The sequence below is a fragment of the Deinococcus aerius genome (assembly GCF_002897375.1).
GTDB classification, from domain to species: Bacteria; Deinococcota; Deinococci; order Deinococcales; family Deinococcaceae; genus Deinococcus; species Deinococcus aerius.
In genome coordinates this window covers 112876-228218 of sequence record NZ_BFAG01000007.1, presented here as the reverse complement: position 1 = coordinate 228218, position 115343 = coordinate 112876, and the positions used below count along the sequence as shown (strand labels likewise).

General features: G+C 70.0%; 90 protein-coding genes (2 of these 90 only partly in view). 37 read left to right on the top strand and 53 right to left on the bottom strand.

Going from position 1 to position 115343, the window contains the following annotated elements:
* The 3 genes from DAERI_RS11610 to DAERI_RS11600 all read left to right on the top strand — a co-directional run.
* On the top strand, window positions 1–295 hold the end of the coding sequence (locus DAERI_RS11610; RefSeq protein WP_235610353.1) for a GNAT family N-acetyltransferase. It extends 338 nt beyond the left edge of the window; the window shows 295 of its 633 coding nt (coding positions 339–633); its start codon lies off the left edge, out of view; it ends in the stop codon at window positions 293–295.
* Between the two features lie 229 nt (window positions 296–524).
* Complete coding sequence (nagA, locus tag DAERI_RS11605; protein WP_103129587.1) at window positions 525–1688, top strand: N-acetylglucosamine-6-phosphate deacetylase; 1164 nt, start codon at window positions 525–527, stop codon at window positions 1686–1688.
* The gene (locus DAERI_RS11600; protein ID WP_103129586.1) at window positions 1681–2706 is read left to right on the top strand and encodes an SIS domain-containing protein; all 1026 of its coding nucleotides are present in this window, start codon (window positions 1681–1683) and stop codon (window positions 2704–2706) included. The genes nagA (DAERI_RS11605) and DAERI_RS11600 overlap by 8 nt, the downstream gene beginning before the upstream one ends.
* Before the next feature lie 144 nt (window positions 2707–2850).
* On the opposite strand, the gene DAERI_RS11595 is transcribed toward DAERI_RS11600, so the two are convergent.
* The 8 genes from DAERI_RS11595 to DAERI_RS11560 form a co-directional block, all read right to left on the bottom strand.
* Entirely contained in the window at window positions 2851–3627 is a 777-nt protein-coding gene (locus DAERI_RS11595) for a class I SAM-dependent methyltransferase (RefSeq protein WP_201262745.1), read from the bottom strand.
* A gap of 316 nt (window positions 3628–3943) precedes the next feature.
* Complete coding sequence (locus DAERI_RS11590) at window positions 3944–5452, bottom strand: glycoside hydrolase family 3 N-terminal domain-containing protein (protein ID WP_103129584.1); 1509 nt, start codon at window positions 5450–5452, stop codon at window positions 3944–3946.
* Window positions 5449–6330, bottom strand: coding sequence for a carbohydrate ABC transporter permease (locus DAERI_RS11585; protein ID WP_103129583.1), 882 nt, complete (start codon window positions 6328–6330; stop codon window positions 5449–5451). Before DAERI_RS11585 ends, DAERI_RS11590 begins: the two co-directional genes overlap by 4 nt.
* Window positions 6327–7232, bottom strand: a complete 906-nt coding sequence (locus tag DAERI_RS11580) for a carbohydrate ABC transporter permease (RefSeq protein WP_103129582.1) — start codon at window positions 7230–7232, stop codon at window positions 6327–6329. Before DAERI_RS11580 ends, DAERI_RS11585 begins: the two co-directional genes overlap by 4 nt.
* 261 nt (window positions 7233–7493) lie before the next feature.
* Window positions 7494–8747, bottom strand: coding sequence for an ABC transporter substrate-binding protein (locus DAERI_RS11575; RefSeq protein WP_103129581.1), 1254 nt, complete (start codon window positions 8745–8747; stop codon window positions 7494–7496).
* 38 nt (window positions 8748–8785) lie between these two features.
* Window positions 8786–9640: a MurR/RpiR family transcriptional regulator gene (locus tag DAERI_RS11570; protein WP_103129580.1), complete on the bottom strand. Its 855-nt coding sequence runs from the start codon at window positions 9638–9640 to the stop codon at window positions 8786–8788.
* 385 nt (window positions 9641–10025) lie between these two features.
* Window positions 10026–11222, bottom strand: a complete 1197-nt coding sequence (locus DAERI_RS11565) for a sigma-70 family RNA polymerase sigma factor (protein WP_103129579.1) — start codon at window positions 11220–11222, stop codon at window positions 10026–10028.
* 101 nt (window positions 11223–11323) lie between these two features.
* Window positions 11324–11707 (bottom strand): hypothetical protein, encoded by a 384-nt coding sequence (locus DAERI_RS11560; RefSeq protein ID WP_103129578.1) that lies wholly within the window; start codon window positions 11705–11707, stop codon window positions 11324–11326.
* A gap of 422 nt (window positions 11708–12129) precedes the next feature.
* Here DAERI_RS11560 and DAERI_RS11555 point away from each other — a divergent pair, with 422 nt between their 5' ends.
* Window positions 12130–12978: a CBS domain-containing protein gene (locus DAERI_RS11555; RefSeq protein WP_165794181.1), complete on the top strand. Its 849-nt coding sequence runs from the start codon at window positions 12130–12132 to the stop codon at window positions 12976–12978.
* A gap of 552 nt (window positions 12979–13530) precedes the next feature.
* Here the strand turns inward: DAERI_RS11555 and DAERI_RS11550 are convergent.
* The 7 genes from DAERI_RS11550 to DAERI_RS11520 all read right to left on the bottom strand — a co-directional run bounded on the left by DAERI_RS11550 (window position 13531) and on the right by DAERI_RS11520 (window position 21744).
* Window positions 13531–14964 (bottom strand): FAD-binding oxidoreductase, encoded by a 1434-nt coding sequence (locus DAERI_RS11550; RefSeq protein ID WP_165794180.1) that lies wholly within the window; start codon window positions 14962–14964, stop codon window positions 13531–13533.
* A 307-nt stretch (window positions 14965–15271) separates the two neighbouring features.
* Window positions 15272–16744, bottom strand: coding sequence for an arabinose isomerase (locus DAERI_RS11545; RefSeq protein WP_103129575.1), 1473 nt, complete (start codon window positions 16742–16744; stop codon window positions 15272–15274).
* Between the two features lie 78 nt (window positions 16745–16822).
* The gene (gene rhaS / locus DAERI_RS11540) at window positions 16823–17827 is read right to left on the bottom strand and encodes a rhamnose ABC transporter substrate-binding protein (RefSeq protein ID WP_103129574.1); all 1005 of its coding nucleotides are present in this window, start codon (window positions 17825–17827) and stop codon (window positions 16823–16825) included.
* Between the two features lie 51 nt (window positions 17828–17878).
* Window positions 17879–18865, bottom strand: coding sequence for an ABC transporter permease (locus tag DAERI_RS11535; RefSeq protein ID WP_103129573.1), 987 nt, complete (start codon window positions 18863–18865; stop codon window positions 17879–17881).
* Window positions 18862–19881, bottom strand: a complete 1020-nt coding sequence (locus DAERI_RS11530; RefSeq protein ID WP_235610352.1) for an ABC transporter permease — start codon at window positions 19879–19881, stop codon at window positions 18862–18864. The genes DAERI_RS11535 and DAERI_RS11530 overlap by 4 nt, the downstream gene beginning before the upstream one ends.
* Window positions 19878–21401 (bottom strand): sugar ABC transporter ATP-binding protein, encoded by a 1524-nt coding sequence (locus DAERI_RS11525; RefSeq protein ID WP_235610351.1) that lies wholly within the window; start codon window positions 21399–21401, stop codon window positions 19878–19880. Before DAERI_RS11525 ends, DAERI_RS11530 begins: the two co-directional genes overlap by 4 nt.
* A complete protein-coding gene (locus DAERI_RS11520; protein ID WP_103129571.1) occupies window positions 21394–21744 on the bottom strand; it encodes an L-rhamnose mutarotase in 351 nt (116 codons plus the stop codon). The genes DAERI_RS11525 and DAERI_RS11520 overlap by 8 nt, the downstream gene beginning before the upstream one ends.
* Before the next feature lie 142 nt (window positions 21745–21886).
* Here DAERI_RS11520 and DAERI_RS11515 point away from each other — a divergent pair, with 142 nt between their 5' ends.
* The 7 genes from DAERI_RS11515 to DAERI_RS11485 are packed head-to-tail and all read left to right on the top strand — an operon-like array spanning window position 21887 to window position 30367.
* Window positions 21887–22672 (top strand): DeoR/GlpR family DNA-binding transcription regulator, encoded by a 786-nt coding sequence (locus DAERI_RS11515; RefSeq protein WP_103129570.1) that lies wholly within the window; start codon window positions 21887–21889, stop codon window positions 22670–22672.
* Window positions 22669–23859 carry an L-rhamnose isomerase gene (rhaI, locus tag DAERI_RS11510; protein WP_103129569.1) on the top strand — a complete coding sequence of 397 codons (1191 nt, stop codon included), beginning with the start codon at window positions 22669–22671 and terminating at the stop codon, window positions 23857–23859. Before DAERI_RS11515 ends, rhaI begins: the two co-directional genes overlap by 4 nt.
* A gap of 43 nt (window positions 23860–23902) precedes the next feature.
* Window positions 23903–25987: a bifunctional aldolase/short-chain dehydrogenase gene (locus DAERI_RS11505; protein WP_103129568.1), complete on the top strand. Its 2085-nt coding sequence runs from the start codon at window positions 23903–23905 to the stop codon at window positions 25985–25987.
* Window positions 25977–27455 carry a rhamnulokinase gene (locus DAERI_RS11500; RefSeq protein WP_103129567.1) on the top strand — a complete coding sequence of 493 codons (1479 nt, stop codon included), beginning with the start codon at window positions 25977–25979 and terminating at the stop codon, window positions 27453–27455. Before DAERI_RS11505 ends, DAERI_RS11500 begins: the two co-directional genes overlap by 11 nt.
* Before the next feature lie 31 nt (window positions 27456–27486).
* Window positions 27487–28230, top strand: coding sequence for a (Fe-S)-binding protein (locus DAERI_RS11495; protein ID WP_103129602.1), 744 nt, complete (start codon window positions 27487–27489; stop codon window positions 28228–28230).
* Window positions 28227–29726 carry a LutB/LldF family L-lactate oxidation iron-sulfur protein gene (locus DAERI_RS11490; RefSeq protein ID WP_201262744.1) on the top strand — a complete coding sequence of 500 codons (1500 nt, stop codon included), beginning with the start codon at window positions 28227–28229 and terminating at the stop codon, window positions 29724–29726. The genes DAERI_RS11495 and DAERI_RS11490 overlap by 4 nt, the downstream gene beginning before the upstream one ends.
* Window positions 29723–30367 carry a LutC/YkgG family protein gene (locus DAERI_RS11485; RefSeq protein ID WP_103129566.1) on the top strand — a complete coding sequence of 215 codons (645 nt, stop codon included), beginning with the start codon at window positions 29723–29725 and terminating at the stop codon, window positions 30365–30367. The genes DAERI_RS11490 and DAERI_RS11485 overlap by 4 nt, the downstream gene beginning before the upstream one ends.
* Here the strand turns inward: DAERI_RS11485 and DAERI_RS11480 are convergent.
* The 20 genes from DAERI_RS11480 to DAERI_RS23095 all read right to left on the bottom strand — a co-directional run bounded on the left by DAERI_RS11480 (window position 30330) and on the right by DAERI_RS23095 (window position 58685).
* Window positions 30330–32618 (bottom strand): 3'-5' exonuclease, encoded by a 2289-nt coding sequence (locus DAERI_RS11480; protein ID WP_103129565.1) that lies wholly within the window; start codon window positions 32616–32618, stop codon window positions 30330–30332. The two genes, DAERI_RS11485 and DAERI_RS11480, sit on opposite strands and share 38 nt — an antisense overlap.
* Window positions 32619–33044: 426 nt before the next feature.
* Window positions 33045–34334, bottom strand: a complete 1290-nt coding sequence (locus tag DAERI_RS11475) for a beta-N-acetylglucosaminidase domain-containing protein (RefSeq protein ID WP_165794179.1) — start codon at window positions 34332–34334, stop codon at window positions 33045–33047.
* A gap of 102 nt (window positions 34335–34436) precedes the next feature.
* Window positions 34437–34691 (bottom strand): hypothetical protein, encoded by a 255-nt coding sequence (locus DAERI_RS11470; RefSeq protein WP_103129563.1) that lies wholly within the window; start codon window positions 34689–34691, stop codon window positions 34437–34439.
* Between the two features lie 93 nt (window positions 34692–34784).
* Window positions 34785–35765: a Gfo/Idh/MocA family protein gene (locus tag DAERI_RS11465; RefSeq protein ID WP_165794178.1), complete on the bottom strand. Its 981-nt coding sequence runs from the start codon at window positions 35763–35765 to the stop codon at window positions 34785–34787.
* A complete protein-coding gene (locus tag DAERI_RS11460; RefSeq protein ID WP_103129561.1) occupies window positions 35762–36427 on the bottom strand; it encodes a ThuA domain-containing protein in 666 nt (221 codons plus the stop codon). The genes DAERI_RS11465 and DAERI_RS11460 overlap by 4 nt, the downstream gene beginning before the upstream one ends.
* Window positions 36424–37320 carry a carbohydrate kinase family protein gene (locus DAERI_RS11455; RefSeq protein WP_165794177.1) on the bottom strand — a complete coding sequence of 299 codons (897 nt, stop codon included), beginning with the start codon at window positions 37318–37320 and terminating at the stop codon, window positions 36424–36426. The genes DAERI_RS11460 and DAERI_RS11455 overlap by 4 nt, the downstream gene beginning before the upstream one ends.
* Window positions 37317–38627 (bottom strand): four-carbon acid sugar kinase family protein, encoded by a 1311-nt coding sequence (locus DAERI_RS11450; RefSeq protein WP_133162021.1) that lies wholly within the window; start codon window positions 38625–38627, stop codon window positions 37317–37319. Before DAERI_RS11450 ends, DAERI_RS11455 begins: the two co-directional genes overlap by 4 nt.
* Window positions 38624–39322, bottom strand: a complete 699-nt coding sequence (locus tag DAERI_RS11445) for a class II aldolase/adducin family protein (RefSeq protein WP_165794176.1) — start codon at window positions 39320–39322, stop codon at window positions 38624–38626. The genes DAERI_RS11450 and DAERI_RS11445 overlap by 4 nt, the downstream gene beginning before the upstream one ends.
* On the bottom strand, window positions 39319–40638 hold the full coding sequence (locus DAERI_RS11440; RefSeq protein ID WP_235610350.1) for an amylo-alpha-1,6-glucosidase: 1320 nt from the start codon (window positions 40636–40638) through the stop codon (window positions 39319–39321). The genes DAERI_RS11445 and DAERI_RS11440 overlap by 4 nt, the downstream gene beginning before the upstream one ends.
* Window positions 40635–42041: a beta-N-acetylglucosaminidase domain-containing protein gene (locus DAERI_RS11435; RefSeq protein WP_165794175.1), complete on the bottom strand. Its 1407-nt coding sequence runs from the start codon at window positions 42039–42041 to the stop codon at window positions 40635–40637. Before DAERI_RS11435 ends, DAERI_RS11440 begins: the two co-directional genes overlap by 4 nt.
* Entirely contained in the window at window positions 42031–43803 is a 1773-nt protein-coding gene (locus DAERI_RS11430; RefSeq protein ID WP_103129557.1) for an MBL fold metallo-hydrolase, read from the bottom strand. Before DAERI_RS11430 ends, DAERI_RS11435 begins: the two co-directional genes overlap by 11 nt.
* Window positions 43804–43899: 96 nt before the next feature.
* Window positions 43900–44970 (bottom strand): Gfo/Idh/MocA family protein, encoded by a 1071-nt coding sequence (locus DAERI_RS11425; protein WP_103129556.1) that lies wholly within the window; start codon window positions 44968–44970, stop codon window positions 43900–43902.
* Entirely contained in the window at window positions 44967–45788 is an 822-nt protein-coding gene (locus DAERI_RS11420) for a sugar phosphate isomerase/epimerase family protein (protein WP_103129555.1), read from the bottom strand. The genes DAERI_RS11425 and DAERI_RS11420 overlap by 4 nt, the downstream gene beginning before the upstream one ends.
* Window positions 45785–49189, bottom strand: a complete 3405-nt coding sequence (locus DAERI_RS11415; protein ID WP_103129554.1) for a glycoside hydrolase family 38 N-terminal domain-containing protein — start codon at window positions 49187–49189, stop codon at window positions 45785–45787. Before DAERI_RS11415 ends, DAERI_RS11420 begins: the two co-directional genes overlap by 4 nt.
* A gap of 18 nt (window positions 49190–49207) precedes the next feature.
* Window positions 49208–49855, bottom strand: coding sequence for a YesL family protein (locus DAERI_RS11410; protein ID WP_103129553.1), 648 nt, complete (start codon window positions 49853–49855; stop codon window positions 49208–49210).
* Window positions 49852–52383: a glycoside hydrolase family 2 protein gene (locus DAERI_RS11405; protein WP_103129552.1), complete on the bottom strand. Its 2532-nt coding sequence runs from the start codon at window positions 52381–52383 to the stop codon at window positions 49852–49854. The genes DAERI_RS11410 and DAERI_RS11405 overlap by 4 nt, the downstream gene beginning before the upstream one ends.
* A 2-nt stretch (window positions 52384–52385) precedes the next feature.
* On the bottom strand, window positions 52386–53306 hold the full coding sequence (locus DAERI_RS11400) for a class II fructose-bisphosphate aldolase (RefSeq protein ID WP_103129551.1): 921 nt from the start codon (window positions 53304–53306) through the stop codon (window positions 52386–52388).
* Window positions 53303–53953 (bottom strand): aspartate/glutamate racemase family protein, encoded by a 651-nt coding sequence (locus DAERI_RS11395; protein ID WP_103129550.1) that lies wholly within the window; start codon window positions 53951–53953, stop codon window positions 53303–53305. Before DAERI_RS11395 ends, DAERI_RS11400 begins: the two co-directional genes overlap by 4 nt.
* Window positions 53950–56820, bottom strand: a complete 2871-nt coding sequence (locus DAERI_RS11390; protein ID WP_103129549.1) for an alpha-mannosidase — start codon at window positions 56818–56820, stop codon at window positions 53950–53952. Before DAERI_RS11390 ends, DAERI_RS11395 begins: the two co-directional genes overlap by 4 nt.
* Window positions 56817–58685 (bottom strand): alpha-amylase family protein, encoded by a 1869-nt coding sequence (locus tag DAERI_RS23095; RefSeq protein ID WP_103129548.1) that lies wholly within the window; start codon window positions 58683–58685, stop codon window positions 56817–56819. The genes DAERI_RS11390 and DAERI_RS23095 overlap by 4 nt, the downstream gene beginning before the upstream one ends.
* Window positions 58686–58778: 93 nt before the next feature.
* On the opposite strand from DAERI_RS23095, the gene DAERI_RS11380 reads away from it, so the two are divergent.
* From DAERI_RS11380 to DAERI_RS11365, 4 genes are read left to right on the top strand one after another with little or no spacing between them, the layout of a single operon-like run.
* Entirely contained in the window at window positions 58779–61283 is a 2505-nt protein-coding gene (locus DAERI_RS11380; RefSeq protein ID WP_103129547.1) for an alpha-mannosidase, read from the top strand.
* Entirely contained in the window at window positions 61276–63129 is a 1854-nt protein-coding gene (locus DAERI_RS11375) for a glycoside hydrolase family 2 protein (protein ID WP_201262743.1), read from the top strand. The genes DAERI_RS11380 and DAERI_RS11375 overlap by 8 nt, the downstream gene beginning before the upstream one ends.
* Entirely contained in the window at window positions 63090–64505 is a 1416-nt protein-coding gene (locus tag DAERI_RS11370) for a family 4 glycosyl hydrolase (protein ID WP_103129546.1), read from the top strand. The genes DAERI_RS11375 and DAERI_RS11370 overlap by 40 nt, the downstream gene beginning before the upstream one ends.
* A gap of 50 nt (window positions 64506–64555) precedes the next feature.
* On the top strand, window positions 64556–65800 hold the full coding sequence (locus DAERI_RS11365) for an ROK family transcriptional regulator (RefSeq protein WP_165794174.1): 1245 nt from the start codon (window positions 64556–64558) through the stop codon (window positions 65798–65800).
* 77 nt (window positions 65801–65877) lie between these two features.
* Here the strand turns inward: DAERI_RS11365 and DAERI_RS11360 are convergent, their stop codons facing one another.
* The 4 genes from DAERI_RS11360 to DAERI_RS11345 all read right to left on the bottom strand — a co-directional run bounded on the left by DAERI_RS11360 (window position 65878) and on the right by DAERI_RS11345 (window position 69343).
* On the bottom strand, window positions 65878–66708 hold the full coding sequence (locus tag DAERI_RS11360; protein WP_165794173.1) for a class I SAM-dependent methyltransferase: 831 nt from the start codon (window positions 66706–66708) through the stop codon (window positions 65878–65880).
* A 26-nt stretch (window positions 66709–66734) separates the two neighbouring features.
* Window positions 66735–67193: an NUDIX domain-containing protein gene (locus DAERI_RS11355; RefSeq protein ID WP_103129543.1), complete on the bottom strand. Its 459-nt coding sequence runs from the start codon at window positions 67191–67193 to the stop codon at window positions 66735–66737.
* Window positions 67194–67520: 327 nt separating this feature from the next.
* On the bottom strand, window positions 67521–68432 hold the full coding sequence (locus tag DAERI_RS11350) for a carbohydrate ABC transporter permease (protein ID WP_103129542.1): 912 nt from the start codon (window positions 68430–68432) through the stop codon (window positions 67521–67523).
* Window positions 68429–69343: a carbohydrate ABC transporter permease gene (locus DAERI_RS11345; RefSeq protein ID WP_103129541.1), complete on the bottom strand. Its 915-nt coding sequence runs from the start codon at window positions 69341–69343 to the stop codon at window positions 68429–68431. The genes DAERI_RS11350 and DAERI_RS11345 overlap by 4 nt, the downstream gene beginning before the upstream one ends.
* 210 nt (window positions 69344–69553) lie before the next feature.
* Here DAERI_RS11345 and DAERI_RS11340 point away from each other — a divergent pair, with 210 nt between their 5' ends.
* Genes DAERI_RS11340 through DAERI_RS11330 form a run of 3 tightly spaced genes read left to right on the top strand, consistent with a single transcriptional unit; the run spans window position 69554 to window position 73577 of the window.
* Window positions 69554–70543, top strand: a complete 990-nt coding sequence (locus DAERI_RS11340; RefSeq protein ID WP_201262742.1) for an ROK family protein — start codon at window positions 69554–69556, stop codon at window positions 70541–70543.
* A complete protein-coding gene (locus DAERI_RS11335; protein ID WP_103129539.1) occupies window positions 70540–71139 on the top strand; it encodes a D-sedoheptulose-7-phosphate isomerase in 600 nt (199 codons plus the stop codon). Before DAERI_RS11340 ends, DAERI_RS11335 begins: the two co-directional genes overlap by 4 nt.
* Window positions 71136–73577 carry an alpha-mannosidase gene (locus DAERI_RS11330; RefSeq protein ID WP_103129538.1) on the top strand — a complete coding sequence of 814 codons (2442 nt, stop codon included), beginning with the start codon at window positions 71136–71138 and terminating at the stop codon, window positions 73575–73577. The genes DAERI_RS11335 and DAERI_RS11330 overlap by 4 nt, the downstream gene beginning before the upstream one ends.
* A gap of 579 nt (window positions 73578–74156) precedes the next feature.
* Here DAERI_RS11330 and DAERI_RS11325 read toward each other — a convergent pair.
* On the bottom strand, window positions 74157–75101 hold the full coding sequence (locus DAERI_RS11325) for a glycosyltransferase (protein ID WP_103129537.1): 945 nt from the start codon (window positions 75099–75101) through the stop codon (window positions 74157–74159).
* Between the two features lie 284 nt (window positions 75102–75385).
* Between DAERI_RS11325 and DAERI_RS11320 the strand changes: the two genes are divergently transcribed.
* From DAERI_RS11320 to DAERI_RS11310, 3 genes are all read left to right on the top strand, one after another.
* Window positions 75386–76651 (top strand): ABC transporter substrate-binding protein, encoded by a 1266-nt coding sequence (locus DAERI_RS11320; RefSeq protein ID WP_165794172.1) that lies wholly within the window; start codon window positions 75386–75388, stop codon window positions 76649–76651.
* A 106-nt stretch (window positions 76652–76757) separates the two neighbouring features.
* Window positions 76758–78260, top strand: a complete 1503-nt coding sequence (locus DAERI_RS11315) for a sulfatase (protein WP_103129535.1) — start codon at window positions 76758–76760, stop codon at window positions 78258–78260.
* A gap of 85 nt (window positions 78261–78345) precedes the next feature.
* Entirely contained in the window at window positions 78346–79830 is a 1485-nt protein-coding gene (locus DAERI_RS11310) for a sulfatase family protein (RefSeq protein ID WP_103129534.1), read from the top strand.
* 219 nt (window positions 79831–80049) lie between these two features.
* Here DAERI_RS11310 and nagA (DAERI_RS11305) read toward each other — a convergent pair whose 3' ends face one another.
* The gene (gene nagA, locus DAERI_RS11305) at window positions 80050–81240 is read right to left on the bottom strand and encodes an N-acetylglucosamine-6-phosphate deacetylase (RefSeq protein ID WP_103129533.1); all 1191 of its coding nucleotides are present in this window, start codon (window positions 81238–81240) and stop codon (window positions 80050–80052) included.
* A gap of 187 nt (window positions 81241–81427) precedes the next feature.
* On the opposite strand from nagA (DAERI_RS11305), the gene DAERI_RS11300 reads away from it, so the two are divergent.
* The gene (locus DAERI_RS11300; RefSeq protein WP_103129532.1) at window positions 81428–82546 is read left to right on the top strand and encodes a phosphotransferase; all 1119 of its coding nucleotides are present in this window, start codon (window positions 81428–81430) and stop codon (window positions 82544–82546) included.
* A gap of 111 nt (window positions 82547–82657) precedes the next feature.
* Here the strand turns inward: DAERI_RS11300 and DAERI_RS11295 are convergent, their stop codons facing one another.
* Window positions 82658–83395: a MerR family transcriptional regulator gene (locus DAERI_RS11295; protein ID WP_103129531.1), complete on the bottom strand. Its 738-nt coding sequence runs from the start codon at window positions 83393–83395 to the stop codon at window positions 82658–82660.
* A 113-nt stretch (window positions 83396–83508) separates the two neighbouring features.
* On the opposite strand from DAERI_RS11295, the gene DAERI_RS11290 reads away from it, so the two are divergent.
* Genes DAERI_RS11290 through DAERI_RS11280 form a run of 3 tightly spaced genes read left to right on the top strand, consistent with a single transcriptional unit; the run spans window position 83509 to window position 86040 of the window.
* On the top strand, window positions 83509–84492 hold the full coding sequence (locus DAERI_RS11290) for an ABC transporter ATP-binding protein (protein ID WP_103129530.1): 984 nt from the start codon (window positions 83509–83511) through the stop codon (window positions 84490–84492).
* On the top strand, window positions 84489–85256 hold the full coding sequence (locus DAERI_RS11285) for an ABC-2 family transporter protein (RefSeq protein ID WP_103129529.1): 768 nt from the start codon (window positions 84489–84491) through the stop codon (window positions 85254–85256). The genes DAERI_RS11290 and DAERI_RS11285 overlap by 4 nt, the downstream gene beginning before the upstream one ends.
* A gap of 1 nt (window position 85257) precedes the next feature.
* Complete coding sequence (locus tag DAERI_RS11280) at window positions 85258–86040, top strand: ABC transporter permease (protein ID WP_103129528.1); 783 nt, start codon at window positions 85258–85260, stop codon at window positions 86038–86040.
* 34 nt (window positions 86041–86074) lie between these two features.
* On the opposite strand, the gene DAERI_RS11275 is transcribed toward DAERI_RS11280, so the two are convergent.
* Complete coding sequence (locus DAERI_RS11275) at window positions 86075–87229, bottom strand: phosphotransferase (RefSeq protein WP_103129527.1); 1155 nt, start codon at window positions 87227–87229, stop codon at window positions 86075–86077.
* A 72-nt stretch (window positions 87230–87301) separates the two neighbouring features.
* The gene (locus tag DAERI_RS11270; RefSeq protein WP_103129526.1) at window positions 87302–88171 is read right to left on the bottom strand and encodes a helix-turn-helix transcriptional regulator; all 870 of its coding nucleotides are present in this window, start codon (window positions 88169–88171) and stop codon (window positions 87302–87304) included.
* Window positions 88172–88254: 83 nt separating this feature from the next.
* On the opposite strand from DAERI_RS11270, the gene DAERI_RS11265 reads away from it, so the two are divergent.
* On the top strand, window positions 88255–89007 hold the full coding sequence (locus tag DAERI_RS11265) for a phytanoyl-CoA dioxygenase family protein (RefSeq protein ID WP_103129525.1): 753 nt from the start codon (window positions 88255–88257) through the stop codon (window positions 89005–89007).
* Window positions 89008–89192: 185 nt separating this feature from the next.
* Here the strand turns inward: DAERI_RS11265 and DAERI_RS11260 are convergent, their stop codons facing one another.
* Together DAERI_RS11260 and DAERI_RS11255 are read right to left on the bottom strand one after the other, a co-directional pair.
* Window positions 89193–90860, bottom strand: a complete 1668-nt coding sequence (locus DAERI_RS11260) for an FAD-dependent oxidoreductase (protein ID WP_103129524.1) — start codon at window positions 90858–90860, stop codon at window positions 89193–89195.
* An 89-nt stretch (window positions 90861–90949) separates the two neighbouring features.
* Window positions 90950–91996 (bottom strand): GGDEF domain-containing protein, encoded by a 1047-nt coding sequence (locus tag DAERI_RS11255; RefSeq protein WP_103129523.1) that lies wholly within the window; start codon window positions 91994–91996, stop codon window positions 90950–90952.
* Between the two features lie 488 nt (window positions 91997–92484).
* Here DAERI_RS11255 and DAERI_RS11250 point away from each other — a divergent pair, with 488 nt between their 5' ends.
* The 9 genes from DAERI_RS11250 (at window position 92485) to DAERI_RS11215 (ending at window position 103644) form a co-directional block, all read left to right on the top strand.
* The gene (locus DAERI_RS11250) at window positions 92485–92916 is read left to right on the top strand and encodes an HU family DNA-binding protein (RefSeq protein ID WP_103129522.1); all 432 of its coding nucleotides are present in this window, start codon (window positions 92485–92487) and stop codon (window positions 92914–92916) included.
* Window positions 92917–93195: 279 nt separating this feature from the next.
* On the top strand, window positions 93196–94617 hold the full coding sequence (locus DAERI_RS22590) for a M16 family metallopeptidase (protein ID WP_201262741.1): 1422 nt from the start codon (window positions 93196–93198) through the stop codon (window positions 94615–94617).
* A gap of 13 nt (window positions 94618–94630) precedes the next feature.
* Entirely contained in the window at window positions 94631–95932 is a 1302-nt protein-coding gene (locus tag DAERI_RS22585) for a M16 family metallopeptidase (RefSeq protein ID WP_201262740.1), read from the top strand.
* A gap of 592 nt (window positions 95933–96524) precedes the next feature.
* Entirely contained in the window at window positions 96525–97970 is a 1446-nt protein-coding gene (locus DAERI_RS11240) for an aminobutyraldehyde dehydrogenase (RefSeq protein WP_103129521.1), read from the top strand.
* On the top strand, window positions 97967–99592 hold the full coding sequence (locus DAERI_RS11235) for a flavin monoamine oxidase family protein (protein WP_103129520.1): 1626 nt from the start codon (window positions 97967–97969) through the stop codon (window positions 99590–99592). Before DAERI_RS11240 ends, DAERI_RS11235 begins: the two co-directional genes overlap by 4 nt.
* A gap of 127 nt (window positions 99593–99719) precedes the next feature.
* Complete coding sequence (locus DAERI_RS11230; protein ID WP_201262739.1) at window positions 99720–100868, top strand: ABC transporter substrate-binding protein; 1149 nt, start codon at window positions 99720–99722, stop codon at window positions 100866–100868.
* A gap of 6 nt (window positions 100869–100874) precedes the next feature.
* Window positions 100875–101903 carry an ABC transporter ATP-binding protein gene (locus DAERI_RS11225; RefSeq protein ID WP_103129518.1) on the top strand — a complete coding sequence of 343 codons (1029 nt, stop codon included), beginning with the start codon at window positions 100875–100877 and terminating at the stop codon, window positions 101901–101903.
* A complete protein-coding gene (locus tag DAERI_RS11220) occupies window positions 101900–102838 on the top strand; it encodes an ABC transporter permease (protein WP_201262738.1) in 939 nt (312 codons plus the stop codon). Before DAERI_RS11225 ends, DAERI_RS11220 begins: the two co-directional genes overlap by 4 nt.
* Window positions 102835–103644: an ABC transporter permease gene (locus tag DAERI_RS11215; RefSeq protein ID WP_103129517.1), complete on the top strand. Its 810-nt coding sequence runs from the start codon at window positions 102835–102837 to the stop codon at window positions 103642–103644. The genes DAERI_RS11220 and DAERI_RS11215 overlap by 4 nt, the downstream gene beginning before the upstream one ends.
* Window positions 103645–103680: 36 nt before the next feature.
* Here the strand turns inward: DAERI_RS11215 and DAERI_RS11210 are convergent, their stop codons facing one another.
* From DAERI_RS11210 to DAERI_RS11180, 7 genes are all read right to left on the bottom strand, one after another.
* The gene (locus DAERI_RS11210; protein ID WP_103129516.1) at window positions 103681–104580 is read right to left on the bottom strand and encodes a glycoside hydrolase family 43 protein; all 900 of its coding nucleotides are present in this window, start codon (window positions 104578–104580) and stop codon (window positions 103681–103683) included.
* Window positions 104581–104713: 133 nt separating this feature from the next.
* A complete protein-coding gene (locus DAERI_RS11205) occupies window positions 104714–106162 on the bottom strand; it encodes an NAD-dependent succinate-semialdehyde dehydrogenase (protein ID WP_103129515.1) in 1449 nt (482 codons plus the stop codon).
* On the bottom strand, window positions 106159–107709 hold the full coding sequence (locus tag DAERI_RS11200; RefSeq protein ID WP_235610349.1) for an amidohydrolase: 1551 nt from the start codon (window positions 107707–107709) through the stop codon (window positions 106159–106161). The genes DAERI_RS11205 and DAERI_RS11200 overlap by 4 nt, the downstream gene beginning before the upstream one ends.
* Window positions 107706–108389: a GNAT family N-acetyltransferase gene (locus DAERI_RS11195; RefSeq protein WP_103129513.1), complete on the bottom strand. Its 684-nt coding sequence runs from the start codon at window positions 108387–108389 to the stop codon at window positions 107706–107708. The genes DAERI_RS11200 and DAERI_RS11195 overlap by 4 nt, the downstream gene beginning before the upstream one ends.
* Window positions 108386–109741: an aspartate aminotransferase family protein gene (locus DAERI_RS11190; protein ID WP_103129512.1), complete on the bottom strand. Its 1356-nt coding sequence runs from the start codon at window positions 109739–109741 to the stop codon at window positions 108386–108388. Before DAERI_RS11190 ends, DAERI_RS11195 begins: the two co-directional genes overlap by 4 nt.
* A gap of 190 nt (window positions 109742–109931) precedes the next feature.
* On the bottom strand, window positions 109932–111227 hold the full coding sequence (gene gabT, locus DAERI_RS11185) for a 4-aminobutyrate--2-oxoglutarate transaminase (protein WP_103129511.1): 1296 nt from the start codon (window positions 111225–111227) through the stop codon (window positions 109932–109934).
* 103 nt (window positions 111228–111330) lie between these two features.
* Entirely contained in the window at window positions 111331–112845 is a 1515-nt protein-coding gene (locus DAERI_RS11180; RefSeq protein WP_103129510.1) for a PucR family transcriptional regulator, read from the bottom strand.
* Window positions 112846–113008: 163 nt separating this feature from the next.
* Between DAERI_RS11180 and DAERI_RS11175 the strand changes: the two genes are divergently transcribed.
* Window positions 113009–114427 (top strand): APC family permease, encoded by a 1419-nt coding sequence (locus DAERI_RS11175; protein WP_103129509.1) that lies wholly within the window; start codon window positions 113009–113011, stop codon window positions 114425–114427.
* Window positions 114428–114507: 80 nt separating this feature from the next.
* Window positions 114508–115343 carry the 5' portion of a DNA polymerase IV gene (gene dinB / locus DAERI_RS11170; RefSeq protein ID WP_103129508.1) on the top strand. Its footprint extends 235 nt past the window's final position, so only the first 836 of its 1071 coding nucleotides appear in the window; its start codon is at window positions 114508–114510; the stop codon falls past the right edge of the window.

Genomic DNA, 115343 nt, shown 5'->3' with positions numbered 1-115343 from the left:
GGACGAGCGCATCCAGGCCCTGATCCACCGCCCGCCCCGGACGCCGGAGGACATCACCGCCCGCTTTCCCTCGCACCTGCATATCGACCTGCTTCCCCGGATGCAGGGGGGCGGCAACGGGCGCCGGTTGATGATGGCCCTGTGGGCCGCCCTGCGCGAACAGGGAAGCCCGGGAGTGCACCTGGGGGTGGGGGCGCGGAACACCCGGGCCGTCGGCTTCTACCACCACCTCGGCTTCCACACGCTTCGGGAGGACCCGTACTCGCTCACGCTGGGCCTGCCGCTCCAGTCCTGATGGGGAAGGCCCCAGTCACGCGACCCTCGCTGGGAGGCTGCTCTGCCGTCGAATGCAGGGACAGGTCGTCCGCTGGGACACCGGCTGTCCCACTTCGGCGCGATAGAGATTCAAGGGTTCCTACACAGCTTTATTCCACATGCGTCCCGGTGCGGCAGTGTACGTTTTCAGAGGTCCGGGGAGACGTTCCAACTGGATCGGCTATCCGCCGCCGCCTGCGAGGCCAGACATGACCAGCCCCCCCAACACTCCCCCCTCCACCCTGCGCGGCCAGCTCCTGCTCCCGGGGGGCGAGCTGCGGCCAGGAACCCTCTCGTTCGGAACACTGATCGAGGGAGTCACGCCGGACACGGCGCCTGAACAGGCCGGGGGAATGCACCTGATCCTGCCGGGCTTCATCGACACGCACGTTCACGGCGGCGGCGGCGGCGACACGATGGACGGCCCGGGGGGTATTCGCACCCTCGCCCGCCTGCACGCCCGGCACGGGACGACGACCCTGCTTCCCACCACGATCACCCACCCGTGGGAGCGGGTTCTGGCGGCCCTGCGAGGCGTGCGGGAGGTGATGGACGACGGCGGGGTGGAAGGCGGCGCGGACATCGTGGGCGCCCACCTGGAAGGTCCCTTCATCAGCCCGCAGAGGCTGGGCGCGCAGCCCCCGAACACGGTGCTTCCCACCCCCGACCTCGTGGCGGAGGTGCTGGAGACGGGCGTGGTCCGGGCCGTGACGCTCGCTCCCGAGCTGCCCGGGGCGACAGAGGCGGGCCTCGCCTTCGCCCGCGCGGGCGTGCGTGTCGGGGTGGGGCACACCCGTGCGGACGCGGAGACGGTGACGGCCTTTCTGAACGCCCTCTGCGCGGCAGGCGCCCGCACCTGCGCCACCCACCTCTACAACGCGATGGGAGGGATCGAGGGGCGGGCACCCGGACCCCCCGGCGCGCTGCTGGCCGACTCGCAAGCCTTTGTAGAAGTCATCCTGGACACCATTCACGTCCACCCGACGGGCTTCCTGCTGGCCCGCGCCGCCGCCCCGGGGCGGGTCTTGCTCATCACTGACGCCATGCGCGCCGCCGGGCTGGGGGACGGCGAGAGCGAACTGGGGGGGCAGCCCGTCACCGTGCGGGCGGGAAAAGCAACGCTGGCCGACGGGACCCTGGCCGGAAGCGTGCTGACGCTGGACGCAGCCCTGCGGAACGCCGTCCGCGCGGGCGTGCCCCTGCCCGAGGCGGCGGCCATGCTGAGTGCCGTGCCCGCCGCGTCCCTGGGGCTGAGCGACCGGGGCCGTCTGGAGCCGGGGCTGCGGGCCGACCTCACCGTTCTGGCCCCCGACCTGAACGTGGTTCAGGTGTACGTGGCCGGAAGGCCCATCCTGGAGAACACCCATGACTGACCCCCTGATGCTCAAGGAAGCCCGCGAGGCGCCGCGGGTCGTCCGCCGCCAGCTCGCCGAGAACGCCGAGGTGACGCGCAGGCTGGCCGATGCGCTGCGTGGGCGGCGTCCCCCCTACGCCGTCACCGTGGCCCGGGGCAGCAGCGACCATGCCTGCACGGTGCTGAAATACGGGCTGGAAACGCGGCTCTCGCTGCCCGTCGCCAGCCTGGGACCGAGCGTGCATACGCTGTACGGGGCGCGGCTGGACCTGCGGGGCGCGCTGGTGATCGCCGTGTCGCAGTCCGGGGCGAGTCCCGACGTGGTCGAGAATGTCCGCATGGCGCGCGAGGGCGGCGCGACCACCGTGGCCCTGGTGAACGTGGAGGACAGCGACCTCGCGCGCGAGGCGGAGTTCGTGCTCCCGCTGCGCTGCGGCGAGGAGCGGGCGGTGGCGGCGACGAAGAGTTACCTCGCCAGCCTGACGGCCCTGCTGCCGGTGGTCGCCGCGCTGAACGGGGACGCGGCGCTCACCCGGGGGCTGGAGGCCCTGCCGGAGGCTCTGGAGCGCACCCTGGAAGTGGAAGCCCAGGCCCGCGATCTGGCCGAGCGCTACCGCTTCGCGGACAACCTGCTCGTGCTGGCGCGCGGGCTGCACTTCGGGGTGGCGCAGGAGGCGGCGCTCAAGCTCAAGGAGACCTGCGGCATCCACGCCGAGGCGTACTCGGCGGCCGAGTTCAGCCACGGCCCTAAAAGACTCCTTGCCGAGGGGGTGCCGCTGCTGGGCTTCGCGCCCGCCGACGCCGCCGGGGAGGCGACCCGCCGCGCGTATGCCGACCTGCTCGCCAGCGGGGCGGACCTGCGGACCCTCGGCCCGGCTGCGGGCAGCACCCTCGCCACGCCGGAAACCGGCCAGGACCTGACCGACCCGGTGCCCAGCGCGCTGGCCTTTTACCTGTTTGCCGCGCACCTCGCCCTGCACCGCGGGCTGGACCCCGACGCGCCCCCGCTGCTGAGCAAGGTGACCCGGACGCGGTAAGTCCAGGACACGCGGCGGGCGTGGGTCACTTGACACGTTGCAGGTTGAACCTTGGCGGTGGGGAGTGCGTTCCGGGAGGCAGCCCCTACCGCTGATCCTCCACAGGCAAGCGAGCCGCGGCGCTTCGCTCCCGCCTGCCCCAGGTCATACTTTCACAGCCCGAGTGGCGAGTTGAGTCGGCAGATAACTCGACACCAAATCGCCATTCATCCCGTGGTCGTCCTCGTACAACCCGGCGATCAGGAACCCCGCCTCAAGCTGGCCCGCGATCTGCTCGGTGAGGCTGTGGCTGAAATGTAGCGGCCTGCCTTCGCGCTGGTACATCTCCAGCCGCTCGGGGGACAGGTGCGCCTCTTCCACGTAAGGCAGGGGGTAACGCACACGCAGCTCCCCCGTCTCGTCCAGATGGTCCAGGTCGAAGATGAACATGGCCGGATTGAGAAAGCCCACCAGCAGGCTGCCCCCGGGACGCAGCACCCGGTACGCCTCCCGCCACACGGGCCGCACGTCGGACACGAACACGTTGGACACCGGGTGCACGATCACGTCGAAGCTCCCATCTCCGAAGGCGGACAGGTCGGTCATGCTGCCCTGCATCAGACGGAGGGAGAGGCCCTCGCGGTCCGCGACCTCCCGGTCGAGGGCAAGCTGCCCCTCGGAGAGGTCGAACACGGTGACGTTGGCGCCAGCGGCAGCGAGGATGGGACCCTGCTGCCCACCTCCCGAGGCGAGGCAGAGGAGATCCAGCCCGCGCACGTCGGGCAGCCAGGCCCGGGGAAGCGGTTTGGTGTCCGTGAGCATGACCGTCCACTCGCCGCGCCGGGCGGCAGCCACAGTCTCGGGCGTGACCGGGCGGGCGTAAGGACTCTCCCCCAGGGCGGCAATGGCGTTCCAGGCGTGGCGGTTGTGCTGCTCCGTCATCAGTCTCTCCCATCACCAGAATGTGCCGAGGGGTGAACCCGACCGTCCCGGGGTCCGGGGTACTCCGTCGCCGAACTCTCAGCTTGGGCCTGTTCGCTGCCGTGGGTGTCAAGGCGCCGGGCCTCAGGCGTGGGGACCCAAGGGGCGCGCAGCAGCCCACCCGCGGCTCGAACCGCCGTGCCGGGAGGTGAGAATGACCGCTCGCCTGTGGAGAACAAGCGGGATGAAATGTCCTCCAGCACGCACTTGCCACCCCCAGGGTTCAACCCGAAAACTGTCAGACGATCCACGCCCGCCGCGTGCTGGCCTGCACGCTCTACACCACTTCGGGCGCCGCGAGGGGCAGAACTCCCGGCGCCTCCCCAGTAATGAGGGCCTGCGCCACCGCCGCGAGGTGGGCGGGCCGGAAGCCGTAGCTGACGAGCGCGGGGAGGGGCAGGGCGCGGGCATGTTCCGGGTTCCACAGGGCCAGGTGGATGCCGCCGCGTGCCGGGAGCAGCCCAGCCAGCTCCTTCTGTACGGGCGTGAGGTTCCAACGGGTAGGGGTCGCCAGGAGGGCCGGGGCACCCGGAAACTCGTCCAGGAGTGCCCGTGCCGCACGCGCGTCGGTCGGGCTGTAATTGGCGTGCCTCAGACGGGGGAAATACGCGCGCAGGGTTGCGGCAAGCTCGTCGCCACCCAGGCTGTCCCCATAAGGGCCACCGACCCCGGGTTGGTCGGGGGTGAGGAGCAGCACCTCGGCGTCGGGGGAGAGACGGGGGACCTGACCCACCCTTGTCACGCTCGCCCGCGCCCACGCCCGCACCTGCGCCCCGTCCCGTTCGCGCTCGGCGGCGGTATAGGGGCGGGGTGTGCCTGGAAAACGTCGAGCAGCAGAGGCCAGGCGAGTCAGCGCCTCCTGGAGCCGGTCTTCGGCCAACGTCCCGTCCCGCAGGGCACGCTCGACAGCGTTCAGATGTTCGGCGTGTGGAGTCAGCTCGCCGTGCCCGCACACCAGAACGGCGTCCGCCCCCGCCGTGAGGGTCAGCGGCGCCCCCACTCCCCCCGGGTAGCGGTCGGCGATGGCGCGCATGTCCATCGCGTCCGTCACGACCACGCCGTCATACCCCCACTCGCCCCGCAGCAATCCCGTCAGCACGGCTGGGGACAAGGTTGCCGGGCGTTCCCCATCCAGCGCCGGGTAGAGAATGTGGGCGGTCATCACGCTGCCCACTCCGGCCCGCACCGCCGCGCGGAAGGGGAGCCATTCACACGCCTCCAGCGCCTCCCGCGACTTGTTCACGGTGGGAAGGTCGAGGTGACTGTCCACCTGCGTGTCCCCGTGCCCCGGGAAGTGCTTGACGGCACTCATCACGCCCGCCGCCTCACTCCCGAGCGCCCATGCGACGCCAAGTTCCGCCACCAGGGCCGGGTCACTTCCGAAAGACCGCTCCCCGATGACCGGATTCCCGGGATTGACGTTCACGTCCAGGCTGGGCGCGAAGTTCCAGTTGATGCCGAGGTCGAGGAGGCCACGCGCCGCGACTGCCCCGGCTTCCCTGGCAGCCTCCGGGTCCCGCAGCGCACCCAGACCCATCGGTGTGGGGGGATGCGGCACGTCCAGCCGCCGCAGCACGGCGCCGCCCTCCTGGTCGGTGGCGACCAGAGCGTCGTGCCCCAGCGCGTCGCGGAGGTCGCGCACCAGCCGTGCTGTGCGTTCCGGCGTCGTGATGTTGCGGGCGAAGAGGCACACGCCACCGAAGGAGTGGCGGGCCAGAAAACGGCCTTCCTCCAGCGTGAGGTCGGGGCCGGGCAGGTCGACGATCAGGGCGCGGGCTGGGTTCACTTGACCGCCCCCTCCATCCCGCGCATGAAGAGGCGCTGCGCGAGGAGAAACACCAGCAGCACGGGCAGCATCATGATCAGCGACCCGGCGGCGATGTTGAAGGGGTCGTAGTTGAACTGGCCCTTGAGCTTGAGGACGGCCACGCTGAGGGGCACCTTGTCGGGCGCGGCCGAGAGCACCAGCATGGGCCAGAAGTAGGCGTTCCAACTGCCCACCAGCGTGAAGATGCCCAACGCAGCCAGGCTCGGCCTCGTCAGGGGCAGCATGATCCGGGTCAGGATGGTCAGTTCATTCGCGCCGTCGAGCCGCGCCGCCTCCAGGAGGGACTGCGGAATCGCCAGGAAGGCCTGGCGCATCAGGAAGATGCCGAAGGCCCCGGCGATGGTCGGGATCACGACGCCCAGGTGCGTGCCCAGCAGGTGCAGCTTTTGCAGGGTCAGCGTGTTGACGATGAAGGTGGTCTCGCCCGGCAGCACCAGCGTGGCGACGATCACTGCGAAGATCAGGTTGCGCCCGGGAAAGCGGAAGCGCGCCAGCGGGTAGGCCGCCAACGCCGAGACGACCAGCGTGCCCACGATGGTCATCGCCGTGATGGAGATGCTGTTCCAGACGTACTGCCCCAGCCCGAAGGTCTGGTAGACCTGCTGAAAATTGTTCAGCGTCAGGGCGCGCGGAAAGAGGCTCGCCGGAAAGTCGTAGATGGAACCGCCCGCCCGCTTATCGGTCAGGGCAATCGCCAGGGTCCACAGGAAGGGAAAGACGGCGAACAGCAGGATGAGCACCAGCAGCACGTAGCGCCCCAAGTGCCGCGCGGCCCGGGTGCGGGTGCGGCGCCGCGGCAGCGCGCGGGGCACCGCGGTCCGGCTCACCGCGCTCATCCGCCCTCCCCGCTGCTGTCCCGGAACAGCCGGAAGTTGACCACCGACAACGCCAGCGCGACCACCGCCACGACCAGCCCAGCGGCGCTGGCGAGGCCGTAGTCGAAGTTGAAGCCCTGGAAGGCCTTGAAGTACACGTACATGAGGGCGGTGTAGGTCGAGTTCAGCGGCCCACCGTTCGTGAGCACGAGCACCTCCTCCAACACCCGCAGCGCGGCGATGGTGGAGAGCAGCGAGCACAGCAGAATGGTGGGCCTCATGAGCGGAACGGTGATGCGCCAAAAGCGCTGCCAGGCCGAAGCCCCGTCCAGCACCGCCGCCTCCTCCAGCTCGGACGGGATGTTCTGGAGCCCCGCCAGGTACAGCACCATGTAGTAGCCGAAGCCCCGCCAGAAAGTCACCAGCATGACGGCCCAGAAGGCGGTGTTCTCGTTGTTGAGCCAGCCGAAGGCCCCGCCCGCAGGCAGCAGGTGGAGAAAGCCCAGCACCCAGTTCAGGGTGCCGTCCTTGTTGTAGACCCACTCCCACATCACGGCGGCCAGCGAGATGGAAGTCACCACCGGGACATAGTAGGCCGCCCGGAAAAAGGCCATCCCGGGCAGCGAATTGTTGACCAGCGATGCGACCGCCAGAGAGGCCAGTTGCAGCGCGGGCACCACCAGCAGGTACTTCACCGAGTTGAGCAGCGAGGTGCGAAACAAATCGTCGGCCCACAGAGTGCGGAAGTTCTCCAGCCCCACCCAGCGTGGCGGCTGCCCCTGCGCGAAACGGGCCCCGCCGTACTCGGTAAAGCCCAGGTACGAGCCGTAGGCCAGCGGGTAGAAGGTGAACACCACCAGCAGGATCAGCGCCGGGGCCAGGAAGGTGTACGACAGCAGCGTTTGACGCCAGTTGGCTCGCATGGGCAGGAATCCTCGTCGGTGGGGAGGGGGCGAGGGGGCCAGGTTCGGTGGGGTTGCAAGCAAACCCCTCAGTCACCTTCGGTGACAGCTCCCCTCAAGGGGAGCCAGGGAATCTTTTTGCCTCCCTTTTCAGGGGAGGTGCCCCGAAGGGGCGGAGGGGTTCAGCGAGCGAGAGCAACTCAGCTGACGCAACTCAACATCCTCTAAGCTTTAATTCCAGAAGGCCCGCCCAGGTTCAGGCGGGCCACGGCTCGGTCAAGCTTACTTGCTCATATTCGCGTTCCAGTACGCCACCGAGTCGTCGAGCGCCTGCTTCGCGGTCTTCTTGCCCAGCAGCGCCGACTCGATGTTGTCGCTGAAGTTCTTGTACAGGTCGTCACTGTTGCCCGGAGTCTTGAAGCCGGGGTTGATGAGTCTCCCCGAGGCCCCGATCAGGCTGGTGGCCTTGGCGATGGGGTCGGTGCTGGCCTTTTTGAAATAGGGGTCGTTCTGCGCCGCACTCGTCGTGGGGATGATAGGCACGATCTTGGCGAAGGCGACCTGATTGGCGTTGTTGGAGAAGAAGGCGGCGAACCGAGCGGCCTCGGCAGGATGCTTGCTGGCGACGGGAATCACCAGGCCCATCGAGGTGCCGGTCTGCACGCCCGCCTTGCCCAGCGGCGCGGCGGTGACCACGGTTTTGGCATACAGGGCCGGGTTGGTGTCCTTGATGCGGTTCAGGGCCTGCGGGCCGCCCACGATCATGGCGACCTTGTTCTGCGGGTACAGCTCGGTGGCGAGCTGGAAGGCTTCCTTGCGCAGCGCGTCCTCCGGCAGGTAGCCGCCCTTGAAGAGGTCGACATACCGCTGGAGCAGCGCCACGTGCGCGGGCGAGTTGAAGGCCGCCTTGCCCTGCGCGTTGTAGATCGGCAGGCCGTCCGAGAAGAAGTAGCCCAGGAAGGACGCGCCGCCCGGGTCCTTGAGCGCGGGCACCCAGGCGTAAGCCCCGGTCTTGTCCTTGATGGTCTTGACCATGTTCAGCATCTCGGACATGTTGCGCGGCGCCTTCACGCCCGCCTGCCGCAGCAGATCGGGGTTGTACAGCAGCACGCCCTCGTTCAGCGAGCCGTACCAGGGATAGGCGTAGACCTTGCCGTTCACGGTGAAGTTCTTCAGGCTCTGCGGGTAGTAGGTGGCCTTGAGGACGGCCGGGCTGGTCAGCGCGTCCACCGGACGCAGGAAGCCGTTCTGGGCGGCCTTGGCAGTCTCGTCGATGTTCAGGTTGACCACGTCGGGCGCGTTGCCCAGGTTCACCGAGGCCACGAAGTCCTGCACCATGCTGGCCTGCTTGTCGAACCACTTGACCTTGATGGTGGGGTTGGCCTTCTCGAAGGCGGCAATGGTGTCCTTGATGTACCCGTCGAACTTGGGGCTCAGGTACCACGTCCAGAAAGTGATCTCCGTGGTTTGCGCCTGGGCGCTGACAGCGGCAGAGAGGCCAAGGGCAAGGGTCAGGACGGTCAGGCTGCGCTTCATGGGGTCTCCTTTGCGCCGCGGCCTCGCGGCGGCGGGGGCTAATACTTCTTCTCGACGACGGACTCGGCGGTCACGCGCAGCATGGCGTGGGCCTCGGGGCGGCGGGCCAGGATGGCCGTGTAGAGCAGTTCGAGCATCAGCGTCTGGCTGGAGAGGGTGGCGAGCACCGCGTCGGTGAGCGGGTCCTCCTGCGCGGCGGTGAGGAGGACGGCTCCGGCATAGCGGGTGACGGGGCTGCTGGGCCGGTGGGTCAGGGCGACGGTGAGGTGCCCGTGCGCCTGCGCGAGCTTGAGGTGCTGAACGGTGTCGATGGTGCTCCCGCTGCTGGAGAGGCCGATCACGACCCCGCCCCGCGGCAGGGTGCTCACGCTGACGGCCGCCACGTGGGGGTCGGTGTAGGCGAGGGTCGTGATCCCCAGCCGCATCAGCCGGTGGGCGAAGTACTGGGCGACCAGGCCGCTGTTGCCCTGCCCGGTCAGGTCCACTCTTGGCGCGCGGGCGATGGCCTCCGCCACGCGCTCCAGCGTGGCCCGGTCCGCAAGCGCGGCGGTGTCCTCCAGGGTCCGGCAGGTCTGGCGCACCAGCCGGGTCGTCGGGTCAAGGGTTCCCTCCTCCTTGGGCACGGTCTCGCGGCTCGCCACGTCCGAGGCCAGCGCGATCTTGAAGGCGTGAAATCCGGCGAAGCCCAGCTTGCGGCACAGCCGGGTGACGGTGGCCTCGCTGACGCCCGCGCTGCTCGCCAGCTCCGTGATGGTCTGGTGGACGACCGTTTCCGCGTGACGGATGACGTGTTCGGCGACGCGCTGAAGCGTCGGGGAGAGGGGCGCGGCTTGCTGACGAAGACGGCCGAGAGCGCCGCCCGCGCTGACAGGCGGAAGTACGGCTTGGGTCACGGGGACTCCTAAGAAAAAAGGTTGATGGCTGGAGCGTACTCTTGAAAATTATTTTTGTCAAGTAGGGGAAGAATGGGTAATGATTTTCAAGCAATCTGTGCCGAGTTGGAGGGGGAGGGTTGATCTTCTCGCCTCTGCGTTTGAGCCCCTGCCCCTTGGGCTGTTCTGACCTCTCCCCTCGTGGGAGAGGACCTGGCGCAGCCAGGGGTGAGGGGGCGCCCAACACGCGACGGCGGGCTATCAGGCCAGTCCACAGAGGGTGTATTGAGTGGAGATCAAAGCCTGCCTCTGCTCCCCGTTCCCTCCAACTCCTACCGGACCCCACGGCTCCAAAACCAAAAAACCGCCCCCCGGTCGGAGGGCGGTTCTGCCGGAACGCTCCGGCTTATTCCAGGAAGTCGCGCAGGCCGCTGGTCAGGCCTTCCTGGTACTTGAGCTTCCGCAGCGCCTTGTTCTCGATCTGGCGCACACGCTCGCGGGTAACGCTGAGCATCTGCCCGACCTCTTCCAGGGTGTGCTCGCGGCCATCCACGAAGCCGTTGCGCAGCTTGAGGACCATCGCCTCACGCTCGTTCAGGGAGCTGAAGGCGCGCTCCAGGGCCTCGCTGAGCAGGGTCTGGGAGGCGTTCTGCACCGGGGAGGAGAAGCGCTCGTCGGGCAGGAAGTCGCCGTAGACGCTGTCGCCCTCCTCGCCGATGGGGGTCTCCAACGAGATCGGCTCGCGGCCAATCTTCTGGGTCTCCTCGACCTTGGTGGCGTCCCAGCCGGGACCCATCGCCTCGGCGATCTCCTGGGGCAGGGGCTCGCGGGACAGCTCCATCTCGATCTGGCGGGTCATGCGCGACAGCCGGTTGATGGTCTCGACCATGTGCACGGGCACGCGGATGGTGCGCGACTTGTCGGCGATGGCGCGGGTGAGGGACTGGCGGATCCACCACGTCGCGTAGGTGCTGAACTTGTAGCCGCGGCGGTACTCGAACTTCTCCACCGCGCGGATCAGGCCCTGGTTGCCTTCCTGGATCAGGTCAAGGAGCCCCAGGCCGCGGTTCGAGTACTTCTTGGCGAGGCTCACGACCAGGCGCAGGTTGGCCTCGGTCAGGGCCTGCTTGGCGTCCGCGCCGTCCTGCACCAGGCGCTGAAGGCGGCGGCGGGCCCGGTCGTCGAGGTCGGGCTCCTCCTCCAGCCGCTTGCGGGCCTCCTCGCCCTCCTCGTAGCGGCGGGCGAGGTCCATCTCCTCGGCGGGGGTCAGCAGCGGCACCCGGCCGATCTCGTGGAGGTACTGGCGCAGCGAGTCGCCCTGGTAGGCGGTCGCGGCGGCCTGCTCGGCGAACTCCTCCTCGTCGAAGGCGCGCGCCACTGCGGGCGCGGCCTCCTCCAGGTCGAGGTCCTGGTCGAGCGCGTCGTCGTCCTCGGCGGGCGCCATGAGGAGGTCCAGCTCGCTCAGCTCCCCGGCAGGCTCCAGGTCAAGGCGCTCGTCCTGAACCTCGGGCTCCAGGACCGCCGCCCCGCCGCTTTTCGGTGCGCGCGTGCGCTGGGGGGAAGCGCTCGCGGGCAGGTTGCTGGTATTCGATTTGGTCGGCATGGTGTTGGTCTCCGTTGGTTTCCGGGCCGCGGGGGCAGTCCGGGTCTGGTGAGGGATTTGAACACTCGGGGGGACGGGAAGCCAGGGGCTCCTGCCCCGCTTCAGTTCAGGACGTGTTCGAGTCGGCCCAGTTCGCCGATGACCTTCTTCTCGGCCTCGATCAGGGCGCGGGTGGCGTGCCCGTCGGAGGTGTCCGCCCGGCGGCGATCGTACGCGCCCCGGAAATCCTGAAGGGCCACCAGGAACGCTTGAAAGGAGTCGAGGAGCGGGGCTCCGCCTGATTCGGTCGGCGTGGGGCCGCTTCCCGTGAGGGCATGGGTGGCCTGGTACAGCTCGCGCTTGGCGCGTTCGTGGCGCTGGACGCCCCTTACGAGGTGCCCGGCGCGCAGAAACTGCTTGGCTTCACGCAACTCCCGCGCGGCTGCGACCACCGCCTGCGCGCCCCCGGAAAGGGCCGACACGCGGTGCAGTGTCGTGGTTGTCATCTGGGTTGTGATCCTTCTTGAGGAGGGCCAGCGCAGTCTCCCGGCTGACTTTACCCCAAAAGAGCCGTCAGAAGCGCGGCTCTGTCTGTTGTTCGGGTGCCCCGTGCCGCAGAGGACTCGGCCCAGCGGAGTCTTCGAGAGTGGCAACGCCGGGGATGGGGGTGATAAAAAGGCAGGCTGGCCTGCGAAAAAAAGCGCGGCGAGAAAGGCTTTTCGCACTCGCCTTGAGTGCCTCACGCGCAGATTTATATAGTAAGACATATCGAGGGGCATGTCAAGCGCGAAGGCGCTGTCCTGGAGGGCAAAAGTGCGCGGCGAGGTCCGTTCTGGAGGTCATGCCCCCCGCTCGCTTGGGGTGCGCTGGGCGGGGAGGTAATGGCCCCGTAATGCCCCCGGCGAAGCATGCGGGCAGGAGGACCACCATGCTCGTCAAAGACGCCATGCACCCCCGGGTCATCACGGCCAGCCCCTACGAGTCCCTGGCCGACATCGTCGTGAAGATGGAGACGCTGGGCGTGGGGCGCCTGCCGGTCGTTCACGAGGGGCGACTCACGGGGATCGTGACGCGCGGAGAGGTGGGGCGCTTCCTCCCCCCCCTGCACGCGGGCCTGACGCCCTGGCAGTTCGCGCACCGCGTGGGCAGCGTGCGGGTGGGCGAGGTCATGCGTCAACCCGTCCTCACCGCTCTAGCAGAGGACCCGCTGGAGCGCGCCATCCACGTGATGCTGGGGCGCCGGGTGGGCGGTCTGCCCGTGCTGGAGGAGGAGGGCGGCGACCTCGTCGGGATGCTCACGCTGACGGACGTGCTGCGCGCCGAGGCGCGGGCGCCCACCCTCCAGTGGGGCACCGTCGAGCGGCACATGACCCGCCAGACCGTCAGCACCCCGGCGGAGGCCCCGGCGAGCGAGGCCGCCGCCAAGCTCAAGATCAGCGGGCTGCGGGTGCTGCCCGTGCTGGATCAGGGGCGCCTGGTGGGCGTGCTGCACGAGCGCGACCTGAGCGAGGCGGCCCAGCGGGCGGGGGCGAGCCACGGGGATACGGTGCTGGGGGACCAGTTCTTCCTGGCGGGCAAGGCGGCGCGCGACCTGATGCGCCTGCCCCAGACCTACGTGCTCGAACACGCCCCCATGCGGAGCGCGATGACCCGGATGCTGGAGGCCGATGTCCACGGCTTGCCCGTGATCGACGGGGACGGCCACCTGCTGGGCGTGGTGACGATCAGCGACGTGCTGCGCACCCTCCTGGGCGAGCAGCGGGCCGATCAGGCCTGACAGATGGAGGAGGCATGGGAGCGGCACAGCGGCGCTCTCCCCCCTCCGTGCCGGGGATACGCTTCTTCAGGCGGGACGTGGGCAGGCTTTGATCCCCACGCCGTTCCGGCGCTGGAGGCTGCGCTGATGGGCTGATACCACTGCTTGGATGCCCCCTCACCCCTGGCTGCGCCAGGCCCTCTCCCACGGGGGGAGAGGGCCTGGCGCAGCCACAGAGGCAGGGGCTCAAGCGCGTTGTCCCTCGTTGAGATAAAAGCCCGGGGATGTGGGGGCGATGGTTCTCCCCCTGCCGCTCAGTGATGCACAGATTATTTCTTCCGCAACAGCAAAGTCGTGTCAGACGGTGAAAAAGCCCCTCCCCCTTGAGGGGGGAGGCCGGGTGGGGGTGAGCGGGCACGCCGTCCAGAGGCCAGTCAGGGTGTCCAAGCACGCCTCAGGAGAGGGACGCAAATGCCAGGCTGCCCTGGCTCAGCCAGCAAGGAAGGCGCCCAGCCACCACGCCGACCAGCCGGGAGCCCCCCAGGGCAGCTCCCGGCTCCGTTCGAACAGGATTCAGGCAGGTTGGAGGGCGGGGACGCCGGGCCTCACGTTGGCGTTGCGGGCGAAGACGTTTTCGGGGTCGTACTGGGCCTTCAGGGCGGCCAGGCGGGCGAGGACCCGCTCCCCGTAGACCTCCGCCGTGCGGTCCTCCTCGCCCAGGCCCAGGAAGTTGCCGTAGGTGCCGTCCGCGAAGGGCCTTACGGCGGCAAAGACGTGCTCGGTGGCCTGCCGGGTCAGATCGGCGACGGGGGCGGGCAGGTCGGCCGGGCAGGCGTGCGCGACCATCAGCAGGCCCGCCTTGTCGCGGTGGGCGAACGCGGTGCCGGAGGCGGGGATGCGGGCGAGTTCGCCCCCCAGGACGCGGAGCTGAACGTGCGTGCCGGGGTTGAAGGCGCCCATCGCCCCCTCCACGAGCGCGTCGAGGAAGGCCGCGTCCAGCCGCCGCACGAACTGGGCGCGGACGTAGTGGCGCAGGCCGCCCTGGCCCCCCTCGGCGTACATCTGGAGCAGGGCGGGGTACGGCATCGGGCCGATCAGGTCGAGGACGGGCGTGCCCAGGCGGCGCAGCGGGGCGACCACCCGCTCCCCTTCGGCGGGGTCACCGCTGTGACACACGGCCACCATCACGACGGGACGGCCCACGAGTTCGGCGGGGACGAAGGGCAGGGGGGGCGCGGCCATCAGGACGGCCTGGGTGGAGAGGTCGTCGGGGGCCGCCTGCGCGATTCGGGCGTACTCGCCCAGCACGTGCCGGGCGTCCGCGCCGTCGTACACGACCATGCCGCCGTAGACCGTGCCGCCCGGGTGCGCCTCGAACTCCAGGGCGGTGATCACGCCGAAGTTCGCCCCGCCGCCGCGCAGGCCCCAGAAGAGGTCGGGGTGTTCCGTGGCGCTCGCCCGTAGGAACTGCCCGTCCGCCGTCACGAGTTCCGCCGCGCGCAGGCAGTCGAGGGCCAGGCCGTGCTTGCGGACGAACCAGCCGATCCCGCCGCCCTGGGTCAGCCCCGCGACGCCCACGGTGGGTACGTCGCCCGCCGTGATGGCGAGGCCATGGGGATGCAGGTGGGCGGCGACCTCGCCCCAGGTCGCCCCCGCCTCGACGCGCACCCGGCGAGTTTCGGGCTCCACGGCAACGGCCCGCATCAGGGACAGGTCGATGACCACGCCGCGGTCCACCGTGCCGAACCCTGCCGGGCTGTGGCCGCCACCCCGCACGGCGAGGGGCAGGCGCTGGGTGCGGGCGAAGCGGACGGCGCGGGCCACGTCACCCGCATCGAGGGGCTGGACGATCAGGGCGGGAAAGGCGTCCGCGGCGGCGTTCCAGACCGCGCGGCGGGCGCCATACTCGCTGGCCTCGGACGTGATGGCGCGTCCGGCGAGGTTCAGGCGCAGTTCGAGCAGGGCGGCGGGGTTGACGGTGGGGCGGACGGGGGACAGTTCGGTCATGCGGGGGCCTCCTGGCCTGGGATTCGGGCAGGTGTTCCCGCCCGTCTGGCCCAGACCGTAATCGGGGCGGCGTGATTCGGGGCTGATCGGGTGCGGCCCCGGTGACCCCTGCCCTGCCCGCGCCATGAACGCGGGAGGCCCACCCACACGGCCTCCCACACCAATCAGGGGCTAGTCATGCCGTCCGCTCTGGGGGAGGCACCGACAGAGCAAACGCCGCCAACACGGAGAGTCGGCGGCGCGGGAAGGCCGGACGAACCACCGACAAGACGGCCAACCCCAGGAGGATGTAGGCCGTCTTCCCCCGTCAGCAGACCTGAACGGTTTGCAGGCCCAGAAGCGCGCCGAGCTTGTGGATGCGGTCGGCGACGTGGCCGACCCCGACGGCGCAGTGGTGGGCGGGACCCTGCGCGTTCCACGCGTCCACAAAGCGCCGCACCCCGGGTGGAAAGCGGTAGCGGCTGTTGGTGTTCCCGATCTCCAGAATCGGGCCGGGCACCGACTCCCCCTCGGCGACGAGCAGCTTCAAGGTGCCGCCCCGTTCCTCCACCACCGAGAGCAGGGTGACGGGGCCGTGCCGCACGGACATCTCCACGCTGAGGCCCCGCCCGACCTTGCCGTGGTACACCTCCAGCGGGCGCACCTTGGTTTTTCCCTGGGCGATGCGGGGATGACCCGGGCCGTCGTGCCCCATCAGCACCACGTCGTCGCGGAAGTCCAACGCGTAATACTCGGTGAAAGACCCGCCCACCCCGAGGGTGTCCATGATCTTCATGGCCTGGGCGTTCTTGACCTCGTACTCGCCCGCGACCGGAACGCCCCGCGCGGTGAGCAGCGAGCAGCCCAGGATCACCGAGCTGATCACGTCCTCGTGCTCGTGGCCGGGAACAGATCCGTAGAAGTAGGCGAGCGAGCCCAGGCCGTGCCGCTCCACCAGGCGGTCGAGGGCGACGGACGTGCGGGCGGCGCGTTCCAGTTCCGCCGGGTCGCAGTCGGGCTGGAGGTCGAACTCGGTCTCGAATTCACGGAGTTTGACCTGCACTTCGCCGTCGGTCACGCCCCGCCGGAGCTCTGCCAACTCGTCTATTTCGACGATCTGGAGGTGGGTGCCGAAGGTCGCGGCTTGCAGGGTCGTGTCGCTGTAGATGTCGAGCATCCCGTTGTAGTAGTGGCCCATCAGGCCCAGGCGGTTGTGCGCCATCACGTGCGCCACGCGGGCCGCGTCCAGCCAGGCGTTCACCTCCTCCCACACCTGGGGGTCGCCCTCGAGCACGCCGGTCACCTGATGGAAGGGAATGCCCGCCCGCGAAAAGACGTTGGCGATCTCGGGCACCGGGCAGGCCGAGCAGAAGGCCAGCCACTCGCCGGTCATGCGGGTGCGGTCCCCCAGCGCGTTGAAGCTCGCGTAATCGATGGCCGCCTCCGGCTGGAGGTTCAGGACGATCACCGGGACCCCTGCCCGCCGCACCACGGGCAGCACGGTCGAGGACAGCGCGTACGTCGTGACATACAGGAAGATCAGGTCCACGTCCGCCCGGCGAAAGGCGTGGCCCGCCGCGAGGGCCTTTTCAGGCGTGTCGATCAGGCCGAGGTTCACGACCTCCACGCCGGGGCGCCGGAGCCGCTCCTCCACCCGCGCCACGTACCCGCGCAGCCGCTCCTCCAGGCCGGGGAACTGGGGCCAGTACGTGTCCAGCCCGATGCCGAAGAGGCCGACTCTGAGGGGGGAAACGGGCGGCGTGCGGGCAGAGGTGGTCTGGATCGGGGTCGCGGTCGTCATGGGACTCCTCTGTGCGAAGGGCCGCCAGCGCCCGGGGTGGACGGCGGCGGCCAGCAGGAAGGTAAACGTATCCAGGATTCAGAAGTTGAACTTGTCGATGTTGCTCTTGTCGAAGGTGTAGGGCGGGCCGAGCACGATCTCGCCCTGCTTGCCGACGGTGTACTTGCCGAGCTTGCCCGCGGTGAAGGTCTCGCCCTGCTTGCCGGTGATCTGCCCCGAGGCGAGCGCGGCGGCGGCGTAGGTGGCGAGGTAGCCCAGGTCGGCCGGATTCCAGAGCTGGAAGGCGGTGACGGTGCCGTCCTTGACGAACTGGCGCATCTGGTTGGGGGTGCCCAGGCCGGTCAGGACGACCTTGCCCTTGCTCGGGCTGGTGGAGAGGTAGCGCGCCCCGGCGGAGATGCCGACCGTGGTGGGCGAAATGACGCCCCGCAGGTTGGGGTACGCCTGGATCAGGCCCTGCATCTCGGTGAAGGACTTCTGGTCGTCGTCGTTGCCGTAAGCGATCTTGACCAGCCGCATGTTCTTGTAGGCGGGCTTTTTCAGCTCCTCCTGCATCCACTTGATCCAGGTGTTCTGGTTCGTGGCGTTCGGCGTGGCCGAGAGGATGGCGATGTCGCCCTTGTAGCCGATCAGCTTGCCCAGGAGCTGCACCTGCGCCCGCCCGATGCCCTCGGAGTTCGCCTGGTTCACGAAGAGCGTGCGGCCCTCGGGGGCGGTGTCGGAGTCCATCGTGACGACCTTGACGCCCGATTGCATCGCCCGCTTCAGGTAGGGCAGCAGCGCGTTGGGGTCGTTCGCCGCGAGGATCAGGGCGTCCTGCCGCTGCGCGATGGCGGTGTTGATGTAGCTGACCTGCGTGGTGGCGCCCGCGTCGGAGGGGCCGACCACCTTGGCGTTCGCCCCGATCTCCTTGGCCGCCGCGAGGCCGCCGTTCGTCTCGATCACGTTGTAGGGGTTGTTGATGTTCTTGGGCAGCAGCGTGATCTTGAGGCCCTTTTTCAGGGTGGTCGTCTGGGCGAGGGCGACGGCCCCCAGGCCCAGCGTGACGGAGAGGGCGGACAGGATGAGTGCGCGGTGCTTCATAGGAACCTCCGGGGGAGTGGGGGCGGCAGGGGGAGGGCGGTGGGCGTCAGGTCATCCGGGTTCGCGCCGGAGCAGGGCACGGCGTTCGCGGGCGGCACGCACCCGGGCGAGCAGGTTGGGCACGAGGACGGACCCGATCAGCAGCAGGCCCGTCACGATGGTCAGAATTTCGTTGGACACGTCCACGATGGTCAGCGCGCCGTTGATGACGCCGATCAGGAACACCGCCGCCACCGCGCCCACCACGCTGCCGCGTCCGCCGAAGATGCTTACGCCGCCCAGCAGCACCGCCGCGATCACGCTGAGTTCCAGCCCGGCCCCGTTGTCCGCGCGGGCGCTGGAGAAGCGGAAGGTAAAGACGATGCCCGCCAGCGCGCTCATCAGGCCGGAGAGGACGAAGAGGATGAGCTTGACGCGCTCGACCCGCAATCCGGCAAAGCGCGCGGCGACCTCGTTCGCGCCGATGGCGTACAGGGAGCGCCCGAAGGCGGTGGCGTGGAGCACGACGGCGGTGATGAGGGCGAGGACCACGAAGAGGGCGATGGGGAGCGGAATCTGCGTGCCTGGAATATTCCCGAAGCCCAGGTTGGTGTACGTCTGCGGGAAGTCCGCGATGGCGCGGTCCCCGAGCATGGCGTACGCAAGGCCGCGGTACAGCGCCAGCGTGCCGATGGTCACCGCCAGCGAGGGCAGGCCCAGCCGGGTCACGAGCAGGCCGTTGAGCCCCCCCGCGAGCGCTCCGGCCCCCAGCACCAGGAGCAGCGCGAGCGGCATGGGCACGTGCGACGCCCACAGCAGCCCCAGCAGCGAGGAGCACATGCCCAGGATGCTCGCCACTGACAGGTCGATCTCGGCGACGATCACGAGCAGCGTCATCGTGAGGGCCATCAGCGCGACCTCGGCCAGGTTGGCGACGAGGAAGGACAGGTTGGAGGCGGTCAGGAAGTCGGGCGAGAGCAGGGCGCCGCCCAGCAGGGCCAGCACGACGAGCCCGAGGATGGTCGCCTCCCACCCCAGCGAGGCACGGAGTTGCTTCATCGGCGGCTCCCTTCCTGGAGGCGGCGGGCCGTGCGCCGGGCGAGCAGCGCGTCGACGGAGATGGCGAGGAGGAGCAGCGCGCCCTGAATGGCCTGCTGGTAGAAGGCGGGGGCACGCAGCGTCACGAGCGCCGAGCCGATCACGCCCAGCAGGAGCGCCCCGGTGCCCGCCCCGAGGAGTGTGCCCACGCCGCCGTTGATGCTGACGCCGCCCACGACCGCCGCCGCGATGACCTGGAGTTCCAGCCCCGTCCCCGCCGTCGCGTCCACCGTCCCGTAGCGCGCGAGGTACAGCACGCCCGCGAAGCCCGCGATGGCCCCGCTGAGGATGAAGCCCGTCATCGTCCGGCGGTTCACGTTCACGCCCGCAAGCGTGGCCGCTTCGGTATTGGAGCCGATGGCGTAATACTCACGCCCGCCCCGGTAACTGTTCAGGTAAATCCCGAAGCCGATCATCAAGGCGAGCACCAGCAGCACGAGGTTGGGCACGCCGAGAACGCTGCCGGTGGCGAAATTCAGGAAGGGGGCAGGTAGGTTCGCCGCGTTGATCTGCCTGCCGTGGACGATGGCGTAGTCGACCCCGCGGAACACGTACAGCGTCCCCAACGTGGCGACGAGCGCCGGAACCTTGCCGTAGGCGACGAGCCACCCGTTGACGCTCCCCAGGACCGCGCCGAGGAGCAGGCCGAAGAGCATCGCCAGCGGCACGGGTACGCCCGGGTACGCGACGAACAGCGAGCCCGTCAGGAAGGCGGTCAGGCCGACCACGCTGGAGACGCTCAGGTCCACATGGCGCATCAGCAGCACAATCGTCTGCCCCACCACCACGAGGGCGATGATCGCCACGTTGAGCAGCAGGTCCCGCAGGCTCTGGGCGCCCAGGAAGCGGGGGTTGATCGCCCCGGTGACCGCCAGCAGCAGCACGAGCAGCGCCACGAGCGTGAGTTCGCGCGCCCGCAGCAGGCGGGTCATGAGGCCGGGCGAGGCGGAGGTCGCGGGATGGGGCCGGGTGGTCACGCCGCTCCTCCAACCGGGACGGCCTGCCGCTGTCCGGTGGCGAGGCGCATCACGCCCTCCTCGTCCGCGCCCGCGTGCCCGACCTCGCCGACGAGTTCGCCCTCGCGCATGACCAGGATGCGGTCGGCCATGCCCAGCACCTCGGGCAGGTCGCTGGAGATCATCAGGACGGCGAGGCCGCTCGCGGCGAGTTCGGCGAGCGTTCGGTGGACTTCCGCCTTGGCCCCCACGTCGATCCCGCGCGTGGGCTCGTCCACGATCAGGGCGCGCGGGTTCGTGGCGAGCCACTTGGCGAGGACGACCTTCTGCTGGTTGCCGCCCGAGAGGGTGCTGACGGCGTCGGTGAGGCGGTGCGCCTTGAGCCGGAGTTTCGAGGTCCAGTCACTCGCGTTGCGTGCCTCGGCGGAGCGGTCCATCAGGAGGCCGCGCCGCAATCGGCCCAGGATGGCGAGGTTCGCGTTGCGCTCGATGCTGAGGTCCATCACCAGGCCCTGCTGGCGGCGGTCCTCGGGCACTAGACCAAGCCCGGCGGCCATTGCGGCGCGGGGATCGAGGGGTGGGATGACCTGCCCGCCGACCCGCACCTCGCCGCTCGTCCGGGGGTCAATCCCGAAGATGGCCCGCGCGACCTCCGAGCGACCTGCGCCCACCAGACCCGCCAGCGCCACGATTTCCCCGGCCCGCACGCTGAAGCTCACGTCATGGAATAGCCCGGGCTGGGTGAGGTGCCGCACGTCGAGCACCGTCTCGCCGGGGTGCGCCTCGCCGCGCGGGTACAGGTCGGTGAGGTGGCGCCCGACCATCTGGCGGACCACCCGGTCCGGGTCGTACTCGCGGATGGGGCCGGACGACACCCACGCCCCGTCGCGCAGGATGGTCACGCGCTGGCACTGGGCGAAGACCTCCTCCAATCGGTGCGTGATGAAGAGGATGGTGGCGCCGCGCGCCCGCAGTTGCCCCACCACCCGGAAGAGCCGCTCGGTCTCCTGGAGCGTGAGGGCGGCGGTCGGCTCGTCCATAACCAGGACGCGGGCGTTCAGGGACAGCGCCTTGGCGATCTCCACGAGTTGCTGGTCGGCGATGCTCAGGCCGCGCACGACGCGCGCCGGGTCAAGCGCCACGCCCAGGTCGCGCAGGATGCCCGCCACCCCCTCCCGCATCCGCCTCACGTCGATTCGCCCGCCCGGCCCGAGGGGCTGACGGCCCATCAGCACGTTCTCCGCCACGCTGAGGTCAGGGAACAGCGTGGGTTCCTGGTAGATGACCGCGACCCCCGCGTCCCGCGCCGCGGCAGGGTTGTGGAAGGTGCGGGGCTGACCGTCCACGAGGAGTTCGCCCCCGTCGGCCCGGTGAACGCCCGCCAGAATCTTGACCAGCGTGCTCTTGCCCGCCCCGTTCTCGCCCAGCAGGGCGTGCGCCTCGCCGGGGTACAGGTCGAGGCTCACGTCGGTGAGGGCGCGCACCGGACCGAAGCTCTTGCTGGCCTTCCTCAGGGAGAGGATGGGCTGGGGGTCAGTCAAGGTGAAACACCTCCTCCAGCCGCAGGAAGCCCTCATCGGGGTTCTTTCCGTCCAGGGCCTCGAAAAAGGGCGCCATCTCGGCCTGCCAGCGGGCGTTCACGTCCCGGGCCTGCATTCCGCTCAATGCGGCCTGAAGGTCCGGCGTCTCGAAGTAGCCGACGAGCAGCCCATCGTCCCGCAGGAACAGCGAGTAGTTGTGCCAGCCCGTCTCGCGCAGGGCCTGGAGCATGTCGGGCCACACCGCCTGGTGGCGTTCCCGGTACTCGGGGAGGCGCCCCGGCTTCACCTGGAGCAGGAAGCAGACACGTTGGAGCGGGGCCGTGGGCTGGGGGGTGGGCTGCACAGGGGTCTCCAGGACGTGGGGAGCCGTACCGGGGGCGGTACGCGGCGGGCTGCGGCTGTGGTTCTGAGGTTTATCTAACACTCTCCCGCTAAAAATTGCAAGCGCTTGTCAATTTTCGTTCGAATAGTGTTAAATTGGCAGCATGGTCACGGAAGCCCCCAGGGTGGGCGCGGAACGCCAGGAGCTGATCCTGCGCCGCGCCCTCGCCGAGCGCGTCGTCAGGATCAAGGACCTCGCGGCGGCGCTTGGCGTCCATGAGATGACGGTGCGCCGCGACCTCGACGCCCTTGCCGAGCAGGGGTTTCTGGAGCGCGTTCACGGCGGCGCCCGGATTCTGGAGAAGACGAGCGAGGAACTCAGCCACCACCTGCGCGCCGCGAAGAACACCGAGGCGAAGGAACTCATCGCCCGCGCCGCCCTGAGCCTGATTCAGGACGGGGACGTGGTCGCGCTCGACGCCAGCACCACGGTCCTGGCCCTCGCGCGCATCCTGCACGCCCGGCAGGTCACCGCCATCGTCACCAGCCTCGACGCGGCGAACGCGCTGGCGGCGAGCGGCGTCCCCTTCGCCATGGTCGGCGGGAACTTCCACGCGCCCGCCCGCTCCTTTGTCGGCGCCTTTTTCATGGAGATGATGTCGCGGCTGCACCCCGACAAGGTGTTCTTCTCGGCCAAGGCCTTCTCGCCCGAGACGGGCTTTACCGACCCGCACCTACCCGAGGTCGGCGCCAAGCAGAGCCTGATCCGGGCGGGGGGTACGCGCGTGGCCCTGCTCGACGCCAGCAAGTTTGGCCGCCGCGCGCTCGCCACCATCGCCACCCTCGATCAGGTGGACGTGCTCATCACCGACGCCCCCCCAGCCGAGGAAGTCCGCGCGGCCCTCGACGCCGCCGATGTCCACCTGACCGTTGCCAAGGAGCATGTGTGAACACCCACGACCTCTTCCAAGCCCTCGGTCAGCAGCGCATCGAGACGCCCTCGTGGGGGTACGGCAACTCCGGCACGCGGTTCAAGACCTTCGCCGCCCCCGGTGCGGCCCGCGATGTGCACGAGAAAATCGAGGACGCCGCCGAGGTCCACCGCCTGACCGGCATCGCGCCGAGCGTCGCCCTGCATATCCCCTGGGACGAGGTGGAGGATTACGCCGAACTGCGCCGCTTCGCCGAGTCGCGCGGGGTGAGCATCGGCGCGATCAACCCCAACGTCTTTCAGGACGATCCGTACAAGCTTGGGAGCATTGGGAACCCTGTTCCGAACGTGCGTGAGCGGGCCATCGCGCATCTCCTCGACTGCGTGGAGATCATGCGGCAGACGGGCTCCCGTGACCTCTCGCTGTGGTTTGCGGACGGCACCAACTACGCCGGGCAAGACGACCTGCGGGCGAGGAAGCGGCGCGTCCGGGAAGCCTTACAACGGGTTCACGACGCCCTGCCCGACGGAACCCGGATGCTCGTCGAGTACAAGCTATTCGAGCCTGCCTTCTACGCGACGGACCTGTTCGACTGGGGTGCGGCGTACGCGCACTGCTTGGCCATCGGGGACAAGGCGCAAGTCCTCGTGGACCTGGGGCACCACGCGCAGAGCGTGAACATCGAGCAGATCGTCGCGTTCCTGCTCGACGAGGGGCGGCTGGGCGGCTTTCACTTCAACGCGCGGCGCTACGCGGACGACGACCTGATCGTGGGCACGACCAACCCCTTCGAACTCTTCTGCATCTACGCGGAACTCGTGGCGGCGGAGCAAAGCAGCGACAACCTCACCCGGACCACCGCGCGGAACGTCGCGTACATGATCGATCAGAGCCACAACATCGAGCCCAAGGTGGAGGCGATGGTGCAGAGCGTCCTGAACTGCCAGGAAGCGTATGCAAAGGCCCTGTTGATCGACTGGGAACGACTCGCCGCCGCCCAACAGGCTGGGGACGTGCTGGAGGCCTACCGCACCCTGACCGACGCCTTCCGCACGGATGTTCGCCCTCTCCTCGCCGAGTGGCGCCGCTCGGAGGGCCTGCCGGAGGACCCCATCGTCGCCCACCGCACCAGCGGCTACCAGGCCAATGTCGCGGGCGAGCGGGGAACGGCTGCCGCAGGCGGAGGCTTCCCCGTCAAGAGCTGAGCCCGTCTCCGGCCCGCCCCCTCGCCCCCTTCCCGGAGGACCCATGACGACCACGCAGCCCAAGACCACGGTTCAGAACCGCTGGAACGACGCCGAGGCTCCGCAGAGTGACGGCCTCGCCGCCCTGACCTATCGCTCGCGCCTGCTCGGTTCTGACCGCACCCTCGTCAATATCTACGGCGGCAACACGAGCACGAAAAGCGTCGAGAAAGATCACCTCGGGCGCGACGTGACCGTGCTGTGGGTGAAGGGCTCGGGCTCGGACATCGCCTCCATCACCGAGAAGGGCTTCGCCGGGCTCAAGCTCGATGAGGTGCTGCCCCTCTTCGACCGCGTGGGCATGACGGACGAGGAGATGACGGCGTACCTGGAGCGCACCATCTTCGAACCGGGCCGTCCCCGCCAGAGCATCGAGACGTTGCTGCACGCCTTTGTTCCGGCCAAGCACGTGGACCACACCCACCCTGACGCGATCATCGCCATCGCCTGCACCCCGAATGGGCAGGAGATCATGCGCGAGATTTACGGGGACCGCGCGGCGTGGGTGAACTACATCCGCCCCGGCTTCACCCTCAGCCAGCAGATCGGCGCGGCGGTGCGGCAGAACCCGGGGCTGGAAGCGGTCGTGATGGGCAAGCACGGCCTGGTGACGTGGGGGGATACATCGAAGGACAGCTACGAGAACACCCTGCGGATCATCGGGGAAGCGCAGGCGTACCTGGACGCCCATCAGGAAGAGCAGCCGTTCGGGGGGACGCGGGTGCAGAGCGTGCCGGAGGACGAGGCGAATACCCTGCTGGCCGAAATCCTGCCCGTCCTGCGCGGGGCGATGAAGGGCGCGAGGCCCGTCATCCTGAACGTGGACCGCAGCCCGGAAGTGATGGAGTTCGTGGGCTCGAACGCGGCGGCGCAGCTCTCGCAGGTCGGCGCCGCGTGCCCGGATCACCTCGTGCATACCAAGCGGGTGCCGCTCTTCCTGAACTGGACGCCGGAGCAGGGCAAGGAGGCGCTCATCACGGCGGCTAAAGAAGGCGTCGAACGCTTCAAGGCCGAGTACGCGGCGTATTTCGAGGCGAACCGGGGCGAGGGGGACGTGATGTTCACCCCTAGCCCACGGGTTGTCCTCATTCCCGGGCTGGGCATGGTGAACAGCGGCCCCGACGCTCAGGGCGCGGACGTGTCCCGCCAGCTCTACCTGCGCGCCATCCAGGTCATGAAGAGCGCGAGCGCGCTGGGCGGCTTCGTCTCGCTGACCGCCGCCGAGTCCTACGCCGTCGAATACTGGCCGCTGGAACTGTACAAGCTCGCGCAGAAACCCGCTCCGAAGGTTCTGGAGGGGCATGTCGCTTTGGTAACCGGGGCCGCCAGCGGGATCGGCCGGGCCATCGCCAAACGGCTCGCGCAGGACGGCGCCCACATCGTCATCGCCGACCTGAACGCCCAGGGCGGGGGGCAGGTTGCTCAGGAGATCATCGGTGAGCGCGGGTATAAACGCGCCATCAGTGTCGGCATGAACGTCACGGATGAGGCGCAGGTGCAGAACGCCTACACCCAGGCCATCCTGAACTACGGCGGCGTGGATATCGTCGTGAACAACGCCGGGATCGCCTCCAGCGCCCCCATCGAGGACACGAGCCTGGAGATGTGGAACAAGAACCAGAACATCCTGTCGACCGGGTACTTTCTCGTGGCAAGAGAAGCGTTCAAGGTCCTGAAAGCGCAGAACACGGGCGGCAACCTCGTCTTCATCGGCTCCAAGAACTCCCTCGCCGCCGGGAAGAACGCCGCCGCGTACAGCGCCGCGAAGGCCGCCGAAGTTCACCTTGCCCGCTGCCTGGCCGAAGAGGGCGGGGCACACGGCATCCGGGTCAATTCCGTTCTGCCCGACGGGGTATTGGCGGGGTCGAGCATCTGGGACGGCAAATGGCGGGCCGAGCGCGCGGCGACGTACGGCATTGAACCGGATCAACTGGAGGAGTTCTACCGCCAGCGCAACACCCTCAAGCTGAACATCCTGCCCGAGGACATCGCCGAGGCGACCTTCTTCTTCGCCACGCCCGCCGCGAGCAAGACGACGGGCGGCATCCTGACCGTGGACGGCGGGGTGCCGGTCGCCTATGTCCGCTGAAGCCCTGCGACACGTCGCCATCGACCTGGGGGCCTCCGGCGGTCGGGTAGCGCTGGGGACCATTCAGGACGGGCGGCTGGCCGTGGAGGTGCTGCACCGCTTCCCGAACGGCGGGGTACTCGTGCGCGGCGGCCTGTACTGGGACGTGTTGGGGCTGTGGCGCGAAATCCTGCACGGCCTGCGCCTCGCTGCCGGGCACGGCCCCATTCATAGCGTCGGCGTGGATTCGTGGGCGGTGGACTATGCCCTGCTGGACGAGCACGACCTGTTGCTCGACGGCGTCCATCACTACCGGGACCGGCGGACGGACGGCGTGATGGAGGCCGTGACGGCCCGGGTGGGCCGCGAGGTGATCTACGGGGCGACAGGCATTCAATTCCTGCCCTTCAACACGGCATACCAGCTTGTCGCTCACGAACGGCAGGCGCCCGGCATCCTGCGCCGCGCCCGCCGCCTGCTGATGGTGCCGGACCTGCTGCACTTCTGGCTGTCGGGAAGGCAGGCCGGTGAGGTGACGAACGCGAGCACGACCCAGCTCTACGATCCCCGGCGGGGCGAGTGGGCCGCTCCCCTACTGGAGGCGCTGGGCATCCCCGCCGGGCTGCTTCCCACAGTTGTGCCGCCCGGCACCGTGCTGGGCGAGGTCACGCCGGAAGTCGCCCACGAGACAGGTCTGGCGGGAACGCGGGTGATCGCCCCGGCGACGCACGACACCGCCTCCGCCGTCGCCGCCGTTCCCGCCAGTGGAGAGGGTTGGGCCTACCTGTCGAGCGGCACCTGGTCCCTGGTAGGGGTCGAGACGCCCCGGCCCGTCCTCTCCCCCACCGCCCTGCGGTACAACCTGACGAACGAGGCCGGAGTGAACGGCACCACCCGTCTGCTGAAGAACGTCATGGGGCTGTGGACCATGCAGGAGTGCCGCCGCGCGTGGGGCAACCCCGATTTCGCCACCCTGTATGGGGACGCGGAACGGGTTCTGGAAGGTGGACCGCTGATCGATCCCGACGACCCGCGCTTCCTGCCCCCCGGGCTCGACATGCCCCAGCGTATTCAGGCCTATTGCGCGGAGACCGGCCAGGCCATCCCCCAGACGCCCGCCGAGATCACCCGCTGCGTGCTCGAAAGCCTCGCGCACCGCTGCGCCGAGGTGCTGGACGAGCTGGAGGAGGTCACGGGCGGGCGCGTCCTCACGCTGCATGTGGTCGGGGGGGGCGCGCAGATCGGCTTCCTGAATGGGCTCCTCGCGGACATCTCGGGGCGAACGGTCATCGCGGGGCCGGTCGAGGCCACCCTGCTGGGCAATCTGCTCGTGCAGGCGGAAGCGAGCGGCAGCATTCCCGGGGGTGGGCTGCGCGAGGTGGTCCGCGCGTCCGAGGTCCTGACCCATTTCGTCCCACAACCCGGGGGGCATGCCCTGCGGCGCGAGGCCTTCCGCCGCATCCGCGTGGGGCAGACCGTATCCTCGTGAGGAGCCCATTTCCCCCGAACGGAGCGTGTTCTTGACCATCGACCTGTTCATCACCTGCCTGAACGACGCGATGTTTCCCCGCACAGGGGAGGCGACGGTGAAATTGCTGGAACGTCTCGGCCATGAGGTCCGCTTCAATGAGGCGCAGACCTGCTGCGGCCAGATGCACTTCAACTCGGGGTATCAGGAGGACGCCCTGCGGCTGGTGCGGCATTTCGTCGAAACCTTCCGGGATGCGGAAGTGGTCGTCGCCCCCAGCGGTTCGTGCGTCGGGATGGTCCGCGACCTCTACCCGAGAGCGGCGGAATGGGCCGGGGACGAGGAACTGCTCGCGGAGGTGAACGCCCTCGCCCCCCGCGTCTTCGAACTCAGCGAATTCCTGGTGCGGCATCTCGGGGTGGAGGATGTGGGGGCGTACTACCCGCACCGGGTCACCTACCACCAGACCTGCCACGCGATGCGGATTCTGCGGGTGGGGGACGCGCCGCTCAGACTGCTGCGGAACGTCCGCGGCCTGAAACTCGCCGAACTCCCCGCCGTCGAGCAGTGCTGCGGCTTCGGGGGCACCTTCAGCGTGAAGAACCCGGAGACGAGCACCGCCATGCTGGCCGACAAGGTGCAGAGCGTCCTGAGCACGCGGGCGGAGGCCTGCACGGCGGGCGACAACTCCTGCCTGATGCACATCGGCGGGGGGCTGAGCCGACTACAGGCGGGCACCCGCACCGTCCACCTCGCCGAGATTCTGGCGAGCACCGAGGCGGAGGTGTTCGCGTGAGCGCCGGGGGCATCGTTCCCCGTCAGTCCTTTCAGGAGGCCGCCCGGGTCACCCTGGCAAACGCGCAGATGCGCCGCAACCTGGGGCACGCGACGACCACCATCCGGGAAAAGCGGCTCCGGGCCGTCTCCGAATTGCCGAACTGGGAGGAATTGCGGGACGAGGGCGCGGCCCTCAAGGACCATGTGCTGGCGAATCTGGGCGACTATCTGCTGGACCTGGAGGCGAGTGTCAAGCGCCGTGGCGGGCAGGTCCACTGGGCGCGGGACGCGGCGGAGGCGCGGGGGATCATCGCGGACATCGCCGCCTCGCACGGGGCTCGGGAGGTCATCAAGGTCAAGTCCATCACCACGGACGAGATCGAACTCAACGCGGGGCTCGCGGAGCGCGGCATCCACGCCATCGAGACCGACCTCGCGGAACTCATCGTGCAACTCGCCGAGGACCGCCCCAGCCACATCCTCGTCCCGGCGATCCACCGCAACCGGGCCGAAATCCGCGAGCTGTTCCGCCGCAAGCTCGGCGCGGAGGGGCTGACGGACGAGCCGAAACAGCTTGCCGAGGCCGCCCGTCTCTACCTGCGCGAAAAGTTCCTGACGACGAAGGTGGCCGTCTCGGGCGCCAACTTCGCGGTCGCTGAGAGCGGCACCGTCTGCATCGTGGAGTCCGAGGGCAACGGCCGGATGTGCCTGACGATGCCCGAGGTGCTCATCAGCGTCATGGGCCTGGAGAAGGTGTTGCCGACGTGGCAGGACATGGCCGTGTTCCTGCGCCTCCTGCCGCGCTCCTCCACCGCCGAGCGCATGAACCCCTACACCTCCTTCTGGTCGGGCGTCACGCCGGGCGACGGGCCGCGGGAATTCCACCTCGTCCTGCTCGACAACGGGCGGACGGACGTGCTGGCGGACGAGGTCGGACGGCAGACGCTGCGCTGCATCCGCTGCTCGGCGTGCCTGAACGTGTGCCCGGTGTACGAGCGGGCGGGCGGGCACGCCTACGGGAGCGTGTACCCCGGCCCCATCGGCGCGATCCTCACCCCGCAACTGCTGCACCTGGAGGACAAGAATGCGAACACCCTGCCCTGGGCGAGCAGTCTGTGCGGCGCGTGTTACGACGCCTGCCCGGTGAAGATCAATATTCCCGAGGTGCTGCTGTACCTGCGCGGCAAGATCACGGAAGAAAAACCCCTGAGTGCCGAGGCGATAGCGTTCAAGACCGCCGCCTGGGTGATGAGCGAGCCGCACCGCTTCGAGGGGGCGATCAAACTGGCACGCATGGGGCAGGGACCGCTGGTGAGGAACGGGGCCATCCACGCCCTGCCGGGGATGCTGGGGGGCTGGACCGAGTCCCGCGACCTGCCGCCCATCGCCGCGCAGTCCTTCCGCGAATGGTGGAGGAAACGCCCCGCCCCGGAGATGCGGGGAACCGACGGCGACGCGCAGACGAGCGAGGGCGAGCCCATCGCCCCCCAGCGTGAGGACGGGGTGCCCCTGTGAGCGCCGAGGCCAGGCTGGAGATCCTGACGCGCATCAACCGCGTGGGGGCAAGGGAAGCCGAGCCCCTCGTCCGCGCCCCCGTTCGCCCCTCCTCCCGCCCCCACGGGGAAGTCGTCGAGCAGTTTGCCGAACACGCCGCCGAGTACCGGGCGAATGTCGTGCGGGTGGGCGCGGGGGAGCTGCGGGAGGCCGTCCAAAATGTTCTGGCGGCTCGTGGAAGCGGGCATGTGGTCATTCCGCCCGACCTGCCCTCGGAATGGCTGCCCGCCGACCTATCCTTCACCCCCGACGAGCCCGGCGTCACGGACCTGACGGCGTTCGACGCGGTGGTGACGGGCATGGCAGTCGCTATCGCGGAGACTGGCACGGTCGTCCTCGACCACGGGCCGGGGCAGGGGCGGCGGGCGCTGACCCTCGTGCCCGATCATCACGTGTGCATCGTGCGGGAGGCGCAGGTGGTGGACAGCGTGCCGGAGGCGGTCGCGCGGCTGGAGGGCAGCGTCCGGGCGGGCCGTCCCCTGACCTGGATCAGCGGGCCGAGCGCGACCTCGGACATCGAACTCAGCCGGGTGGAGGGCGTTCACGGCCCCCGCGTCCTCGACCTCATCCTGGTGCGGGAGGACGAACCTCCCGTTCGCTGAACCCGGCGGGTGTCCAGATTGGCAGCATGGTCTCGAAGGGCTGGTCGAAGAGGCCCGGCTGGCCCCCGGCCTCGAAGAGTTGGCGGTAGTCCTCGGGCCGCAGCCCCTTGCGGAGCCGGGTGGCGTAGGCGCTCACCAGACACGCCGCGTAGTGGCCCACGTCGTAATCCCGGCCCCCCGGGTTGGTGTCGAGCGGCACCAGACCGACGCCCGCCCGGTGGTACAGGGTCACCCGTTCCCCGGCCCGCCAGGTCCGGCCTAGCCCATGTAGCGCCTCGTAGGCGGCCTCCCGCCGGGCGGAGCGGGTGGCTGCATAGGCCTCCGGGGTCTTGGTCAGGCGCACCCGGCTCGCCACGTCCGCGTTCGTAAAGGCGTGGTCAGCCAGGGCGCGCAGGGTGTCGAGGTACGCCACCCGCACCCCCGGCACGTCGCCGGACAGCAGACACCGTAGCGCACGGTGCAGGAAGGCCCGGCCGTACGCCTCCGTCCGGCTGGACTCGAAGGCGGCGCCGCGCAGTTCCAGCCGCCCGTCGTACCGCAGGAGGGCATAGTTCTTGACCTCGTGGCTGAGCATGGCCCTCGCTCGCCCGTCGAACTCCAGCGACACCCCGTCCGGCAACAGGGCGTCCACCTCGGCGATGAGCCCCCGCTCGTCCGCCTCCGTCCAGCCCTCGGGGGTGGAGAAGAACACGCCGTCGGTGTCCGCCTCGATCAGCGTCACGCCCCGCTCCTGCAGGGCACGGACCACCTGGCCCAGCACCTCGCGGCCCCGCCGGGTGATGCGGTCGGCGGCCTCCCGGTCGGCGAAGAGGGCGAGCCTTCCGGCCCCCAGGTAGCCGTAGCCCGAATTCACGACGAGCTTCATCGCGCTCTGCATGGCGTCGTGTTCGCCGGGGTCGCCCCTCCGCGCGGCGGCCTTGTGGTGCAGCCGCAGGGCGGTGAGGTGGTTCATCAGGTGCAGGAAGACCCCGAGGGGATCACACGCGGGGCCTATCCCCTCGGCGCGGATCAGGCTGGGATACATGCTGGCGATGTCGGCCTTGACCACCCGGGGCAGGACGCCCTCGGCGTAGAGGTGGACGGCGCCGCCCTGGTGGGGCGCGTCCGCGAAGGGCGGGTCAGCCGGGAGCGCGTGCCCGGCGTGCAGGTAGGCGCGGACCATCATGGGTTCGAGCATCCCGGTGGCGGTTCCCGCGTAGGGCAGGCGGTGGTAGGGCCTCGGGGCCATCTTCGCCAGCGCGAACGAGGGGGCGAGCACCCGCCGGGCAAGCGCGTCCACCTCCTGCACGTCCTGGAGGGCGTAGCGCCGCACAGTGGCGGGGTCGGTGCGGTACGTCTGCGCGATCTGGTCCCCCTCCAGGTACACCCGGCCCTCCGGGGCGATGCCGAAGAGTTGCGAGACGACCTTGAGCCCCGTGCTGGGCAGGTCCAGGCGGCGCACGGCGTCGATAGTGTCCAGCAGTTCGCGCCCCGCGCAGGCCCAGTGGGGGGAGGTGCGCCCGTCCTGGACCCGCCACACCCCGCTCGGTCCCCCCGGGCGCCCGAGGTTCACCTCCAACCCGTGCACCCCCGCCCGCCCAATCAGAAAGGGCAGGTCGAAGGCGTGGAGGTTGTGGTTCTCGATCACGTCCGGGTCGCGCTCCTGGATGGTCTCCAGCAGTTCCAGGATCAGGTCCGGTTCCCCCGCCGCCCGCCGGACTTCCAGCACCGCCTCGAAACCCCGGTTGTCGCGCACGGCGACCATGAAGATGCGCCCGGTCTCGGGGCTCAGGCTGGTCGTCTCCAAGTCGAACTGGAGGCGGTGCGGGTCGTCGAAGGTCATGCCCCCGAAATAGGTCCGGCCCGACGCTATGAGGTACTGCTCGGTGGGGCCGACCCCGTAGTACCCGCGCAGGTCGTGCAGGCTGGTGACCCGGCGGCCCAGGCGGCGGCAGGCGCCGGTCAGCACTGCCCGCCGCAGCGCCCGCCCGTCCCGCGCGCCCAGCAGGTAGCGCAGGCTGCCGGGCGAGCCGGGCAGTTCCTGCACGCTGAAGGGCGCCCCGTCATCGTCCCGTACCAGCCGCGCGCCGAGGTGTTCCACATCCAAGAGGTCACGCGCGTACAGCCAGGGGCGGAAGCGCGCCCGCTCCAGCACCACTCCCTCCCCCGTGCGCCGCCACACCAGCGCGCTCCCACCGAGGTCGGCATGGACAGAGACGATGCCGGGCGTCGGATCATGCCCGAAGACGATGGGGTTGGGTGGGGCGGTCACCTCGAACCTCAACCCGAGGTGGTCTGGGAATGCCGCGTCCAATTCCAACCAAGGTCACGAAGTTCCATTTCCCCAGGATACGCCGAGAACATACCCGGAGGAGATCTTTCGTCTTCTGCGAACTTTAAGTTGGTCCAGGGGAGGGAGACCCCCAGCATCCCATCAGGGAGGCTCCCGGAGCTACGAGAATCCACCGCAGGCCGTCACACGGTCCTGGTCCGTGGGTTGAAGTGGAAGAGGGCGAGGGTCCGGTGGGGTGGACGGCGCGCCGTGGCCCCTCCCCCCTGAGCATCCCCGCGGGCGTGGAGTGGCGCCTTCCGGGCCGTGTTCAACGGGAAGCACCTTTCGCACGCCTGCCCCGAAGGGGGCCATACCCGGCGGGACGACAGGGGTGCCTCTCCCAGCCCAGTTGGCCGTGTCTACAGTTCAGCGGATCAGGGTGAGCCGCTCCGCCAGGCCGCCCCGGAAGGGCACGCCGTTCACCTCGGTGGGGTCGAGGTGCCCGGCTTCCCTGAGCAGTCGGCTCAGTTCCTCGATCAGGTCGACCAGGAACGGGTGGAGGTCGAACAGCAGCTCGCGGTTCGTTCCCCGTTCCAGCGCCATCAGCAACCGTCGGTAGGTGGCGCGCGCCTCGAAAAGGGGGGCAGCGCTGCCCCCGGCGAGCAGGGCCTGGGCCGCCGCGTGCAGCGCCATTGCCCTGGGCCCCACCCGCTGCGGCAGGTACAGCGAGTCCGCGAGCAGGGCGAGGTCACTGGCGGTCACGGGCACCTCTGCGGCGGTATTGAACTGCTCCAGCCAGCCCGCGAGCGCCCGCTCCAGCGAGGCCTCCGGCGTCCAGTGGCTCTCCGCCACGCCGTATTCCGCCAGGCTGAAGAGGCCGGGGGAGTTCACCTCGAACTGGTTGTTCGGGTTGGTCAGGATGCCCGACAGTTCCGCCCGCAGGTCCAGGGGACGCCCGGCGTAGGGACCCAGGTGAACGCGGCGCGGCGCGTAGTCGTTGGCGTGCAGGTTGTCCCACAGCACCGGGCGGCGGCGCAGCACCCCCGCCACCTCGCGCACCGACGCGGCTGTGATGTCCACCGAAATGACCTCGGGGCCTGTCCAGAACACCAGGATGTCCGGGTGAAGCTGCTCGCCCAGGACCGCCAGGTAAGGCGACTCGCCGACGCTGGGTACGGCCCGCCGGGCACAGTATTCGGTGGGGCAGAACAGGAACAGGCCGCGCGCGCCCAGCCCCTCCAGGTGCCCCCGGGCCGTGTTCGCGGCCCTCGCCTGCATCAGCGCCTGGGCGGCCAGGTCGGCGGTGCGGGGAATGTCGTCGAACAGCAGCGCGAAATGCCTCACCCCGAGGCGGGCGACGGTGCCCAGCTTGGTCAGGAGCGCGGATTGGTCGGCGGGGTCCTCCCAGTCCAGGTCCAGGCCGGGGGCCAGCGCGTAGACGAACTGCACGCCAGCGTCATTTGCCGCCTGAACGAGCTGGGCCAGCGCCACTTCCTCCGCCTCGGGATAAGGGTCGCGCCACACCGCCCGGTGCCAGGCGTCATCCTTTGGGGCATACAGGTAGGTGTTCATGCCCCAGGCCGCCATCTGCCCGAACAGGCGGCGGCGTTGCCCGGCCTGCCAGGGCCGTCCGTAAAAGCCCTCGATTACTCCCAGGACCCGGGGGGCGTTCCCGGAACCGTGCCCCCCTTCCTGCCCGGTGTTCGCCTCGGTCACCACCCCTGTCTCACCCTGACGTGAGCCCCCCGGGAGTGGTCCCCTCGGGGAGAGCAGGGGGGGAGTGACGCTTTCCCGAACACCTGGATTCGGAGGAACACGCTACGGCTGCCGTTCCTCATCCCGGCCGGGCAGGGGGACTGGTCCTGTCGGGACTTCCGGCGTACTCGCCCCCAGGCCCGTCGTGCCGGGCCAGGTCCCGGTGGAGTTGATGGGCGGGACGGCCACAACGTCGCCCCCGACATTGCCGCTGTCCAGCGCGGGGGGGTTGACCAGGTTCTGGCTGTCGCGCTCGATCTCCTCGACCGACTTGCCGAGGGGCTCGATGTCCTCCAGGTGGCTGCGATTGTCCGTCATGCCGTAGGGTAAAGCTTCTGTTTATGCGTTAGGGCGGGGTTTCCCCGTGCTTTCTTAACGTCTCATCCTGGGTGGGCATTCCCCGCGGAATGGTCAAGTCCGTGGCTCCGGCTGGGGAACCTCCAACACCCGCCCGGTGCGGGCACTCCCGAACAGGGCGTCCAGCACCCGCGCCTGGGCCAGCGCGTCGGGCAGGCCCCAGCGCAGTTCGGCACCCTCCAGCGCGGCGGCGGCGAAGTGGGCGACCATCGCCTCGTAGGGGTCGGTGGGGTCGTACACTTCCGTCTGCTCCCCGATCTGCAAGGTCGTCGTCCGCTGGTGCGAGCCGTAGGGCACGTCGAGACTCAGCGTGGCCCCTGACCCCACCAGGCTGAGGTGCTGGCCCCCGCTGGCCTCCACGCTGCAATCGAAGTGGGCGGTGAAGCCCCCGCCGAAATCCAGCCAGCCCACCAGCGTGGCGTCGATGCCGCCCACGTCGTGCAGGCTGGCGCTCACCCGGCGCGGCTCGCGGCCCAGCAGCAGGCGCAGCGCGCTGACGCAATAGCAGCCCACGTCGTACAGCGCCCCCCCGCCCCGCGCGGGGTTCCAGCGGTAGTCGCCGGGGTTGGTCATGCGGAAGCGGTAGTAGGCGGTGGCGGTTCGCAATTCCCCCAGTTCGCCCCGCGCTATGGCCGCCAGCGCCCGGCCAAACTGCGGGTGGTGCCGGTACACGAAGGCCTCCATGATCACCCGGCCCGCCTGGCGCTGCACCTCCATGACCCGCAGCACCTCGTCCGCGTTGAGCATGAAGGGCTTCTCGCACAGCACGTGCTTTCCAGCCTGGAGGGCCTTTACGCTCCAGGGGAAATGGAGGTCGTTGGGCAGCGCGTTGTAGATGGCGTCGATCTCGGGGTCGTTCAGCAACGCCTCGTAGGTGTCGTGTGCCCGAACGAAGCCGTGCTTTCCCGCATACGCCGCCGCGCGCTCCGGGTCTCGGGCCGCGACGCCGACCAACCGTTGCCCCGCCGCCTTCATGGCGGGTGCGAGCACGTTGCCGATGCGGGAGGCACCCAGAAACCCCCAGCGAAGGCTCACGGCCGGACCCTGGCCGCCCACCGCAGGCCGCGGCGGTGCAGTTCGGCCACGGTAGGGTTCTCCCATTCCCGCGGGTCATGTCCAATGGACGAGTAGAACACCCTCCCCTGCCCGTAGCGCCGCACCCAGGCGACCGGCATGACGGTCCCTGCGGTCCAGGGCGCGTGCTGGCCGTCGAAGGTGGTCGTGGCGAGCACGGTGTTGGAGGGATCGACGTGCAGGTAATACTGCTCGCTCTCGATGTCGAAGCCGGACAGCCCGCGGGTGATCTCGTGCCCCGCAGGCCCCATGTCCACGCGGTACGGGCGGACACCCCCGGGATGCGCGACGAACTGCCCGCCCACCATGAACTGGTAGTCGGCGTCCTCGCGGAAGGCGTCGCCCATGCCGCCGTGAAAGCCGGCCAGGCCGGTCCCGGCTTCAATAGCAGCCCGCAGGTTCTTGCTCTGCTCCCCGCTGATCCGGCCCATCGTCCAGTTGGGCACGATCAGGGCGTAGGTCCGCAAGTCGTCCGCGCCCTCCAGCACGTCGAGGGTGTCGCTGGCCGTGACCTCCAGGCCAGCCTCGCGGAGCATGTCGCCGATGAGTTCGGCGAATTTGAGGGGCTGGTGGCCGGGCCAGCCGCCGGAAACGATGAGGGCGCGGTCGGGGGAATTCGTCATGCCTGGGTCTCCTGGAGCAGGGAACGGACTTCGGTGAGGGTGGGGGCGTGTGCCCCCGGGCGGGTGCAGGCGGCGGCGGCGCAGGCGAGCGCGAAGCCGAGATGCCGGGCGGGGGGAGCCTGCGGGTCGTGAAGGGTGGAGTACAGCAGCCCCGCGATGCTGGCGTCCCCGGCGCCGACGGTGTCGACCACGTCCACCCGGTAGCCGGGGTGATGGAGGTCCAAACCCGGGCCGATCAGGCGAGCGCCCTGTGCGCCCAGGGTGAGCAGCACCGTGGCGGCGGGGTTGAGCGCCCGCACCCACGCGAGGGCCTGATCCAGCGTGAGGTGGGGCAGCAGCCCGGCCAGGTCCTCCTCGCTGACCTTGATGAAGTCGGCCAGCGGGACGTATTGCGGAAACGCCTCTCGGTAGGCGTCCCCAAGCTGGGGGCGGTAGTTGGGGTCGTAGACGACTGTGATTCCGCGCTCCCGCGCCTTCCGGGCGAGCGCGAGGAAATGCGGGCGGGCCGGGTCGCGCATGAGGGTGATGCCCCCGAAGTAGGCGGCGGTCACCCCTTGCCAGGCGTCTTCAGGACAGCGGCTGAACTGGGAGTCAGCCGCGTTCTCCGCGTAAAAGGCGTACTGGGCCGGGTGAGTGCGGTGGATGACGGAGAGGGCCGTGTGCGCCTTTACCCGCTGGATGAGGCTCAGGTCGAGGCCGTGGGCCTCCGCCTCCGTCCACAGCCCCTCGGCAAAAGGATCGTCCCCCAGCGCCCCGACGAAGGCGGTGGGCTGACCCAGCGCCACCAGCACCCGCGCGGTGTTCCAGGCGCTGCCGCCCGCCCGGGCCTGCCAGTGGTCCCCACTGCGGACGAAGTCGATGACGGCACCTCCGAAGGTCAGTACCCGGGTCACGCCTGCTCCCCGTGCGCGCGTTGGAGGTGGTCTATGGCGAGCGCTAGAAAATCGGGCGGACCGAACGATCCACTCTTTAAGACAAGCAGCAAACCCTCGTCGGGCGCGTAGGTGCTGGGCAGACCGGGCGCGAGTTCCTGGACGACGACCGTGTGCGTGACCCCCAGCGCCCGGGTCAGGGCCGCCGAGGTGTCCCCGCCCAGCGCGACGAGTTTCTGGGTGCCCGCCTCGCACGCCGTGATCCGCGCGGCCTCGGCCAGAACGCCCGAGACGCGCTGGCTGACCTCGATGCCGTGCAGGCCGAGCGCGGCGCCCACCTCGCGGGCCGCCTCCACCTGCTCCGGCGAGTTGGGAGAACGGAGCAGGACCGTGTCGTGCGTGTGCAGCGTGCCGAGGGCGAGGTCGGCAAGTAATCGGCTGGCCCGCTCCGGGTCGCGCAGGGCGAGGTCCACATCCAGTTCATGCACCGTCCCGCCGCGCGCCGCGTAATGCTCCACCTGCGCGCGGCTCTGCGGCATGACCGATCCGGCGATCATCACGACCTGCCGGGGATGGGTCCAGCGGGCACCGGACAGCGGGTCGAAGGGCTCCACGGGCGGCCACACGGCGGGCAATTCCTCCGCCAGGCCACTGGAGCCGAGGAACACCCGTTCCCCCGACAACGCTTCCGCAAGCACCCGGAGGTCGCTCTGTGTCTCCGCGTCCGCCAGCACGTACCGCACGCCCTCCCGCTCCAGCTCCTCGCGGCGGGTCCGCACGGCCCGCACTCCCTCGCGCACGGTCTCGATGGGGAGGTTGATGACACGGTGCGGCGTTTGGGTGCCCAGGTCCCGCACCAGATTGACCTCTCGCCGCGGATGCACCGGGTCCTGCCCGAACTCGGTGTCGGGGAGGGGCACGCCCCGCACGAAGTGGTCGCCATGCAGAGTTGTGCGCCCATTCTTGGGAAAGGCGGCGACCGCAACCCCGAAGTTCTCGCCCAGCGTCCCCAGCATCGCGTCGAACTCCGCGCCGACGTTGCCCCGGAAGACCGAGCAGGTCTTTTTCCAGTAGGCGCCGCACCCGGTCGCCATCAGGGCACGGGTGGCCCGCTCCACCCGCTCCCGTGCGGCATCTGGCGGCAGGAAGCGAGAGTCCGTGTCGATGATTAGCGCGTCCGTCCGTTCCTGGGCCAATCGGGCACACAGGCCCTCCCAGTCGGCGCCCTGCGAGAGGATGCGGACGGCGTAGCCGTGCCCCGCGAGCAGCCCGCCGATGTCCCCGGCCCCGGTGATGTCGTCGGCGACAATGCCCAATCTCGGCATCATGGTCCCCACCCCCGAAGGCCGGGAAGCAGGCGGGGCCGCTGCTCCCCCGGGGCGATGGGGGCGCCATGCGTGGCGCGGGCGTTCGCCTCCGCCAGTTCCTCATCGCTCAGCACCCGCGCCTGCCCGCGCGAGGCGAGCCACACCCGGGCGTTCTGCTCCAATTCCTCCAGGATGTCGCGCGCCTCGGCGAGACTCCCGCCCCAGGTGATGACCCCGTGGTTTTGCAGGAGCACGGCGCTTACGTTCCGGCAGGCCCGGCCGACCGCGGCGGCGAGGTCGGCCCCACCCGGCGGGAGGTACGGCAGCAGCGGCACCCGTCCGACCCGGGTGACCGCGTAGCTGGAATGGACCGGCAGCACATTGCCCTCCTCCGTGGGCGCAGCCAGGCAGGACAGGGTGAGCGAGTCCGTGGCGTGCAGGTGCAGCACGGCGTTCACGTCGGGACGCGCCCGGTAGATGGCGGCGTGAAAGGCAGCCTCCTTGGAGGGCTTCGGGCCGCTCACCTGCTCCCCTTCGGAACCGCACAGGGTGAAGTCCTCGGAAAGCTGCCGGGCAAAGGCCGTATTCGTCGCGCTGACCCGGAAGCCCGTTCCGTCCCGGTGGCTGAGGTTGCCGCCAGTAGAAGTCGTCAGGCCCCGCGCGTACAGGTCGCGCGCCTCCCGGGCGAGCTGTTCGCTGAGTCCGCCCGCCGTCACCAGCCCTCCCCCGCATTGAAGACCGGGCAGAAGCCCTGCTGAACACATTCGTGCGCGTAGATGAACATCGCTGCCGACCAGCTCTGGCCGCGGAAGCCGCTGGGCCGCCCGCTGCGCCCGTGGTGCCACTCGTTGAAGTCCCATTCCAGGCCCGGCGTGCGGGAGAGACGGTTCATCTCGGCCAGGCGCCCCAGTTGCCGCGCCGCCTCGTCCAGGCGTCCGGCTTTGACCAGGGCCGCCACGTAGAACCCGCCGATCATGGGCCAGATGCCGCCGTTGTGGTACTGGTCGGGCAGGTTCAGGTTCCGCAGGCGGTAATACTCCCGCCAGTCCTTGTCCCCGGGCTGCACGGGCGGGTAGATCGCTTTCACCGGCCACGGCTCGTTCACCCCGGCGGACTCGATGTAGTCGAGAATCTTGTTCGCCTGCGCCTCACTCGCCAGCCCGAACAGGATGGCGACGAGGTTCCCGAAGGTGTCGAAGCGGTCCTCGTAGTCGCGGAAGGCCATGTAGGGCAGGTAGTAGGGGCGCTCCTGCAGCACGGTGGTCGTCAGGCGGATGGGGTAGAGCCACTCCTTGCGGTGGTTCTCCACCCAGGTCATATCCTTTTCGACCTCCGGGCCGAGCCACAGCAGCGTGTTGAGCTTGAAGCGGATGTCCTCGGCCCGCGCCCGGTAAGGGCTGCCATCCTCCCCCAGGGCCTCGCTCATCGCCGCCATGGAGCGCTGCGCGGCGAACCACAGGGCGTTGGGCCACAGGCTGTTGTAGCGGTTGGCGAAGAGGTCGGCCCAGTCCATCGCCTCGTGGACCTCCAGCAGGCCGCACTCGTTGCTGTCCTGGTATTCCAGCCAGGTGTAGGCGCGGCGCAGGTGGGGCCACATCTGGCGCAGGCGCCCGGTGTCCCCGTCCGTGCGGTGGACGTAGTCGTTGCCCAGGATGAACCACAGGCTGTTGTCGATGCAGCCCGCGTGGGCCGTATCTACCACGACCTTTGGCGCGTCCTCGCCCACGTGCAGTGCCCCGCCGTGAGCGATGAGTGCCGGGTCGGGAATGCCGGTGAAGCCGACGTTGTGGGGAATGTTGCCCAGCCGCGACTGGTAGGCGGCGAGGGTGCGGATGGACCGCCGGGCGATCTCGGGTCCCTCGGGGTCCGCGCAGAGCATCAGACCCAGAGAGCAGATCATGGAGTCGCGCGCCCAGACCTGCTTGTAGGCGGTGCTGGAGCCGAGCAGACCGATGGGACTGCCGTTGCCGATGACGGTGCGCTCGGCAATCGGGCGGCCAATATCGGCGAGGGAGGTGGAACGGGCGGTCACGCCGTCTCCCGAACCGGCTGACCCGGCTCACTCGCCCGCTCGCTCGCCCGCTCCGCGCTCCAGACGCAGCGGCGGGCGAAGGTGTCGAAGGTGTCCCCGGCGACCCAGTGGAAGTTCTCGCGCACCAGGGGAATCTCCTCCAGCACGTACTCGCGGGCGCGGGCGTCCCCCGGGTTGTCCAGGGCGCCCAGCGCGTACTTCGCCACCCGCGCCCAGCCCGCGAGCTTGGCGGTCCAGGGGGCGAGATTGCGGCGCAGGACGGGGTCTTGCAACCGGAAGAGCGTGTAGGCGTGCAGTTCCATGTCCCGCACGATCTGGCGCAGGGGCCGCTCGTCCGGCGGAACGTCGCTCATGGCGGGGCGGCCCGGAACGTCCGGCCCGGCCTCCTCGGGGGGACCGCCGCGTGCCGCCCAGAAGGCGTCGATGGCGGGCCACAGCGAGTGGTACAGGACGCTGCTGCGGCTCACCAGCGGGTGACGGCGGGCGAGGTCGGCGAGGAAGGCGACCGCCGCGGCCTCCTGGGAACTGGCGGTGCTGACCCGGACCGCGTCCCGGAAGGCGGCGACCGGGTTGTACCCGTACGGGTCGCGCAGGTACGCCGCCGTGGTCCGCAGGGCGATGCGGCTGGTGGCCGACAGGGCGCCCGCCGCCGCGAAGTAGCCCCCGGCCACCTCCGGCAGCTCCGGCGCGCGGCCCACCAGCGGCGCCACGTGCAGGTCGTGCTGCATGTCGAGGTCGTTCACCGGGAAGTTGTCCCAGATCACGACCTTGCGGCGCAGCACGTCCGACACCCGCCCGAGATCGGCGGCGGTGATCGTGGGGCTGCACTCCTTGCGCCCGGTCCAGAAGACCTGCGCGCGGGGCGTGAGGCTGGCCCCCAGCGCCCACAGGTACGTGGAGTTGCCGCTCCCGAAGTACTGGGTGGGACAGAAGTAGAATTCGCCGTCCGGGTCCAGGTCCTGCACGAGTTCGTTCACCAGCCAGGCCTGGGCGCGGGCCAGGTCGGGAAAGACGGTGACGTCCTCGCTGTGCGAGAAGTTCTTGGGCAGGTCGTCGAGCATCAGCGCGAACGAGCGGATGCCGCGCGCCTTGGCCTCCCGCAGCTTGGAACGCAGCGTCATCAGGTGGGCGGGGTTGGTGTAGCTGAACTTCAGGGCGCTGAGCCCGAAGATGAATTCCACGCCCACGTCCCGGGCGTGCCGGGCCAGCCGCCCGAACTGCGCCCACTCCACGTTCGTGTACGGCTCCCGCCAGCGGTTACGGTGGACGGGATCGTTTTTTGGCGCGTAGACGTAGGCGTTGAAGCCCACCCTGTGCATGAAGTCCACCATGTCGTGCCGCTCCTGCCAGGACCAGGGACGGCCGTAGAACGCTTCGAGGATGCCGCGCCGTTCAGGAGGCATAGCTGTCACCATAGAGGCTGTTGCCGTAGGGGGGATGGTCGATGGTGGCGTGGGCGAACTGGCAGGGCTCGCCGGGAGCCCCGCGCAGCTCGAAGTGGATGCGGGCGCCCTGCGGCCCACTAGGGCTGAAGGGCAGGGTGAGGCGGGAGGAGGGCGGAATCCGCAGGGGCAGGCAGGCGGCCTCCGTCGCGCGGCCGTACACGTGGAGTTCTCCCTCGAAGGGGGCGTCGGTGGGATTCTCGACCGTCAGGGTCACCGGACTCCCGCTCGGCACGCTGATCGGCTCGGCGTGCATCACCATGCGGGCGGAGGGGGGCTGGAGGGCGGCGTGGAGGGTTTGCAGCGCCCGGCCCCGCGCGAGCAGCTCGTCGAAATACTCCGGGCTGGGCTTGATGGGACCGTTATGACCTCCGAGGATCAGGTCCGGGCGCAGCCGCGCGTAGAGTTCGGCGCTGCGGACATAGTCGTCCTCGCAGAAGAGGTTGGGGTAGGTGTAGTTCAGGCCCAATCCGTCAGGGTCCGCATACTGGTCCCCGCCGAAGAGCACCCGTTCCCCGTGCGCCTCCACGAGCAGGGCGCTGGCGTAGCGGGCGTGGCCGGTGACTTCAAAGGGCGTGATGCGGAACTCCTCCCATTCGAAGGGCTGGCCGAGCGGCAGGCGGCGGTCGGCCTCCATCGGCTCGAACCACAGGCAGGGCAACCGGAACGCCTGGGGCTCGGCGAGGACGCCCGCCACGTTCTCCGGCGCCCACAATTCCGCCCCGTACACCTCGCGCAGCAGCGGGATGCCTGCCACGTGGTCGTCGTGGTAGTGGGTGGGGATCACGGCGTCGATGCCCTTCACCCCGTACCTCTCGAACAGCGCGGGAATGGTGTACAGCCAGGGGCGGCGCGACTCGCGGTCGGTGCCGCTCGCCTGCCCGAAGCAGAAGTCGTACCCGAAGTCGATCATCAGGGCGCGCCCACTTTCCGAGCGCAGGACGTACAGGTTCGCCAGGCTGGTGCGGTTCCAGAGCAGCCACGGGCGCAGCTCGGCGTACGGCTCGGCGCGCAGCTCGAAGAGCCGCAGGTTGTGGCGGCGCAGCAGCAGCAGCGGCCACAGCGCCTCGGCGGTCTGGCGCAGCGCCCCCGCGCCCATGATCTCCCCGTGCGAGGGCAGGATGTGCGTGGGCGACTGGTCGGCCAGGTCGAGCAGCGACAGGATGGTGCCCGCGATGCCCTCGCCGCCGTGGTAGGTCCACTGGGTGGAAGCGAGGCGGCTGATCTGGCCCGGCGCGTACAGCAGGTCGCCGGTAAAGGCCAGGGTCATGCGGCGGAACTTGAGCAGGAACGACGCCGCGCCGGGCGTCTGGCCGGGCGTGGGCCGCAGGGTGAAGCGCAGCCGCCCGAAGCGGTAGGTCCGGTACTCGCGCAGCGGCAGCGTCACCGCCGCGTCCGGCACGGTCCAGATATGGGGGCGCGCGTCGTAGTTGTTGCGGGCGTCCGCGAGCGAGAGGTAGCGCTGGGGGTCGTGCAGGCTGGCCCGCTCGCCCTCCGGGGCGTAGACGGGGATGCCCGCCCGGACGGCCCGCGCCGCGCCCGCCGCCACGTCCCGGTGATGGTGGGTGAGCAGCACCGCGCGCACCCGCCGGACCCGAGGCGGCAGGTCGTCGAGGACGCTGCCGTCCCCGATGTTCACCAGCACGGCGCTGTCCCCGTCGCACACCGCGTACACCTGGGCGGAGCCGGTATGGCGGAACACGCCGGGCAGCACCTCGATCATGTCCGGTCCTTCAGAGTGTGGGGAAGAGAGTGGCGGAAGGCGCGCGAGGGCTGGAGGAGGGGGGAACTGGTCACGGCAGGGCTCATTTCTGAGGGATCAGGCGGGCTGGGCTTCGACCGGCTCGGCGGGCGTGAAGGTGGTGCCCAGGGGCACCATCCCCCCCTGCCGGATCGACAGATGTGCGGCTTCCAGAATCTCGACGATGTGCGCGGCCTGCTCGCCGGTCACGCGGTGGGGGCGGTTCTCGCGCAGCGCGCGGGCAAGGTCGTCGAGCGGGGCAGCCCAGTTGAAGCTCTGTTCGGCGGGCGTGTAGTCCGGGAGCGGTTCGTACTCGGAGCCGAAGCGGGCGGTCTCGATGCTTGCACGGGGCGCCATCCAGCTCCCCAGGTACAGTTGCCCGTCGTCGCCCTGGAACTCGATGCCGCTCTGTTTGCCCTTGTCGGTCGTGTAAAAGGACGTGGTGAGGCGCAGCACCGGGCCGCTGGCGAGTTCCACGACCGCGACGTAGAAGTCGTTCTCGGTCGCCTGGAAGGGCACGCCACGCTTGGTGAGCCTCTCGGGTTTGACCGTCTTTCCGTAAGCCCACACTCGGGAGGCCGGGCCGAAGATGCTGGTGACAATGCCCAGCGGGTACACGCCCACGTCACGGAGCGGTCCCACCTGATAGAAGCTGTCCGGCACCGGGTGCCACGTCTCGATGCGGCCGTGGTTCGCCTCGGCGTAGATGACGCGGACCGGGCCGATGAGTCCCGCCCGCAGCTCCCGCAGGGCGCGCTGCTGCGCCTCGCCCAGGAATGTGGCGGGCGCGCAGCCCAGACGCGCGCCGCGCTCCCGGGCCAGGGCCACCAACTCCTGCGCCTGCTCGCTGCTGCCCGCCAGCGGTTTCTCGCTGTACACGTGCTTGCCCGCCTCCAGCGCCTGCCGCGTGACCGCGTAGTGCGCGGGGAACACGGTGAGATTGACGACCAGCTCCACCTCGGGGTCGGCGAGCAGGTCCTCCAGCGAGTCGAAGGCGCGGCAGCCGTGCTGACTGGCATAGTCGCGGGCACGCTCCCGGTCGAGGTCGAAGCAGCCGTACAGCTCCAGGCCGGGGTAGGCGCGCATGGCCTTCGCGTACGGGGTGGCGATCACGCCCGTGCCGACGATGGCGATCTTCACGGGTTTCATGGCCTCGCCCCCTGCCCGTGGGGTACCAGCCACGACCGGAGTTGGCGCAGGGATTCCAGCAGGTCATCGGTCGGGTCGAACTGTTCCGGCTCGTGCTCGACGCTGAGGTAGCCGCCATAGCCCATGTATGAAAGGGCCTCGACCACCTCGCGTACCGGCACCACACCCTGTCCGTAGCCGACGGTGTCATGCCTGCCCACCTCTCGCACGTCCTTGAGGTGAACATGGATGACCCGCTCGCCGAGTTCACGGACGGCCTCGTCGGCGGGGTAGCCCTGAGTGCCGAACCAGCCGGTATCGACGGTCACGCCGACCAGGCCGCCCTCGTCCGGTCCGGTGCGGTCCAGCAGCTCCTGCGGCGTCTTCTCGGGGTGGTTCTCGTAACCGAAGCGCACACCGAGGTCACGCAGCCGGGCGACGAACTCGGCCCGCTGCTCGCGGAACACGCGGCTGTTTCCGGCCAGCAGGGGGATGTCCAGCGCCCTGACCAGTCCCAGCGTCCGCTCGAACTCGGGCAGGTCGTCCCCAAAGCCGCCGCAGTACGCGACGAAACGCATGCCGCGCCGCCCGGCCGTGTCCAGCGCGATCTCAACGTGCTCCGGCGTCCACCAGTTCTGGTGCAGGTGGAAGTGCCACAGCTCGATGTCCCTGAACCCCAGGGCGTCCACCTCGCCCAGCAGCTCGTCGAAGCGGGCTTCGAAGGTCTCGACCGGGGCGAAGTGTTCGCGGCTGGTGCGGCAGGCCTGGCCCCAGTCGCCGGTGGCGCGGTAGTTCACCTGCCGGAAGGCGAAGTTGGCAGTGTTGAAGACGGGCTTCATCGCTGTTCCTCCAGGGGGAAAGGCGGCTCGAATTCGACGCGGATGGCAGCGAGGCCCCAGGCCGGGACGGGAAAATGCACCGCGTCGCCGGATACGGGGAGGGGCGTGAGGTCGGTCTCCAGCAGGTCGGTGAGGGCGGCGCGGGCGAGGCGGCGGGGCGGAAAGCGGACGGACGCCTGTTGCGCCGTTCCTCGCAGGTCCTGAACCCGCAAGATCACGCCGCGCCCGTCCTGTGCGGGTTTAAGGACGCTGAGGGTTACGTTGTCACTGACCTCGGCCAGAACTCCTCCCGCCGGATCGGTGTACGGCCCGCCCGGCGTGCGGAAATCCTGGAAGCTGATGCGGTGCGCGTATAGCCCCCGCCGCGCCTCCCGCCCGGTCCGGCCCGCCGCCTCGCGGGTGAGGTCGGGGCCACTCGTCAGGCTGTAGCGGAAGGTGAGGGGGCCGCCCTGCCGAGCCTGGTAGTTGGTGTGCCAGTAGTTGCTGAGCAGATAGCCGTAGACGCGACCCCCGCGAATCTCGCGCGTTTTCGGCCAGGTGCCCCGCACGATGTCGCCGGACGTGAACAGGGGAATGTCAGGGCTGGCGAGGAAGACGCGGGTGCGCTCCGATTCCAGCAGCACGCCCGTCTGGAGGGGCAGCCACTCGACGCAGGCGCCGGGCAGGCGGTCGGCGTCCCAGTCCGTCCAGCCGAGCTGCGAGTCGGACAGCACGCGGGCGTCCGGGAGGTCCAGGTCGAAGCGGACATAGGCGGCCTCGCGGGCAGAGGTCACGGCCTTGTCGTAGGTGTAGTGGAAGTCCACCCGGTTCTGGCGGGCGGGCAGATGGACGGTCAGGTCGAGCTGGCCCTGGGACACGTCCGACCGCAGATGCAGGGTGTCGCCCAGCGCGTCGGTGATGCGCTCAGCGTGGATCAGGTCGAAGCGCTCGTCCTCATCCAAATTGGCAGGGGGCAGGTCGGCCTGGTTGCTCAGGATGCGGCTGCCCTCCCCGCCGCGCACGTACACCAGCCCGCCCGCGCCGCCGGGGGCGAGCAGTTGCTGACCGGTGGCGTGCTCGACAAGGGCCGTGGCCTGGCCCAGCGTCAGGTCGAAGGTGAGCGTGTAGTGGTCGCTGCGGAGTTCGACCTGGTGTTCCCGGGTCACGTCCTGATGAACGGTGGGGGTGGGATTTGTCTCCCGCCGGAGGGGAAAGCGCCGATACGACAGGCCGGGCAGCGTGGCATGGAAGGCGATGACGCGCTGGGTGGGATGCGTTTCGAGAACTCGGAAGGGGATGGGCTCGCCGGTCAGGGAGTCGTGCGGCGCCTCCCCATTCGCCACCTCGACACTGCACTCGCCCTGGACGGTCCAGTTGTGGGGGTTATAGACGACGACCTCGCGCCCCTCGGTGTTCCACTGGAGGCTGTGGCGGCTGGCTCCGGCGTGCAGGGCCTGGCGGGCGGCGAGGTGTGCGCGCTGCGCAAAAGCCGCCTTCACCTCCCACTGGTCGCGGGCGAGGCGGGCTTCGGGGTCCGTGACGCTCAGGAAGGCACCCCAGGTGTGTTCGTCGTAGAGCAGCAGGTCGCGCCAGGCATCGGCGTACAGGGCCTCGTTCGGGCGCAACCTGGGATCATGGATCGCGGCGAGGGTGCCCAGCGTCTCGGCGGCAGGCAGCCGGGCCTGCGCGTCCCGGGCCTGAATGGTTTCGGCCAGGCTGGTGAGCACGCCGTCCTCCCAGTACGCGCCCCCGTCGCCGCGCAGGACGGGCAGGCGGTCCCCGCACCGTTCCGCCTCCCGGAAGAAATCGGCCGGGTCGGCGGCCACGAGGCGCGGGTAGGCGTACGCCGCGTTCCACTCGCCGATAAAGCGGTTCGGCTGCGGGTCGAGGTCGGTGTTGTCGGCCTCCTGACCGTACAGCAGCACGCAGTCCGGCGCGTAGTCGGGGCGATCGAACTCCTCCAGCCACAGGGTCAGGCCACGCTCGGCGGCACTGAGGCCAGGGGGGCTGCCACACACCTTCCGCAACTCGCAGTACATCTTGGCGAGCCAGGTCAGGACCCGTCCGCCCGCTGGTCCCTCCCACCAGAAGGGACTGGCGCGGTGCAGGTTGCCGTTCACCCGGAACGGCCCGCGGTCCTGGTTGTTGGCGTGGACGAGGTAACGGACCCCCGCCCCCGCCAGCAGGTCCGGGTAACTCGCGGTGACCGAGGCCACGTCAACGACCGCGCACAGCTCCGCCCGTTTGCCCAGTGGGGCCAGAAAGGCATTGCTGAAGCTGGCGTTGCGGATCAGGTCCTCCAGCCCGGCGAACTGGGTCAGCAGGTCCGCGTAGTTGCTCACCAGATTGATGCGCCCGGCCCGCACCCAATGGCGTAGCCGCTCCAATTGCCCCTCAGCTCGCGTCGCCAGGTAATCCTCCAGCACCCAACCGCAATCGAGGTGGTACGTAAAGTTGGGCTGCCCGGCCTCCAGAAAGGCGATGGCCGTGTCCAGGTTGCGGCTGTGGCGCTCGGCCACCTCCTCCTGCCGGTGCGTGTAGCCGATGTCGGTGTGGGAATGCGCGGAGACGTACACCGTCCACTTGCGCTTGCGGGTCAGGGTGCCGGTCCAGGTGGAGGGGCCATGCTCGGCGGAATACTGGATGGGCCGCTCCCCGTCAGGAATCCAGACGCTGAACGGAAGGTCCCCGAACGGGGCCGGTTCGGCGGGCCACTCGTGCCGCTCCCCGCCCAGGAGGACGGTCAGCCCGTGCGGCGCCGGGCCGTGCAGCACCCCGTCCACCCGGGCCCGAAGTTGACCCTCGTGACAGCGGTACAGCACGGTTGTTTTCAACGTCAGGTCCGGTGCGGGCCGCTCATCCAGCGCCCTCAAGGCCAGGTACTGGTAGATGATCCCCGCCCCGTTCGCCATGCGGTCGAGCCGCGCCACCCGCTCGGGGTTCTCGACCCTCACCACCTCTCCCCCATCGACCACGGTGAGGGTGAGGGTGTTGGCACCGGGCCGCAGGAGAGCAGCATCTAAAGCGACCCGCACCCGTCCGTCCGCGTAGATCGTCGTATGCAGCCCGGGCAGCAGCCGAATTTCGCCGCTCACGGACGGCTTGGGGTCGAGGAACACCCGCCCCCGCGCGCCGTTCAGGTCCAGCGACAGGTGCGGGACGCGCGGCGCGATGACGAGGTAGTCGATGATCAGCTCGTAGGCGGGCGCGTCCACGGACGGCAGCTCGAAATGGACGACCCGCGACTGCGCCTGGTAGTTCGCCTCGGGGTCCGCCTCGCTCGCCTGGTAGAGCGGCCAGACGTTGCCCTCCCCGCCCACCGTCCACGTCACGCCGGGGAAGGCGAGGGGCGCCTTGTAGTTGTCGGGCAACTCAGGGCTGGGGCTGTCTTCTTGGCCGATTCTCCAGATGGTGCGGGTCATGCGGGGTCTCCAGGAAGGTCAGGCGGACGGCTCGGCGGAGGGCTCGGGGAGGTCGTCCTGAGGAGGAACCTGCGGGCTAAACGGCCTGACCTGCACCGCCGCGAAGGCGAGGGCGGCGCTGACGAGGATCACGAACACGAAGGTCTGGAACAGCAGGCTCAGGATCAGCACGGCGAGCGGGATCAGCACGTACAGGTGCGCGCTGAGAGGGTGCTGGGCGAGGCCCAGGAACGCGGCCCGCCACGCCCGGATGTAGGAAAGCCGCTCCACGCTGAGGGCTTCGAGCAGGTAGGGTTGCAGCGCGACGAACAGCCAGGACAGGTAGGTGACCAGCAGGAAGACGACCGTGTCCCCGAACGGCCCCAGCACCCGCCGCCAGAAGGTGTAGTTGCTGTAAGCCAGGAAGGCAAAGACGACGACGGTGAGCGCCCACAGGATTCCGGGGAGCAGGTTCCGCAACAGCAGGGGCAGAAACTGGCGCAGGTCCGGCTCGCGGTCCTCGCGCAGGGTGGTAGCGATCAGCGCGTAACTCGCCAGGGTGGCGGGGCCGGTCAGCACCAGCGTCCACGCCAGCACAGCCCAGATCAGGTTCAACCACAGCAGGGGCAGGAGGTTGTGCCAGACGAGCAGGCCCCCCTCCCGGAACGAGCGCGGCAGGAACTTCACGGGGTCTCCCAAAGGAGGTCCAACGGAGTTGCGTTCAATGCCCGGACTGTCAGCGGGACAGCGAGAACTCCGACCTCTGGTCCCCGGAGCGTCACGCCGACCTCGTGCTCCTCGCCGGGCAGCAGGTTGAAGCCGCTGTCGCTGAAGTCCTCCAGAACGTCTGAGGGCGACTCCAGGCTCACCCAGGGCGCGACGTGGACTCCGGCGTTGCGGACGACGAGCCGACTACCCCTTTGCTCCAGAGTGAGACGTGTACGCGGCATCCCCACGAGGGCCGCAAAGGGCTGGGGCTGGTCGCGCGCCACCCAATGTTCGGCGCGGGCGAGGAGAACGCCGTCCTCACCAAGCAATTCCGCACGCAGCAGGGCCGGTTCCTCCGGGAGAGTCACGTTCAACGGCTGACCCGCGGCGGGCCAGATCATAGAACGGGTTTCGTGTTGAAGCGTCATGCCCGTCAGGCTATGCAGGGTCAGCGTGAGTTCGCCACTTCCGGTCGTGTCCGCGAGAACCTGCGGCGCGGCGGTCAGGTGCCCCTTCCCGACAGGACCGGGCAACCCGAGGTGGAGGGCGACCGGCGCGTTCGCCTCGCGGCAGCGGTAGTACGCCAACTTGGGCTTCAGATCGTAGTCGATCAGGCTGGTGTTGTGCGCGTTCGGCCAGGGCTCGCCGAGCTGCCAGATCAGCGCGAGGCTGCATTCATCCCGCCGCGAGCGGTTCCAGCCCAGCGCGTGGCGCAGCACGTCCCCCTGGGCAGCCTGGGTGAGGAGGACATAGGTGCCCAGGTCGTCCACCGGGCCGAATACCTCCGTGATCCGGTGGCGCATCAGCCACCACTCGCCGTGATGCACGACCTGGGGATTGGTGTCGTCCATCGGCCAGGGGGAGCCGTCAGTGAGGTAGCGGCGCAGCGTCGTTTCCCGCGAGGCCGCCTGACAGCCGAACTCGCTGTGGGCGAGCGCCCGGCTGAGGACATGCGGGCGGTAGCTGTCGTGGGCACCCCGGTAATGCCAGGGGCCGTGTACGTCGTGGAGGTCCTCGGGGCGCCCCGTCGCCGCGTCAACGCTCAGGTCGTACTCGGGGCCACTCGGCGAGGTCGGGAGGAAGGGGCGGGTACCGTCCAGAGCAGTGATGTGGTCCTGAATCCGGCGGATGGTGGGATGCGCCTCGTCCGCCGGGCGCCGCCGCTCGTCGGTGAGTTCGTTTCCAGCGCCGAGCAGCACGACGCTGGGGTGGTTTCGCAACCGGCGCACCAGCGCGGGAAGGTCGCGGTCGAGATTGGCGAGAAACTCCGGCGAGGTGGGCGGGACGTTGTCGGTGCCGCTCGACGTGAGCGGCATCTCCTGCCAGACGAGCAGGCCCAGCTCGTCGCAGGCGTCCAGCATGGTGTCCGAGGCGATGGGGGCCACGCCGTTGAAGCGCAGCAGGTTGGCGTGGGCGGCCAGGGCGTATTCGGCGAGGGCGCGTTCCCGCTCGGCCACCCCGTCACGCCCCGGGATCATGTCCACCGGGACCATGTTGAAGCCCCGCGCGTAGAGCGCCTTGCCGTTGATCTCCAGGGTGTAGGGCCGTGCGCCGCGTTCCAGTGAAGCGGCATTGTGGACGAGCCTGGCCGTCCGAATCCCCAGGCACCGCTCGATGCTGGCGCCGCCCGGCACGCTGGCCCGCACCCGGTAGAGCGGCTGCGCCCCGAGCCCGGCGGGCCACCACACCTCGGGGTCTTGCAACTCGAAGGTGGCGGAACGGGTGGTCGTCCGGGTTTCGTCCTGCCGACCATCCGGGTGAATCAGGCTGACGGTCACGGGAACAGTCGTATCCCCGCCCAGGTCCACGTCCACGCGGACGGTCGCCCGGCGCAGGTCCGCGTCCAAGTCTGCCCGAGCGAAGAGGTCGAGGACAGCCGTGCCCGCATCGGCCTCCAGGATCACGTCCTGCCACAGGCCGATGTGGATGAGCCGCGTGGCGAAGTCCCACCAGTAGCCGTAGCGGGGCTTGAGGGTGCGCGTCTCGCTGGTGCGGCCCAGTTGCCCGGCCTCGGGCGGCGGCTCGCGCAGCAAGACCGCCAGGAGGTGTTCGGCGCCGCGGTCCAGGCCACTTATATCGAAGCGGACCGGGGTGTGGGGACCGGCCAGCGTGCCCAGGAGCGCCCCGTTCAGGAACACGTCGCCGCCATAGTCCGATCCGCCGAAACACAGGTGCAATCGGGCGCTGGCGGGCAACTCGACCCGGAAGGTGCGGCGGTACACCCACTGCCGGGCGCTGACCCACTCGGCCTCCAGGCTGGCGAGCCCCTCGTTGGGGTCGCGGATCAGTCCGGCACGCAGCAGGTCGGCGTGGACGCTCCCGGGCACCCGGGCGGGAATCCACGCGGTGCGCGCAAAGGCCCCCACCTCCTGCCCTGTCTCGGCGTGCAGGCGGCGAAAGCGCCACGCCTCGCTGACGGAGGGGGCGAGCTGCCACTCCCCGCCGAGGTCCTGGCGGAAGGCGGCGCTGGCCCCGCGTGGTTGGTGGTCTGGCTCGTCGGTCGTCATCGTCACCGGGTGGGGAGGGGGAAGGTGTCGGCACGTCCGGCGGACCGCACGAAGTTCTGAATCTTGTCGCGGGCCTCGGCCCTCACGGCGTCCAGCCCCCGGGCGAGCAGGTCGGGGTCCTGGGCGTCGAGTTGGGCACTCGTCATGCGGCTCAGGCCGCCCATTGCGGCCAGCAGGGCGTTTTCAAGATCGGTGGCGACGTTCATCTTGCTGATACCGCCGCCGGGGAGCAAGGTGGCGCGGTGAACCGTTTCGGCGGGAAGGCCGCTGCCACCGTGCAGCACGAGCGGCGTCTCGGGAAGCAGGCGGCGGATGGCGGCCAGGCGCTCGAAGTCGATCTTCGGGTTCTTGACGGGATAGACGCCGTGCGCGGTGCCAATGGATACGGCGAGGACATCGCAGCCGGTACGTTCCACGAATTCCAGCGCCTCCTCCGGCACCGTGTAGAGCGCCTCGTCCCCCTCGGTCTCCATCTTGTCCGTCGTCGTGAGTTTCCCGAGTTCCGCCTCCACGCTGACACCGTGGGCGTGGGCGTACTCCACCACTTCCCTGGTCTGGCGCACGTTCTCATCGAAAGGCTGCGCGCTCGCGTCGATCATCACGCTGGAAAATCCGGCCTCGACCGCCGAGTGGATCACGCCGAACTCCCAGGTGTGATCGAGGTGCAGGCACAGCGGCACGTCTGACCGGAGTTCTCGCGCGGCCTCCTCGACCGCCTCCCGGAAGTCGCGCGGCGTCAGGCCGAACCAGCCCAGTTCCCGCTGGCTGATCTCGATGATGACGGGGCTGCGGAGTTCCACTGCGGCCTGAAGCACCGGCCGCACACAGGCCCGGTAGCGGGCGCTGAAGGCCGCGACGGCGTACCCCTCACGCTGCGCGGGCGGCAGAAGTTCGGTGAGGGTGAGGGCGCCGGGCAGCTTCACCGCAACACCTCCAGCGCGCGGGCGAGGCCGCTCTCCGGGCTGCTCAGCACCGGGGTGCGCGTCTCCCCGAGAGAGGGAAGCAGCCGCGCCATGCTGGCCTGGGCGAGCACCACCACGTCCGAACGGTCCAGCAGGCCGCGCAGGACCCCCGTGACCAGCGCGTCATGCTCCTCCGGCCTCCCAGCGACGAGGGCGTCGTAGGCTCCCTCCACGAGGACACGCTCAACCTGGACGGGTTTCCCGGCTTTCGTCGCCGCCCGCTCGATCAGGCTGGCGGTGGGCTCCAGGGTTGTCCTCACGGTGGCGATCACGCCGATCCTCTCCCCCAGCCGCACCGCCTGTTCGGCCATAGGCTCGTCGATCCGCAGGAAGGGCACCGGCAGGTCGCCCCGCAACGTCTCCACCACGTCCCCAACGGACGAGCAGCAGCACATCAGGGCGTCTGCGCCCGCGTCCACGGCGGACCGGGCGTAGGCGCGCAGGCGACCCTGGACCTCCTCGGTCGGATGGCCCGCGCGCATCACGTCGGGCAGCAGGCTGTCGTCAAGGATGTTGATGACGCGCACGTCCGGCGCCTTCTCGGCGGCGAGGGCCTTCATCGCCGCCACGGTGACAGGCGTGGTGTGCATCAGGGCGAGTGTTTTCATGAACGATGCTCCCCCGGAAGCCGCACGGCCAGGGCGAGCGTGACGATTTCCCAGGGTCGGGCAGAGAGGTGGACGGCACCGCCCGCGAGGTCGAGGGGAGCGAGCGTCTCCTCTCGCAGGTTGACCCGCTCGGCCCCGGTCACCTCGGCCCCCATCAACTCGGCATTCAGCCTCACCGTCACGTCCTGCGCCTCAGGCGTCTGGTTGACGAAGCGGACGATCAGGGCCTCGCCGTCCTCGGCGCGCTTCACGGCGGTGACGAGTACGCGGCCCTCCACGTTGAGCAGTTGTCCGGTGGGGGGCAGCGAGTCACCCAGGTCCCGGTGCCGGTTGCGGATGGGATGCACCTGGCTGACCCTTGGACTAGCGTGCAGTGGGGCGTTGAACTCGTGCGCCGCGCGCCAGGCGTCCGCCCCCGCCCAGGTGCCGCGGTGGGGCAGCAGGCTGTACTCGGCGACGACGGGGCCGAGCATCTGTGCCTCCGGCGTCGCGGTCGTGGGACCCGCCCCGCCCACCCGGGTGAGGAAGTCCTCGCGCGACAGCCAGCCCACGGCGCGCAGGACGGTGAGGGAGAGGACGCCGTCCTCATTGGCGCTGAATTCCGGCAGGCCCCGGTTGATGACGGTCAGGCCGCGCTCTCCGTCGCTAAGGCTGGCGAAGGTCATCTGGGGATGCTCGTGGACGGCGGGCTCGGGGCTGCCGCGCTGGTCGTCCGGCAGGCGGACTGGGCGGTCCACCACGCCGTACTGGGTCTCCGCACTGGAGACCGTGACAGGCGCGCCGAGCGGGAAGCGCGCACGCAGGCGGTGGTCCCGCGCGGTGTTCTCGAAGTGCGTGCGGATATCCACCCGCCCCACCCCGGCGTGCAGCGTCACGTCGCTGTGCAGCGTGAAGGGCACGTGCCGCGGGCTGCGGCTCTGGCGATCCCCCGTCAGGCTCTCGGGGAGCGACCAGTTCCAGGTCACGCGCAGGGTGGCGCGGGCCGGACCCACCTCCACCCAGGAGAGGCGGGGTTGCACCCGGTCGGTCGTAAAGATTTGGTCGCCCAGCGGCCAGGCGTAGTTGTAGGTGTCGCCGTTGTCCCCGCCGTCGTCGAAGCTGTTCAGGCCGCTGTAGCGCAGCCCGGTCGCCTTGTCGAGCAGGTCGAGGGTGCCGGTCTCGGAATCCACCGTCACGCGCAGGAGGCCGTTTTCCAGCGTGCCCGGCCCCACCGCGAGGTCCGTCACGGGGAGGTCCCCCTTCTCCAGGGCCACGTCGCCGAGCACCTGGTACGGGCGAATGCGGAAGTGCGAGATCGGCACCTCCCGGCGGCGCAGCGCGTAGGCGCGGTAGCCCAGCCCGGGCAGGTCCCGCGCGACGAAGCTCACCTCGGTGAACTCGTTTGCGTCGTACGGGCGGGTGTGCTGAATGTTCAGCCAGGGGAAGGCTTCGGCCTTGTCCACCTCGCTGTACACGGTGCGGACCTGGAAGGGAACGTCACGGCCCTCGGGGTCGAGGAGTTCCCAGTCCTCCGGGTTGATCTCCAGGTAGGCGTTCATCTGCACCCTCGCCTCGTCCGTGCGGGTCCAGTTCAGCGGGTTGAAGACGGTGAAGGCCGTGCCGCCTCCCGCAAACGCCGTGTCCACCCGGCTGGTGAGCGAGGCGTGCGCGTCCTCGGCGAGGAGGTCGGCCATCTGCCCCGCCTCGTCAAAGCGGGTGAGCATCTCGCGGTGGACCTGATCGGCCGAGCAGCCGCAGATGCTGTCGTGGGGGTGGTTCTCGATCAAGCGCTCCCAGGCGGCCCAGAGGTAGTCCTGTTCATAGCGCTCGCCCAGCAGCCAGTGCAGCGCCTGAAGGGGCTCGGCATAGCGTTCCAAAGCGGTCTGGACCCGGGCATTGCGCTGCTTGAGGTACAGCCGGGCGCTCAAGACCCCGGGCAGCAGGTGGGCTTTGCGCCCGAACGCACGGCCCTCGCCCTGCCAGACCACCTTCACGCGGTCCTGCTGGGCCTGAACATCGCGGATGAAGGCATCGAGCGAGCTGATGCGGTACTGCACGCCCTCGCCGCCCAGAGCCTTGTTGATCCCGTTCAGGAGGCCCGGCAGCCGCGCGTCGACCGGCAGGTGGTCGCCGCCCATCGGTTCGAGGATGGCGTCGGTGGCGGCGTAGCTCGCCAGGAAGCGGGCGGTGCGCCGGGCACGCCCGATAGTCTGGTCCTCGGTGCGGGCCGGGTCCTCCGGCCAGAGCTTGTAGTGGCCGCGGTAATACTCCAGCGGCAGGTAGACGCCCAGGACGCGGGTGCCGTCGGGCGCCTCCCACCAGAACTCGTTCTGCATCTCCGCGGGAAAGCGGGCGTCGCGGGCGCGGGCGTACAGGTAGCCGCCGTGCCCGACCTCCACCCCGGCGCCGACGGGCGGCCCGCCGAAGCCCCGCCAGACCACCGCGCTGCCGATGTCGAAGCCCGCGAGCAGTTGCGGCATCTGCGCGATGTGCCCGAACTGGTCGGGGAGGTAGCCGACCCGGCTCACGTCCACGCCGAGGGAACGGGCCGTGCGCTCACCCAGCCACAGGTTGCGGATGTGGGCCTCGCCGCTCACCAGGAACTCGTCGGGCAGGATGTGCCACGGCCCCACGAAGAGACGCCCGGAGCGAATCTGCCGGGTCAGTTCCTCCTGCCGGAAGGGCCGGACTTGCAGGTAGTCCTTCAGCACGATGGTCTGCCCGTCCAGGACGAAGCAGGCGAGCGCGGGGTCGGCGGCGAGCGCGTCCAGAATGGCGTCGACCGTGTGGACGAGGCGGAAGCGGAACCGTTCGCGCGTGCCCCACCACTCGCGGTCCCAGTGGGTGTGGTGGTACATGTGGACGGTGAGGGTGCGTGTGCCCGTCATGCCTTCCTCCTCAGGGCGGCGTGGCGCGCCCAGGTATCCCGCACCAGGGCGTAGTCCCCGGGCGTGAGCGGCTGGAGGTCGCGGTCCGTGTGGGTGACGAAGTACAGGCTGGGAATCCCCAGCTCCGGCTGCATTCGGGTGTAGGCCCGCCACGCCCCGATGGTGGGCATCGGCCAGTTGTCGGTGTCCACGAGGTGGTGGGGCAGCGCCGCACGGGCCACCCGGGCACGGTGGATCATCTGCTCGGTTATATCGGCCTCGATGTTCACGTCGTTGAGGCGGATCATGTCGGTGGCGTCCGCGAAGACCGGATTGGGCGTGTGAGTCATCACGAGCGCGTCGGGCTTGCAGCGTTTGGCCTCGTCCCGCAGAATCCACAGCAGGCGGTGCAGCAGGTGGATGCCCCAGGCCTCGCCGTGCCGCTTCAGCCCAGGTCCGCTGGGCGTGCGGGCGCTGAAATCCACCTTGAAGCCGTCCGCACCGTACTCCAGCAGCATCCGGCGCACCGCCCCGCGCAGGATGGCCTCGTACACCGGGCTGGTGGGATCGGCGGTGACGATTTCCCCCAGGTCGTCCAGAACGCAGGCCTCCGGGGGCAGCCCCTCGGCGTCCCAGGCCTTCCACCACAGCAGCACCCGCTGACCGCGTTCGTGGGCGCGGGCGATCCAGCCCTCCAGGTCCGGCCACTTGGCCCGGTCCACCTCGCAATTCCCATAGGTCGCGCTCCACTTGTCGTCCAGGACCAGGATGCCGGGGTGAAGGTCCTGGGCGGCGAGAACCTTTAAAAAGGCGTCGTAGTTCGCCTGGGTGCAGTGGTCGGGCGCCCGGCCCCCCCGCACCTGCATGAGGTGGCACTGCGCGCCCCAACCGCACTGGATGGGGGTAGACCACCACTCCGGGGGCTCGCCCTGGTCAAGTTGCGCGTACCCCAGCTCCGCATGGCGGGCGGCGTTCTGGGCGATGGCGTCGTAGGGATCGTCGGCGAAGGCGAGGCGCAGGGTCGGCGTGCGGAACTCGCCCCGCACCCGGGTCTGCCCCTCGTAGGCGAGGCGGAGGGTAAAGGCGCTCTCCTGCGCGTCGTAGTGAAAGGACGTGAAGTTGAGTTCCTCCACGGGCGCGACGATGGAGGCGCCCAGCCAGCGGGCGGGCGGCGCGGTCTCGAAGGCGTCACCCAGGAACTCGTGGTACTCGGGCGTGCCGCCCTGGTCGGCTCCCAGGCCCCCCATCGCCAGCCGCAGCTCGTCGGCGTCCTGGTGAAAGGCGTACACCAGCGGCGCCGGGGTGAAAAACCAGTGGGCCTTGCCGGGCAGGCTGGTGCCCATCACGTCGATGGCGGTGGAGTGCCCCGCCGGGAGGGTGCGGTGCTCGCGCTTGTACGGCTCGGGGTTGAACACCCGGGTGAAGTAGGCGCCGCTCGGGAAAAAGCCGCTGCCCCAGCGGCGATGTCCACTGTAGTACCCGCCGAACAGGTATACGTCGGTCAGGTCGCCCTCGCCGCTCACCTCCACGTGGCTGTCGATGCCGCGGGCGTCGCAGCGCAGCACGAGCGCCTTGCTTTGCCACACGCCACCCTCCATCGGGAAACGCAGGGTGACGGCCTCCTCCTCCTCGGTAACGACCGGCGGGTGCAGGAGGGCGGTGCGGTCGAGCCCGGCCGCGGTGTGCAGGCTGGGCGCCAGGAAGAGGTCGGTATACGCCCGGCCATGGGGGTCGCGCAGGCGGGCGAGGGGCCGCTGATCGTCCAGGGTGAGCTGATAGGTCGGGGTCTGGACCTGGAGGCGGTGCCCCTCACGCCGGACATGCACCTGGGCGGGGTCGGAAACCGGGACGGGGTCAGGCAGTGCTGGGTCAGAAATGGGGTTCATGGCGACCTCTTGCTTTGACTTCGACCACACCCTACCCTATTCCTTAAAGATTTTAAATAACAAGCAGTCACACAATCGTCACCCGGAGACCCAATGACTCACCCCCGCAGCAAGAGCCTCACCTTCCACCTCGTCGGCCATGCCCACATCGACCCGGTCTGGCTGTGGGACTGGCGCGAGGGGCACGAGACGGTCAAGGCCACCTTTCGCAGCGCGCTGGACCGCCTGCTGGAGAACCCCGACATGGTCTTCGCGCACTCCAGCGCCGCCCAGTACGCCTGGATGGAGGCGCATCCCCGGTTGCTGACGGAGGTGCGGGAGGCCGTGGAGCGCGGCCAGTGGGAGCCCGTCGGCGGCTGGTGGGTCGAGCCGGAGGTCAACCTCGCGCACGGGGAGGCGCTGGCGCGACAGGCGCTGTACGGCCAGCGGACCTTCGAGCGGCTGCTGGGGCGCCGGGCGCGGGTGGGCTTCCTGCCAGACTCGTTCGGGCATCCCGCCACCCTGCCGCAACTTCTCGCGCAGTCGGGCCTGGACGCCTTCGTCTTCATGCGGCCCGGCGCCTCCGAGATTGATCTCCCCTCCCCCCTCTTCCACTGGGAGGGCGCGGACGGCACCCGGATTCTCGCCGTGCAGGTGGAGTGCTACAACAGCAGCCCCACCCAGGTGCGGACCAGCCTGGAGCGCAACCTCGCGTGGCGTCCGCCGGAGTTGGAACACTGGCTGGGCCTCTTCGGCGTGGGCAACCACGGGGGCGGCCCCACCCGGCGCGCCATCGCCAACCTGCGCGAGCTGAATGCCAGCCCGGAGTGGCCCACCCTGCGGATGAACTCGCTGGGGGGCTTTCTGGACACGGTGCGGGGCGAACGCCTGCCCGTGTACGCGGGCGAGTTGCAGCACCACGCCCGGGGTTGCTACGCCGCCGTCAGCGAGATCAAGCGGCTCAACCGCCGGGCCGAGCACGCCCTGATGCGCGCCGAGAAGCTGGCGGTGCTGGCGGGCCGGGTGGGGTACGTCTATCCAGCGGAACAGCTCTCCCACGCCTGGGAGCTCCTGCTCTTCAACCAGTTCCACGACATCCTGGCAGGCAGCTCCATCGAGAGCGCCTACGAGGATGCCTTTCACCAGCTTGGCGAGGTGCTGAGTATCGCGGACCGTGTCACCTTCGCCGCCATGCAGGCCGTCGCAGACGAGGTCGACACCCGCCTGGGGGGCCGCGAGGTGGACGAGGTGATCCGCAGCGTGCGCTGGGACGGCCCCACCTGGGTGACCGACTACGGCGAGGGCGTGCCCATCCTGATCTTCAACCCGTCGGGGGGCGAGCGGGACGAGGCGGTCGAGGTCGAGCTCAACGACTGGCACACTCCGAACCTGCGCCTCATGGACGACGCCGGGCGGGACGTTCCGGTCCAGCGCCTGCGGGCGGAGAGTGTAAATGGCAATGGCCGCCCCCGCTTCGTCTTCCGCGCGCAGCTCCCGGCCCTGGGTTACCGCCTGTACCGCGTGCTGGACGAGCCGCGGGAGGAACCGGCCATAGGACCGCTCAGCGCCAGTCCCGCGCGGCTGGAAAACGACTACTGGAGGCTGGACTTCGACCCCGACACCGGGGGGCTGCGGTCGCTCATCGACAAGACCCGGAGTCTCGATCTTCTCGCAGGCACCGGAGCGCAGCTTCAGGTTGTGCGGGACGACTCCGACACCTGGGGGCATGGGGCGCGCACCTTTCGGCAACTGGTCGGGGTGTTCAGCGGGGCCACGTTGGAGGTCATCGAGTCTGGCTCGGTCCGGGCGACGGTGCGCGCCACCACCCGCTTTCGCCACTCCACGGCGGTGCAGGACTTCACCCTCTACGCAGACTCCCCCGAGATCGCCGGGCGCCTGACCCTCGACTGGCACGAGCCGCACCACGCGGCGCAGCTCGTCTTCCCCGCCGCGCTGAGCAGCGTGACCGCCACCTCCGAAGTGCCCTACGGCTTCGTGACCCGCCCCGCCGACGGCGAGGAGGAGCCGGTGCAGTCGTGGATGGACGTGAGCGGCGTGGCCCGCGACCGCCGGGGCGTCTCCCACCCGGCGGGGCTCAGCGTGCTCAACGACGGCAAGTATTCCGCCAGCGTGCTGGGCGGCGAGATGCGGCTCACGGTCGCGCGCAGCCCGGTGTACGCGCACCACGACCCGGCGGAACTGGGCACGGGCGCCACGTACGCCTACCTCGACCAGGGCACCCAGCGCAGCCGCTGGTCCCTGGTGCCCCACGCCGGGGACTGGCGGGCGGCCCGAGTCCCGGTCCTGGCCGAGCGGCTCAACCAGCCCGCGGTCTTCACGCGCGAGTACGTGCATCCCGGCTCCCTGCCCGCCAGCCATAGCGAACTCCATCTGGAAGGGCTGCCGACCGTCAGCGTCACGGCGGTCAAGCAGGCCGAGGATGGCGATGACGTGGTCGTGCGCCTGCACGAGTGGGGTGGGCGGGCGGCATCGGGCACCCTCACCTTCCGCGGTTTTTCCATCCCCGTGGGGCTCCGTCCTCAGCAGGTGCTGGGCCTGCGGCTGAGTTCGGGCAGACACGCTCAGGTCGTGAACTTCCTGGAGGAAGCCTGTGAATGAGCCCACGCTCGCCCCCAGGCTGGTGGAGGAAACCGCAGCCACGCACCCCCGCCCCCAGCTCCGCCGCCCCTGGCGCTCTCTGGACGGCTGGTGGGAGTTCGCGGTGGACGACGCGGAGGACCCGGGGGAGGTGTTGTTCGGCGGGCGCATCCGGGTGCCCTACGCGCCCCAGACCCCGGCGAGCGGCATTGAGAACGGCCTGTCCCCCTCCACTACCACCCTGTGGTACCGAACCGAAGTCCACCCCGCCCCAGACGAGCGGCCCGGACCCGACGAGCGGCTGCTCGTCCACTTCGGCGCGGTGGACTGGGCGGCGGAGGTGTACGTGAACGGCGCCTTCGCCGCCCGGCACGAGGGGGGCTACACGCCCTTCACGGTGGACGTGACGCGCGCCGCCCGGCGGGGACCCTTCGAGCTGCTGGTCCGCGCAGTGGACGATCACAGCGATATGGCGATGCCCCGGGGCAAGCAGGACTGGCGGGATGAGCCCCACGCGATCTGGTATCCACCCACCAGCGGCATCTGGCGCGGCGTGTGGCTGGAAAAGGTGCCGGTGCAGCACATCGCGGACCTGGGCTGGACGCCGAACCTGCCCCGCTTCGAACTCACGGCGCTCGTCACGCTGGCCCGAGCTCCCCGGCCCGGCACCCGCCTGCGAGTCGAGGTCCTCGACGGGGAGCGGGTCGTCGCGGACAGTGACGTGCTGGTGACCGGGCAGCGGGTGAATCTCCCCCTGCGCCTGCCCGACCCCGGGGTGGAGGACGCGCGCAACGAGCTGCTGTGGACGCCCGACCACCCCAAGTTGCTCGGCACGCGCCTGACCCTCTCGCTGGGGGGGGAGACTGTGGACCGCGCCGACGGGTACACGGCACTACGGTCAGTGGGCACGCGCGGGCGGCGGTTCCTGATCAACGGCATTCCGCACCCGCTGCGGATGGCGCTCTACCAGGGCTACTGGCCCGACACGGGCATGACCGGCGACGACGAGCGCTTCCGCGAGGACGCCGAACTCGCGCGGCGGCTGGGCTTTAACGGCCTGCGGCTGCACCAGAAGATCGAGGACCCCCGCTTCCTGTACTGGTGCGACCGGCTGGGGCTGGCCGCGTGGGTCGACCTTCCGGGCGCGTACGCCTTCACGCCCACCTCCATCGAACGCCTCACCCGGACCTGGCTGGAGGTGCTGCGGCTGTACGCCTCCCACCCGTGCGTGGTGGCGTGGGTGCCGCTCAACGAGTCGTGGGGCCTGCCGGACGTGCCCGGGCAGCCCGAGCAGCAGGAGGCGCAGCGGGCGCTGTACGCCCTGACCCGCACCCTCGACCCCACCCGCCCGGTCAGCGGCAGCGACGGCTGGCAGCAGGTCGTGACCGACCTCTTCACCCTGCACGACTATATCCAGGACCCGGAAGCGCTCCTGGCGCGCTACGGCAGCCGTCAGGCCATCGAGGAGAACCTGTGGCGCCAGTGGCCGGGCGGGCGAGAGGCGGCGCTGGGCGGCCTCACCCCCGGGGACCGCCCAGTGATCCTCTCCGAGTTCGGCGGCACCTCCTGGGTCCCGGCGGGCGAGGAGGGCTGGGGCTACGGCGTGGCGCGCGATCCCGTCACGCTGCTGGAGCGGGTCGAGGCGCTGCTGCGGGCCGCCGACACCTGCATCCTGAACCGGGGCATCCACGGGTACTGCTACACCCAGCTCACCGATACCTACCAGGAGAGAAACGGCCTGGCGACGATGGGCCGGGCGCTCAAGGGGGACGTGGTGCGGCTGTCGAGCGCCGTGCGCGGCGAACCGTACGACGAGACCAACCCGCTGTGGTACTCGAACCGCTGGCGGGGGAGGCGCGGGCCGTGACCCGCATCGTGATCACCGGGGCGGGCGGCATGACCTTTCCGCTCACGCTGGCGGCCGACATGCTCACCCTGCCCGCCCTGCGGGAGGCGACGCTGGTGCTCCACGACCCGAGCCTGGAGCGCGCCGCCCGCACAGCCCGCGCGGCGCAGGCGGTGGCGGACGCCCACGGGCTGCCGCTGCGCCTCGTCGTCACGGACGACCGCCGGGAGGCATTGCGCGGCGCCACACACATCCTGGTCACCTTCCAGGTCGGCGGGCTGGACGCCTACCGGGCGGACATCGAGGTGCCGCGCCAGTACGGGGTGGACTGCGTGGCGGGCGACACCCTGAACCCGGGCGGCATCATGCGCTTCGTCCGCAGCACGCCCGCCTTCGAGGCCCTGGCGGCGGATGTCCTCGACCTCTGCCCGGACGCGCTCGTCCTGAACTACACCAACCCCATGGCGATGAACACGCTGTACCTGCGCCGCCTGGGGCTGGGCGTGGTCGGTCTGTGCCACAGCATCCCGGGCACGGCGGGAGTGATCGCGGGGCTGCTGGGCCTGGACAGCCCCGCTGACCTCTCCTACCGGGCGGCGGGGATCAATCACCAGGCCTGGTTCCTGGACCTGCGGGTCGGCGGCGAGGACGTGAGCCCTCGGCTGCGGGAGGTGCTGCGGGAGCGCTTCCTGCCCGAATACGGCGGCACGACCGGCTGGACCGAGGGCAGCCTGACCTACGCGGGCGGCCAGGAGCGGGTGCGCGCGGAGCTGATGGAGACCTTCGGGTACTTCACGAGCGAGTCGAGCCACCACGCCTCCGAGTACGTGCAGTACTTCCGCCGCTCGCCCGAGAGCGTCAAGGTCTACCTGCCGCGCCGCTGGGACTACCTGCGGGGCTCGCTCGCCGTCGCCGGGCAGGAGGACGAGCTGACCCGTGCGGCGGTGCAGGGGCTCAGTGAGAAATTGACCTGTTCCGGCGAGTTCGGCATGCGGATCATCGCGGCGCACGTCGGCGGGGAGCCCGAGGCCGTGTACGTGAACGTGCCGAATGACGGCTGGATCGCCAACCTGCCACGCGAGGCGTGCGTGGAGGTACCCGCACGGGTGGACGCGGGGGGCGTGCATCCCGAGACTATCGGCCGACTCCCGGGCGTCTGTGCCGGGCTGAACCTGACCGGCATCGCGCTGCAACTCGCCGTGGTGGACGCGGTGTGCGAGCGAGACGCCGCCGCGCTGGCGGGGGCCTTCGCCCTCGACCCGCTGACGGGCAGCCTGCTCGACCTCCCGGCGATCCGCAGCCTGTCGGGGGCGCTGCTCCAGGCCCAGGCGCGCTGGCTGCCGGAGTGGCTGCGCGGGCGGCGCGGCGAGACAGGCGGCTTGGCCGGGCGGGGATGAACGTGCGAGGATGCGGGGACCCGGGCCGTTCCCGGGAATGGGGGGGCCGCATGAAGCAGGGCAGACCGAGAAGCATCCGGCAAGGCCGCAACCTGCCCGAGGTGCGGGCGGACAACCTGAATGTGGTGCTGGAAGCGCTTCAGAAGCTGCAACCCATCTCCCGCAGCGGCCTGGCGGAGGCCACCGGTCTGACGGCGGCCACCATCACCCACATGACCGACGAGCTGGAGGCCCTCGACCTGCTTGTCGAGACGCCCTCCAGCGAACGCCAGGTGGGGCGCCGCCCGACGCTGCTGAGCCTCAACCACGCCCGCGGCCAGGTCATCGGCGTGGAGCTGTCCCGCTCCATCGTTCACGTGATCCGCTCCGACTTCGGCGGGCGACCGCTGGCCCGGCTGGAACGCCCCTTCCGGGCGACCACCTCGGTGAAAAAGGGGCTCGCCCTGCTGCGGGAGGTCATCGCCGAGCTGGTCGATCCCGGGCTACCGCTGCTGGGCATCGGCGTGGGGATTCCGGGCCCGGTGGACAGCGAGCGGGGCGTCGTTCTCGGCCCCCCCAACTTCGGGGGCTGGCGCGACGTGCCCCTGGCGGCGGGGCTGGGCGAGCATTTCGGGGTCCCCTGCTGGCTGGACGACGACGCCAAGGCCGCCGCCTTCGGCGAGCGCTGGTACGGCGCGGGCCGCCACGAGGAGACGCTGCTGTACGTCTCCCTGCGGTCCGGCGTGGGGTCGGGCCTGATCGTGGGGGACCGGGTCTACCGCGGCGCCCACGAGCTGGCGGGCGAGATCGGGCACACCACCATCCACGTCGACGGCCCGCTGTGCGAGTGCGGCAACCGCGGCTGCCTGGAGACGCTGGTGAGCATTCCCGCGATCATGCAGGAGGTCCGGCGCCTGGGGCTGGACGCCGAGAACCCCGCCGACCTGCACCGGCTGGTCCTGGCGGGCGACCGCAAGGCGCAGAGCGTCCAGGAGCGGGTCTACACCTACCTGTCCGCCGCGCTCGTCAACGCCGTGAACCACTACGACCCCGCGCTGATCGTCCTGGGCGGGCAGCTCGTCCGCTCCTGGCCCGACCTGACGGAGACGCTGGCCGAGAAGGTCAAGGGCCGCTCGTTCGGCTACCTCTCCAAGGACATCCGCATCGTCGAGAGTGCCCTGGGCCGTGACGCGACCGCGCTGGGTGCCGTGGCGATCGCCATCAGCCACATCCTACGCGACCCGCAGGGCGCCCTGAAGCCCAAGCCCACGGTGCCGGAGAGCGCCGCGCTCAGTCCCGCCGCCGCGCATCCCTGATGGGGCTACCCCAGCAAGCGTGGCATCGGCAAGGCAGCTTCATCTCGCAGCAGGAATGCAGTTGTGCCGAGATGGCGTCAGTGCTCCGCTGAACGCGGCCTCAAGCGTCCAACCAGGACCGGCGGCACCTCCGAGAAGTTGCGCCAACTCAGGGCCCTTGCCGACCGCGCCTCACCCCCGAAGGCCGGTTCTTCCAGCCCGTCCAGCACCAGACCCGCCCCGAACGCGGTCCCCAGGAGCAGATGTAATGGGCGGTGAAAGAACAGGTGCGGCGACGGTTCGCCCGCCATGCCCGCGCTCGGTGCGGGCGGCACACGCAAGTACCCCGACACCCTCACGGACCGCACTTCCGTCAGCACCCCCGCCCGGTCCTCTTCCTCCAGCGTCAGCCTGCTCGCCTGGGGGATGTTGAACGCCGGGTGCGGTACCGCGAACACGAAGCGGCCCACAGGTGTCAGGAGGCGGGTGAGCGCACGAAACAAGGGCGCGATGTCGGCGATGTCCTGCAACGCCATCACGCACACCGCCGCGTCGAAGCTCCCTTCGCCCAGGGCGCGCATCTGGTCCTCGTCCGTCGCGTCCGCCAGCACATATTCGACGGGCCGCGCGTCCTGCGCCGTGCGGGCACGTGCCCGTTCCAGCAGCGCGTCGCTGAAGTCGGTGGCGACAACCCTCGCGCCAAGTGCCGCGAGGTGGCGGCTCACCACGCCGTTGCCGCACCCCACGTCGAGCACCCGCTCGCCCGCGCGCAGGTCGAGGAGGCGCGTGAGGGCCGGGAAGATCAGCTCCCGCTGAAAGGCATTGCCGTCGCCCATCGTGTCGTCCCAGAAGTGCGCCTTGCGCTCCCACATCTGCCTCGTCTGCGCGTTGAGGTCCGTCAGCGTCTCGTTCGGCGGGGGTTCATCCATGGTCCGTGTCCTTTCGGGCGCGAGCATCACATGACGCTTGCGCGTTCGGTCCCCAGGTAACGCAGCGAGGAGGCCCCCGCCGCGAGGTCGTGCCGGAACTCCCCCCGGAACACCATGGGGACGACGTTGAGGGTGGGGAGCTCGGCGGTGGGCACGAAACGCGCTTCCGCAAGCCGGTCGCGCTCGCCCGGGACGCGGTGGTCGGGCGTCCGGTACCCGCCGCGTTCCTCGCACAGCACGAAGGTTTTAAGGATACGCGCGTCCGGCTCGATGATCTCCTGCACGTACACGGGCCGCAGCGCGCGGACGAGCAACCCGGTTTCCTCAAACACCTCGCGTTCGGCCCCTTCTAAGACGCTTTCCGCACCTTCAAGCCCGCCGCCCGGGGGAACGTAGAAGTCATAGAGGCCGGGTTGAACGTGACGGACGAGCAGGAGGGCATCGTCCCGAACGACGATCCCGGCGGCGCTGACCCGATGTCGCATTGCCGCACAGTAAGACGGCGCCGCCGGTGCGCGAATCGGCATGGTGGCGGAGCAACGACAGGTTGGGGCGTTTTACCGCCTGCCCGGCTCAGCCCAAGGGCCGGGGCGCGGCTCACGGCGACCAATTTGCGGTCGCTGTCGCCGTTGGAGTGGCCGCCCGGCAACTCTTCGGGCAGGGTCGCCTGGCAAATGAACGAATGCCTGCCGCTGGCTGCGGGCTGAGCCTGGCCTTGCCACGAGGGACGCCCCCGCCAGGTCAGGGTCCCGGGGAACCGGAAAGGGGGGCAGACCACCCCCGTCCGCTCCCCCGGTTCCACACTCCTCTCTTCAGCCCTTGACGCCACCCTGAATCGAGGAGCCCTCCACGAAGTACTTCTGGAAGGTGAAGAAGATGATGATCACCGGCAGCATCACCAGCAGGGCGGCGGCCATCAGATACTGCCACTGGACGGCCGAGGCGGTGCGGAAGAACTGGAGGCCCACCTGGAGGGTGTAGAGCCGCTCGTCGTTCAGGTACAGCAGCGGGCCGACGTAGCTGTCCCAGGCGCCCTCGAAGGTGAAGATCGCCACCGTCGCCAGGGCGGGTTTGGAGAGCGGCACGATGATTCGGCTCCAGATCCAGAAGTCGCTGGCGCCGTCGACCCGGGCGGCCTCCGAGTACTCGTTGGGGATGCCCATGAAAAACTGCCGCAGCAGGAAGGTGAAAAACGCCCCCGCGAAGTAGCTCGGCACGACCAGCGGCAGGTAGGTGCCCACCCAGTGCAGCTTGGAAAACAGGATGTACTGGGGGATCAGCGTGACCATGCCGGGAATCATCATGGTGGAGAGCAGGATGGTGAACAGCAGGTCCCGGCCCGGAAAGCGCAGCTTGGCGAAGCCGTAGGCGGCCAGCGAGCAGGACACCACGGTGCCGAACACCACCGCGACCGCGTACAGGGCGGTGTTGAAAAAGTAGCGGGTGAAGGGCGCGAGCGACCAGGCCTCGGTGAAGTTCTCGAAGCGCAGGGGGTTGGGAATCCAGATCGGCGGGTTGGCATAGACCTGCGTGTCGGGTTTCAGGGCGGTGGAGAGCATCCACAGCGCCGGGAAGAGGACCGCCGCGCCGATGGCGCACAGCAGCGCGAAGGCGACGAACTTCCAGAAGAGGTTCGTGCGGACATTGCGGTCGAAGCGGGGGCGGCCGACATCGACGCGGGGCAGGCTGGAACCGGGGGTGGAGGGGGTCTGCTGAACGGTCATGAACGGGCCTCACCTTCGTAGTACACCCAGCGGCGGGAGACGAAGAACTGAATGCCGGTCAGCAGCAGCGTGATGAGCAGCAGCACCCAGGCCATCGCGCTGGCGTAGCCCATCTGGTACTCCGTGAAGGCCTTTTGCCACATGTACAGGCCGTAGAACAGCGTGGAGAAGGACGGCCCGCCCTTGCCCCCATCGGAAATGATCAGCGAGGCCTCCCAGAACTGAAAGGCCGCGGCGATGCCCGTGACCAGCTTGAAGAAGATGGTGGGCGACATCATCGGGACGGTGACGTTCCAGAACTGCTGGACCGGCGTGGCGCCGTCGAGCTGGGCCGCCTCGTACAGGTGCCGGGGAATGCCCTGGAGGCCCGCCAGGTAGATGATGTAGCCGCCCGCCGCACCCCACATGCTCATGATGACCAGCGCGGGCTTGGCCCAGGTGGGGTCGGAGAACCACAGGGGCGGATTCTGCACCCCGATGGCCCGCAGGAAGACGTTGATGGGCCCGAAGTCGGGGTTGAACACCCACAACCACAGCAGCAGCACGGCCACGCCCGTCAGGACCTTGGGCAGGAAGAAGATGGTCCGAAAAATCCGCTGCCCCGGAATCTGCTGGTTGAGCAGCACGGCGATCAGCACGCCGGTGATCACGCTGAGCGGCACGGCGAACAGCACGTAGAAGCCAGTGTTGTACAGCGAGATCCAGAAGAGCTGGTCGTCGAACAGCAGGCGGCGGTAATTGTCCAGACCCACCCAATCCATGCGCGAGGTCACGTCGTAGTTGGTGAAGCTGGCATACAGCGACCAGAGCATCGGCCCGGCGACGAACGCCAGAAAGCCGATCAACCACGGCGCGATGAAGAGATACCCGTTGAGGGCTTCCTGACGGCGCATCCTGCTCATCCGTGCCATACGAACCTCCAGGTGGGGGGGCGGCCAGCAGTGAGAGAAGAACGAATTGGGGACATAGACCTCCTTGCTGGCCGGACAGGGGCCGCGTGACAGACAACTGGGGTTGGAGTTGCTTAAATATATAAAGAAAAAGGGGGCCTGTGGTATATGCTCTTGCTGAGGTTGGCCCCACCCACCTCTGTTCCAAGCTTAAACGTACAGGAGGCACCCGTGCCCACGCTTCCGCTGGAGGCCATACCAAGCCATGTCCTGGCCATCGATATCGGCGGAACGAAGCTGGCCGCCGGGATCGTCGACGCCGCCGGGACGCTCCTCGATGTCGCCCGCACCCCCACCCACGTCGAGGAGGGCCCGGACCGGGTGCTGGGCCGCATCCTGGGCCTGAGCCGGACGCTCCTGGGGCGCAGCCCCGTGCCGGTGCAGAGCGTGGGCGTCGGCTGCGGCGGGCCGCTCGACACCGAGCGCGGCCTGGTCCAGAATCCCCCGAACCTGCCCGGCTGGATCGACTACCCCCTCGCCGGGCGCCTGCGCGAGGCCCTGGGGCTGCCCGTCGCGCTGGACAACGACGCCAACGCCGCCGCGCTGGCCGAGTTTCACTTCGGGGCCGGGCGCGGCACCCGGCACATGGTATACCTCACCGTCTCGACCGGCATCGGCAGCGGCCTGATCCTGAACGGGGAACTGTACCGGGGCAAGCGCGGCAACGCGGGCGAACTCGGTCACCTCCAGGTCCGGTACGACGGCGACCCCTGCAACTGCGGCGGGCGGGGCTGCCTGGAAGCCTACGCCTCGGGCACGGGCATCGCCCGCCGCGCCCGGGAGCGGGCCGCCCGGCACCCCGAGTCGCTGCTCGCGCGCCTGGCCCCGGACCCGCGGGACCTCACCGCCGAGACGGTCCTGACTGCCCTCCGGGCGGGAGACCCCGTCGCCCGGGAACTGTGGGACGAGACGCTCGACATCCTGGCCGCCGGAGTGGCGAGCATCGTGAACGCCTTTGACCCGGAGCGGGTTGTGATCGGGGGGGGCATCACCAATTTCGGCGAATTCCTGTTTCCACCCCTGCGTGAGCGGGTCGAGGGGCGCGCGATGCCCGCGCTGGTCTCCGGTGTCGACATCTGCCCGGCGGAACTGGCCGAGCACGTGGGAGTGCTGGGCGCGGCGGCGGTGGCCCTGCGGGAACGGCAGGAGGTTCTGGTATGACAGCAGCGCGGCATCTCCAGACCTACATCGACCGGCACCGCGAGGCGCTCGACCGGCTGGGTGATCTCGCGCCCGGGGTGACGGCGGCGGCCCAGGCCTGCGTCAGCGCCCTGACGAACGGCCACAAGCTCGTGACCTGCGGCAACGGCGGCAGCGCCGCGGACGCGCAGCACTTCGCGGCGGAACTGACCGGGCGCTACCGGCGCGAGCGCCGCCCCCTGCCCGCGCTGGCCCTGACCACCGACTCCAGCGCGCTGACCTGCATCGGCAACGACTACGCCTTCGACGAGGTGTTCGCCCGCCAGGTCCGGGCGCTCGTGGGGCCGGGCGACGTGCTGGTCGGCATCACCACCAGCGGCAACAGCGCCAACGTGGTCAAGGCCCTTGCGGCTGCGCGAGACCGGGGCGCCGTCACGGTCGCCCTGACCGGAGAAGCGGGCGGGGAGGCGGCCCGGCACGCGGACATCACCCTGAAAGCTCCGAGCAGCCGGACTGCACACATTCAGGAGATGCACATCCTGCTCATCCACGTGCTGTGCGAGAGCATCGACGACGCCTTCGTGGAGGACGACGTGGCCGAGGAAACCCCCGCATGACCACGGACGTGACACACGCCGTGTTCCACATGATCGGCAACGGCCACATCGACCCCGTGTGGCTGTGGAACTGGCCGGAGGGCTTTCAGGAGATCAAGGCGACCTACCGCTCGGCGCTCGACCGCCTGAGTGAACACCCCGACTTCATCTTCACCTGCTCGTCCGCCGGGCACCTCGCCTGGATCGAGGCGAACGAGCCCGAGATGTTCGCGGAGATTCAGGCCCGCGTCCGGGAGGGCCGCTGGGCACTCGTCGGGGGCTGGTGGGTGCAGCCCGACTGCAACCTCCCCGGCGGGGAGAGCTTCGTGCGGCAGGGTCTGTACGGCCAGCGCTTCTTCCAGTCGCGCTTTGGCCGCACCGCCGACACCGGGTACAACCCCGACTCCTTCGGGCACGCGGGCACGCTCCCGCAGATCCTGCTGAAAAGCGGCCTGACCCGCTACACCTTCATGCGCCCCGGCCCGCACGAGCAGGCGCTGCCGGGGCGCCTGTTCTGGTGGGAGGGGCCGGACGGCTCGCGGGTCCTCACCTTCCGCATCCCGTACGAGTACTGCACCTGGGGCAAGGACCTGGAGGCGCACGTCCGCAAGTGCATGACCGAACTCGGCCAGCCGGTCGACGAGCTGATGTGCTTTTACGGGGTGGGCAATCACGGCGGGGGTCCCACCCGGGAGAACCTCGCCTCCATCGCGCGCATGAACGGCGAGGAGGACCTGCCCGAGCTGCGCTTCAGCGACCCCAGCCGCTACTTCGACGCGGTGCAGGGCCGCCGGGTGCCGGTCTGGACCGACGAGTTGCAGCACCACGCGGTGGGCTGCTACGCGGCGCATTCCGGGGTCAAGCGCTGGAACCGCCAGGCGGAACTCGCGCTCGTGCGGGCGGAAAAGCTGGCGACGCTCGCCACGGCGGTCACCGGCCTCCCCTATCCGGGGGCGGACCTGGAGCGGGCCTGGAAGCGGGTGCTGTTCAACCAGTTCCACGACATCCTGGCGGGCAGTTCCATCGAGAGCGCCTACGAGGACGCCCGCCACGAGTACGGCGAGGCGCTCGCCACCGCCCAGCATGTCACCAACGCCGCCGCCTTGCGCCTGAGCTGGCGGGTGAGCATCCCCCAGCGGGAGGGCAGCAAACCCTACGTCGTGTTCAACCCGCACGCCTTCCCGGTGCGCCTGCCCGTCGAGCACGAGACCGGCGGGGTGCCGGAGAGCTTCACCGTCACCGACGAGGGGGGCCGCCCCATTCCCGCCCAGCGCATCCGGTCCGAGGCGACCGTCACCGGCTGGCGCAAACGCCTGACCTGGCTGGTGGACCTGCCCCCTCTCGGCTACCGCACCTATACCATCCTGCCCGGGGCCGCCCCCGAATTCCCGGCGGTGGAGGCCAGCGATACTCACCTGGAGAACGCCGCGTACCGGCTCGACATGGACCCGCAGACGGGGGGCATCGCGCGGCTGCTCGACAAGCGCGGAGAGGTGGACGTGTTCCGCGACACCGCCGCCGTCGGTCTGGTCCTGCGCGACGACAGCGACACCTGGAGCCACGGGGTCTTCCGGTATGGCGACCCCGTGGGCCGCTTCGCGGACGCGACCTGCACCCTGGTGGAGCGCGGCCCGGTGAGGAGCACGGTGCGCGCGGTGAGCCGTTACGGCGGCAGCACCCTGACGCAGGAGTTCTCCCTGTTCGCGGACCAGCCGTACGTGGAGGTGCGCGTCCGGGTGGACTGGCACGAGCGGCACCGGGTGCTGAAGCTGCACTTCCCGGCCCACCTGCTGGCCCCGCAGGCCACCTTCGAGGCGCCGTACGGCGTCACCACCCGGCCCACCGACGGCAGCGAGGAGCCCGGACAGCGCTGGGTGGACCTGAGCGGCGTCTTCCGCCCCACGGGCGCCGTCCGCGGCCTAACCCTGGTCAACGACGCGAAGTCCAGCTACGACACCCTGGACACGAACATTCGGCTGACGGTCCTGCGTTCCCCCATCATCGCCCACCACGATCCCTACGTCCCAAGCCAGGACGGCGACTACCGCTTCCTGGACCAGGGCGAGCAGACCTTCACATACTGGCTCTACCCGCACGAGGGCACCTGGCGGGAGGCCGGGGTTCCCCGCCTGGCCGCCACCCTGACCGAGCGCCCCGTCATCATTCCCGAGACGTACCACCCGGGACCGCTGGACCCGGCGGGGTCCTTCCTGTCGGCCGAGCCGGAAAACGTGCAGGTCACGGTGCTTAAACGCGCCGAGGACGGCCGCGGCCACGTCCTGCGCCTCGTCGAGACGCACGGCCAGCCGACCCGGGCGCACCTGACGCTCCCTTTTCTCGGGCGGGAACTCCGCACGCCGCTGGGCGCCTACGAGATCAAGACCCTTCTCATCCCCGACGGGGACGGCCCGGTCCTGACCCTGAACCTCACGGAGCTGGAGACGCTGGGGGAAGCGTGAGCCGGGGCAGGCCCTGACGCCGTCCAGGTCGGGCGTCCGGCTGTTCCCTTGCTGCTGGACTCAGGGCGGGAAGGAGGGTTTTGACGGCCACCAGAGGGCAGGCGGTGCCTGCCACCCCCCTCTGCAAGCAGCTCTGCGAGTCCCAGCCTCCCCCGCAAGGGAAGAGGGAGTCACAGCGCCAAAGCTTTAGCCCCTTAACAACCGTCTACTGTGGACGGCCCATTCCCACCCCTCGGCTCACGCTCGCACGGCCTTCACCACGCCTTGCTCGCGCAGCGAGACGGTGGGCACGCGGCTCAGCAAGCAACAAGATCAAACCTTGCGCGTCGAGAACACGACCTACTGGCGGAATGGGCGAGCCCCTTGCCGAGCGCAGCGGAAAGCTCCCCCCTCTACTTAGAGGAGAGACACGTCAGCGAGCTTGGCGTCAACGCGCGGGCCGCCCCGCGCGGCGGAGTCGTCGCCCCCGGTGGGGGTAGGGGGGTTGGGGGGGTGGGGGCAAACCGCAGCAAGATGCCCTGCCCCCAGCAGCGCCACACTTCACCCTGAAGGGAGAGACGGCCACGGCCCCTCGCCCCCTCAGCGCCCCGCCACATCCAGAAAAACCTCACTCCAGTCGTGGGCAAAGCGCCCGATCCCAAAGCGCTCCTGGGCGGTGCGGCGGGCAGCCTCCCCCAGTTCCCGGGCGTGCCCCGGCTCACGCAGCAGGAGCTGGCCGTACTCCACCACCCGGTCAACGTCGGTGTCCAGGTAGCCGCTGACACCGTGACGGACCGCCGTGACCATCTCCGTGGTCGCCAGCCCAACGATGGGCAGACCGACCATCATCGCCTCGCACACCGCTAGGCCCAGGCTGGTATAGCGGATGGGATTGAGGAAGAAGCGGTAACGGCCCTGCATCCGGTGCAGGTCCTCCAGATGCAGCGACCAGCCCCCGAACGCCTCCGCGTCCATGCCGGCGAGGTCAAGCGGCAGCCGCTCCCTCGCGCGCTGGAACACGTCGGCTCCGAGCCGCCGCCCCCTCAGCCGTAGGTTGTTGACGACGACCAGACCGCGTTCCAGCTCCCCCGTGTAGCGCGCGTCCGGCGGCACGATCACCCCGTGTTCGACGACCCGGGTGGGGGTGCGGCCCGGGTCCCACATCAGGTCGTTGAAGTGGGTGACGTGGACCAGCAGCACATTCGGATCGTCGACCGGATGCTTCGTGTCGGTCGGCGACTCGCGCGGCGGGTCGTGTTCCAGGTAGATGCGGGGCAGTTGCCGCTGGGCCTCGCTGAGCAGCTCGTACTGGTCGACCTCGTAGTGCCAGCGGCCCTGGAAGAGGATCACGTCGAACGGCGCGGACTTCACCTCCTCGGCGGGAATATCCCGGACGTTCCCACCCAGAAGGTCGTAGTCGCCCCGCCCACCGTACCCGTTCAGCCCACCCTCCTTGACCGGCAGGTAGAAGTCGTGGGGCGCCTGCGACAGGTAGTACATGTAGCTGCCATGCACCGGCCAGGTCAGGATACGAAGTCGACGCATCAAGGTCCCTCCAGGGGATGAACAACACAATTGGGCGGTCAGGAGCGTACCATATACTCGTCTTCCCCCCTTAGGCGGTCCTGGCCGGTTCAGATTCCCACCGGTATTTCTTGCGGTTTCGGGGGCCGTATGGGGGGCGCCCCCTCACCCGATGTTTCGCCGCCCATCACAGCGCCTTCCTGAGGGTGCCAAGGAACTCCACCGCCATATTGACGAATCTGGAATTTTTTAATAGTATGAAGTAAAGTACAATTGGGTTGCATCCACAGATGCAGGAGGAAGCTATGAATCGGAAGGTCCTCGTCATGACCGGTATGCTTATCGGCCTGAATGCCCTGGCGGCTCCCAGCCTGGCGCAAAGAGTCACGCTGCGCTTCTCGGCCCACTGGCTGAGTGAGCAGCGCCGCCCCACCATCAACCGCATCGTCGATACCTGGAACCAGCGCAACCCCAACGTCCAGGTGGAGTACACCGGCGTGCCCTTCGACCAGATCATCACCAAAACCCTCGCCGGGGTCGCGGCCGGGAACGCGCCCGACGTGGTCGTGATCGACATCCGCACCAGCAAGCAGCGCGCGGCCAAGAACCAGAACGTGAACATGAGCGCGCTGGGGGCCGATCAGCTCAAGAGCGGCTTTTATCCCAACCTGTGGGCCACCGGCACCTACAACGGCAAGCAGTACGCGCTGCCCTTCGTGACCGACACGCGGGTGCTGTTTTACAACAAGGACGCGTTCAAGGCCGCGGGCCTCGACCCCAACAAGCCGCCCAGGAGCTGGGACGACCTGTGGACCTACGCCGCCAAGCTCGACAAGAAGGACGGCAACCGCTGGACGCGCATCGGCTTCCACCCGAACTTCGGTGACTTCGGCTACGACGGCTGGGTCACCAACGCGGGCGGCTCGTTGTGGGACGCGGGCTACGACAACCCGCGCATCAACAACCCCACCGCCGTGAAGGTGCTGGCGTGGATGAAGAAGTGGAACGACAAGTACGGGGCGGCCAACGTCGCCGCCTTCAAGGCCTCCTTCGGCGGCGGGGCGCAGGACGAGTTCATGTCCGGCAAGGTGCCCATGGTGGTCCGCAACGGCAACTACCTCAGCACCCTGAAGCAGTACGCCCCGAACCTGAACTTCGGGTTCGTGGCGGTCCCGACCGAGGACGGCAAGCAGGACGGCAACAGCTCGTGGGGGGGCGGCTTCAACATCGAGATTCCCCGCGGCACCGACCATCCCAAGGAAGCGTTCGCCTTTGCCCGGTACCTCGCCACCGAGGGCGCCAAGATCTGGGCCGCCGAGCAGAACGACCTGCCCGGCTATCAGGTGGCGCGGCTGGCGAACAAGAACCCCAACTTTCTCAAGCTCGCGGGCAACCTGAAGTACACCTTCGTGAGCGTCGCGCCGATCTACGGCGCCGGGGTGGACACCGTCGTCAGCAAGGCGGTGGACGACGTGCTGCTGCGCGGCAAGGACCCCAAGGCGGCGCTGGACGAGGCCCAGGCCACGGCCACGAAGATGGTGACCGAGGCGCAGCGGAACGCCTCGCGCTGAGTCCCCCGAAGCCTTGAAATGAAGCACCTGAATTGACAGACAGAAGTGGCGGGGCCCGGCGCTCCGCCACTTCTCTTTCACGCTTCCCGAGATCAGGACGGAGCCCATGCCCCGGAACGTCATCCTCATTCAGATCGACTCGCTCAATCGGCACTTTCTGCGGACGTACGGCAATGGCTGGGTCCAGACGCCCAACCTCGACGCGTTTGCCCGGCGGGCCGTCGTCTTCGACCGGCACTACACGGGCTCTCTGCCCTGCATGCCCGCCCGGCGGGAAATCTGGGCGGGCGTGGAGGAATTCTGGTGGCGCGGGTGGGGCCCTCTGGAGCCGTGGGACGAGCCCATCGCCTACCACGCGAACCGCGCGGGCATCACCACCGGGCTCGTCACCGACCACTACCACTTCTTCGAGTGGGGCGCGCACAGCTACCATCACGACTTCGCCGGGTACGAATTCATCCGCGGGCACGAACACGACAATCACGTCACCGCCCCGCTGCGGGAGGAGCCCGCCTGGGCACGGCGGATGGTCGCCGAGCACGGCGAGGGTGCCCGCATCTACCTGCGGAACGTCGCCTCCTTTCGGGACGAGGCGGATTTCTTCGGGCCAAGGGTGATGGACGCCGCGGCCCGCTGGCTCGACCGGAACCACATGCTGGAGCGTTTTTACCTGCACGTGGACAGCTTCGACGTGCACGAGCCCTTCCATATCCCCGAGCCCTACCGCAGCCTGTATACGGACGAGGCGCCGGAGGACTTCAACCCCTGGCCCCGCTATGGCCGCAGTGACGTGGGCGAACTCGCCCTGAGCGAGCGGGAACTGGGCTGGGTCCGCGCGCAGTTCGCCGGGAAGCTCACGATGGTGGACACCTGGCTGGGCCGCGTGTTCGACGCCCTGAGCCGACATAACCTGTGGGAGGACACTGCCGTCATCATCACGACGGACCACGGGCACTACCTGGGGGAACATGGGCGCATCGGCAAACCCGCGAGCCCGCTGTGGAACACCCTGACCCATATTCCCCTGCTGGTGTGGTGCCCCGGACAGCCCGCGCGGCGGGAGGGGGCGGTCACGCAGACGGTGGACCTGCACGCCACGGTGCTCGACCTGCTCGGCCTATCCAGCCCCGCGCCCCACTCCCGCTCCTTCCTGCCCGTGCTGCTCGGCCAGCGTTCCACGCACCGTGACCTGGCCGTGTATGGGTACGCCAACGCGCGGGTCGGCGTCACGAACGGCGAGTGGACGCTGCTGCGGGACCACGACCCCGAACTCGGCGCGGCCCACTGGTACTCGCTTCAGGTGGGTCAACTCGACTACCGCAGCCAGCCCGCGCGGCAAAACCGGCCCACCGTGTTCCCGGACCTGGTGGCCGGACAGTTCATTCCCGGCGTGCGGACCCCCCACTGGCGGATGCCCGCCCGGTCGGGCGATATCCGGCACCTGCCGCCCCGCCGAGAAGACCTGCTGTACCGGGCGGACGACGCGGAGCAACTCCGGGACCTGCGGGCCGAACACCCCGGCGAGGTCCGGCGGCTGGAGGACCAGTTGAGGGCGTATATGTTGCACCTCGGTGCCCCGGAGGAACAGTTCGCCCGCCTGCGGCTGTGAGCCCCAGGGCTGGAAGCAGGGAGAACGCCGGTCCGCTCAACTCCACGCCCAAGAACCGGACCCACCGGGCGGCAAGAAAGGCACGATGAACCCGCCTAATATCCTGCTCATCACCACCGACCAGCAGCGGCACGACGCCGTCGGGGTCAACGGCAGCCCCTTTCTGACGACGCCGAATCTGGATGCCCTCGCCTCGGAGGGGGTCAACTTCGAGCGCTCGTACTGCCCGAACGCCGTGTGTACCCCGTCGCGGCTGTCCCTGATGACGGGCCTGTTCCTGTCCCGTCACGGCGGGTACAACATCGGCACGACGGCGCCCGACAAGACGCGCTTCCTGAGCGCCATGCTCCGCGCGGGCGGCTACCGCACCCACCACATCGGCAAGGCGCACTGGCACCCCTGGAACGAGGACAGCCCCGAGAAGGCGCCGGTGGACGAACTCGGCACGCCCTGGCGCGACTTCGTCGGCTTCGACACGGCCGAGGTCGCCACCGGGCACGTCACCTGGGGCGTGAGTCGGCACTACGCCCGCTGGCTGGAGCGGCGGGGCATTAATCCGGCCCAGTACAACCGCATCACCCGCCTCTTCGAGTACGACCCCAACGAGACGGGGGCGTGGGGGATGCCGACCGCGTACCACAGCGGCGCCTGGATCGTCGAGCGGGCGGCGGCCTTTCTGGAGGGGCACGACGCCCGCCAGCCGTTCTTCCTGAATCTCGGCTTTCAGGACCCGCATCACCCCCACGCGGTCCCCTTCGACTTTGAGGCCCGGGTGGACGAGGCGGCCCTTCCCCCGCCGATCTCCAGCGCCGGGGACCGCAGCACGCCCGAGCCCATCGAGCTGCTGCGGTCTGGGGGCATCAATGCCAGCCGCTACCGGGGACCCTTCGAGGTGGCGGGCAACAGCGGCGCGCACGACTGGAAGGCCTATTTCGCGGACGAACGCCGCTCGCGGGCCACCCGCGCGCACTACTACACGATGGTGAACCTGATCGACCGGCAGGTGGGCGAGGTGCTGGGCACGCTGCGGCGCTGCGGGTACGAGCGGGACACCATCGTGGTCTTCACCTCCGACCACGGGGACATGCTGGGGGACCACGATATCGGCCAGAAGGGTCCCGTGGCCTACGAGAGCGTGCTGCGGGTGCCGCTGATCCTGCGCTACCCGGCGGGGTTCGGCGCGGATACGCTTGCCCACCCGGTCTCGCTGGTGGACCTCTACCCCACCCTGCTGGGCTACGCGGGGCTCCCCTGCCCGCCCGTGGACGGCCTCGACCTGCGCCCGTACCTGGAATCCGGCGAGGTGCCCGCGCGCCCCGGCGTCCGCGCCGAGTACAAGGAAGAACCCGACCGCCTGCGGTACAAGGCCTGGATCACCGAGCGGTACAAGCTGGTGGTGTACCCGGGCGAGACGTTCGGCGAGCTGTACGACCTGGCCGCGGACCCGCACGAACACGTCAACCGCTTCCACGACCCCGACTTCACCGGGATCAAGGCCCAGTTGCTGCTGGAGATGATCGGGGACATGGAGCGGTCCGAGCCCATCAGCGAGCGGCCAAGCCGGGTGTAAGCAAGGATCGCATACCGGGACGTTCTCCGGGGTATCGGGATTCTGCGGCGCTGGGCTGGTGTGCCCGTTCACCCCCACCCAGCCTCCCCCCTCAAGGGGGAGGAGCAAAAGACCGTGTTCCAGAGCGATTTCCTGGAGCCTGGAGTTGGGAAGTGACCAGAACTTCCCGGACCATCGGGAACTCATCCCGGGTGTGCCTGAGTTGACCTCGGGTATCTGTCAGGCCGAGGGCGGCGGGGGACGGTCGGCCACCTCGCCACCAGCCTGAAACACCATCCGCCCCCCGATCATCGTCCAGCACACCCGGTAGTCCTCGTCGAGCAGCGCCAGGTCCGCGTCCGCGCCGACGGCGATGCGGCCCTTGTGCGGCAGGCCGAGCAGGTCGGCGGGGGTGGTCGCGGCCATCGTGACGGCGTCCACCAGGGGAATGCCGATCCCGACAGTGTTCCTCAGCGCCCCGTTCATGGTCACGGTGCTGGAGGCCAGCGTGCCGTCTGCCAGGCGAGCCACGCCGTCCCGCACTGTCACGGCATGCCCGCCGAACGAATACTCCCCGTCGCCCAGGCCCATCGCCTGGAGGGCGTCGGTGATCAGGACCATCCCGCCGGGTCCCTTCAGCCGGTGCATCAGGCGCACGGTGGCGGGATGGAGGTGGACGTGGTCCACGATGGCCTGCACGCTGACGTGCGGCGCCTCGAACGCGGCGACGATCAGGCCGGGGTCGCGGTGGTGGATGGGCCGCATCCCGTTGAAGCAGTGCGTGACGTGGCTGGCGCCGTGCCGGAAGGCGGCCAGCGCCTCGTCGTAGGTCGCGTCCGAGTGGGCGACGGCGACGATCACCCCGCGCTCCCGCAGGAAAGTTGTCAGTTCCAGGCCGCCGGGCAATTCGGGCGCCAGCGTGACCATTCGGAGCAGCGGCCCGGCGTGGTCCAGCACCTGCCGCATCTCCGGGAGGCTGGGGTGGCGCAGAAAGGCCTCGTTCTGCATGCCCTTGCGCTTCACGTTCAGGTAAGGGCCCTCGGCGTGGATTCCGGCGATGGCCGCCCCCGGCTCCTGGCCGATCACCTCCCGCACGCGGTCCACCAGCCGCAGCAGCGCCTCCAGGGTGGAGCTGACGGACGTGACGAGAAAGGACGTGCAGCCGGTCGCCGCGCAGGCGCGCGAGACCCCCTCGATGCTCGCGCGCCTGCCGTCCATCATGTCGTGCCCGCTTGCCCCGTGGATATGCACGTCAATCAGGCCGGGGATGAGCAGCCCTCCCCCGCCGTCCAGGACAGGCGAAGCGTCCTCCCGGGGCGCCGGGCCGGTTGCTACCGCGGCGATCCGCCCACCCGCGACCCGAACGGCGCCGCCCTCCATCAGGCCCGCCTCCGCCACCACGCGCACATTCTCGATCCACAACTCCCGCACCCGAGCCCCCCTGCCCGGCTTTTCCCGGAGACGCCGTCCACCCGGAGGAAAAGTACGGAGGGGGCGCTGACGGGCGCCGCGCGTTCACCACACTACTCCCCGAGCCCGCTCAAGAACACGTCGGGCGTTGCCGTCAACCGCCCGTACAATGCCGCATGGCCCGCCATCACCCGCCCCGGGTGCGTCCGTGACCCCCGTGCTGCGCGACGCCTCGGAGGTCACCCCCCAGGTCCTCTCGGCCATCCTGCGCCGGGAAGGGGTCCTCGGGCGGGACGGGGTGCTGGGCGTGCGGTCCCGGCGCAATCCGGCGTTCAACTCCCGCACCTGGCACCTCGACGTGTCGTACGGCCACCCGGACGGGGCCGGGCCGACGAGCCTGCTCCTCAAGGCCAACGTCCCCGAGCCGTGGGCGAGGCGGGCGGGGCAGCGCGAAGTCGCCCTGTATGACCTCGCGCGCATGGTGCCGGGCCATCCCGACGTGCTCGTGCGCGCGTTCGATACGGCGTTCGATCCCTCCTCACAGGACTCGCACCTGTTGCTGCTCGACGTGTCCGGGACGCACGACGTTGCCCTGTCGCGCGAATTGCAGCTCACGCCGGGCCGCAATGTGCCAGGGGACGGCGTGCTCACGGCCTGCGTGACGGCCCTCGCACGACTTCAGGCCTTCTGGTGGCAGCATCCGCTCCTGGGCGGCGAGGTCGTCCAGCTTCCGGTGTGGTGCCGCGATGAGGACGCGCTCGTGGGGGCCGTGGAGCGGCGGCGACAGGCCTTCGAGGCGCTACGGGACGTGGAGGGCGGCGAGGTCGGGCCGCGCCTGCTGCGCCTCTACGAGCGGGTCTTCGGGGGCTTATCCCACGTGTGGAGGACGCACCTGCTGCCGCGTGTTCGGAGCGGCCGGGCCCTGACGCTCGCGCACGGGGACGCCTACCCCTCAAATTTCTTCGTGCCGAAGGGGGGCGTGGACGCGCCGACGTTCATCATCGACTGGCAGAGTCACGAAGCGTGGATGGGCGCGCAGGACCTGGCGACGATCTGCGCGACGTTCTGGACGCGCGAGCAGCGCCTCGCAGGGGACCGGGAGCGCGGGGTGCTGCGCCTGTACCTGGACACGTTGTTCGCCTCGGGCGTGCGGGGATACGGGTGGGCGGACCTCGTGGCGGACTACCGCCTCGCGCTCGTGTACTGGCTGCTCGTGCCGCTGCAAGACCGCCTGGACGGCGCGGAGCGGTCCTACTGGCTCACGAAGATGACGTGCCTCGAAGGCGCCTTCGAGGACTGGGAGGTGGAGGCGCTGTTCGGCGGATGAGTCCCAACTGGCCGCCATTCTGGGATCGGGGCCGCGCGGGCGGCAGATCAGAACGCGGGCAACCTCGCGGCTCAAGGTGACGCTGATCGTGTCCGACTCCGACCTTGAGCTTCAGGTCTTCCCCAAGACCGGTCCAGCTTCAGGACCCCCATGCCATTCCAGGTACGCCCACAGGGCGGCGGTCGCGGCCACGCACTTGCGCGTGTCCTCGTCGAGTTGCGTCAGCCGGGCCTGGGCCGCGCCGAGTACGTTCTCCAGCCGTCCCGTGCTCACCTCGTCGAGAACGCGGCGCACCGAGGCGAAGTCGTAGCCCGCGCGGCGCAGCAAGGCCACGATCTCCACCTGGCGGAGCCGGGGGGCGTCGTACAGGCGGTAACCCGTCCGCGGGTCGCGCAGAGGGACCACCAGGCCGCGCGTTTCCCAGTAGTGCAGGGTGGACACCTTCTCGCCCACGTGCCGCGCGGCCTCCCCGACCCTCAGGGCGCTGGGCCGACCCCGCGGCAGCCGCAGCCTCGCCGGGGCCGCCCGGCTGGTCACGTTCAGGGCCTCTATCGTCGCCAGCACCTCGCCCCGGCGGCGGTGGAGCCCGGCGTGCCGCCGGTCCGCCTCGCGCAGGGCGCCCACGAGGTCGCCCGCGTGGACTGCCCGCATGACCTGCAACGCGATCTTCCACGAGTAGCCCCCGCGCAGCACCCGCGCCGTGAGGAGGGCGTCGAGGTGTCGGCCCTCGTACCGCCGCTGACCGCTGGCCGTGCGGTCCACCGGGGGCAGGAAGCCCCAGTGTTCGTACTGCCGCACGCCCTGCACCGAGAGCCCCGAGGCGCGCGCCAGGTCCACCGTCCGGTACACCCCTCAACATAAACCCTCGACTGCCAGTGAAGGGATAGGGCATCTTCTCCTCGCTCACAGCGCGCCAACCCTCCACGCTTGCCTGCGGGTGGCACGCTGGAATCAGGAGGCGTATGGCGAACATCGAGGTGAGCAGCCTGAGCATGACCTACCGGGTGCCGGTTCGGGGGGCTGGCTTAAGGGCGGCACTCGGGGCCCTTACCCGCCCGCAGTTCCGCGAGGTTCCCGCCGTGCGGGGTGTGAGCTTTCAGGTGGGGCAGGGGGAAATCGTCGGCTTTCTCGGCCCGAACGGGGCGGGCAAGACCACGACGCTGAAGATGCTCGCGGGGGTCCTGACGCCCACGAGCGGGAACGCCCAGGTTCTCGGTCACACGCCCTGGCGGCGGGAGGCGGCCTACCTGCGGCGGGTCGCCATGATTCGCGGGAGTCGGCCCCTCGCCGCGCCCGGCGAACTCACGGTCCTCGACGCCCTGCGCTTTCAGGGGCGGGTGTACGACGTGCCCGACCGGGAGTTCCGGGCCAACCTGGCGGAGTTGACCGACCTGCTACACCTCCAGGAGTTGCTGCCCCGACAGGTGCGCGCCCTGTCGCTGGACGAGCGGATGCGCTCGGGCCTGGCGTTCGCGCTGCTGTACCGCCCACAGGTCCTCTTCCTCGACGAGCCCACCATCGGCCTCGACGTGGGGGCCGTGGGGATGATCCGGTCGTTCCTGAGCGGGTACGGGCAGCAGACGGGCGCGACCATCGTGCTGACCAGCCACTACATGGCGGACGTGGAGGCGCTGTGTTCCCGCGTGATCCTGATCGACAAAGGCGAGATCAGGCACGACGGCGACCTCGCGGCGCTCTCGGCCCGGCTGGCGCCCCACAAACTCCTGCGGCTGACCCTGGCCCCCACCGGGCCGATTGAGTGGAGCCGCTACGGGGAGGTGGAGGCCGAGGACGGGGAGACCGTCACCCTGCGGGTCCGCCGCTCGGACGTGCCGGGCGTGACCGCGCGCCTCCTCGCCGAGCTGCCCGTGCTGGACCTGAGCGTGCGGGAGCCGCCGCTGGAGGGTGTGCTGGCCCAGGTGTACCGGGAAGGGGTGGGGGCATGACCCGCACCCTCGCCCTGCTGGGCGCCTACGTCTGGCGCTTCACCTTGCAGTGGTCGGCGGGCCGCAGCTTCCTGGTCACGCTCGTGGCGAATCAGGCGGTGGGGCCGCTCGTCAGCCTCGCGGTGTGGTCGGCGGCGCTGCCCGGGCGGGGCGACGTGTCCGCCTACTTCGTGGCCCTGCTCCTCACCCGGCTCGTGACGGTGTCCTACGAGAACCACACCTTCGCCAACGGTATCTACGGGGGCGAGATCGTCGATGACCTGCTGCGCCCGCACGCCGTGGTGATCGCCCCGCTGGGGGAGAACCTGGCCGTCCGGGTCTGGCATCTCGGGCTGGGCGTTCCGCTGGTGCTGCTCGCCCTTCTCCTCGCGGGGGTTGCGTGGCAGCCCGCGAACCTGGCCCTGTTCGTCCCGGCGGTCCTGCTCGCCGCGGCCCTGCGGTTCGTGGTGACGTTCACGCTGTCCCTCGCGGCCCTGTGGGGTGGACGGGCGCACGGCCTCGTCAGCCTGGGGGACACGCTGATCTTCCTGCTGGGGGGCGGGGCCTTTCCGGTCGCCCTCCTGCCCGGGCCGTGGAGGGATGTGCTGGGTTCGCTGCCGTTCTGGGCAATGAACGGCTGGCCCGCCGAGGTGCTGTCCGGCACGCCGAGCACCGGTTTCTGGTGGGGGCTCGGGGGGCAGGTCGCGTGGCTGGGCGTGGCCCTGCTGGTGCTGCGCGGGGTGTGGCGGGCCGGGCTGCGGCGCTACGCGAGCGTGGGGGGATAACGTGAAACTCATCCGACTGTTTCTCGGGATCGTCTCCGTGTCCCTCCAGCGGGAGGCCGCGCACCGCGGCAACGTGGTGTTTCAGGCCCTGCTCGCGGCCGTGTCGGTCTTCGCGGGCCTGGCGACGCTACGCGTCATCTTCTCGTTCACGGCGTCCCTGGCGGGCTGGACCCTCGACGAGACGGTCGTGCTGTACGGCACCTTCCTGATCGTGAGCGGGGTGATGGGGGCTTTTGTGGAGCCCAACCTCGGCTTCTTCGCGGGGAGGCTGCGAAGCGGCGACTTCGACGACGTGCTGCTGCAACCGGTGCCCAGCCTGTTCCTGGCGACCCTGGCGACCTGCTCGCCCTGGGCGCTGCTCACGGCCCTGCTCGGCGTGGGGACGCTGGGGGTGGGCGTGGCGAACTTGGGGGACAGCGTGACGGTCCTCGGGGGCCTCACGTACGGGCTGCTCCTCGGGGCCGGAGTCGTGGTCGCCTGGGCCTCCCGCGTCCTCCTCGCGGCGCTGGCCTTCTGGGCGCCGGGGCTGGAGCCGTCCATCTTCTACGGGGCGTTCTGGCAGCTCGGCAGCTACCCGGTGAGCATCTACTCACCCCCCGTCCGCGCGGTCCTCACGAGCGTGGTGCCCGTCGCCTTCATCGCCACGGTGCCCGCGCGGGCCCTGACCAGGACGGGGGACCTGGGCCTGGTCGCCGGGGGCATGGTGGCCGCGGTGGTGGCCTTCGCGCTCGCGGTTCTGGTGTGGGGCGCGGGGCTGCGGCGCTACACGAGCGCGACGAGTTGAGCGGGGGCAGGAGGTGGACGGCGCTCGCCCGACCTCACGGCAGCCCCGCGAGCCAGCGGGCCTCGGCGCCCAGGGACAGCAGAAAGGCCATGCCCCGGCCCCACCCCTCCAAGGACCGCTCCAGCGACCAGCCGCGCTTTTCTCCCCACTGCCCTACCCTTCGTCCCGCCGCACCCTCCGCCGCCAGCTCCGCGACGAGCAGCCGGACCACGGTGGCCGTGCGGAGCGCCGCTGCCGCCGTGTAGCCCAGCCGCGCCTCCTCATGCGAGACGCCGGGCCGCTGCGAACGGACCCCCCGCCAGTACGCGGCGAACCCGGCCTCGTCGAGCTGTCCGCACTCCGCAGGATCGGCGTAGAACCGGCAGAGGTTCAGGAAGTGCATCATGGCGAGGTCGGCGCCGAGGGGGCCGACTCCCAGGCTCTGCCAATCGAGGAAGACCGTCTCCACCGTCCCGTCCGACCGCATGTGCGAACGCAGGTTGAACCGCCCCGGATCGAGGTGGCAGAGCGTGTGCGGCAATCCCCCCACCGCCCGGGTCAGGCCCTCGTAATCGGCCTCAAGCTGCTCCAACTCCCCAAGCACGGGCTGGGGGAAGGCGAGGCGCACCAGCGGACGGTCCCAGGTCCTGGCGAGACGCACCGCGCGGGTCTCCTCGCGGTCCTCGGCCGGATCGAAGGAGGCCCACCAGTCCCGCCACAGCCAATCGGGACTCTCTGGGGGGTCGGCGGGATGCGCTCCACTAAACTCGCCGAGGTGCCGGGCGGCGAGCGCATGACGATCCAGCGGCCAGACCTCCGGCGTGTCGTCCGGCACGTCCTCCAGCCACAACTGGATGCGGTCGGGTGCGGGACGGGTGAGGTGCAGGAGGCGCGCGGGACGGAATCCGCCCGCCGCGTGCAGGAGACCGGACGTGTACGCCAGCGCCTCCCGTTCCCAGTCGGACCCGGCTGACGGGTCACCCGCCGGATCGGGTTGCAGGGTTTTGAGAATGAGCGACCAGGACTGCGTGTGGGAGCCGTTCGTGCTCGTGCCCCGCAGCCGCTGGAGGCCGTGCGTGACCTCACTCACGACTCGCCAGGCCACCGGCTCGGCGGCGACGTGGAGGAGGCGCAGGTTCGGCTCCCCGGTGAGCTGACGCGCGGCCTCCACGATGTCCACGGCAAGGAGGCCGGGCGGAAGGCTGGACATGCCCCATGCTACGGGGCCTCCCCTTCAAGGCCAGACCGCGAGCCAGAGAGGCAACCCGTGTCTCCCCAGCGGTCAGTTCTCACCCCCCGGCTGGTAGGGCGCGACGGCGGCGCGGGCCGCGAGGCGAAAAGCCCCCGGCGGCCTGCCGTAGCGCCGCTTGAACAGCCGGTAGAAGTGGGACAGGTTCTCGAAACCGCACCCCGAGGCAATATCAATCACCTCGGCAGGGGTGGTCGTGAGGAGTTCCGCGGCCCGCACCAGCCGCCGCTCGTTCACCAGTTCCGTGGGGGTCAGGCCGTGAATGTCCCGCACGACCCGCGCCAGGTGTGTCGCGCTGACCCCCGAGAGTTCGAGCAGCCGCGGCACCCCGGCACGCAGGTGCTCGGGCTCGCGCAGCCTGTCCAGGGCGCGGGACAGCCAGGGAGGCCCGACAGGCTCAATCGCCGCCGGTCCCGGCCCCAGCAGCGGCAGGACCGCGCCGAGGAACCGGCACAGCGCGAGCGCGTCGGGCGACTGTGCATACGCCCGCAGCGCCAGGCGAAAGGCTTCGGCGCACTCGCCCCGCCGCTCGGTGGACAAGGCGACGGTCGGCGGCCCCTCAACAGCCGACCACTGCCCCAACGTCCCCTGAAGTCCAGCCCAGGCGATGAAGTCACGCCAGGCACGGTCAGGAATTGCCACATTCACGAAATGAAGCTGGTCGTCCGGCGCCGCCTCGATGGCGTGCTCGTCCTCCGGCCTCACCAGCACGAGGTCGCCGGGGATCAGCGGGAAGACCCTTCCGCCCACCAGATGGGTTCCCGCGCCCCCATTCACCACGAAGAGTTCCCAGAAGTCGTGGCGGTGGGCGGCCACCCCCCGGCCCGGGCGGGCGAGGACGACCGCCGCGTGAAAGACCCGCCCGGGCGCGACCCGCTCGAATTGAAGGCGGGGCACCGTCATGTCGACACAGTACAAAGCCCGTTTCCTGCCCGCAAGACGGGGCAGCGCCTGCGCTCCTAAGCTGGGCCTCTGGAGGCAAAGGGATGACGAACGAGGCGAACAAGGCGGGCCGTCTCACCCCCGGGCAGATCGAGCAGTACGAGCGCGAGGGCTACACGCTCTTTCACCAGCCGGTGTTCGCGCCGGAGAAGTTCGAGCGGCTGAGGGCCATCTTCGAGGAGAACCTGGAGCGGTACGGGGCGGCGAACCTCGACATGCCGCACACCCGGGACGAGCGCCTGCTGGAATTCCTGCTCGCGCCGGAGGTGCTCGACCTCGTCGAACCGCTGACCGGGCCGAACATCGGGCTGTGGGCCAGCCACTTCATCTCCAAGGAGCCGCGCACGGGCAAGGCGACGCCCTGGCATGAGGACAGCGCGTACTGGGAGGGCCGCATCTCGGACATGGCGGGCATCTGCACCGTCTGGCTGGCCCTGGACCGCGTCTTCCCGGAAAACGGCTCGATGGGCGTCCTGCCGGGCACCCACACGAACGGGTTTTCCGAGTACGAGAAGGAGGGCAAGGAGGAGAACTTCGCGGGCTTCGAGCAGCGGATCAGGCCCGAGGCCATCGACGAGAGCAAGGCCGTGTTCTTCACCCTGGAGCCCAACGAGGCCAGCCTGCACGAGGCACGGATCGTTCACGGCGCGCGGGCGAATACCTCCGACTTCCGCCGCGCCGGGTACACCATGCGGTACTTCCCCACCACCGCGCGGATCATCCCGGAGCGAAATCCCGGGCACAAGCTGTGGCTGGCGCGCGGGGTGGACCTGGCGGGCAACACCTACGAGAACTGACGCGTGTTCTGCCGGGGACAGCCGGGGAAGGTTCAGGGACGGCGCACGTGGAGGGCGGAGCGCAACAGGGGTGTTCTTCTGAGTGCAACTGGAGCGTTCCACCCCACGCTCAGGGCGGCAGGCCTTGTAAGCCTCGCCCCATCCGGCGGGAACTCCCACAGGGAGCAGCGACAGGCAGCGGGAAATTACGGCGCGCGGTTGTCCGGCTCACCCAGGGCGAGGTACTGGTGGATCAGGGCAATCGCCATGCTGCCCTCCCCCACCCCGGACGCCACCCGTTTGATTGAGCCGCTGCGGACATCCCCCGCCACGAAGACGCCCGGCACACTCGTTTCGAGCAGGAAAGGGTCGCGCCCGAGCGGCCAGCGTTCACGCGGAACGCCCCGCCCCGCCTGAACGTACCCGCGCCCGTCGCGGGCGACCACCTCCGGCAACCAGTCCGTGCGCGCGTCCGCCCCGATGAAGACGAAGAGGGCGTCGGTCTCGACCTCCTCCTCGCGCCCGGTGACGGTGTCGCGCACTGTGATGCCCGAGAGGTGGGTCTGCCCGTGGAGCGCCACGACCTCGCGGTTGACGCAGAGCCGGACGTTCGCCTTGCCCCGAAGCTGGTCGATCAGGTACTGGGACATGCCCTTCTCCACCCGGTCGGCGCGAATCAGCAGGGTGACGCGCCGCGCGTAGTTGGCGAAGTACATCGCCGCCTGCCCGGCCGAGTTGCCGCCGCCGATCAGGTACACGTCCTTGCCGCGGGTGGAGGGGGCCTCGGTCCTGGCCGCCCCGTACCACACCCCCCGCCCGGTCAGGGTTCCCGCCCCGGGCAGGGGCAGCGTGCGCCACTCGACCCCGGTGGCGAGCACGACCGTCCGGGCCCGCACCTCCTCGCCGCCGTCGAGGACCACCGTGTGCGCGTCCGCGCCCGGGCGCAGGGCGGTCGCCTCGCGGGTGGTGACCACCTCGGCGCCGAAGCGGCGGGCCTGGCGCAGGGCGCGGGCGCTCAGCTCGTCCCCGCTGAGCCCGGTGGGAAAACCCAGGTAGTTCTCGATGCGGCTGCTCGCCCCCGCCTGCCCGCCCGGGGCCTGCTTCTCCACCAGCAGGGTACACAGCCCCTCGGAGGCCCCGTAGACCGCCGCCGCCAGCCCCGCCGGGCCGCCCCCCAGGATCACCACGTCGTACTCGGCGCGCCCGGGGGTGACCTGCAGGCCGACCCGCCCGGCGAGTTCGCGCGGGCGGGGGCGGCGCAGCACCGTCCCGTCCGGCAGCACCACGGCGGGCAGGGCACCCCCGGCGACCTCCGCCGGAATCTGCGCCGCCAGGGTGGGGTCCCCCGGGTCGAGCCAGCGGAAGAGAACCTGGTTGCGCGACAGCAGCTCGCGCAGCCCGTAGCACGCCAGGTCGTCGCTGCCGCCGACCAGGAGCGCCATGTTCTGCGGCGCCTCCACCGCGAAGCGCTGCAGGTCCCCCACCCGCCGGGCCATGTTGCGCAGAATCCGCGAGGCCACCGCGTCCGAGCGGGCGAGCAGGGTGTGAAAGTCGGGCGCCTCCAGACGCACCACACGCGCGGGCGCGAGGGCGCGCAGGTTGGCGACGGCCCCCGAGCCCAGCAGCAGGGGCAGCTCGCCGAACGAGTCGCCGGGGCGGTAGGTGTTGATGACGTGTTCCTCGCCGCCCGCCGTCTTGGTGACCTCCAGGTCACCCTCCAGGAGGACGAAGAAGGCGGGGGTGTCGCCCTCCTGCACCAGCCACTCGCCGGGATTGAGCCGCACGTCGGCGGCGGCCTGGGCGACCTCGTGCAGGGCGGTCTCGCCGAGGCCAGCAAACAGGGGAACAGCGCGCAGGACATCGGGGGTGATCATGGGGTCCTCCGGGGCGAAGGGCCCGGAAGGGGCCGGGCCGTCCCCACCGTAAGGCCGGGGGCCGCCGGAGAAAACGGCCTGGGACACCCCTAGCGGGCGGGCGGCGCGCCCTCCTCCTGGCTGCGCTTCTTGTGCCGGTACATGGCGCGGTCGGCCCGGGACAGCCACCCACTCGCCGACTCCCCCGGCTGATGGCGCGCCGTCCCCACGCTGGCCCCCGCCTGGGGATACGTTTTGCGGACCCCCCGGGTCACGTCCTCGACCAGGCGCCGGGCCTCCTCCGACCCCGCGCCCGGGAGCAGCAGCGCGAACTCGTCCCCGCTGATCCGGTAGGCGCGGCCCGCCGAGACGGTGTTGCGGGCAAAGCCCAGGGCGAAGCGGCGCAGCAGGTCGTCCCCCGCGGCGTGCCCCAGGGTGTCGTTCACCCGCTTCAGGCCGTCCACGTCGATCACCGCGAGCAGGACTCCGCCCGGCTCCCCCTGCACGGTGCGGTCCAGGTCCTGCTCCAGCGCCCGGCGGTTGGGCAGCCCGGTCAGGGCGTCGCGGTGCGCCAGGTCGTACATCGCCTGCATCCCGGCCTGGGCCTGCGCGAGCTGATCCCGCGTCAGGCCGAAGGACCGCAGCACCAGGATGAGCGAGCCGTGGGCAAAGAGCAGGGTGAGGGGCAGGGCGGCCCCGTCAAAGGCGCCCACCCCGCCCAGGGTGCGCGCGGAATGCGGCAGCGTGCCGAGGACAAAGGCGGCGAGCGCCGCGCCCGACCACAGGCTGGCGGCGCGCGGGGGGTAGCGCACGAAGAAGAAGACGTAGATGATCGTCGTGTACAGAATGATGGAGAGCCGCACCAGGGGCGTGGCGGGGTGCCCCGGCAGGACATACAGGGCGACCAGCCAGCCCGTCAGGAGCGTCACCGCGTAGGTCAGGGGCGCGGCCCGCAGCAGGCCCGACCTCAGCCGGGGGGGACCGCACAGGGCGAGCAGGTCGAACGCCACGATAAAGGCCAGGATGGCCGAGTAGATCGGGGTGGTGCGGTGGAGCGTGGTGAGGATCGCCACGACGACCAGCGCGGCCAGCAGCGGCACCCACAGGAGAATCTGGGGCGGCTCGACCCGGCGCAGCCAGCCCAGGGCGCCGCGCATCAGGGCCGCTCCTGCCGGGTCCGCGCAGGGAACGGGGGGGCGCCGGGCCGCCGGGGGCCGGGGAGAGTGGTGGAAGTCAGCATCGGAGCCTTTGCCATAGGAGGTGTGGGACGGACGCGACCAGACCTTCGGCTCCCCCCTGGACCCGCTGTCATCGCCAGGGAAACGGTATCCGGCAAAGCGTCACTGCTTCGGCACAAATGAGGCGTGGGCGTCTTGAGCAAAGCGAACCAAACGCCTCAGGATCGGCCCACACGGGCTTTTCGAGCCGCAATGCCCCTGATGGGGGTATACCGGCGGGCAAGCCGTCAGGACCGGGGTGCGGCGTGCGGACCTGCGACCGCACCGGGATCACGGGCCACAGGTTGCCATGCGCGGCGGGGGTGACGAGCAGCAGCCGGGCCAGCTTGAGCAAGTCTGAAGTGTCGCCCGCGTCGCCTTCCCCTGGCCGGGCACTGGCCCGCAAGATGGCGGGAAGGAGGCTCCCTATGGCGCAGAAGAACGAGAAGCTCAAGAAGGCCAAGACGCAGACGCTGCTCGACGACGCCACCCTCGCGGCGGCGGGCCAGGGGGACCCCGCCGTGAACGCCCCCGTTACCAAGACGGGCGCCCGGGATGTCGGGCGGCTGGGGAAGGCCAACCTCGCCGAACACGTCGCCAAAAACACCAGCCTGAGCAAGGGGCAGGCCAACCTCGCCGTGGACGCCATGATCGGGGCGGTCGTCGAGGCCCTGCGCCAGGGGCAGAGCGTGGGGCTCCCGGGCCTGGGCACGCTCTCCGTGCGCGAGACGGCGGCCCGCAGCGGGGTCCGGCCCGGGACGAGCGAGCGCATCCAGATTCCGGCGGGGCGCAAGGTCGCGTTCAAGGCGGCCACCACGCTGAGGGGCAGCCTGGGCGGGGGCTCGGGGGAGGGGGCCTGACGGACGGCGGGGCCCTCGGTCCGCATCTGCCGGTTCACAGACGCGCTGGGGTGGAAGTGGCGACGCTTCCACCCCAGCGCGGTTTGTCCGCGACGACGAGCAGGAGCCGCCGCCGCCGGGCAAGTGGCTCAGGGTGAGCTCCAGTCCACCGGGCCCGACCGTGCCGGGCCGGCTCCTGACCACTGCCCCGGAAACTCACGGGAGGACCCCACCGGTAAGGCTCCCGCCCCGGGGCCTGCCCGCCGGATATGCTGGTGACCACACCACCCCGGAGGAGCCATGAAACAAATCCTGCTGACCGCCGCCCTGCTGCTGTCCGGGGTACCCGCCCTGGCCCAACAGAGCCAAGCCTCGACCACCGCGCCCGTGCCCCAACTGACCGCCGGGGTGCGGCGCACGGTGCTGGACAACGGCCTGACCGTGCTCACCAAGGAGGTGCGCGGGGCGCCGGTGGTCAGCGTGCGGGTGGAGTACAAGATCGGCTCGCGCAACGAGGCGCCGGGCGTGAACGGCATCGCGCACCAGCTCGAACACATGATGTTCAAGGGCACCACGGACCGCCCGGTGCAGTTCGGGCGGCTGCTCTCGGCGCTGGGGGCCGATTTCAACGCGACCACCTTCTACGACCAGACGAGCTACTTCGAGACGGTGGAGCGCGAGAAGCTGAACGCGGTGCTGGCGCTGGAGGCCGACCGCATGGTGAACGCGCAAATTGACCCCGAGAAGCTCGCGGGCGAGCGCAACGTGGTCCTCTCCGAGATCGAGGGCGACGAGAACAGCCCCGAGTACCGCCTGGGCCGCGCGGTGCAGGCCGCCGCCTTCCCCAACTCGCCCTACGGCCTGACGGTGGGCGGCACGCGGGGGGACATCGAGGGCTTCACCGCCGACAAGGTGCGCGCCTACTACAAAAAATACTACTCGCCCGAGTACGCCACGCTGGTGATCGTGGGCGACTTCGACACGAAGGCGGCATTGGACGCCGTGCAGGCCAATTTCGGGGGGCTGGGCACGCCGGGCACCCGGCCAGTCGTCACCTCCGCGCCGCTGGCGGGGCCGACGGTCGAGGCGACCCTGGGCAACCCGCACCCCAGCGCCCCCATCGTGCTGCGGGAGGCCGGGGCCACGCCGCTGATGCAGGCGGTATACCCGCTGCCCGGGATCTACAGCCCGGACGTGCCCGCCCTGAGCGTGCTCGACAACATCCTGCTCTCGGGCCGCACGAGCCGCCTCTACCAGGCGCTGTTCGAGAGCGGCCTGGCCGCCGACGGCGGGACTCTGCCCTCCACCTTCCGGCGCGGCGGCTGGTACGACTTCAGCTTTACGCCCGCCCCCGGCAGGACGCCGCAGGAGGTGGACGCGGCGCTGCTGGCCGTCCTGGGGGAGATGCGGGGCGCCCCGCCGAGCGCCGAGGAGGTCGCCCGCGCGCGCACCCAGATCACCGCCCGCGCGGTGCTGGGCACCACGTCCTTGCAGGCGCAGGCCGCGCAACTGGGCTACGACGCCACGACCGCGAACGACTACCGCTTCACGGACAAGTTCCTCCAGGCCGTCTCCCAGGTGACGCCCCAGGACGTGCAGCGGGTGGCGCAGAAGTACCTGCAAGACAGCAGCCGCACCGTGGGCTATTTCGAACCCACCGAGGCGCAGGCCGGGCAGGAGAGCAGCGCCCCCCCCAAGCGGCGGCACCCAGGAGGCCTTTAACGCCGGGCCCCCGGTGGACCCCGCCCAGGTCGCCCAGTACCTGCCCCCCTCGCCCCCCGCCGGGCAGGCGCAGGTGACCCTGCCGGAGGAGATCAAACTCCCCAACGGGCTGACGGTGCTGCTGCTGCGCAACGCGAGCACCCCCACCGTGACCCTGAGCGCCGACGTGCGGGCGGGCCGCGAGTTCGACACCGAGGACAAGGCGGGGGTGGCCGACCTCGTGGCGGGCAACCTGCTCTCGGGCACGCGGACGCGGGGCGAGCTGGCCCTGGCCCGCGCCCTGGACGACGTGGGCGCCGGGCTCTCGGCGAGTGCCAGCCGCTTCGGGGTACAGATCGGCGGGGCGGCGCTGGCAAAGGACCTCCCCACCCTGGTGGACGTGTTCGCGGACGTGCTGCAAAACGCCACCTTCCCGGAAGAGCAGTTCAAGCTCAGCCAGGCCCAGGCCCTGCAAGGCCTGAGGCGCAGCGCCGACGACCCCGGCACCGTCGCGCAGCAGGTCTTCCGCAAGACGGTGTACCCCAAGGGCAACCCCTGGCAGGTGTTCGCCACCCCGCAGAGCGTGGGCACGCTGACCCGGGACGACCTGACCGCCTTCTACCAGGCGCACTACCGCCCGGACACCACGGTGGTCACGCTGGTGGGCGACTTCGACCCGGCTGCGGTCCGGGCGCTCCTCACCCAGAAGCTGGGCGGCTGGACGGCGCAGGGCCCCGCCCCCACCGTGAGTTACCCAGAGGTGGGCAAACCGGCGGGCGTGGTGCGCCAGAACCCCGACCTCCCCGGCAAGACGCAGGCGGTCACGTACCTGGGCTACCAGAGCATCGACCGCCGGGACCCGCGCTACTACGCCAGCCTGGTCCTGAATCAGGTGCTGGGCGGCGACACCCTCTCCAGCCGCCTGGGTACCACCCTGCGCGACCAGCAGGGCCTGACCTACGGCGTGTACTCGGGCTTCAGCGCCGGGCGCGAGGCGGGGCCCTTCACCCTGGTCATGCAGACCAACCCCCGGGACACCGAGCGGGCGGTGCAGGGGGCCCTGGCGATCCTGGGGCAGGTGCGGGAGGTCGGCCTGACCCAGACCGAGGTGAACACCGCCAAGAACGCGCTCGTGAGCAGCTACACGGTGGGTCTCGCCGACCCCGCCGCGCTGGCGGGCACCTTCACGGGCTTTTACACCACCGGGCTGCCGCTTTCCGAACTCACCCAGTACCAGGCCAAGGTGAACGCGGTCACCCTCGATCAGGTGAACCAGGCCGCCAGGGAACTGCTGGACCCCGGGAACATCGTCATTGTGACGGCGGGCCCGAAGTAGGGGGCAGAGGGACCCGGCGAAGGGACGACAAGACGGCCTCTCCATGAGGCACGTTCAGGCGCCCCATAGACTCGGGACTGCAACCGTGCGCGGGGAAAAGAGCGACTGGAAGCGCCCGCGTCTCGCGGAAGAGTCGAGCTAAGCCCCGCGCGGTCACGGGAGTTAAGAGCCCCCGGCGGGGGCGGCGCTCCTCCTTGCCCGTTGCCAGAGGGGGGCGTGACGCCGCTCCACCATGCCGGGGAGTCGAACGTCCAGACCCGCAGACCGGCAGGGTCCGCTTTGATTCCGGGTCCGGGGTGCCGCAACCAGCCGCGATGCGGGCGATTCGGCGAGGGCCGTTCCACCCCGACCCTGCTGGAGAACCGCCCCGTTGTCCTGTTCTCCCAAGACCCCGTCCTTTCCTTCGTGACTTCCCCACAAGTGTTCGGGAAACTGGGACGCCTACGATGGTAGAGTTACGCCACACACAATTCGGAAACCCTTCACCCCCGGCCCTCACGTTCGGTGCCCCTTCGCCCTCTCCATCCAGCGAGGTTCCCATGACGATCAGGACGCCCTGTTCCTCACCCCGCCCTTCCCGCAGGAGCCCGACATGACGACGGTGCGAGCGAGCACGAGGAGCCTTATCGACCCGGCGAGCGGCGAGGCCTTCGCCGAGGTGCCCGAGCTGACCCCGGGGGACGTGGACGCCGCCGTGACCCGGGCGCGGGAGGCGCAGCGGGGGTGGGGGGCGCTGAGCGTTGGAGAGCGCAGCACGGCGCTGCTGAAATGGGCGGACGCGCTGGAAGCTCACGCCGAGGAGCTGGCCCAGCTCGAAAGCCGCAACGCGGGCAAGCCCATCAAGCTCGCCCGTTTTTCGGACATTCCCTTCGGGATCGACAACGTGCGCTACTTCGCCGCGTCGGTCCGGCGGCAGGAGGGCGCGGCGGCGGGCAGCTACGTCGGCGGCTACACGAGCATGATCCGCCGCGAACCCGTCGGCGTGGTGGGCGCGATCACCCCCTGGAACTACCCCTTCCTGATGGCCGCCTGGAAGCTCGGCCCGGCCCTCGCGGCAGGAAATGCGGTCGTCATCAAGCCCGCGCCGAACACACCGCTCACGACGCTGCGGATGGCGGAACTCGCGCTGGAGGCGGGGCTCCCTGAAGGGCTGATCGAGGTGGTCACGGGCGGCGCGGAGGTCGGCGAGGCGATCTGCACCCACCCGGACGTGGCGATGCTGAGCTTCACCGGCAGCACCCGCACCGGACAGCGGGTGATGGAACTCGCCAGCCGCCTCACCAAACGGGTGACGCTGGAACTCGGCGGCAAGGCCCCCCTCGTCGTGTTCGCGGATGCGGACCTGGAGGCCGCCGTGCAGGGCGCAGTCGCCGCGAGCTTCGTGAACGCCGGGCAGGACTGCACCGCCGCCACCCGGCTCTACGTCGAGCGGGAGGTGTATGACGCCTTCCTGGCCCGCTTCAGGGAGGTCGCCTCCTCCATCCGCATGGGTGACCCGGCGAGCGAAAACACCGACCTGGGGCCGCTGTCGAGCGCCGAGCAGCGGGACAAGGTGCGCCGCTTCGTGGAGGACGCGCGGGCGCAGGGGCTCACGGTCGAACTCGGGGGCGAGGTGCCGCCGGGGCCGGGGTTCTTCTACCCGCCGACGGTGATCGCCAACGCGCCGCAGCACGCCGACTGCGTGCAGGAGGAGATTTTCGGGCCGGTCGTGGTGCTCAATGCCTTCTCGGGTGAGGAGGAGGCCATCACCCTCGCCAACGGGGTCCCCTACGGCCTGGCGGGCAGCGTGTGGACGCGCGACGTGGGCCGGGCGCTGCGGGTCTCGGCGGCGCTGCGCTGCGGGACCGTCTGGGTGAACGACCACCTGCCGCTCGCCTCCGAGATGCCGCACGGGGGCTTCGGACGCAGCGGTTTTGGCAAGGACCTGTCGCACTACGCGCTGGAGGAGTACACGGTGCCCAAACACGTCATGCTCGACCACACCGGGGCGCGGCGCAAACCCTGGCACTTCACGATCTTCGGCGAGGCGGACCAGTGACCCGGACGCCGCTGCTGGGAGCCCTGAGGCGGGCCTTCACCCTTGCCCGGGACGCCGAGCACGCCGGGGTGAGCACGGACGAGGCGTTGGAACGTCGGGAGACGCTGCTCTCGCGCCGGCAGGTGCTGCGGGCCTCGGCGGGGGCGGCGGCGGGCCTCGCGCTGACCTCCTGCGGGCAGGGCGCCCTGGCGGGGGGCGGCGGGCCGCCGATCCGTTCACAGGGCCTCGGGGACGGCTCTCCCGTCGCCATCATCGGGGCGGGGGTGGCGGGCCTCACGGTCGCCTACCGCCTGCACCGGGCGGGCATCCCGTACCGGGTCTACGAGGCCTCGACCCGGGCGGGCGGGCGGATGCACACCCTGCGCGGGCACTTCCCCAGGCCGGTGGAACTCGGCGGGGAGTTCATCGACTCCGGGCACAAGAACATCCGCGCGCTGGCGAGGGAACTCGGGCTGCGGCTGGTGGACCTGGGGCAGACGGACGTGGGCCTTATCCCGCAGTGGTACGACTTCGGCGGTCGCCGCCACTCCGAGCGCGAGGCCGTGGACGCCTTCCGCCCCCTGGTGAAGCGCATCGACGACGACGTGGCCAGCCTAGGCGACGACACGGTGAGCTACACCAACCCCGGCCCGGGGCGGCGCCTGGACACCATCTCGCTGCGGCAGTATCTGGAGGACATCGGGGCGCGGGGCTGGCTCCTCGACCTGCTCGACGTGGCGTACAACATCGAGTACGGCCTGGAGACGAGCGAGCAGAGCCCGCTGAACTTCCTGTACCTCGTGGGCACCGAGCCGGGGCAGTTCGAGCTGTTCGGCGCCAGCGACGAGCGGTACGGGATCGAGGGCGGCAACGACCGGGTGCCGCAGGCTCTCGCCGCAGTTGTGGGGGCCAACATCCGCTACGGCACCTGGCTGGAGGCCGTGCGGGGGCGCCGGGACGGCCAGTATGTGCTGACGTTCAACCGCGACGGGCAGCGGACGGACGTGGTCGCCCCCCGGGTCGTGTTCGCCCTGCCGTTCACGACGCTGCGGCGGGTGGACCTCAGCGGCCTCGCGCTCCCGCAGGTCAAGCGCCGGGCCATCGCGGAACTCGGGTACGGGACGAACGCCAAGCTCATCGCGGGCTTCACCTCGCGGGTGTGGCGGGACCGCTACAGGTCGAGCGGCGAGGTGTTCACGGACCGCCCCTGGCAGAACACCTGGGAGAGCAGCCGGGGTGTCTCGGCCCCGGGTGGCTGCCTCACGAACTACCTCGGCGGGCGCCGTGGGCTGGAAGTCGGCACGGGGACCTCGGAGGCGCGGACCTCGGCCTGGCTGGGTGAGATGGAGCGCGTGTTCCCGGGGCTGAACGCCGCCCGCTCAGGCACGGCCCCCGTGCGCGCCTTCTGGCCGGGGAACCCCTACGTGCGCGCCTCCTACGCCTGCTACCGGGTGGGGCAGTGGACCACGATCTCGGGCGCGGAGGGCGAGGCGGTGTACGGCCTGCACTTCTGCGGCGAACACACCTCCATTGACGCCCAGGGCTACATGGAGGGCGGCGTCGAGAGCGGCGAGCGGGTGGCGCGGGAAGTGCTGGCGGCGGCCGGGCGGAAGGTGCGGGCGTCGGCGTTCGCGCTGGCGTAGCGGGTGGTTGTGGGGCTGGGTGGCCCGGATGCCAGGCCAGTTCACCCCCTCCCAGCCTCCCCCCTCAAGGGGGAGGAGCAATAAGGATAGGGTCTTTGACCCGGTCCCCATCTTCAAAAGGAGTCCTATGCGACACGTTCTGATGGTTTCCCTCCTGCTCTCCCAGACGCTCGCCGCCGCTCAGGTCACGACGATGCGGCAGAGCCTCGGGCCAGGGGAGGGCCAACTTCGCATCCTCGCTTGGCCGGGCTACATCGAGCGTGGGGCGAGCGACAAGAATTACGACTGGGTGACGGGCTTCGAGAAGCAGACGGGCTGCAAGGTGAGCGTCAAGACCTTCGCCAGCAGCGACGAGGCCGTGACCCTGATGAACCAGGGCGGCTTCGACCTTGTGACGGCGAGCGGGGACGCCAGCCTGCGCCTCGTCTACGGAAACAAGGTGCAGCCCATCAACACGAAGCTCGTCCCCTCCTTCTCGCAGGTGGACAAGCGGCTTCAGAACGCGCCGTGGTACGTGGTGAACGGGATGCACTACGGGGTGCCGTACCAGTGGGGCCCGAACGTGCTGGCGTATTCGACGAAGGCCTTCAAGACCCCGCCGACCTCGTGGAAGGTGGTGTTCGAGCCGACCACCCTGTCCGACGGCAAGAGCAACAAGGGGCGGGTGCAGGCGTACTACGGGGCGATCTACCTCGCGGACGCGGCGCTGTACCTGATGAAGACGCGGCCCGGGCTCGGCATCAAGAACCCCTACGAGCTGAACGAGAAGCAGTATGCAGAGGTTCTAAAACTGTTGCGCGGCCAGCGTCAGATCGTGCAGCGATACTGGAACGACGCGAACGTGCAGGTCCAGGACTTCACGAACGAGGGCGTGGTGGCGAGCCCGACCTGGCCCTTCCAGGTCAACACGTTGCAGGCGAACAAGCAGCCCGTGGCGAGTACCCTCCCCGCCGAGGGCGCGACCGGGTGGGCCGACACGACGATGATGCACGCTCAGGCGCCGCACCCCAACTGCGCCTACCGCTGGCTGGAGTGGAGCCTGAACCCCAAGGTGCAGGGCGACGTGTCCGCGTGGTTCGGCTCGCTGCCCGCCAACCCCAGGGGCTGCACGGCCTCGACCCTGCTCGGCAAGGACGGCTGCAAGACGAACGGCTTCGGCTACTTCGACCGCATCTGGTTCTGGCGCACGCCCGTCGCCAAGTGCCCCACCCAGGGGACCTGCGTGCCCTATAGCCGCTGGGTGAGCGACTACATCGCCATCCAGGGCGGACGCTGAGGGCCGATGACGGTCCTGGCGACTTCTCCCACCGTGACCGGGACCCGCGCGAACGTCGCCGTCGCCCTGCGTGACGTGAGCTGCACCTTCGGCACGGTGCGCGCGGTGGACGGGGTGACGCTGGAGATTGCCGAGGGCGAGTTTTTCAGCCTGCTGGGTCCGTCGGGAAGTGGGAAGACGACGGCGCTGCGGCTGATCGGCGGCTTCGAGCTGCCGTCCGCGGGGCGGATCGAGCTGTTCGGGCAGGACGCCTCACGCCTGCCACCCTACGCGCGGGACGTGAACACGGTCTTTCAGGACTATGCCCTCTTTCCGCATATGAACGTGCGGGAGAACGTGGCGTATGCGCTGACCGTGCGCGGGGTGCCCAAACGCGAGCGCGAGCGCCGGGCCGAGGAGATGCTCGACCTCGTGAAGCTGTCGGGGTTCGGGGACCGTCGGCCCGCGCAGCTTTCGGGCGGGCAACGGCAGCGGGTGTCGCTCGCCCGGGCGCTGGCCCGCCACCCCCGCATCCTCCTGCTCGACGAGCCGCTGGGGGCGCTGGACCTCAAGCTGCGCGAGGAGATGCAGGGGGAGCTGCGGAGCCTGCAACGTCAACTCGGCGTCACCTTCGTCTACGTCACCCACGACCAGGGCGAGGCGCTGAGCATGAGCGACCGGGTGGCGGTCTTCGCGGATGGAAGAGTCGTGCAGATGGGGCCACCGCGCGAGGTGTACGAGCGGCCCCGCACCCGCTTCGTCGCGCGGTTCGTGGGCGGGGCGAACGTGCTGGACGGCGGGGTGATCGGGGCGGGGGACGGCACCTATGCCCTGCGGCCAGAGCGGGTGACGGTGCATCCTTCTCCCCGACCCGGCGACCTCGTGGGCACGCTGGACGACGTGAGCTACCAGGGGGCGTTTACCCGGCTCGACGTGCGGGTGGGGTTGGAGCGGGTGTCCGCCGTCATGCCCGCGAGCGTCCCCCCGCCTCCCCTGGGAACGATGGTCGGCCTGACCTGGGACCCGGACGCCCTGCACCGCCTGGAGGACGAGTGAGCCTCTCCCCCGCCCCGACTCGGCCCCTGCGCCGCCGCCTCTCCGACACCCTCGTGCTGCGGCCCGCCGTCCTGCTCGCCGTGACGCTGCTCCCGCCGCTGGCGTGGATGGTCGTCGTGTACCTCGGCTCGCTCGTGAACCTGCTCGTGTACTCCTTCTACGGGCTCAACGACTTCACGGGGCAGGTCGAGCCGCGCTTCACCCTGACCAACTTCGCGCAGGTCTTCACCACGCCGAGCAATGTGGACATCGTGGTGCGGACGGTGCTGATGGCGCTGGCGGTGACGGTGGCCTGCGCGCTGATCGCCTTTCCCATCGCCTTCCTGATGGCCTTTCACGCGCGGGGGGCCAGGAAGGCGTGGCTGTACGTCCTCGTGCTGCTGCCGCTGTGGAGCAGCTACCTCGTGCGGGTCTACGCCGGGCGGCTGGTCCTCGCGCAGGACGGGGTGATCTCGGCACTGGCGGACGCGCTGCACCTGCGTCCGCTGCTGGACGGGTTGTTGAGGACCCCGGTGGTGGGCGGCCCGAGCCTCGCCTCCTCTTACCTCGGGATGTTTCTCGTCTTCACCTATATCTGGCTGCCGTACATGATCCTGCCGGTCCAGGCGGCGCTGGAACGCATCTCGCCCGCCGTCCTCCAGGCGAGCAGCGACCTCGGCGCAAGACCAGCTCAGACCCTCCGGCGCGTCATCCTGCCGCTCGCGGTGCCGGGGATCGCGGCGGGGAGCATCTTCACCTTCAGCCTGACGCTGGGGGACTACATCATCCCCGGGGTGGTGGGGGCGCCGGGCTTCTTTATCGGGCAGATGGTGTACACGCAGCAGGGGACGGCGGGAAACCTGCCTCTTGCGGCGGCCTTCAGCGTGGTGCCCATCCTGATCATCACGGTCTACCTGCTGCTGGCGAGGCGGCTGGGAGCGTTCGACGCGCTATGAACTCGCGGCCTTCCCTCCTCCTGCGGGTCTCGGCGCTCGCGGGGTTATTGTTCCTGTACGTCCCCATCCTGATCATCGCCCTGTACGCCTTCACGACCGAGGACCGCACGTACCGCTTCCCACCGCCGGGATTAACGATGGAGTGGTTTCCCCGGGCGGCGGCGCGCGGCGATATGTGGGCGGCCTTGCGGCTGAGCCTCGGCGTGGCGCTGGCGAGCACCCTCCTGGCAGCCCTGCTCGGCACGCTCGTGTCGCTGGCGATGGCGCGGGCACGCTTCCGGGCGCGGGACGTGGTGACGCTGCTGCTGATCCTGCCCATCGCCCTGCCGGGCATCGTCACGGGGATCGCGCTGCTGACAACCTTTCAGCGCCTGAACGTGCCGCTGGGGACCGCAACTATCGTCGTCGGTCACGCGACCTTCTGCATCGTGACCGTCTACAACAATGTCGTCGCGCGGTTGCGGCGCACGTCCGTTTCCCTCGTGGAGGCGAGCATGGACCTGGGGGCGGACTACTTCGCCACCCTGCGGCGGGTGCTGCTCCCCTCGGTCGCCACGGCGCTGCTGGCGGGCATGATGCTGAGTTTCGCCCTCTCGCTCGACGAGGTGATCGTCACGACCTTCACGGCGGGGCAGCAGCAGACCCTGCCGATCTGGTTCCTGGCCGAGCTATTCAAGCCGCGCGACCGCCCGGTGACGAACGTGGTGGCGCTGATGGTCATTGCCCTGACGCTGGGGCCGATCCTCCTCGCCGTGCGGCTGACGAGCGGGACGGACGAGCTGCACGGCGGGGGGAAGAGCGCATAGGAACGGCAGGCGGGACGGGGTCGGCTCAGGCGCTCTTTACCCCACCCGGGCGAGACGGCCTTCAAGGTGCAGCGCGGAGAGTTGCAGGCTGCGGCGACCGTGTGGGTAACCCACCGCCCCGGCCTGCCAGGCGTGGTAGGCCAGGCGCCACTGCCCGCGCTCGTCCCGGAAGGCGTGGCTGTGGCCCGGGCCTGCCAGCGTCCCGTGCGAGGCCAGCAGCGGCGCGGCGCTGGTCTTCCAGAAGGGACCCAGTGGGCTCTCCCCGCAGGCGTGGCCGATGGCGTAGCTCTCGTCGCCGAAGTCCGCGCACGAGTACAGCAGGTGGAAGGTGCCGCCCTCCTCGATGACCTGGGGCGCCTCCACCAGCTCGCGCTCCCAGGGCTCGCTGGCCGTGAGCAGCCACACGGGCCCGGCGGCGAGCGAGAGCCCGTCCTCGCTCAGCGGGGCGCCCCACAGGTGGGTGGCCTGGTGTGCGGCGTTGCCGTCGTTCTTCCAGTACAGGTAACGTTTGCCGTCTGGCGCGATCAGCACGTCCGGGTCGATGGCCCCGCCGAGGTCCAGCATCGTGATCAGGGGCCGGGGGGCGGCGACGAACGGGCCGACCGGGCTCGCGGACGTGGCGACGCCGATGACCTGGCGGCGCGTGCCCCGCAGCCGGGCGGTGAAGTAGAGCCGGTAGCCGCCTTCCACGGCGATCACCTCAGGCGCCCAGGTGAAGCCGGGCCGCGCCCAGCCGGGAAGGTGGGGCAGAGCGTCGCCCAGCAGGGCAAAATTCTCCAGGTCCGGGCTGAACACCACGGGCACGTGCGCGGCGGGGTTGTTGGTGGCGTAGATGAAATAGCCGCCGGGCACGGGCAGCACGGTGGGGTCGGGCAGGTCTTCGGCGTGCGGGACGAGGGGACGGGGAGCTGCCGGGACAGGCCAGGACGTATTCATGGAGGTAAGCTCATGGTACGCACATGGTCTGACGCGGCTATGACAGGAAAAGCCCCAGTTGTGAAAAAGGGAACATTGAGAAAAAACAAAGATGAGGCGGCGGGGTTACACCCGCCGCCCCGCCCATCCTTCTTCAGACGCCCATGGAGATGAACTTCGTCTCCAGGTACTCCTCCAGCCCCCAGTGCCCGCCCTCGCGGCCCACGCCGCTGTTCTTCATGCCGCCGAAGGGGACGTGGGGGCTCGCCGCGCTCGGCACCCCGTCGTTGATGCCGACGATGCCGTATTCCAGCGCCTCGGCCACCCGCCAGGCGCGGGAGAGGTCGCGGGTGTAGGCGTAGGCGGCCAGGCCGTACTCGGAATCGTTCGCCAGGCGCAGGCCCTCTTCTTCCGTGTCGAAGACCACGACGGGGGCGACCGGGCCGAAGGTCTCCTCGTGCAGGATCAGGCTGTCGGGCGAGACGTTCGTGAGCACCGTGGGCTGGAAGTAGAGGCCTTCCTGAACGCTGCCGCCGACCGTCGCCCGCGCGCCCCGGCTGAGGGCGTCCTCGACGTGGGCCTTCACCTTGTCCAGCCCCGCCTGCTCGACGACCGGACCCACGCCCGTGTCGTCCTGCAAGGGGTCGCCGAGCTTGAGGGCCGCCGTCTTCTCGGTGAGGATGCGGGTGAATTCCTCGGCGACCTCGCGCTGCACGTACACCCGGTTGGTGCTGATGCAGGTCTGCCCGGCGTTGCGGAACTTGGAGCCGACGACCTCGCGGGCGGCTTTCTCCAGGTCCGCGTCCGCGAAGATCAGGAAGGGCGCGTGGCCGCCGAGTTCGAGGGAGACGCGCTTGAGGGTCCGCGCCGCCTGGGTGTACAGGAGGCGACCGACCGCCGTGGAGCCGGTGAAGGTCAGCTTCCGCACCCGCTCGTCCTCCATGAAGGGGGCGGTAAAGGCCGGGGCGTCGTTCGTGGGGAGAACCTGGAAGGTGTTGGCGGGGCCGCCCGCCTCCAGCCACAGCTCGGCGAGGTAGAGGGCCGTCATCGGGCTCTGCTCGGCGGGCTTGAGGATCATCACGCACCCGGCGGCGAGGGCGGGGGCGGCCTTGCGGGTGATCATCCCCGCCGGGAAGTTCCAGGGGGTCACGGCGTACACGATGCCCACCGGCTCGGAGGCCGTGAAGCCGCGCTTATGGTCGAAGCGCATGGCGATGCGTTCGCCGCTGATGCGCCCAGCCTCCTCCGCGCACCACTCGATGAAGCTGGCCGCGTAACCGACCTCGCCGCGCGTCTCGGTGATGGGTTTGCCCATCTCCAGGGTCATCAGGCGGGCGAGTTCCTCCTTGTGCGTAAACATCAGGTCGTGCCAGCGGCGCAGAATCTTGCCGCGCTGGTAGGGGTTGACCTTGCGCCACTCCTTCAGCGCGACCTCGGCGGCGTCGATGGCGCGGCGGGCGTCGTCGGGGGTGCAGTCGGCGACCGCGCCGATGGGTTCCAGGGTGCCGGGGTGGATGACCTCGAAGGTCTTGGGCGTGGAGCGCCACTCGCCGTCGAAGTACGCGCGGCTGCGGGTCACGGGATCGTTTTGCAGGGTGGTCATACTCGCTCGCTTTCTACGGGCGCCTGAGAGGCCAGCACGGCGCCGCGCACCGGGATTCCCGGCAGGTCTTGAGGCTCAGTTTGGAACGGGTCGCCCCCCAGAATGGTGAGGTCGGCGAGGGAGCCGGGGGCGAGGGTGCCCCGCTCGTGCTCGTCGCCGTGCGCGACCGCCCCGCCGCGGGTGTAGGCGCCGAGGGCCTGGGCGACCGTGACCTCCATGCCCGGGACGTAGGGCTCGGCCACCGCCGCGCGGACGCCCGCTAAGGGCCGCAACTCGCGCACGACCGGGCCGTCACTAGAGAAAGCCACGTCGAGCCCCGCGTCGAAGTAGGCCCGCAGGGGAAACACCTGCCCGGCGAGTTCGTGGGGCACGAAGCGGTCGTAGTTGGCCCGCAGTTCGTGGAGGAAGACGGGCTGGGGCACGGCGATCACCCGCAGCTCCCGGGCGAGACGGAGGTGGGCGGCGGAGGGCAGACCGAAGTGTTCGATGCGGTGGCGGGGGCCACTGGGATGTTCTTCAGCTAGCCTCGCGTACACGCTGAGGAGTTGGTCGAGGGCCACGTCCCCAATCGCGTGCGCGCCGATGCGGAAGCCCGCCACATGTGCTTCCCGCGCGAGTTCGTACAACTCCTCCGTCTTGAAACGCAGCACCCCCTGGCTCGGCCCCTCCGTGTTGCGGTAGGGCACGCTCACCGCCGCCGTCGCCCCGCTGAGGCCGCCGTCGCCGAAGAACTTCACGCTGTTGCAGCGCAGGAAGGGCGAGAGGTGTTTCTCGGGCAGGGGCAGCGTTTGCGAGCCGCCGTCCGGCCTGCGGATGTAGAGGAGATTGACGCGGATGGGGAGCCGTCCCGCCGCGTCCAGCGCACGATAGGCGGCGTAGAGCGGCGCATCCACCGCTGGATCGGTCGCCGCCGTGAAGCCGAGGGAGTGGAGGTACTCCAGCCCCGCCAGAATCCACGCCTCGTACTGCGCCTGGGTCGGGGCGGGCATGGCGTCGAAGACCAGCCCGTAGGCCGTCTCGGTCAACCGCCCCCCTTCATAGTCGATCTCGCCGCCGGGGGGGGCGGGGGTGTCCGGCCCGATGCCCGCGCGCTCCAGGGCCGCCGTGCTGACCGCGTGGATGTGGGCGCAGGTTCGGGTGAGGAGGACGGGGCGGCCAGGGGCGAGGGCGTCGAGGAGGGCACGGTCGGGTGAGGCCCCCTGCCGCGTCTCGTTCCAGCCGCGTCCCCAGAGCCAGACGCCGGGGGGCAGTTGGGCGTGGCGTTCCCGCACCATCCGGGCCAGTTCGTCGGGAGACCCGGCCTCCCGCAGGTCGAGCAGCGTCGTGCGGAGTTGGCCCACCTTCCAGACGTGGACGTGCGCGTCCGTCAGGCCGGGGAGGAGGGTATCGCCGCCGAGGTCGTGCAGCCTTGCCCCGGGTCCGGCCACCGTCCGCGCGTCCTCCAGCGTTCCGATGTGCAGCACGCGCCCACTCCGCACCGCCAGCGCCTCCACCGCCCGCCCGTCCGCGTGGGGGTAAATGGGACCGCCGGTGTAAATCGTCGTCACCCTTCCTCCCGATAATCGGCGTTGCGCCACACGATGAAGACGCCGTAATTCCCGCAGGACTCGTCCTCTAAATAGTCGGGAATGATGCCCCATACCCCGTACCCGCGTCCGAGCTGGACGCTGAGAACCGGGTCGCGGCGCTCGCCCCGGATCACCGACAGGACGTATTGCTCGATGGGCATCTGGTCGGCAACCTGGCAGTAGCCCTTCGGCATCGCCCCGGCCACATGCCCTTTCAGGTTCAGGCGGCGGATCAGGCTGTGCCGCGCCCCGTAAAGCAGGGTGGCGATGCTCTGGCCGCGCACATCCGGGTGGACGCCGATGTCCGCGCCGTACAGCCAGTCGCCCCCCGGGTCGTGGGTGGTGAAGAGGTTGTCGCCTGTCTCCTCCAGGTAGGAATGCGCGTAGTGGGCGAAGTCCACCCGCATCCGAAAGTCGCTGCTGGATGCGACGAGCCGCCCCGTCTGCGTGTCCAACACCGCGAGTTGCCCTTCCGGGAAGTGCGCCTGGTGTGAGAGGAAGTGCCGGGCGGTGGCGATCTCCTCCTCGCTGAGGTCGGGGAAGCAGGCACGCTGGACGGCTTCCAGGGCAGGTGCGTCCTCGGCCCTCGCCTGCACGACCACGTAGCGGCCATCCTCGCGGGCAGCCAGCACCGGGCGGTCGGCGAAGGTGGCGGTCATGCGGGCACCGGCTCCCGCATCGTCCGGTACGCCTCGCGCACCCCCTCCACGACGGCTTGCAGGCCCTCGCGCAGCATGTCCTCGGGGATGTCGAGGGCGGGCAGGAAGCGGATGCAGTTGGAGTACAGCCCCGCGCGGATCAGCAGCACGCCGCGCTTCACCGCCAGGGGGACGGAGGCGGCCACGAGTTCGGGCCAGGGCTCCCTCGTCCCCGGGTCCCTCACGAACTCGACCGCCATCATCGCGCCGATCCCGCGCACGTCGCCGATGGGCAGCTCGCCGCGCAGGGGTTCCCAGACCTCGCGGACGACCCGCTCGACCGTCTGCCCCTGTTCCAGGAAGCCGGGCTCGGTCAGCACGTCCAGCACGGCGAGGGCGGCGGCGCACGCAACGGGGCTGCCCCCGTAGGTGCTTCCCACCCCGCCGAGGTGCGGGGCGTCCATGATCTCGGCGCGGCCCGTGACGGCGCTGATGGGCATTCCGGCCCCGAGGCTCTTGGCGCTCACGAGGAGGTCGGGCACCACCGCCGCGTGTTCGATGGCGTACAGCCGCCCGGTGCGCCCGCTGCCGCTCTGAATCTCGTCGGCGACCATGACGGCGCCCGTGCGGTCACAGACTTCCCTGATCTTCTGGAGGAACTTCGCCGGGGTGGGGATAAAGCCCCCCTCCCCCTGCACCGGCTCGACCACGATGCACGCGAGGGCCGAGGCGTCGATGTGCGCGGTGAGGGCGTTGTCGAGGTTCCAGCAGCACCAGTCCACCCAGGCTTCGGGGGTCATCCCCTCCGGCGCGCGGTAGGGGTTGGGGAAGGGCAGGCGGTAGACCTCGCCCGCGAAGGGGCCGAAGCCCTTTTTAAACAGGCCGTACTTGCTCGTCATGCTCATGGTGAGGTTGGTGCGCCCGTGATACGCCCCCTCGAACACGATCACGCCCGCCCGCCCGGTGTACGCCCGCGCGAGCTTGACGGCGTTCTCGACGGCCTCCGCGCCCCCGTTGGCGAGCAGCGTCTTCTTGGGGAAGTCGCCCGGCGTGAGCGTATTCAGCCGCTCGGCGAGGGCCGGGTACGCCCCGAAGTTGGTCACGAGCGCGCAGGGATGGATGAGTTCGGCGGCCTGGGCCTGCACCGCCTCCACCACCTTCGGGTGGTTGTGCCCGACCGCCATCATGCCGATGCCGCCCGCGAGGTCGATGAAGGTGTTACCGTCCACGTCGGTCACGAGCGACCCGCGCGCCGTTCGGACGGCGACCGGGTTGGCCTGCGCGAGCGCGGAAGACACTGCTGCCGCCCGGCGTTTCTGGAGGACCACGCTCTGTGGCCCGGGAATCTCGGTCTGGAGGTGGATATGGGGCATGGTGGATTCTCCTTGAGATGGTTCTCCCTCTCCCCTTGCGGGAGAGGGCCGGGGTGAGGGGGCCACGGAGCGGGCGCCAACGTTGGGAAGATGCTTTCGCCTTTCGGTTGGCCCCGACTGCCGCTTCGGTTCACCCCCTCCCAACCTCCCCCCTCAAGGGGGAGGGGCAAAACGCAGCGAGCGCCAGGCACTACCCCTGCGCCGCCTCCCACACCGCCCCACGCAGCATCTCCAGCCCCTCGTCCAGTTCCTCGTCGGTGACGGTGAGGGGCACGAGGACGCGGATGACGCTGGCGTACATTCCGGCCTTCAGGAGGAGCAGGCCCCGGCGGCGGGCGGCCTCGACGACGCGGGTTGCCATCTCGGGGTCGGGCGTCTTCGTCTCACCGTCCTTCACGAACTCCATCGCCACCATCGGGCCGAGGCCGCGCACGTCGCCGATGCCGGGCACTTCGGCCTGGAGGTCGCGGAAGGCCGCGTGCAGCCGCTCGCCGACATGCCGGGCGTGCGCGAGGAGCGAGCCGTCCTCGAAGAGGTCGAGGACCGCGAGGCCCGCCGCGCAGGCGAGGGGATTGCCCGCATAGGTGCCGCCCAGGCCGCCGGGCGCGGGCGCGTCCATGATCTCCGCCCGGCCCGTCACGCCGCTGATGGGCAGCCCGCCGCCGATGCTCTTGGCGAAGGTCAGGAGGTCAGGCTTCACGCCGCTCCCCTCGATGGCCCAGAGGCTCCCCGTTCGGCCCATCCCGCTCTGAATCTCGTCCGCAATGAAGACGATGCCGTGCTCGTCACACACGTCCCGCAGGGCGCGCAGGAAGGCGGGCGGCGCGGGCAGGAAGCCGCCCTCCCCCAGCACGGGTTCGAGGATGATCGCGGCGACGCGCGAGGAGTCCACGGTCGTGCGGAACAGCTCGTGCAGCCCCTCCAATGCGGCCTCCACGCTCACCCCCCGGTACTCGTACGGGAAGGGCGCGTGGTACACGTCGGGGGCGAAGGGGCCGAAGTTCTGCGCGTAGTAGCCCTTCTTGCCGGTCAGCGTCATGCCGAGCAGGGTGCGCCCGTGGAAGGAGTGGGTGAAGGAGAGGACGGCGGGCCGCCCGGTGTAACTCCGCGCGATCTTGATGGCGTTCTCGGTGGCCTCCGCGCCCGTCGTGAAGAAGATGGTCTTGGCGGGGCGCTCGCCCGGGAAGAGCGCGTTCAGCCGCGCGGCCAGCCGCAGGTAGGGCTCGTACATGGCGACCTGGAAACTGGTGTGGGTCACCTGTTCGAGTTGTGCCCGCACGGCCTCCACCACCCTCGGGTGGTTGTGCCCCACGTTCAGCACGCCGATGCCGCCCACCCAGTCGTGGTAGACGCGGCCTTCCACGTCCCACAGCCGTACGCCCTCGGCCCGCGCGGCGATGATCGGGTGGCCGTTACTCACCCCGCGCGGGACCTCGGACAGACGCAGGGCCAGAAGCTCGTCCGTTCTGGACGGCGAAATGGTCATGTCTTCCTCCTGTGCCGTCAGGGTAGTCACCGGAGAAGGGAGCAGCATGGTGGAGGGAGGCCAAGGGAGACGGGCGTTTGTTGTTTCCTCCCCACAACCATCCCTATGCCGTCAGGGCGTCGAGTTGCAGGGCCAGCCACCACAGCGAGCGGGTGGCGGGGTCGTCCAGGGGGCGGCCCGTCAGGGTCTCCACCCGGTCCATGCGGTAGCGCAGGGTATTGCCGTGGATGCCCAGCCGGGCGGCGGCCTCACTCTGAGCGAAGCCCGTGTCGCACAGGGCCCGCACGGTGGTGATCAAAGCCTCCCCGCCGCGCGCCGCACGCAGGGGGGAAAGGAGGCTCCCCACGAGGTCAGCCTGGGCGTCGCGGTCGCCGCTGAGGGCCCTTGGGACCAGCACCTCCGCGTAGGACCGCAGCTCTCCGGGCCGGGCATAGGCCGCCAGGGTCAGCACCTCCGCGCGGCCCTGCGCCACCCCGTCCGCGCCAGACCGAGCCCGCCCGTACACCATGCCGCCGGGGGACGGGTCCCCGTCCTCGGCCTCCCAGCCCAGCCGCGCCCACGCCCACACCTGCCCGGGGCTCACCCGCTCGGGCAGCAGGAACCAGACGTGGTTGAGGCTGACGCTGACGAGGGGGGCGGCGCCCAGGGAGGTCAGGACCTCGCGGACCCGTCCGGCGGCCCGCTCGCGCCGGGCGAAGCCCTCCGGGGAGAGGGGCAGGGGCGCGTCGAGGACGAGGAGGGCGACCCGGTAGCTTCCGGCGGGGTCGAAGCCCAGGCGCCGCGCCCGCTCCTGGGCGGTGGAGTCGGCGCTGAAGCGGCCCTCGAGCAGCGTGTCCACGAAGGCGTAGCCCAGCCGCGCCTCGCGCACCTCCAGGTCCCGCTGGGCGAGGAGCAGCAGGGCGGCGACGGTGGCGGCGTGTTCCGCCGAGCGCACCTCCAGGTCGCCCGCGCCCTCCACCCACACGCCCCCCTCGCGCGACCCGCGCAGCAGCACCGGCACGAGGGTGCCCCCCGCGAGCGGACGCGGCCCGCTCCCGGGGCGTTCGAGGGCCTGCCGCGCGGCGGTGGGGTCGGGGGCCGGGCCCGGCGTCAGGGCGTGTCCCCCCGCGTCGAGGAGCGCGGCAGGCCGCCCGAGCTGCGCCGAGAGGGTGGCCGCCACGTCCGCCAGGCTGCCGCTCAGCGCCGCGCGGGTGAGCGCCCGGTGGATCGCCTCGCTGCGCTCCAGCACCCCCGCCTGGGCGCGCAGGATGAACTCGTGGGCCGACTGCACCACCGCCGCGAAGGGCACGTCCCAGGGCAGCTCCAGGGCGGGGATGCCGCGTGCGGCGAGGGCCCCGGCGACCTCCGGCGGGAAGGCCGGGAAGAAGTGCGGCACGGCGAGCACGACCGCCGCCGGGCGGTGCCGCGCGAGGTCCTCGCCCAGCCGGGTGAGCGCCCCCGGCTCGCGCGGCCAGGAGAGCCCGGTCGTGAGGAGCAGGATGTCGGGGCGCACCCATCGCTGGGCGTCGGGCACGTCCACCACGTGGGCCAGCCGCACCTCGCGCGTCAGGTCCACCCCCGGCACCACCACCCGCGCCTGGGCACACACCGGCAGCGCCAGCAGATCAGCGACCCTCATCTTCCCCCGTCACGCCCACAGGATAGGGGTGTTGTGGGGAGGCACCAACCCGCCGCGCCGGACTTCGTGTCACCCCCACAGGGCGGGAATGGTGCGTCCCTTTTAGGATGAGCTTCATTTCCAGAACCAGGTGCCACGCCCCTCTCCCCCGCGCGAGGTTGACATGACGAATTCTCCCGGCTCCCCCCCTTCCGCCCCGGCACGCCCCAAACTCGGCCTCTGGGGCGTTGTCATGGTCATCTATTTCACCGTGGCGGGGGGTGCGTTCGGCATCGAGGGGCTGATCAGCGGCAGCGCACCCGGCATGGCGCTTGCGCTGATCCTCATCACGCCCTTCATCTGGAGCATCCCGACCGTCCTCATGGTCACCGAACTCTCCACCGCCATGCCCGTCGAGGGCGGGTACTACGTGTGGGTCAAGCGGGCCCTGGGCCGGTTCTGGGGCTTCGTGCAGGGGTGGACGAGCTGGCTGTACGGCCTGGTGATCGCGGCGAGCTTCAGCGCCCTGTTCACCGACTACACGAGCAGCTTCCTGCGGCTGGCCTTCGGGGTGACGGTGCTCGACGACTACCCGCTCGTGCGCTGGGCGGTCGCCGTCCTCCTGATCGTGGGCTTCGCGCGGCTGAACATCCGGGGCGCCAAGGCGGTGGGCGACAGCAGCAAGGTCTTCGCGGCCATGGTCTTCGCCCCCTTCATCACGATGTTCGTGCTCGCCGCGGTGCGCTGGGCGGCGCACCCCACCCCCTTCTGGCAACCGCTGACGCCGCCCGACACGGGAGTCTTCGGGGCCTTCGGGCTGGGCCTCTTTATCGTGATGTACAACTTCCTGGGCTGGGACGGCATCAGCACCGTGCTGGGCGAGATCGAGCGGCCGCTGAAGGTCATCCCGCGCGCCATGCTGATCGCGGTGCCGCTGGTGATCTTCGCGTACCTGCTGCCGGTCCTCGCGGGCCTGACGGCGGGCGTGGACTACACGAAGTGGGGCGACACGGTGTTCTTCCCCGAACTCGCCACGGCCATCGGTGGGCGGTGGCTGGGCATCTGGGTCGCGGTGGGCGGCATGTTCTGCGCGGCGGGGCTGTTTGGCGCGATGGTGCTCTCCAACAGCCGCCTGCCCTTCGTCCTCGCCGCCGACCGCTACCTGCCCGCCGCCGTCGTGGCGCGGCATCCCCGCTTCGGCACCCCAGCGGTGTCCATCATGGTCTGCTCGGCCATCTACGCGGTGCTCGCGCTGGGGCCGTTCCAGACGCTCGCGGTGACGACCGTGCTGCTGTACGGGGTGAGCCTGCTCCTGCAATTCGCGGCCCTGATCGCCCTGCGGGTGCGGGAGCCGGGGCTGAGCCGTCCCTTCCGCATCCCGGGAGGCCTGCCGGGGGTGGTGGGGGTCGCGCTCCTCCCTGCCCTCATCATCGTGCTGGCCGTAGTCACAACCATCCGGGACGAGGGTGCGGGCTTCCTGCGGCTCGCCGTGCCGCTGCTCCTGTCCGCGCCCGCCGCGTTCCTCGTCACCACGGCGCTGTTCAAGCGGGGGGCACCGGACGCCCCGCCGGAGGGGGCCGCCGGGCTGTCCCTGGGGGACTGAGGGGGCGCTTCTTCCACCCGGGTCCACACCTGTAAGCTCCCGCACTCCCCCGGCCCTCCCCGCCGGGGGACACTCCCCCTATGGCCCGCCTGATCGTGCACGTGGATATGGACGCCTTCTACGCCTCCATCGAAGTGCGCGACCGGCCAGAAGTCGCTGACAAGCCCGTCGGCGTGATCGCCACCGCCCGCAAGGGGGCGGTGATGACCGCCAACTACGTCGCCCGCAGGTTCGGCGTCCGCAGCGCCATGCCCGTTCACCACGCCGTCGCGCGCTGCCCGGACCTCGTGCTCATCCCGCAACGGATGGACCTGTACCGCGCCGTCTCCGCCGAGCTTCACGAGGTCTTCGCCCGCTACACGGACGTGATCGAGCCCCTGGCGCTGGACGAGGCGTACCTGGACGTGACGGGGGAGGACCGGACGTTGGCCGACGCCGAGAGCCTCGCCCGGGCCATCAAGGCGGACATCCTGAACGAGACGCGCCTCACCGCCTCCGCCGGGGTGTCGGTGAACAAATTCCTCGCCAAGCTCGCCAGCGGGATGCACAAGCCGGACGGGTTGACCGTTATCCGACCCGAGGAGGTGGAGGCCCTGCTCGCAGGGTTACCCGTTGAGGAGTTCTACGGGGTGGGTCCGGTGATCGCGGGGAAGCTGCGGGCGCACGGCGTCAGGACGGGAGCGGACCTCCGGGCGCAGTCCCTGCCCGACCTCCACGCCATCCTGGGTCCGGGCAAACTTGCCCCCCGGCTGCACGGCCTGGCGCGCGGGGTGGACGAGCGGCCCGTCGAGGCGCACCGGGAGCCGCAGACCATCGGGGTGGAGCGGACCTTCGACCGGGACCTGACCACACGCCAGGCCCTGCTCGCCGAGCTGCCGGGCATCACCGCGGAGGTCGAGGCGCGGCTCTCCAAACG

Bases quoted from the DNA above. Each gene is read 5' to 3' on its own strand.
- DAERI_RS11380 (WP_103129547.1), top strand. From the start codon at position 58,779: ATGACTCACCCCCGCAGCAAGAGCCTCACCTTCCACCTCGTCGGCCAT.
- DAERI_RS11315 (WP_103129535.1), top strand. From the start codon at position 76,758: ATGCCCCGGAACGTCATCCTCATTCAGATCGACTCGCTCAATCGGCAC.
- DAERI_RS11470 (WP_103129563.1), bottom strand. From the start codon at position 34,691: ATGACGGACAATCGCAGCCACCTGGAGGACATCGAGCCCCTCGGCAAG.
- DAERI_RS11555 (WP_165794181.1), top strand. From the start codon at position 12,130: ATGCTCGTCAAAGACGCCATGCACCCCCGGGTCATCACGGCCAGCCCC.
- DAERI_RS11595 (WP_201262745.1), bottom strand. From the start codon at position 3,627: ATGACGGAGCAGCACAACCGCCACGCCTGGAACGCCATTGCCGCCCTG.
- DAERI_RS11560 (WP_103129578.1), bottom strand. From the start codon at position 11,707: ATGACAACCACGACACTGCACCGCGTGTCGGCCCTTTCCGGGGGCGCG.
- DAERI_RS11330 (WP_103129538.1), top strand. From the start codon at position 71,136: ATGACCACGGACGTGACACACGCCGTGTTCCACATGATCGGCAACGGC.
- DAERI_RS11500 (WP_103129567.1), top strand. From the start codon at position 25,977: ATGTCCGCTGAAGCCCTGCGACACGTCGCCATCGACCTGGGGGCCTCC.
- DAERI_RS11285 (WP_103129529.1), top strand. From the start codon at position 84,489: ATGACCCGCACCCTCGCCCTGCTGGGCGCCTACGTCTGGCGCTTCACC.
- DAERI_RS11260 (WP_103129524.1), bottom strand. From the start codon at position 90,860: ATGATCACCCCCGATGTCCTGCGCGCTGTTCCCCTGTTTGCTGGCCTC.
- DAERI_RS11190 (WP_103129512.1), bottom strand. From the start codon at position 109,741: ATGCCCCATATCCACCTCCAGACCGAGATTCCCGGGCCACAGAGCGTG.
- DAERI_RS11240 (WP_103129521.1), top strand. From the start codon at position 96,525: ATGACGACGGTGCGAGCGAGCACGAGGAGCCTTATCGACCCGGCGAGC.
- DAERI_RS11580 (WP_103129582.1), bottom strand. From the start codon at position 7,232: ATGCGAGCCAACTGGCGTCAAACGCTGCTGTCGTACACCTTCCTGGCC.
- DAERI_RS11430 (WP_103129557.1), bottom strand. From the start codon at position 43,803: ATGATCGAGGTGCTGCCCGGCGTGTTCCGCCATACCGGCTCCGCCCAG.
- DAERI_RS11390 (WP_103129549.1), bottom strand. From the start codon at position 56,820: ATGACGGGCACACGCACCCTCACCGTCCACATGTACCACCACACCCAC.
- DAERI_RS11575 (WP_103129581.1), bottom strand. From the start codon at position 8,747: ATGAAGCGCAGCCTGACCGTCCTGACCCTTGCCCTTGGCCTCTCTGCC.
- DAERI_RS11225 (WP_103129518.1), top strand. From the start codon at position 100,875: ATGACGGTCCTGGCGACTTCTCCCACCGTGACCGGGACCCGCGCGAAC.
- DAERI_RS11205 (WP_103129515.1), bottom strand. From the start codon at position 106,162: ATGACCACCCTGCAAAACGATCCCGTGACCCGCAGCCGCGCGTACTTC.
- DAERI_RS11290 (WP_103129530.1), top strand. From the start codon at position 83,509: ATGGCGAACATCGAGGTGAGCAGCCTGAGCATGACCTACCGGGTGCCG.
- DAERI_RS11460 (WP_103129561.1), bottom strand. From the start codon at position 36,427: ATGACGAATTCCCCCGACCGCGCCCTCATCGTTTCCGGCGGCTGGCCC.
- DAERI_RS11195 (WP_103129513.1), bottom strand. From the start codon at position 108,389: ATGACCGCCACCTTCGCCGACCGCCCGGTGCTGGCTGCCCGCGAGGAT.
- DAERI_RS11210 (WP_103129516.1), bottom strand. From the start codon at position 104,580: ATGAATACGTCCTGGCCTGTCCCGGCAGCTCCCCGTCCCCTCGTCCCG.
- DAERI_RS11325 (WP_103129537.1), bottom strand. From the start codon at position 75,101: ATGCGTCGACTTCGTATCCTGACCTGGCCGGTGCATGGCAGCTACATG.
- DAERI_RS11550 (WP_165794180.1), bottom strand. From the start codon at position 14,964: ATGACCGAACTGTCCCCCGTCCGCCCCACCGTCAACCCCGCCGCCCTG.
- DAERI_RS11405 (WP_103129552.1), bottom strand. From the start codon at position 52,383: ATGACGACCGACGAGCCAGACCACCAACCACGCGGGGCCAGCGCCGCC.
- DAERI_RS11350 (WP_103129542.1), bottom strand. From the start codon at position 68,432: ATGACCGTTCAGCAGACCCCCTCCACCCCCGGTTCCAGCCTGCCCCGC.
- DAERI_RS11270 (WP_103129526.1), bottom strand. From the start codon at position 88,171: ATGACGGTGCCCCGCCTTCAATTCGAGCGGGTCGCGCCCGGGCGGGTC.
- DAERI_RS11320 (WP_165794172.1), top strand. From the start codon at position 75,386: ATGAATCGGAAGGTCCTCGTCATGACCGGTATGCTTATCGGCCTGAAT.
- DAERI_RS11545 (WP_103129575.1), bottom strand. From the start codon at position 16,744: ATGACGACCGCGACCCCGATCCAGACCACCTCTGCCCGCACGCCGCCC.
- DAERI_RS11175 (WP_103129509.1), top strand. From the start codon at position 113,009: ATGACGAATTCTCCCGGCTCCCCCCCTTCCGCCCCGGCACGCCCCAAA.
- DAERI_RS11250 (WP_103129522.1), top strand. From the start codon at position 92,485: ATGGCGCAGAAGAACGAGAAGCTCAAGAAGGCCAAGACGCAGACGCTG.
- DAERI_RS11345 (WP_103129541.1), bottom strand. From the start codon at position 69,343: ATGGCACGGATGAGCAGGATGCGCCGTCAGGAAGCCCTCAACGGGTAT.
- DAERI_RS11600 (WP_103129586.1), top strand. From the start codon at position 1,681: ATGACTGACCCCCTGATGCTCAAGGAAGCCCGCGAGGCGCCGCGGGTC.
- DAERI_RS11535 (WP_103129573.1), bottom strand. From the start codon at position 18,865: ATGAAGCAACTCCGTGCCTCGCTGGGGTGGGAGGCGACCATCCTCGGG.
- nagA (WP_103129587.1), top strand. From the start codon at position 525: ATGACCAGCCCCCCCAACACTCCCCCCTCCACCCTGCGCGGCCAGCTC.
- DAERI_RS11355 (WP_103129543.1), bottom strand. From the start codon at position 67,193: ATGCGACATCGGGTCAGCGCCGCCGGGATCGTCGTTCGGGACGATGCC.
- DAERI_RS11180 (WP_103129510.1), bottom strand. From the start codon at position 112,845: ATGAGGGTCGCTGATCTGCTGGCGCTGCCGGTGTGTGCCCAGGCGCGG.
- DAERI_RS23095 (WP_103129548.1), bottom strand. From the start codon at position 58,685: ATGAACCCCATTTCTGACCCAGCACTGCCTGACCCCGTCCCGGTTTCC.
- DAERI_RS11335 (WP_103129539.1), top strand. From the start codon at position 70,540: ATGACAGCAGCGCGGCATCTCCAGACCTACATCGACCGGCACCGCGAG.
- DAERI_RS11365 (WP_165794174.1), top strand. From the start codon at position 64,556: ATGAAGCAGGGCAGACCGAGAAGCATCCGGCAAGGCCGCAACCTGCCC.
- DAERI_RS11230 (WP_201262739.1), top strand. From the start codon at position 99,720: ATGCGACACGTTCTGATGGTTTCCCTCCTGCTCTCCCAGACGCTCGCC.
- DAERI_RS11360 (WP_165794173.1), bottom strand. From the start codon at position 66,708: ATGGATGAACCCCCGCCGAACGAGACGCTGACGGACCTCAACGCGCAG.
- DAERI_RS11310 (WP_103129534.1), top strand. From the start codon at position 78,346: ATGAACCCGCCTAATATCCTGCTCATCACCACCGACCAGCAGCGGCAC.
- DAERI_RS11395 (WP_103129550.1), bottom strand. From the start codon at position 53,953: ATGAAAACACTCGCCCTGATGCACACCACGCCTGTCACCGTGGCGGCG.
- rhaS (WP_103129574.1), bottom strand. From the start codon at position 17,827: ATGAAGCACCGCGCACTCATCCTGTCCGCCCTCTCCGTCACGCTGGGC.
- DAERI_RS11255 (WP_103129523.1), bottom strand. From the start codon at position 91,996: ATGCGCGGCGCCCTGGGCTGGCTGCGCCGGGTCGAGCCGCCCCAGATT.
- gabT (WP_103129511.1), bottom strand. From the start codon at position 111,227: ATGACCATTTCGCCGTCCAGAACGGACGAGCTTCTGGCCCTGCGTCTG.
- DAERI_RS11585 (WP_103129583.1), bottom strand. From the start codon at position 6,330: ATGAGCGCGGTGAGCCGGACCGCGGTGCCCCGCGCGCTGCCGCGGCGC.
- DAERI_RS11515 (WP_103129570.1), top strand. From the start codon at position 21,887: ATGGTCACGGAAGCCCCCAGGGTGGGCGCGGAACGCCAGGAGCTGATC.
- DAERI_RS22590 (WP_201262741.1), top strand. From the start codon at position 93,196: ATGAAACAAATCCTGCTGACCGCCGCCCTGCTGCTGTCCGGGGTACCC.
- DAERI_RS11425 (WP_103129556.1), bottom strand. From the start codon at position 44,970: ATGAAACCCGTGAAGATCGCCATCGTCGGCACGGGCGTGATCGCCACC.
- DAERI_RS11565 (WP_103129579.1), bottom strand. From the start codon at position 11,222: ATGCCGACCAAATCGAATACCAGCAACCTGCCCGCGAGCGCTTCCCCC.
- DAERI_RS11420 (WP_103129555.1), bottom strand. From the start codon at position 45,788: ATGAAGCCCGTCTTCAACACTGCCAACTTCGCCTTCCGGCAGGTGAAC.
- DAERI_RS11450 (WP_133162021.1), bottom strand. From the start codon at position 38,627: ATGATGCCGAGATTGGGCATTGTCGCCGACGACATCACCGGGGCCGGG.
- DAERI_RS11275 (WP_103129527.1), bottom strand. From the start codon at position 87,229: ATGTCCAGCCTTCCGCCCGGCCTCCTTGCCGTGGACATCGTGGAGGCC.
- DAERI_RS11265 (WP_103129525.1), top strand. From the start codon at position 88,255: ATGACGAACGAGGCGAACAAGGCGGGCCGTCTCACCCCCGGGCAGATC.
- DAERI_RS11415 (WP_103129554.1), bottom strand. From the start codon at position 49,189: ATGACCCGCACCATCTGGAGAATCGGCCAAGAAGACAGCCCCAGCCCT.
- DAERI_RS11505 (WP_103129568.1), top strand. From the start codon at position 23,903: ATGACGACCACGCAGCCCAAGACCACGGTTCAGAACCGCTGGAACGAC.
- DAERI_RS11215 (WP_103129517.1), top strand. From the start codon at position 102,835: ATGAACTCGCGGCCTTCCCTCCTCCTGCGGGTCTCGGCGCTCGCGGGG.
- DAERI_RS11435 (WP_165794175.1), bottom strand. From the start codon at position 42,041: ATGCCTCCTGAACGGCGCGGCATCCTCGAAGCGTTCTACGGCCGTCCC.